Annotated in this window: 128 protein-coding genes and 4 pseudogenes (1 of these 132 running past the window's edge); 101 read left to right on the plus strand and 31 right to left on the minus strand. The window is 34.6% G+C overall.

From position 1 onward, the window contains the following. Positions 1-6: 6 nt before the first annotated feature. Positions 7-285 carry a DUF3986 family protein gene (locus tag BAU23_RS05445; RefSeq protein ID WP_000759692.1) on the plus strand — a complete coding sequence of 93 codons (279 nt, stop codon included), beginning with the start codon at positions 7-9 and terminating at the stop codon, positions 283-285. Positions 286-348: 63 nt separating this feature from the next. Here the strand turns inward: BAU23_RS05445 and BAU23_RS05450 are convergent, their stop codons facing one another. Continuing rightward, a complete protein-coding gene (locus BAU23_RS05450) occupies positions 349-1,512 on the minus strand; it encodes a cation:proton antiporter (protein WP_000393882.1) in 1,164 nt (387 codons plus the stop codon). Positions 1,513-1,778: 266 nt separating this feature from the next. On the opposite strand from BAU23_RS05450, the gene BAU23_RS05455 reads away from it, so the two are divergent. Then, a complete protein-coding gene (locus BAU23_RS05455; RefSeq protein WP_000925938.1) occupies positions 1,779-2,609 on the plus strand; it encodes a MerR family transcriptional regulator in 831 nt (276 codons plus the stop codon). Between the two features lie 100 nt (positions 2,610-2,709). Further along, positions 2,710-4,065: an MATE family efflux transporter gene (locus tag BAU23_RS05460; protein ID WP_071734024.1), complete on the plus strand. Its 1,356-nt coding sequence runs from the start codon at positions 2,710-2,712 to the stop codon at positions 4,063-4,065. A gap of 36 nt (positions 4,066-4,101) precedes the next feature. Here BAU23_RS05460 and BAU23_RS05465 read toward each other — a convergent pair whose 3' ends face one another. Further along, on the minus strand, positions 4,102-4,767 hold the full coding sequence (locus tag BAU23_RS05465) for a DUF421 domain-containing protein (protein ID WP_000923939.1): 666 nt from the start codon (positions 4,765-4,767) through the stop codon (positions 4,102-4,104). A 160-nt stretch (positions 4,768-4,927) separates the two neighbouring features. Between BAU23_RS05465 and BAU23_RS05470 the strand changes: the two genes are divergently transcribed. From BAU23_RS05470 to BAU23_RS05490, 5 genes are all read left to right on the plus strand, one after another. Further along, a complete protein-coding gene (locus tag BAU23_RS05470; RefSeq protein WP_001227664.1) occupies positions 4,928-5,506 on the plus strand; it encodes a YdcF family protein in 579 nt (192 codons plus the stop codon). A 149-nt stretch (positions 5,507-5,655) separates the two neighbouring features. Then, positions 5,656-5,973, plus strand: coding sequence for a magnetosome magnetite crystal formation protein family (locus BAU23_RS05475; RefSeq protein WP_000678043.1), 318 nt, complete (start codon positions 5,656-5,658; stop codon positions 5,971-5,973). Positions 5,974-6,156: 183 nt separating this feature from the next. Next, positions 6,157-6,891 carry an oxygen-insensitive NADPH nitroreductase gene (gene nfsA, locus BAU23_RS05480; RefSeq protein WP_001002385.1) on the plus strand — a complete coding sequence of 245 codons (735 nt, stop codon included), beginning with the start codon at positions 6,157-6,159 and terminating at the stop codon, positions 6,889-6,891. Positions 6,892-7,066: 175 nt separating this feature from the next. Then, positions 7,067-7,612 carry a sigma-70 family RNA polymerase sigma factor gene (locus tag BAU23_RS05485; RefSeq protein WP_002075289.1) on the plus strand — a complete coding sequence of 182 codons (546 nt, stop codon included), beginning with the start codon at positions 7,067-7,069 and terminating at the stop codon, positions 7,610-7,612. Position 7,613: 1 nt separating this feature from the next. Then, entirely contained in the window at positions 7,614-8,225 is a 612-nt protein-coding gene (locus BAU23_RS05490; RefSeq protein WP_071733711.1) for a PH domain-containing protein, read from the plus strand. A 222-nt stretch (positions 8,226-8,447) separates the two neighbouring features. Here BAU23_RS05490 and BAU23_RS05495 read toward each other — a convergent pair whose 3' ends face one another. From BAU23_RS05495 to BAU23_RS05520, 6 genes are all read right to left on the minus strand, one after another. Further along, positions 8,448-9,173, minus strand: a complete 726-nt coding sequence (locus BAU23_RS05495) for a sulfite exporter TauE/SafE family protein (protein WP_000402530.1) — start codon at positions 9,171-9,173, stop codon at positions 8,448-8,450. Positions 9,174-9,346: 173 nt separating this feature from the next. Further along, entirely contained in the window at positions 9,347-10,567 is a 1,221-nt protein-coding gene (locus BAU23_RS05500) for an MFS transporter (protein ID WP_000791693.1), read from the minus strand. Positions 10,568-10,586: 19 nt separating this feature from the next. After that, on the minus strand, positions 10,587-11,036 hold the full coding sequence (locus tag BAU23_RS05505) for an ArsR/SmtB family transcription factor (protein ID WP_000459092.1): 450 nt from the start codon (positions 11,034-11,036) through the stop codon (positions 10,587-10,589). 128 nt (positions 11,037-11,164) lie between these two features. After that, positions 11,165-12,388 (minus strand): MFS transporter, encoded by a 1,224-nt coding sequence (locus BAU23_RS05510; RefSeq protein WP_071733713.1) that lies wholly within the window; start codon positions 12,386-12,388, stop codon positions 11,165-11,167. Positions 12,389-12,393: 5 nt separating this feature from the next. Further along, positions 12,394-12,861 carry a VOC family protein gene (locus tag BAU23_RS05515; RefSeq protein ID WP_000589693.1) on the minus strand — a complete coding sequence of 156 codons (468 nt, stop codon included), beginning with the start codon at positions 12,859-12,861 and terminating at the stop codon, positions 12,394-12,396. 192 nt (positions 12,862-13,053) lie between these two features. Further along, positions 13,054-13,170, minus strand: coding sequence for a YjcZ family sporulation protein (locus tag BAU23_RS05520; protein ID WP_000007805.1), 117 nt, complete (start codon positions 13,168-13,170; stop codon positions 13,054-13,056). Between the two features lie 281 nt (positions 13,171-13,451). On the opposite strand from BAU23_RS05520, the gene BAU23_RS05525 reads away from it, so the two are divergent. After that, positions 13,452-13,670 carry an aspartyl-phosphate phosphatase Spo0E family protein gene (locus tag BAU23_RS05525; RefSeq protein WP_033656546.1) on the plus strand — a complete coding sequence of 73 codons (219 nt, stop codon included), beginning with the start codon at positions 13,452-13,454 and terminating at the stop codon, positions 13,668-13,670. 55 nt (positions 13,671-13,725) lie between these two features. Next, on the plus strand, positions 13,726-13,914 hold the full coding sequence (gene hfq / locus BAU23_RS05530; protein ID WP_000400656.1) for an RNA chaperone Hfq: 189 nt from the start codon (positions 13,726-13,728) through the stop codon (positions 13,912-13,914). Positions 13,915-13,952: 38 nt separating this feature from the next. Here hfq and BAU23_RS05535 read toward each other — a convergent pair whose 3' ends face one another. After that, complete coding sequence (locus tag BAU23_RS05535; RefSeq protein ID WP_000400778.1) at positions 13,953-14,555, minus strand: HD domain-containing protein; 603 nt, start codon at positions 14,553-14,555, stop codon at positions 13,953-13,955. Positions 14,556-14,726: 171 nt separating this feature from the next. Between BAU23_RS05535 and BAU23_RS05540 the strand changes: the two are divergent. The 6 genes and pseudogenes from BAU23_RS05540 to BAU23_RS05565 all read left to right on the plus strand — a co-directional run bounded on the left by BAU23_RS05540 (position 14,727) and on the right by BAU23_RS05565 (position 22,251). Beyond that, positions 14,727-15,559: pseudogene (locus tag BAU23_RS05540) on the plus strand (MotA/TolQ/ExbB proton channel family protein). A gap of 245 nt (positions 15,560-15,804) precedes the next feature. Beyond that, positions 15,805-16,173, plus strand: coding sequence for a response regulator (locus BAU23_RS05545; RefSeq protein WP_000940574.1), 369 nt, complete (start codon positions 15,805-15,807; stop codon positions 16,171-16,173). Between the two features lie 129 nt (positions 16,174-16,302). After that, positions 16,303-18,285 carry a chemotaxis protein CheA gene (locus BAU23_RS05550; protein WP_001192567.1) on the plus strand — a complete coding sequence of 661 codons (1,983 nt, stop codon included), beginning with the start codon at positions 16,303-16,305 and terminating at the stop codon, positions 18,283-18,285. Between the two features lie 203 nt (positions 18,286-18,488). Further along, on the plus strand, positions 18,489-20,135 hold the full coding sequence (locus BAU23_RS05555; protein WP_001115032.1) for a flagellar motor switch protein: 1,647 nt from the start codon (positions 18,489-18,491) through the stop codon (positions 20,133-20,135). Positions 20,136-20,151: 16 nt separating this feature from the next. Continuing rightward, positions 20,152-21,507: a transglycosylase gene (locus tag BAU23_RS05560; protein WP_071733716.1), complete on the plus strand. Its 1,356-nt coding sequence runs from the start codon at positions 20,152-20,154 to the stop codon at positions 21,505-21,507. 27 nt (positions 21,508-21,534) lie between these two features. After that, the gene (locus BAU23_RS05565; RefSeq protein ID WP_071733718.1) at positions 21,535-22,251 is read left to right on the plus strand and encodes a hypothetical protein; all 717 of its coding nucleotides are present in this window, start codon (positions 21,535-21,537) and stop codon (positions 22,249-22,251) included. A gap of 37 nt (positions 22,252-22,288) precedes the next feature. Here BAU23_RS05565 and BAU23_RS05570 read toward each other — a convergent pair whose 3' ends face one another. Both BAU23_RS05570 and BAU23_RS05575 read right to left on the minus strand, forming a co-directional pair. Beyond that, a complete protein-coding gene (locus BAU23_RS05570; protein ID WP_000846148.1) occupies positions 22,289-23,071 on the minus strand; it encodes a CheR family methyltransferase in 783 nt (260 codons plus the stop codon). A gap of 39 nt (positions 23,072-23,110) precedes the next feature. Next, complete coding sequence (locus BAU23_RS05575; protein WP_001020119.1) at positions 23,111-23,608, minus strand: hypothetical protein; 498 nt, start codon at positions 23,606-23,608, stop codon at positions 23,111-23,113. A 143-nt stretch (positions 23,609-23,751) separates the two neighbouring features. Between BAU23_RS05575 and BAU23_RS05580 the strand changes: the two genes are divergently transcribed. The 39 genes and pseudogenes from BAU23_RS05580 (at position 23,752) to BAU23_RS05765 (ending at position 60,305) form a co-directional block, all read left to right on the plus strand. Then, positions 23,752-24,216 (plus strand): YaaR family protein, encoded by a 465-nt coding sequence (locus BAU23_RS05580; protein ID WP_000946327.1) that lies wholly within the window; start codon positions 23,752-23,754, stop codon positions 24,214-24,216. 16 nt (positions 24,217-24,232) lie between these two features. Next, positions 24,233-24,685 carry a hypothetical protein gene (locus BAU23_RS05585; RefSeq protein WP_000275910.1) on the plus strand — a complete coding sequence of 151 codons (453 nt, stop codon included), beginning with the start codon at positions 24,233-24,235 and terminating at the stop codon, positions 24,683-24,685. A gap of 17 nt (positions 24,686-24,702) precedes the next feature. Next, entirely contained in the window at positions 24,703-26,001 is a 1,299-nt protein-coding gene (gene flgK, locus BAU23_RS05590) for a flagellar hook-associated protein FlgK (RefSeq protein ID WP_071733720.1), read from the plus strand. Positions 26,002-26,189: 188 nt separating this feature from the next. After that, positions 26,190-27,053, plus strand: a complete 864-nt coding sequence (locus BAU23_RS05595; RefSeq protein ID WP_001266420.1) for a flagellar hook-associated protein 3 — start codon at positions 26,190-26,192, stop codon at positions 27,051-27,053. Between the two features lie 16 nt (positions 27,054-27,069). Beyond that, a complete protein-coding gene (locus BAU23_RS05600; protein WP_000537346.1) occupies positions 27,070-28,440 on the plus strand; it encodes a flagellar hook-associated protein 2 in 1,371 nt (456 codons plus the stop codon). A 22-nt stretch (positions 28,441-28,462) separates the two neighbouring features. Beyond that, a complete protein-coding gene (locus BAU23_RS05605; RefSeq protein WP_001149527.1) occupies positions 28,463-28,831 on the plus strand; it encodes a flagellar export chaperone FliS in 369 nt (122 codons plus the stop codon). Beyond that, positions 28,821-29,093, plus strand: a complete 273-nt coding sequence (locus tag BAU23_RS05610) for a flagellar biosynthesis protein FlgG (RefSeq protein ID WP_071733722.1) — start codon at positions 28,821-28,823, stop codon at positions 29,091-29,093. The genes BAU23_RS05605 and BAU23_RS05610 overlap by 11 nt, the downstream gene beginning before the upstream one ends. A 308-nt stretch (positions 29,094-29,401) precedes the next feature. Beyond that, complete coding sequence (flgB, locus tag BAU23_RS05615; RefSeq protein WP_321197999.1) at positions 29,402-29,887, plus strand: flagellar basal body rod protein FlgB; 486 nt, start codon at positions 29,402-29,404, stop codon at positions 29,885-29,887. Between the two features lie 20 nt (positions 29,888-29,907). Beyond that, entirely contained in the window at positions 29,908-30,321 is a 414-nt protein-coding gene (gene flgC / locus BAU23_RS05620; RefSeq protein ID WP_000484667.1) for a flagellar basal body rod protein FlgC, read from the plus strand. Positions 30,322-30,338: 17 nt separating this feature from the next. Beyond that, positions 30,339-30,638 (plus strand): flagellar hook-basal body complex protein FliE, encoded by a 300-nt coding sequence (fliE, locus tag BAU23_RS05625; protein ID WP_000701661.1) that lies wholly within the window; start codon positions 30,339-30,341, stop codon positions 30,636-30,638. A 22-nt stretch (positions 30,639-30,660) separates the two neighbouring features. Beyond that, positions 30,661-32,238 (plus strand): flagellar M-ring protein FliF C-terminal domain-containing protein, encoded by a 1,578-nt coding sequence (locus tag BAU23_RS05630; RefSeq protein WP_071733724.1) that lies wholly within the window; start codon positions 30,661-30,663, stop codon positions 32,236-32,238. Between the two features lie 16 nt (positions 32,239-32,254). Next, complete coding sequence (locus BAU23_RS05635) at positions 32,255-33,259, plus strand: flagellar motor switch protein FliG (RefSeq protein WP_000883358.1); 1,005 nt, start codon at positions 32,255-32,257, stop codon at positions 33,257-33,259. Beyond that, positions 33,246-33,932 carry a FliH/SctL family protein gene (locus BAU23_RS05640; RefSeq protein WP_000051730.1) on the plus strand — a complete coding sequence of 229 codons (687 nt, stop codon included), beginning with the start codon at positions 33,246-33,248 and terminating at the stop codon, positions 33,930-33,932. Before BAU23_RS05635 ends, BAU23_RS05640 begins: the two co-directional genes overlap by 14 nt. Then, positions 33,929-35,218 (plus strand): flagellar protein export ATPase FliI, encoded by a 1,290-nt coding sequence (fliI, locus tag BAU23_RS05645; protein ID WP_016129057.1) that lies wholly within the window; start codon positions 33,929-33,931, stop codon positions 35,216-35,218. Before BAU23_RS05640 ends, fliI begins: the two co-directional genes overlap by 4 nt. A 115-nt stretch (positions 35,219-35,333) precedes the next feature. Continuing rightward, complete coding sequence (locus BAU23_RS05650) at positions 35,334-35,744, plus strand: hypothetical protein (protein WP_000360878.1); 411 nt, start codon at positions 35,334-35,336, stop codon at positions 35,742-35,744. A gap of 10 nt (positions 35,745-35,754) precedes the next feature. Then, positions 35,755-36,855, plus strand: a complete 1,101-nt coding sequence (locus BAU23_RS05655; protein WP_071733726.1) for a flagellar hook-length control protein FliK — start codon at positions 35,755-35,757, stop codon at positions 36,853-36,855. Positions 36,856-36,858: 3 nt separating this feature from the next. Continuing rightward, complete coding sequence (locus tag BAU23_RS05660) at positions 36,859-37,437, plus strand: flagellar hook assembly protein FlgD (RefSeq protein ID WP_071733728.1); 579 nt, start codon at positions 36,859-36,861, stop codon at positions 37,435-37,437. Between the two features lie 17 nt (positions 37,438-37,454). Next, the gene (gene flgE / locus BAU23_RS05665; RefSeq protein ID WP_000588293.1) at positions 37,455-38,678 is read left to right on the plus strand and encodes a flagellar hook protein FlgE; all 1,224 of its coding nucleotides are present in this window, start codon (positions 37,455-37,457) and stop codon (positions 38,676-38,678) included. 49 nt (positions 38,679-38,727) lie between these two features. Continuing rightward, the gene (locus BAU23_RS05670) at positions 38,728-39,063 is read left to right on the plus strand and encodes a DUF3964 family protein (RefSeq protein ID WP_000198185.1); all 336 of its coding nucleotides are present in this window, start codon (positions 38,728-38,730) and stop codon (positions 39,061-39,063) included. A 281-nt stretch (positions 39,064-39,344) separates the two neighbouring features. After that, positions 39,345-39,830 (plus strand): hypothetical protein, encoded by a 486-nt coding sequence (locus tag BAU23_RS05675; RefSeq protein WP_000068330.1) that lies wholly within the window; start codon positions 39,345-39,347, stop codon positions 39,828-39,830. Positions 39,831-39,970: 140 nt separating this feature from the next. Next, on the plus strand, positions 39,971-40,879 hold the full coding sequence (locus tag BAU23_RS05680; RefSeq protein WP_071733730.1) for a chemotaxis protein: 909 nt from the start codon (positions 39,971-39,973) through the stop codon (positions 40,877-40,879). A gap of 535 nt (positions 40,880-41,414) precedes the next feature. Next, a complete protein-coding gene (locus tag BAU23_RS05685) occupies positions 41,415-42,359 on the plus strand; it encodes a DNA-binding domain-containing protein (RefSeq protein WP_016129061.1) in 945 nt (314 codons plus the stop codon). A 95-nt stretch (positions 42,360-42,454) separates the two neighbouring features. Then, a pseudogene (locus BAU23_RS30485) lies at positions 42,455-42,687 on the plus strand (Ger(x)C family spore germination protein); the annotation flags it as partial. A gap of 445 nt (positions 42,688-43,132) precedes the next feature. After that, positions 43,133-44,365 (plus strand): N-acetylmuramoyl-L-alanine amidase, encoded by a 1,233-nt coding sequence (locus tag BAU23_RS05690; protein WP_000875662.1) that lies wholly within the window; start codon positions 43,133-43,135, stop codon positions 44,363-44,365. A 547-nt stretch (positions 44,366-44,912) separates the two neighbouring features. Beyond that, on the plus strand, positions 44,913-47,648 hold the full coding sequence (locus BAU23_RS05695; RefSeq protein ID WP_071733731.1) for a sensor domain-containing protein: 2,736 nt from the start codon (positions 44,913-44,915) through the stop codon (positions 47,646-47,648). A gap of 156 nt (positions 47,649-47,804) precedes the next feature. Continuing rightward, positions 47,805-48,584, plus strand: coding sequence for a TerC family protein (locus BAU23_RS05700; protein WP_071733732.1), 780 nt, complete (start codon positions 47,805-47,807; stop codon positions 48,582-48,584). A gap of 100 nt (positions 48,585-48,684) precedes the next feature. Beyond that, positions 48,685-48,877 (plus strand): annotated as a pseudogene (locus tag BAU23_RS05705) (hypothetical protein). After that, positions 48,846-51,785, plus strand: coding sequence for a formate dehydrogenase subunit alpha (fdhF, locus tag BAU23_RS05710; protein ID WP_071733733.1), 2,940 nt, complete (start codon positions 48,846-48,848; stop codon positions 51,783-51,785). The pseudogene BAU23_RS05705 and the gene fdhF overlap by 32 nt, the downstream one beginning before the upstream one ends. Positions 51,786-51,800: 15 nt before the next feature. Next, positions 51,801-52,283 carry a helical membrane plugin domain-containing protein gene (locus BAU23_RS05715; protein WP_000729918.1) on the plus strand — a complete coding sequence of 161 codons (483 nt, stop codon included), beginning with the start codon at positions 51,801-51,803 and terminating at the stop codon, positions 52,281-52,283. A 150-nt stretch (positions 52,284-52,433) separates the two neighbouring features. After that, entirely contained in the window at positions 52,434-52,778 is a 345-nt protein-coding gene (locus BAU23_RS05720) for a Na-translocating system protein MpsC family protein (RefSeq protein ID WP_000041502.1), read from the plus strand. A 16-nt stretch (positions 52,779-52,794) separates the two neighbouring features. Further along, complete coding sequence (gene fdhD / locus BAU23_RS05725; protein WP_071733734.1) at positions 52,795-53,592, plus strand: formate dehydrogenase accessory sulfurtransferase FdhD; 798 nt, start codon at positions 52,795-52,797, stop codon at positions 53,590-53,592. Between the two features lie 20 nt (positions 53,593-53,612). Beyond that, entirely contained in the window at positions 53,613-54,629 is a 1,017-nt protein-coding gene (moaA, locus tag BAU23_RS05730) for a GTP 3',8-cyclase MoaA (protein ID WP_071733736.1), read from the plus strand. Positions 54,630-54,836: 207 nt separating this feature from the next. After that, positions 54,837-55,631: a formate channel gene (locus BAU23_RS05735; protein ID WP_000863994.1), complete on the plus strand. Its 795-nt coding sequence runs from the start codon at positions 54,837-54,839 to the stop codon at positions 55,629-55,631. Between the two features lie 25 nt (positions 55,632-55,656). Continuing rightward, positions 55,657-56,673 carry a molybdopterin-synthase adenylyltransferase MoeB gene (locus BAU23_RS05740; protein WP_071733738.1) on the plus strand — a complete coding sequence of 339 codons (1,017 nt, stop codon included), beginning with the start codon at positions 55,657-55,659 and terminating at the stop codon, positions 56,671-56,673. A 19-nt stretch (positions 56,674-56,692) separates the two neighbouring features. Next, the gene (locus tag BAU23_RS05745; protein ID WP_033656837.1) at positions 56,693-58,006 is read left to right on the plus strand and encodes a molybdopterin molybdotransferase MoeA; all 1,314 of its coding nucleotides are present in this window, start codon (positions 56,693-56,695) and stop codon (positions 58,004-58,006) included. Next, positions 57,987-58,451, plus strand: coding sequence for a molybdopterin synthase catalytic subunit MoaE (gene moaE / locus BAU23_RS05750; RefSeq protein WP_000529411.1), 465 nt, complete (start codon positions 57,987-57,989; stop codon positions 58,449-58,451). Before BAU23_RS05745 ends, moaE begins: the two co-directional genes overlap by 20 nt. Before the next feature lie 4 nt (positions 58,452-58,455). Then, positions 58,456-58,692, plus strand: coding sequence for a molybdopterin converting factor subunit 1 (gene moaD, locus BAU23_RS05755; RefSeq protein ID WP_000628504.1), 237 nt, complete (start codon positions 58,456-58,458; stop codon positions 58,690-58,692). Positions 58,693-58,740: 48 nt separating this feature from the next. Next, complete coding sequence (gene moaC, locus BAU23_RS05760; protein WP_071733740.1) at positions 58,741-59,229, plus strand: cyclic pyranopterin monophosphate synthase MoaC; 489 nt, start codon at positions 58,741-58,743, stop codon at positions 59,227-59,229. 20 nt (positions 59,230-59,249) lie between these two features. Further along, the gene (locus tag BAU23_RS05765; RefSeq protein ID WP_116733277.1) at positions 59,250-60,305 is read left to right on the plus strand and encodes a P-loop NTPase; all 1,056 of its coding nucleotides are present in this window, start codon (positions 59,250-59,252) and stop codon (positions 60,303-60,305) included. Positions 60,306-60,612: 307 nt separating this feature from the next. Here the strand turns inward: BAU23_RS05765 and BAU23_RS05770 are convergent, their stop codons facing one another. Beyond that, positions 60,613-61,623, minus strand: a complete 1,011-nt coding sequence (locus tag BAU23_RS05770; protein ID WP_001222385.1) for a flagellin N-terminal helical domain-containing protein — start codon at positions 61,621-61,623, stop codon at positions 60,613-60,615. Between the two features lie 245 nt (positions 61,624-61,868). Here BAU23_RS05770 and BAU23_RS05775 point away from each other — a divergent pair, with 245 nt between their 5' ends. The 19 genes from BAU23_RS05775 (at position 61,869) to BAU23_RS05865 (ending at position 76,772) form a co-directional block, all read left to right on the plus strand. Next, positions 61,869-62,657 (plus strand): lytic transglycosylase domain-containing protein, encoded by a 789-nt coding sequence (locus BAU23_RS05775; protein ID WP_071733742.1) that lies wholly within the window; start codon positions 61,869-61,871, stop codon positions 62,655-62,657. A 221-nt stretch (positions 62,658-62,878) separates the two neighbouring features. Continuing rightward, on the plus strand, positions 62,879-63,103 hold the full coding sequence (locus BAU23_RS05780; RefSeq protein ID WP_000775712.1) for a flagellar motor switch protein FliN: 225 nt from the start codon (positions 62,879-62,881) through the stop codon (positions 63,101-63,103). Positions 63,104-63,117: 14 nt separating this feature from the next. Beyond that, positions 63,118-64,104 (plus strand): flagellar motor switch protein FliM, encoded by a 987-nt coding sequence (gene fliM, locus BAU23_RS05785; RefSeq protein WP_000012184.1) that lies wholly within the window; start codon positions 63,118-63,120, stop codon positions 64,102-64,104. A gap of 10 nt (positions 64,105-64,114) precedes the next feature. Beyond that, positions 64,115-64,474 carry a flagellar motor switch protein FliN gene (locus BAU23_RS05790; RefSeq protein ID WP_000680017.1) on the plus strand — a complete coding sequence of 120 codons (360 nt, stop codon included), beginning with the start codon at positions 64,115-64,117 and terminating at the stop codon, positions 64,472-64,474. A gap of 12 nt (positions 64,475-64,486) precedes the next feature. After that, on the plus strand, positions 64,487-64,807 hold the full coding sequence (locus tag BAU23_RS05795; RefSeq protein WP_000121180.1) for a hypothetical protein: 321 nt from the start codon (positions 64,487-64,489) through the stop codon (positions 64,805-64,807). Further along, positions 64,804-65,562, plus strand: a complete 759-nt coding sequence (locus tag BAU23_RS05800; protein WP_071733744.1) for a flagellar type III secretion system pore protein FliP — start codon at positions 64,804-64,806, stop codon at positions 65,560-65,562. The genes BAU23_RS05795 and BAU23_RS05800 overlap by 4 nt, the downstream gene beginning before the upstream one ends. 33 nt (positions 65,563-65,595) lie before the next feature. After that, positions 65,596-65,871, plus strand: coding sequence for a flagellar biosynthetic protein FliQ (locus BAU23_RS05805; protein ID WP_001098085.1), 276 nt, complete (start codon positions 65,596-65,598; stop codon positions 65,869-65,871). A gap of 15 nt (positions 65,872-65,886) precedes the next feature. Then, the gene (locus BAU23_RS05810) at positions 65,887-66,648 is read left to right on the plus strand and encodes a flagellar biosynthetic protein FliR (protein WP_001055703.1); all 762 of its coding nucleotides are present in this window, start codon (positions 65,887-65,889) and stop codon (positions 66,646-66,648) included. 10 nt (positions 66,649-66,658) lie between these two features. Then, positions 66,659-67,705, plus strand: coding sequence for a flagellar type III secretion system protein FlhB (flhB, locus tag BAU23_RS05815; protein WP_071733746.1), 1,047 nt, complete (start codon positions 66,659-66,661; stop codon positions 67,703-67,705). A gap of 23 nt (positions 67,706-67,728) precedes the next feature. Beyond that, entirely contained in the window at positions 67,729-69,795 is a 2,067-nt protein-coding gene (flhA, locus tag BAU23_RS05820) for a flagellar biosynthesis protein FlhA (protein WP_071733748.1), read from the plus strand. Between the two features lie 14 nt (positions 69,796-69,809). Further along, positions 69,810-71,120: a flagellar biosynthesis GTPase FlhF gene (gene flhF / locus BAU23_RS05825; RefSeq protein WP_016129074.1), complete on the plus strand. Its 1,311-nt coding sequence runs from the start codon at positions 69,810-69,812 to the stop codon at positions 71,118-71,120. Between the two features lie 43 nt (positions 71,121-71,163). After that, positions 71,164-71,967, plus strand: a complete 804-nt coding sequence (locus tag BAU23_RS05830) for a flagellar basal-body rod protein FlgG (RefSeq protein ID WP_071733750.1) — start codon at positions 71,164-71,166, stop codon at positions 71,965-71,967. Positions 71,968-72,143: 176 nt separating this feature from the next. After that, positions 72,144-73,442 carry an NtaA/DmoA family FMN-dependent monooxygenase gene (locus tag BAU23_RS05835; RefSeq protein WP_071733752.1) on the plus strand — a complete coding sequence of 433 codons (1,299 nt, stop codon included), beginning with the start codon at positions 72,144-72,146 and terminating at the stop codon, positions 73,440-73,442. 178 nt (positions 73,443-73,620) lie between these two features. Then, entirely contained in the window at positions 73,621-74,457 is an 837-nt protein-coding gene (locus BAU23_RS05840; RefSeq protein WP_016079227.1) for a TrmB family transcriptional regulator, read from the plus strand. Continuing rightward, positions 74,450-75,175, plus strand: a complete 726-nt coding sequence (locus tag BAU23_RS05845; protein ID WP_000030492.1) for an AzlC family ABC transporter permease — start codon at positions 74,450-74,452, stop codon at positions 75,173-75,175. The genes BAU23_RS05840 and BAU23_RS05845 overlap by 8 nt, the downstream gene beginning before the upstream one ends. Then, complete coding sequence (locus BAU23_RS05850; RefSeq protein WP_071733754.1) at positions 75,166-75,477, plus strand: AzlD domain-containing protein; 312 nt, start codon at positions 75,166-75,168, stop codon at positions 75,475-75,477. Before BAU23_RS05845 ends, BAU23_RS05850 begins: the two co-directional genes overlap by 10 nt. 62 nt (positions 75,478-75,539) lie before the next feature. Next, positions 75,540-75,710, plus strand: a complete 171-nt coding sequence (locus tag BAU23_RS05855; RefSeq protein ID WP_000602249.1) for a DUF3951 domain-containing protein — start codon at positions 75,540-75,542, stop codon at positions 75,708-75,710. A gap of 86 nt (positions 75,711-75,796) precedes the next feature. Further along, positions 75,797-76,381: a TetR/AcrR family transcriptional regulator gene (locus BAU23_RS05860; protein WP_071733756.1), complete on the plus strand. Its 585-nt coding sequence runs from the start codon at positions 75,797-75,799 to the stop codon at positions 76,379-76,381. After that, positions 76,374-76,772 carry a DUF5367 family protein gene (locus BAU23_RS05865; RefSeq protein ID WP_071733758.1) on the plus strand — a complete coding sequence of 133 codons (399 nt, stop codon included), beginning with the start codon at positions 76,374-76,376 and terminating at the stop codon, positions 76,770-76,772. The genes BAU23_RS05860 and BAU23_RS05865 overlap by 8 nt, the downstream gene beginning before the upstream one ends. 27 nt (positions 76,773-76,799) lie before the next feature. Here the strand turns inward: BAU23_RS05865 and BAU23_RS05870 are convergent, their stop codons facing one another. The 5 genes from BAU23_RS05870 to BAU23_RS05890 form a co-directional block, all read right to left on the minus strand. Further along, positions 76,800-77,159 (minus strand): hypothetical protein, encoded by a 360-nt coding sequence (locus tag BAU23_RS05870; protein ID WP_000176479.1) that lies wholly within the window; start codon positions 77,157-77,159, stop codon positions 76,800-76,802. An 11-nt stretch (positions 77,160-77,170) separates the two neighbouring features. Beyond that, entirely contained in the window at positions 77,171-77,764 is a 594-nt protein-coding gene (locus BAU23_RS05875; protein WP_071733760.1) for a dienelactone hydrolase family protein, read from the minus strand. Between the two features lie 3 nt (positions 77,765-77,767). Then, on the minus strand, positions 77,768-78,103 hold the full coding sequence (locus tag BAU23_RS05880; protein WP_071733762.1) for an antibiotic biosynthesis monooxygenase family protein: 336 nt from the start codon (positions 78,101-78,103) through the stop codon (positions 77,768-77,770). Positions 78,104-78,289: 186 nt separating this feature from the next. Then, on the minus strand, positions 78,290-78,469 hold the full coding sequence (locus tag BAU23_RS05885; protein ID WP_071733763.1) for an H-type small acid-soluble spore protein: 180 nt from the start codon (positions 78,467-78,469) through the stop codon (positions 78,290-78,292). Between the two features lie 69 nt (positions 78,470-78,538). Further along, positions 78,539-79,753 (minus strand): helix-turn-helix domain-containing protein, encoded by a 1,215-nt coding sequence (locus BAU23_RS05890; protein ID WP_000212375.1) that lies wholly within the window; start codon positions 79,751-79,753, stop codon positions 78,539-78,541. 118 nt (positions 79,754-79,871) lie between these two features. Here BAU23_RS05890 and BAU23_RS05895 point away from each other — a divergent pair, with 118 nt between their 5' ends. Together BAU23_RS05895 and BAU23_RS05900 are read left to right on the plus strand one after the other, a co-directional pair. Further along, positions 79,872-81,140: an MFS transporter gene (locus tag BAU23_RS05895; RefSeq protein ID WP_000503116.1), complete on the plus strand. Its 1,269-nt coding sequence runs from the start codon at positions 79,872-79,874 to the stop codon at positions 81,138-81,140. Between the two features lie 126 nt (positions 81,141-81,266). Next, positions 81,267-81,791, plus strand: coding sequence for a COG3014 family protein (locus tag BAU23_RS05900; protein ID WP_071733765.1), 525 nt, complete (start codon positions 81,267-81,269; stop codon positions 81,789-81,791). Between the two features lie 40 nt (positions 81,792-81,831). Here the strand turns inward: BAU23_RS05900 and BAU23_RS05905 are convergent, their stop codons facing one another. Beyond that, complete coding sequence (locus BAU23_RS05905) at positions 81,832-82,725, minus strand: LysR family transcriptional regulator (protein WP_016129082.1); 894 nt, start codon at positions 82,723-82,725, stop codon at positions 81,832-81,834. Between the two features lie 161 nt (positions 82,726-82,886). Here BAU23_RS05905 and BAU23_RS05910 point away from each other — a divergent pair, with 161 nt between their 5' ends. The 4 genes from BAU23_RS05910 to BAU23_RS05925 are packed head-to-tail and all read left to right on the plus strand — an operon-like array spanning position 82,887 to position 87,824. Then, positions 82,887-83,879 carry an ABC transporter ATP-binding protein gene (locus BAU23_RS05910; protein ID WP_071733767.1) on the plus strand — a complete coding sequence of 331 codons (993 nt, stop codon included), beginning with the start codon at positions 82,887-82,889 and terminating at the stop codon, positions 83,877-83,879. Beyond that, positions 83,857-84,882 carry an ABC transporter substrate-binding protein gene (locus BAU23_RS05915; RefSeq protein ID WP_071733769.1) on the plus strand — a complete coding sequence of 342 codons (1,026 nt, stop codon included), beginning with the start codon at positions 83,857-83,859 and terminating at the stop codon, positions 84,880-84,882. The genes BAU23_RS05910 and BAU23_RS05915 overlap by 23 nt, the downstream gene beginning before the upstream one ends. Positions 84,883-84,894: 12 nt before the next feature. Then, positions 84,895-86,565, plus strand: a complete 1,671-nt coding sequence (locus tag BAU23_RS05920) for an ABC transporter permease (RefSeq protein WP_071733771.1) — start codon at positions 84,895-84,897, stop codon at positions 86,563-86,565. Beyond that, entirely contained in the window at positions 86,562-87,824 is a 1,263-nt protein-coding gene (locus BAU23_RS05925; RefSeq protein WP_071733773.1) for an MBL fold metallo-hydrolase, read from the plus strand. The genes BAU23_RS05920 and BAU23_RS05925 overlap by 4 nt, the downstream gene beginning before the upstream one ends. A gap of 59 nt (positions 87,825-87,883) precedes the next feature. Here BAU23_RS05925 and BAU23_RS05930 read toward each other — a convergent pair whose 3' ends face one another. Further along, the gene (locus BAU23_RS05930) at positions 87,884-88,306 is read right to left on the minus strand and encodes a YfmQ family protein (protein WP_000214584.1); all 423 of its coding nucleotides are present in this window, start codon (positions 88,304-88,306) and stop codon (positions 87,884-87,886) included. A gap of 131 nt (positions 88,307-88,437) precedes the next feature. Between BAU23_RS05930 and BAU23_RS05935 the strand changes: the two genes are divergently transcribed. The 6 genes from BAU23_RS05935 (at position 88,438) to BAU23_RS05960 (ending at position 91,932) form a co-directional block, all read left to right on the plus strand. Then, positions 88,438-88,554, plus strand: a complete 117-nt coding sequence (locus BAU23_RS05935) for a hypothetical protein (protein ID WP_002075341.1) — start codon at positions 88,438-88,440, stop codon at positions 88,552-88,554. A gap of 65 nt (positions 88,555-88,619) precedes the next feature. Next, positions 88,620-88,781 carry a hypothetical protein gene (locus tag BAU23_RS05940; RefSeq protein ID WP_000109008.1) on the plus strand — a complete coding sequence of 54 codons (162 nt, stop codon included), beginning with the start codon at positions 88,620-88,622 and terminating at the stop codon, positions 88,779-88,781. A 161-nt stretch (positions 88,782-88,942) separates the two neighbouring features. Further along, positions 88,943-89,578, plus strand: a complete 636-nt coding sequence (locus tag BAU23_RS05945; protein ID WP_000071482.1) for a cupin domain-containing protein — start codon at positions 88,943-88,945, stop codon at positions 89,576-89,578. Positions 89,579-89,678: 100 nt separating this feature from the next. Then, positions 89,679-90,770 carry a serine hydrolase gene (locus tag BAU23_RS05950; RefSeq protein ID WP_001023331.1) on the plus strand — a complete coding sequence of 364 codons (1,092 nt, stop codon included), beginning with the start codon at positions 89,679-89,681 and terminating at the stop codon, positions 90,768-90,770. A gap of 122 nt (positions 90,771-90,892) precedes the next feature. Then, the gene (locus BAU23_RS05955; RefSeq protein ID WP_071733775.1) at positions 90,893-91,468 is read left to right on the plus strand and encodes a histidine phosphatase family protein; all 576 of its coding nucleotides are present in this window, start codon (positions 90,893-90,895) and stop codon (positions 91,466-91,468) included. An 89-nt stretch (positions 91,469-91,557) separates the two neighbouring features. Further along, positions 91,558-91,932: a hypothetical protein gene (locus tag BAU23_RS05960; protein ID WP_000461761.1), complete on the plus strand. Its 375-nt coding sequence runs from the start codon at positions 91,558-91,560 to the stop codon at positions 91,930-91,932. An 18-nt stretch (positions 91,933-91,950) separates the two neighbouring features. On the opposite strand, the gene BAU23_RS05965 is transcribed toward BAU23_RS05960, so the two are convergent. Genes BAU23_RS05965 through BAU23_RS05975 form a run of 3 tightly spaced genes read right to left on the minus strand, consistent with a single transcriptional unit; the run spans position 91,951 to position 93,567 of the window. After that, positions 91,951-92,883, minus strand: coding sequence for an alpha/beta fold hydrolase (locus BAU23_RS05965; protein WP_071733776.1), 933 nt, complete (start codon positions 92,881-92,883; stop codon positions 91,951-91,953). After that, entirely contained in the window at positions 92,844-93,173 is a 330-nt protein-coding gene (locus tag BAU23_RS05970; protein WP_000545611.1) for a DUF3147 family protein, read from the minus strand. Before BAU23_RS05970 ends, BAU23_RS05965 begins: the two co-directional genes overlap by 40 nt. Then, positions 93,157-93,567: a MarR family winged helix-turn-helix transcriptional regulator gene (locus BAU23_RS05975; RefSeq protein WP_000651914.1), complete on the minus strand. Its 411-nt coding sequence runs from the start codon at positions 93,565-93,567 to the stop codon at positions 93,157-93,159. Before BAU23_RS05975 ends, BAU23_RS05970 begins: the two co-directional genes overlap by 17 nt. Before the next feature lie 124 nt (positions 93,568-93,691). On the opposite strand from BAU23_RS05975, the gene BAU23_RS05980 reads away from it, so the two are divergent. Continuing rightward, positions 93,692-94,519 (plus strand): PP2C family serine/threonine-protein phosphatase, encoded by an 828-nt coding sequence (locus BAU23_RS05980; RefSeq protein WP_002075330.1) that lies wholly within the window; start codon positions 93,692-93,694, stop codon positions 94,517-94,519. 46 nt (positions 94,520-94,565) lie between these two features. On the opposite strand, the gene asnB is transcribed toward BAU23_RS05980, so the two are convergent. After that, positions 94,566-96,389 (minus strand): asparagine synthase (glutamine-hydrolyzing), encoded by a 1,824-nt coding sequence (asnB, locus tag BAU23_RS05985; protein ID WP_000333952.1) that lies wholly within the window; start codon positions 96,387-96,389, stop codon positions 94,566-94,568. Between the two features lie 269 nt (positions 96,390-96,658). Between asnB and BAU23_RS05990 the strand changes: the two genes are divergently transcribed. Both BAU23_RS05990 and BAU23_RS05995 read left to right on the plus strand, forming a co-directional pair. After that, the gene (locus BAU23_RS05990; RefSeq protein WP_000840026.1) at positions 96,659-97,225 is read left to right on the plus strand and encodes a sigma-70 family RNA polymerase sigma factor; all 567 of its coding nucleotides are present in this window, start codon (positions 96,659-96,661) and stop codon (positions 97,223-97,225) included. After that, entirely contained in the window at positions 97,222-98,322 is a 1,101-nt protein-coding gene (locus BAU23_RS05995) for a DUF4179 domain-containing protein (protein ID WP_071733778.1), read from the plus strand. Before BAU23_RS05990 ends, BAU23_RS05995 begins: the two co-directional genes overlap by 4 nt. Before the next feature lie 39 nt (positions 98,323-98,361). Here BAU23_RS05995 and BAU23_RS06000 read toward each other — a convergent pair whose 3' ends face one another. After that, a complete protein-coding gene (locus tag BAU23_RS06000) occupies positions 98,362-99,435 on the minus strand; it encodes a WD40/YVTN/BNR-like repeat-containing protein (protein WP_002094657.1) in 1,074 nt (357 codons plus the stop codon). A 268-nt stretch (positions 99,436-99,703) separates the two neighbouring features. Here BAU23_RS06000 and BAU23_RS06005 point away from each other — a divergent pair, with 268 nt between their 5' ends. Then, on the plus strand, positions 99,704-100,603 hold the full coding sequence (locus BAU23_RS06005; RefSeq protein ID WP_000510021.1) for a cation diffusion facilitator family transporter: 900 nt from the start codon (positions 99,704-99,706) through the stop codon (positions 100,601-100,603). Between the two features lie 193 nt (positions 100,604-100,796). Further along, positions 100,797-100,967 carry a Fur-regulated basic protein FbpA gene (fbpA, locus tag BAU23_RS06010; RefSeq protein ID WP_000098301.1) on the plus strand — a complete coding sequence of 57 codons (171 nt, stop codon included), beginning with the start codon at positions 100,797-100,799 and terminating at the stop codon, positions 100,965-100,967. 56 nt (positions 100,968-101,023) lie between these two features. Here the strand turns inward: fbpA and BAU23_RS06015 are convergent, their stop codons facing one another. Further along, positions 101,024-101,695, minus strand: a complete 672-nt coding sequence (locus tag BAU23_RS06015) for a GntR family transcriptional regulator (protein ID WP_002075325.1) — start codon at positions 101,693-101,695, stop codon at positions 101,024-101,026. A gap of 16 nt (positions 101,696-101,711) precedes the next feature. After that, positions 101,712-102,677, minus strand: a complete 966-nt coding sequence (locus BAU23_RS06020; RefSeq protein ID WP_000371451.1) for a DMT family transporter — start codon at positions 102,675-102,677, stop codon at positions 101,712-101,714. A gap of 255 nt (positions 102,678-102,932) precedes the next feature. On the opposite strand from BAU23_RS06020, the gene BAU23_RS06025 reads away from it, so the two are divergent. Further along, a complete protein-coding gene (locus tag BAU23_RS06025; protein WP_000119202.1) occupies positions 102,933-103,592 on the plus strand; it encodes a class I SAM-dependent methyltransferase in 660 nt (219 codons plus the stop codon). Between the two features lie 333 nt (positions 103,593-103,925). Beyond that, positions 103,926-105,329 carry a Na+/H+ antiporter NhaC gene (nhaC, locus tag BAU23_RS06030; protein WP_000843984.1) on the plus strand — a complete coding sequence of 468 codons (1,404 nt, stop codon included), beginning with the start codon at positions 103,926-103,928 and terminating at the stop codon, positions 105,327-105,329. A 40-nt stretch (positions 105,330-105,369) separates the two neighbouring features. Here nhaC and BAU23_RS06035 read toward each other — a convergent pair whose 3' ends face one another. Beyond that, positions 105,370-105,759 carry a MerR family transcriptional regulator gene (locus BAU23_RS06035; RefSeq protein WP_002079120.1) on the minus strand — a complete coding sequence of 130 codons (390 nt, stop codon included), beginning with the start codon at positions 105,757-105,759 and terminating at the stop codon, positions 105,370-105,372. Positions 105,760-105,766: 7 nt separating this feature from the next. Beyond that, positions 105,767-106,477, minus strand: coding sequence for an SDR family NAD(P)-dependent oxidoreductase (locus BAU23_RS06040; RefSeq protein ID WP_000759559.1), 711 nt, complete (start codon positions 106,475-106,477; stop codon positions 105,767-105,769). A 190-nt stretch (positions 106,478-106,667) separates the two neighbouring features. On the opposite strand from BAU23_RS06040, the gene fumC reads away from it, so the two are divergent. After that, on the plus strand, positions 106,668-108,056 hold the full coding sequence (fumC, locus tag BAU23_RS06045; protein ID WP_000456603.1) for a class II fumarate hydratase: 1,389 nt from the start codon (positions 106,668-106,670) through the stop codon (positions 108,054-108,056). A gap of 95 nt (positions 108,057-108,151) precedes the next feature. On the opposite strand, the gene BAU23_RS06050 is transcribed toward fumC, so the two are convergent. Then, positions 108,152-108,574 (minus strand): PH domain-containing protein, encoded by a 423-nt coding sequence (locus tag BAU23_RS06050; RefSeq protein ID WP_000669064.1) that lies wholly within the window; start codon positions 108,572-108,574, stop codon positions 108,152-108,154. A gap of 132 nt (positions 108,575-108,706) precedes the next feature. Here BAU23_RS06050 and BAU23_RS06055 point away from each other — a divergent pair, with 132 nt between their 5' ends. Further along, positions 108,707-108,898: a hypothetical protein gene (locus tag BAU23_RS06055; protein ID WP_000670934.1), complete on the plus strand. Its 192-nt coding sequence runs from the start codon at positions 108,707-108,709 to the stop codon at positions 108,896-108,898. A gap of 38 nt (positions 108,899-108,936) precedes the next feature. Here the strand turns inward: BAU23_RS06055 and BAU23_RS30490 are convergent. Beyond that, positions 108,937-109,152, minus strand: a pseudogene (locus BAU23_RS30490) (MBL fold metallo-hydrolase); the annotation flags it as partial. A gap of 251 nt (positions 109,153-109,403) precedes the next feature. Here BAU23_RS30490 and BAU23_RS06065 point away from each other — a divergent pair. Both BAU23_RS06065 and BAU23_RS06070 read left to right on the plus strand, forming a co-directional pair. Next, complete coding sequence (locus tag BAU23_RS06065; protein ID WP_001280295.1) at positions 109,404-110,168, plus strand: DUF2087 domain-containing protein; 765 nt, start codon at positions 109,404-109,406, stop codon at positions 110,166-110,168. Between the two features lie 99 nt (positions 110,169-110,267). After that, positions 110,268-111,677, plus strand: coding sequence for an MATE family efflux transporter (locus BAU23_RS06070; protein ID WP_000804159.1), 1,410 nt, complete (start codon positions 110,268-110,270; stop codon positions 111,675-111,677). 53 nt (positions 111,678-111,730) lie between these two features. On the opposite strand, the gene BAU23_RS06075 is transcribed toward BAU23_RS06070, so the two are convergent. Further along, positions 111,731-112,429: a peptidase E gene (locus BAU23_RS06075; RefSeq protein WP_000762107.1), complete on the minus strand. Its 699-nt coding sequence runs from the start codon at positions 112,427-112,429 to the stop codon at positions 111,731-111,733. A gap of 543 nt (positions 112,430-112,972) precedes the next feature. Between BAU23_RS06075 and BAU23_RS06080 the strand changes: the two genes are divergently transcribed. The 4 genes from BAU23_RS06080 to ccdA form a co-directional block, all read left to right on the plus strand. Further along, complete coding sequence (locus BAU23_RS06080) at positions 112,973-113,371, plus strand: DUF3942 family protein (protein ID WP_000347523.1); 399 nt, start codon at positions 112,973-112,975, stop codon at positions 113,369-113,371. 125 nt (positions 113,372-113,496) lie between these two features. Beyond that, entirely contained in the window at positions 113,497-113,913 is a 417-nt protein-coding gene (locus BAU23_RS06085; RefSeq protein WP_000495057.1) for a BlaI/MecI/CopY family transcriptional regulator, read from the plus strand. A 1-nt stretch (position 113,914) separates the two neighbouring features. Further along, positions 113,915-114,727, plus strand: a complete 813-nt coding sequence (locus tag BAU23_RS06090; RefSeq protein WP_000871963.1) for a M56 family metallopeptidase — start codon at positions 113,915-113,917, stop codon at positions 114,725-114,727. A 54-nt stretch (positions 114,728-114,781) separates the two neighbouring features. After that, positions 114,782-114,938: the start of a cytochrome c-type biogenesis protein CcdA gene (ccdA, locus tag BAU23_RS06095; RefSeq protein ID WP_000990454.1), read on the plus strand. Its footprint extends 557 nt past the window's final position; only the first 157 of its 714 coding nucleotides appear in the window; the start codon lies at positions 114,782-114,784; the stop codon falls past the right edge of the window.

Consider the following 114,938-nt stretch of genomic DNA (forward strand, 5'->3'; position numbering starts at 1 on the left):
ATTTTTATGAAGAAATATGATCCTAGTCAACATTATCACATCGGATATTATGAAGATGGATATGATTTAGAAGTGACGGCGTACAAAAGAATAAATGAACCAGTTTGGGATGCTTATATTCCGCACTATGAGGCAGACGACTTTTATAAAAAAGTGGAGGAAATGAAACTAGGTGAATATATAGATGATTATGGCATTATGGTGTATTCATTTAGTAATGATATGGATGATGAAGAAGCACGAACTATGTTTGAAAAATGGTTAAAAAAGAACGGGATTGTTTAAAGATAAAATGAAAAAGGAGATTACTATCTTATTAGATAGTAATCTCCTTTTATTATATGAAACTTATTTACTTGCTTTCATTGCTTTATCTTTTGCACCAAAAGTGTATTTTAACATTGGTGGTGTAATCATTGTAGTTAAAATAACGACAATAACGATTGCTGTAAAGTAATCTTGTGCTAATAGGCCAGAAGAAAGTCCTGTTCCTGCGATGATAAGAGCAACTTCACCACGAGAAACCATACCAGCGCCGATAATTGCCGAAGACTTTGCGTCAAATCCAGTCATTCGTGCACCAAATCCACAACCAATTAGTTTTGTTAATACAGCGATTACTGTTAATGCTAGGATGAACCAAATTTGATCGCCAATACCGTCAAATGTAATATTCATACCGATACTAACGAAGAACACTGGAACGAACATAGCGTAAGCAATTGGTTCTACTTTCTTTTCTACTTCATGTTTGTAGTTCGTTTGAGAAATAGCGATACCAGCTGCGAAAGCACCGATAATACCAGCAATTCCTAATAATTCGCCGAAATATGCGAATGAGAAACAGATAATAAGAGCCGCGCTCACGATAGACTCAGATACGCGTAGTGGTGATAACCAACGCATAATCGCTGGAACACCTTTCCACCCGATTAAAATAATAGAGGCGAAGAATACAACTTTCTTCAAGATAACCATTGTTAAGTTAACATCGTCTGTACCTAAGAAGCTCATTGCGAATGCTAATAAAATAACAACAAGAATGTCATCAAATACAGCTGCTCCAAGCATTGTTGTACTTTCACGTGTTTTCATTTTACCTAAATCACGAAGTGTTTGAACGGAAATACTAACACTTGTCGCACATAGAAGTAATCCTAAAAATACAGCGTTCCCTTGTTCCATTCCGATAACAAGACCGGAAACGTAACCACCTACGAATGGAAGAATGATACCTCCGAGTGCAACTGCTAAAGAAGAATTACGATTTGCGTTTAATTCTTCTAAGTCTGTTTCAAGTCCAGCCATGAACATTAAAAGAATAACCCCGACGTTACTTAATTGTGTTAGAAGCTCTGAATTTTCAATCCAACCGAATACAGCTGGACCGATAACGATACCGACAATTAATTTACCTAGTACAGAAGGTTGACCTAATCTAACACTAAGATCACCAGCAAGCTTTGTACTTAATAAAATAAGTGCAATTTGAAAGAAAAATTCGAATTCCATCTGATCATCTCCTCATCATTTTTATTTTTATCATACGATTTCTCGGAATTTGCCTAATGAAAATATGTAAAACCCATTAAACAAAGGGTCTGATTACAAGTTCTTTTGAACTCGTAATTTGAACCTGTAATTAATATATAATAAAATTTATTAAAAATCAATGAAAAAATAGCAGATTTTCATGAGAGGATTCGTTTTAGAAATGGGAGATATAGATATATAATAGGAAGTAATAAAGTTTACATATAATGAATGGAGAAAGAAAAATGTTATTAAATAAACGTTTTACCATTGGAGAAATGGCAAAAATGCATAATATAGCGGAATCTACATTACGTTATTATGACGAAAAAGGAATTTTTCATCCGTCAATTGTTGATCCGCAAACCAATTATCGCTATTACACAATCGATCAGTTTTCACTATTAGATACAATTAAATTTTTACGCCAATTAAATATCCCATTAAAGGAAATAAAAAAATATATTGATGAACGGAATCCGTCTTATGCGTTGAATTTACTAGAAAAACAACAAGAAATGATGCGAAAAAAGCAAAGAGAAATCGAGTATGCTTTGGCAAAAATGGAACATAAAATTCATTTAATGAAGAAAGCGACGAAAGCGGAAACAGATCGAATTGTAATTAAAAAGATATCGAAGAGAAAAATAACAGCAATTGCGGTTGCACCCAATACAACAGATGATATGTTTGAATATTATATCCATTCGCTGCAAAAAAATATGAAGCAAATTGATAATAGTGTATTTTCAGGAGATATCGGTGTAACAGTTTCAAAAAAAGCATTACTTCAAAATGAGTTTCAAGCGTATAGTAGTATTTTTATTCTTTTGGATTATATGCCTTTTCAAGTTCAGACTTCTGATGAAATTAAAGAAGGTTTATTTGCTTGTTCTTATCACCATGGACCATATGAAGAAACAGACGCAACGTATACGGAATTATTAAAGCACATTGATAACGAAGGATACGAAGTAAGCGGAGATGCACTTGAGCTTGCGCTAATTGACTGGTCTGTAACAGAAAATCCGAAGGAGCAAGTAACGGAAATTCAAATACCTGTTGTTAAAAAATAAATAAAAAATAGGCTTATATATTTTTTGATTCTCTATTGACCTTCAAGTAACTTTAAGGTTTAAACTGTGAACAGAGCATTGAAAAAGGAGCATTTATATGATGGAAACAACAGAAAAATTAAGAGAAAAACCAATTAAAAGTTTATTTATCACGTATTTAATACCAGCTGTTCTTGGGATGGTATTAATGTCGGTTAATATTGTGATTGATGCGGTCATGATTAGTAGAGGAGTTGGCGCAAACGGCTTGGCAGGAGTAAACGTAGCTATTCCAGCGTTTTCAATTTTCTTCTCTATTTCATTATGGATTGGAATGGGCGGAGCAACGTTATATTCCATTGCACTAGGGGAAAATAAATTGGAAAGAGCAAGGTCTATTTTTACTCAATCTATGACAGTGGCAGTTATTATCGTAGCTGGTTTAGCAGCTATTTGCTTATGGAGAATAGAAGATATAGCATACTTATTCGGCGCAAATGAAGTGATTTTACCATATGCGTTAGACTATTTACACGTGTTATTAACATTTGGAATGATATACGTGTTAGAAAATATTTTAAGTACATTTATACGAAATGACGGAAATCCTAATTTAGCAATGGCAGGTCTTGTTGTAACGGCTGTATTAAATATAGTGTTTGACTATATCTTTATTTTTATCTTTGGATGGGGTGTAACAGGTGCTGCCTCAGCGACTATTCTTTCGGCAGCGATTGGTTTCCTTGTGTTATTAACTCACTTCTTTAGAAAAAGTAGTGTATTAAAATGGACGAAATTCCATTTTGAATGGGATACGGTTAAACAAATTATGGTGATTGGTTTCCCAAGCTTTACAGCAGAAAGTACAGTTGCAATTGTAACAATTGGTTTTAATATTGCATTCGTTCAATATGCAGGAGAACTAGGTGTAGCTTCTTATGCGATGGTGAATAGTATTCATGCAATGACATTACTATTATTCTTCGGTGTTGGTGCAGCATTACAACCAATTGCTAGTTTCCATTATGGTGCAAATTTATCAGAAAGATTACGTGAAGGATTGCAGTTTGCTGTAAAAATTGCAGTAGTACTCGGAGGTAGTGCAATTGTTATCGGTTTATTCTTCGGGAAATATATTATTGGTTTATTTGATGTACAATCGCCAGAACTACTGGAGTTAACGTTAACAGGTATTAGTTTATTCTTTATTCAATATGTATTTTTAGGCTATAACATTGTATATGGAGAGTACTTCCAATCGGTGCGACAAACGAAAAAATCAGTACTTATCATAATGAGCAGAGGTTTACTATTTATTATTCCATTGTTATGGATTATGCCGAAATTATTTGGTATAAACGGAATTTGGCTCGTTATGCCAGTAGCTGAAGTATTGACAGCGATTATCGTATTTACGATGAATCGTATGAAACATCCTGTTCCGTTAAACATGGCGAGTGAGAAAGCGGCAATATAATGAAGAAAATCCCCTTGAACAAATAAGGGGATTTTTTCATTCTTTTAAACTAATCGCAAAAGATCCATCTGTCTCCTGCACAGAAGCGAAAGCAACGTTTTTAATATTTGTAACGCCTTTCTCCTTTAACTCTGCATGTAACCACTTTTCGTTTTTATGGATTAACTTTAAGTTATCGTATTGAATTTGTGAATCAACAATAAGGGCAATTGGTAATCCGGCATATTTAACATCTATGTTCAAATCTTTAGGAGTTAATGGTACAAGTTCACGCTTTGGTAAAATGCTAATGGCTCCATTCGCTTCTAAAATAGCATATTCAATTTCGTGAACACTTGGATACCCTGCAACGCGAAGGTTAGACAGTAGTTCAGCAATTGGATATCTACTTTTTTGTAAGTTCTCAAAAATAATATCACCATGTTTAATTAAAATAATAGGGTGTCCGAGAATGAAACGATTTAGTTTGTTTAGTAAGCTTAATTTTGTAAGAAGCAAATGCAAACATGTAATAACGACCATACCGAGAAAAGCTTGCAAAGCACCAGAGACTGGTATGGCCTGAAAAGCTAAATAAGATAAAAAGATAATAGCACCAAAATCATGAGGAGTTAGTTGTGCCAAAGCAGATTTACCGAGCATCTTAAGTGATAGTAAAAATAAGATAAAAAAGAACGATACGTTACATAAAAAGAGAAGCAATAGGGACACCCCTTCGTGCAAAGTTGTACTTACTGTTCCCAAAAGGAATATAAATATTACTTTTTAGAGGATAAATTAGGGTGAATTGGAATTTGTCTGTATACAAACAAATAAATGGATATTATGATGAAAGAAGCAAAGGGCATAGGAGTATATGGATATGAGAAAGAAGAAAATAATTAAGTATATTATAGGAATTATAATGGTTTGCGCGGTTTATGCGGGATTTTTACAATATAACATTTATAAGCATGGGCATATGAATGCCACCTACGATGCTGATTACATAATTGTATTAGGCTCGAAAGTAAACGGAACGAAACCATCGTACTCATTGCAATATCGTATTGATAAAGCAGCTGAGTATTTAAAATCACACGATAAAACAATTGCTATTGTATCTGGAGGCCAAGGAAAAGGTGAAGATATTACAGAAGCATTAGCGATGAAACAAGGATTAATGAAACAAAATATTGCAGAAGACCGCATTATAATGGAAGACCGTTCGACGAGCACGGATGAGAATATTAAATTCTCAAAGCCTTTAATTCCGGACAAAATGAAAAAAGGAATGATCGTTACAAACGATTTCCATATGTTTAGAGCGAAAAAAATAGCAGCAAAACAAGATTTACAATTAGAAGGTCTTCCGGCCGAAACACCGAAGCGAATTGTCATTCCATCGAATATACGAGAGTATTTAGCCATTACGCAATATTGGTTTATGAATCGAATATAGAGAAAAATAATCCCGCCTGAAATTTCAGGCGGGATTATTTTTGAGGGAAATCTTACAAATATGTCATGTTCATGAAAGGTAAAGCGATAGTTTCTAGAATGCATTCCTGACATAATGAAGATAACAAAAACTATTTAGAGGTGAATCGGATGAAAGGAAATAATATATTATCTTCACTATGTTACTTTAGTATCTTTTTTGCACCATTTTTACTGCCAATTATCGTGTACTTCGTTGCGGAGGATGAAGTGAAATATCATGCGAAAAAAGCATTTTGGTCACATATTTTCCCATACGCAATTTTATTTGGAGGATTAGCACTATCAGGAGTATACGGTTTAAGTTTCAATCAGTCTGAGAGCGTTGGAATTGGGATGGTTATAACGTATGCAGTGTTTATTCTTGTAGGGATTTACTACTTCATTTGGAATATCGTTAAAGGTATTAAGGTTTTGAAAACGGCGTAAAAATAATAGAGTACGGATTTCTCGGTAGTTTCCAGTAAGTTAATATAATTTCATTTACCGTAATAAAAGATACTTAAAAAAGAGCAATTCAAAAAGAATTGCTCTTTTTGTGCTTATAAGTTGTGAATATTGAAAAAGGTATGTTAATTTTTCATTATGAAGAGAAAAAAAGGAGTGTTTTTCATGAATGAGATTATACATAAAATGGAGCAACACGTTTCAGTTCGTAAATATAAAGAAGAACCAATTTCAAAAGAGGTAGTAGAAAGAATGGTGCAAGTTGCACAACATGCGGCTTCCTCACATTTTGTACAGGCGTATTCTGTTATATATGTAACAGATCAGGAACTAAAGAGTAAACTAGCTGAATTATCCGGGAATCGTCACGTGAAAGACTGTGCAGCATTCTTTGTTTGTTGTGCAGACTTAAAACGACTTGAAATGGCGTGTGAAAAACATGGTACAGAGATAAAACATGAAGGAGTGGAAGACTTTATCGTTGCGACGGTAGATGCTTCACTTTTTGCACAAAACTTAGCGCTTGCAGCTGAATCATTAGGATACGGTATTTGTTATATTGGCGGAATTCGTAATAACCCGAAAGAAGTGAGTGAATTGCTTCATTTACCGGATAAAGTATATCCGGTATTCGGAATGACAGTCGGCGTACCAGATGAAGAGCATGGAGTAAAACCACGATTACCGGTAGCAGCAATTCTTCATGAAAATGGATACGATGAAAAGAAATATGATGAATTATTAAACGAATATGATGAAACGATGAGTGCGTATTACAAAGAAAGATCGTCAAATCAAAAAAACGTAACATGGACAGAATCAATGAGTTCATTTATGTCCAAAGAGAAAAGAATGCATATGAAAGAGTTTTTAAATGAAAAAGGATTAAATAAGAAATAAGTAAAAAGGCAAACCTGTAATGCGGGTTTGTCTTTTTTTTGAGGAGAAATGTCTTTTTTTGCTATCATATACATAGAAATAAAAATTAATAAATTTTTACAAAAGTGATAGAAAATGAGAATGAAGTGCCAATAGTAAGTAAAAGCAGCTGCTAAAGGGGAACTGAGGAAGGAAGATGTTTATGATTTTCGATTCTGAAGAGGATTTAATTATAGCTATGAAAAAACGTGATCAAGATGCTTTGAAAGAAGTGATTGATCAATATGGAAAATTAGTTTTATACATTATTCATAAATCATTAAGTACCCCTATTGAAAAACAATATGTGGATGATTGTTATAATGATGTATTTACTATCATTTGGTTTAATATCGACCAATTTGATATAGAAAAGGGAAACTTAAAATCTTGGATGATTGGTATTACTAAATTAAAGGCATTGGAATATAAAAAGAAAGTATATAAAGAGAATAAAATCGATAAAGATGTAGAAGTAGATACAGGTATCCATGATAGGTATGAAATAGAACAAGAAGAAGAGATTATGGAAATCGTGCAAGATTTAAATAAGAAGGATCGATATATCTTTTTAAAGAGGTATATTGATGGATATTCCATTGACGATATTGCAAAAGAATTAAAAGTAACGGCTGACTATATATACAATCGAATTTCTCGTGGGAAGAAAAAACTTCAAAAACTGTGGAAAGGGAGTGTGTAATATGGATAAAAAATTATTATCGATGTTAAATGAGCTCCAATATTCAGAGGAAGAAATTACACGTTTAGAGAAAGAAGCAAATGAATCTATCAATATAGATAAGTATTATGTAAGAAATGGAGAGTTACTAAAAAAATTAACTTTACAAATGTTAGAAGAGTCAATTCGAAGTGAATTACAAGCTGATGAAGAAATTAAGAAGGAACTGTTAGTAGACGAAGGGGGTATGGTAAATAATAAAGTCATACCCAATATATTATACGCTGGAGCTACCTTTTATTATTATATCGTTTTAACAAATAAAAGGGTGATCATGAAAGGGTTAGATTACTATTTTAAAAAGACAAATGAACATAGCATGCCAATAAAGGATATACAATCCGTTTCGCAACATAAAAAAATGAAAAATGTCTTTGAGATTAAATATAATAACAATTATATACAATTTGGAAGTGTTGCGTATGCACATGAAATCGCAATGATTATTATAGAGTTAAAAAAACGCGGAGTTAAGGTAGGAAAGTATACAGATTTAGAAAAAGGTTGGATGATTTTTTTCAGTGTATTTGTAATAGCAATGGTTAGTCTCCTTGCTTTACCATATTTAATATAAAAATAAAAAGCGGCATAATAGCCGCTTTTTATCGTTTAGTTAATATTCTATTGATGGTCTTCTAGCTTTAAAATATTTGTCTTATGAAAGAACGATTATTGCTAATTGTAAACTGCCAATAAAGTTATTTAAGTTTTGATATAGAATGCCCCATCGCACTTGAAAATACAGCAATAATTTCGTTTGAACCTATCTATTATTGTGCACTATCTAAAGCACCCTCTATAACGAGTTCAAACTTTCAATAAGAAGATAAGCCCCCGTACAACTTAAAAGGATGTACGTAAATATTTTAAAAATCCGTTGATTAAGCCATTTGAAAATAATTTGTCCTATAAATAAACCTAAAAATACAATTGGAATTGCATAAAAACTTGATTCCCAAATTGTTTTGTTAGTGCCAGTAAAGAGTATTTGAGTTAGTAGACTAATGAAATATATAAACAGATAAAAAGCCAATGTAGTTGCTCTCAACTTCTCTTTTTTCGTATCAGTTCCTGTAAAGTAAAGTAACAGGGGTGGTCCTGGCATACCGATACTTGTCGTTAAAAGACCGGATAATCCACCCACTAAGAAATCTCTAGATTTTGTTGATTTAATCTTAAAGTTGCATATTAGCATCAACGTTAATAGTAAGAGCAGGATGCTAATTGCTAATTTAAATGTGTTGATGTTAATGGAAATGAAAATTAAAATACCAAAAGGAACACCAACTATACTTCCGGAAATTAATCTTTTCAGTAGAATAAAATCAATGTCCATTCTTATTTTCCAAATGAGTGATATGGAAATAATTAATGATAAAATGATATTTATTTGTATAGCTTCTTGTGGTAGAAATAACATGAGTAAAAAAGGTGTTGCCATAATAGAAAAGCCAAAACCTGTACTTGTTTGTAAAATAGAAGCTACTAATATAATACATATGAAAATGAATATAATCTCCAAAATAGCCCCCCTACATAATTAAATCCAATAAATATTTTAACATAAAGTGAAATTTTAATCAGTGGGGGTTTTGTTCATCCCTACACTGATTATTAGCCACACCAATCCGGGATCTTACTGCCCGGCAAATAGCGGGATGAAAAGCGGAAAAATAGCCGTTTTTTATGTTGCGGTTAATATTCCAAAGATGACCCTGTAGCTTTAAAATATTTTTCTCGTGAAGGCGTCATTACCCGGATTGCTAATAAACAGGAAAGGAAAAGAATGAGTAACGAGCTAATGATTACAGTAATTTGAACGGAAAGAAATTGTGCGGATGCCCCAATTGCTAAAACGAAAAAGATTTGGATGAAATTTTTTATTGAGTCAAATACGCTATCAATACGTCCTATCATATGAACCGGGATGTTATTTTGATAAAATGTGATAAAGCCAGTACCAGCAAATGATGAAGAAATGCCAAGTAAAATGAAACCGCTCGCTGCGATTATAAATGAATTTGAAAAGGCGAAAATCACATAGCCTATTGCTGTGAAAATCATACCGAATCCGATACAATGTTGAATTGGTAATCGTTTGGCAAAGAGAGAGACAAGAAATGAACCGCAAACGTACGCAGCACCAGTTATACTAACAAGCATGCTATATTCTATATCGGATAAAAACAGTACTTGTCTTGTGAAAACAACTTCTTGTGAATCGAGTGCCATAGAAACAAGCATAGTAGCTTGAAATAAAACGAATATGAGAATAATGTAAGTTTCCGTTCGAGCGAATGAAAAAACTTGTTTCCAATCGCTTCGTAATGTTTGTACGAAAGTATTTGCAATCTCTTCGTTTTGCTTTGTTTGTAATGTAATGTTTGGCAAGAAGTAAATGAGAATAGTAGAAAGTAGAAAGGAAAGTGAGTTGCAGTAAATAACAAAAGATGCTGAGTACGTGGTGAGAAGTATTCCAGAAAGGGCTGGACCGATAATAAAAGCCCCGTTTGTAAATAAGCTATTCCAAGCGTTAAATTGAGCGCGTTCTTCAGCTCGTATGAGCATTGTTTTATAAGTAAATGAAGCTGGATCGAAAAATGATGTAGCAATACGAGTCAAAAAGATAAAAATATAAATGGCCCAAATAGAATCAAATAGTGGAATACAGCCAATGAGAGCTGCTCGAATGATATCTGTGATGAGCATAATGGACCGTTTGTTTAATCGATCGACTATACTACCAGACCATATTTTTGTAACAACGGTAGCAATTGGACCAACAATCCATAATCCTGCTACAGCAGCAGGGGAGTTTGTGCTATTTAACACCATTACGTTTAGGGCGATGAGATACATAAAATCACCTAAACGAGAAATTCCTGTTCCCGACAATAATAATAATTTATTTTTCATAAGCAGTTGGACCTTTCTTTCATTGTTTTTTAATCCTGCAGGAAATAGCGTATTCCTCTTCGGAGTTTGATTGGCGAGCGGTTTTGTTTTCCCAGCGTAATAAAACTTGTGTAACTTCCCAAGTAAGCTGTTGTAATTCCTCTGGAGTTAAAAATAAATGAGATACAATATGACTGCCTGTATTCGTTCCCTCTGTGCCGCTTTCTTCAATATAGAAATGAGCAGATTTTGCCTTGTAATATTTTTCAATAATTCCTCGTTTTTCTTTCGTTTCTACTAATTCAAGTAATCCTCCATCATATAAAATTTGAACGTGATAATGAACGCTACCAGCAGATTTATTTAGTTTAGTAGCTACTTGCTTTGCAGTGAGTGCCTCGTCTTTTAAAAGGTGAAGAATTTGAATACGAGTTGCATTGGAAATGAGCTTCTGCTGCTCAGCTGAAATAGTAAGTCTATCGTCAAACATTATGGTATCTCCTTTCTTATAATCTAAATTTATTGTACATTCTAAAAAATTAGAACGTAAGGAAAATAAATCGCCTTTTTCCTTTGTATTTCGACATAAATAAAAATAGCATGTACATATACATGCTATTAAGTGATAGTAGATTCTTCACTAAGTTCCCCGCGATAAAACAAGAAAAGCCATATAAAACTAATAAAAATACAGCATATAGCAAACAAGCTACCAATTACTTGAGGAGAAAGGATTTCTAAAAGCCATCCTGTAATAAACATAGATAACTGTATAAACGATCCGTAGATGGAATAATGAAATGAAAAAACTTTACCAATCATGCTTTCTTGCGTATACGTTTGTAGTAATGTCGTATCAAGTGGAACGATGATTCCCCCTGCTATACGCATACAGAGTAATGTAATGATACCGATAATAAGTTGATCGGATAGAATGAATCCGAGAAAGAAAATTCCTTGTAGTAAATAGGTCCAACCAAATGCTCTTTTCATTTTGTTTTCATTTTTAGACATATAAAGATTAACGAGGAGACTGGCAATCATAAGCCCAGCCCCTTGAATCGTATATAAAATACCAATGTTAGTGTGGAAGATTTTTTCGGCATAGATTGTTAGAAGTAACTGATAGGCACCTCCAATAATGCCCCATGAAATGCCGACAAGAATTAATGTTAAAATAATTTTGCTTTGTAATATGTATGTATAACCATCTTTTATATCAGTAAAAAATGCTTTTTTCGTGGTAAAAGTATCACGAGCAGGAATACTCATTTTATAAATAATATAGGCTGAAATAAAGTATGATAGGCTATTAATAAAAAAGGCAATCTCGATACTTAAAGATTGTGCAATGATCCCACCTAAAGACGCTCCCATAATAGACATAAAACCATTGATTGTACTAGAAAGAGAGTTAGCGGTTATTAAATGTTTTTGAAGTACGATATTTTTTAGAGTTGATTGCTTAGCAGGCTCGAATAAGCAAGAGAGTACTGATAAGCATATATTAGAAATGAAAATAATTTCAATTTTGTAGACTGCTAATAAATAAGTGAGGACGAAAATTCCTCGTAAAATATCGGTGAAAATCATAATTTTCTTTTTTGAAAAACGGTCTACAATTCCGCCAATGAATGGGCTCAGAAGAAGTTGAGGTAACCCCTTGCTCATAAAGGTGAGTGCTAACATAAATGAAGATTCTGTTATGCTATAGACGAGTGTTAATAAAGCGACAGTATGAAACCAATCCCCAAGTACACTTAATGTTTGACCATAAAATAGTTTTTTGAAGTTTGTATTTGTTCTAAGAAGTGTGGAATAAGAAACTGATTGCACTGACATAAAAATTAATCCCTATCTATTGGCGATGTTTGTACATGCTTTTTCCATTCACTTAAATACATTTTCTTTGCTTTAGGTAGTCCAACAGGTAATTGTGCAATGAATTCTAAACTATTCCCATCAGGATCGTTAAAATATACGGAGGCGTGTGCTAATTCTGGAAAAACGATTGGCTCAATTGGCTCCATTCCAAAGTCTTTTCGCGCTGGAATTCTTTTCTGTTTGAGCCAGTGTATTGCGTTTTCTAAATCGTGTAAGCTTACTTGGAAAGCGATATGTCGTAAGGATGGATGATAATTGACTTTGTGTTCTTTTCCTTCCCAAAGACCAATCCAACTTTCATTTTCTACAATCCAAAAGAAGGCGATATCTTTGTCTCTTTTATATAATTTTAACCCCAGTGATTCATAAAAGGGTATCGAAATTTCTAAATTACAGACAGGTAAATGTGCTTCATAAAGACCTTTAATCATTATAATCCTCCTTAGTAAAAATGTTTCTTATTCCATAGTAAACGATTTCTTGTTAGTTGAAATCACAAAAAAGATGGACATAAATTCATACGAAAGTATGAAAAAACAGCTCAAATATGAGCTGTTTTCGTATAGTTTTTAGTTAACATATTTTATTCATTTAGAGTTTAGCGAAAAGGATACGTATTATATTTAAAACCCTCCGCCGCCACCCCAACAGCTACATCCGATAATGATTAGAAGGATGAATAGCACGATGAGTAAAGCAAATCCACCGCCGAAACCAGCGCAACTACCACCAAAGCTCATGTTTTTTCCTCCTTTTTAGGAAATTAATCTATATAACTAATGGATTACTTTATAAGATATGTTTTTTATTTGGAAAAGGAGCAAGTCTTACTTTTAATTAGACAAGAGCCTGTGAGCTAATTTAGATATGACATACACTTAGTTTCATAGCACTTTTTGAAAAGGGTAAAACAATATGGAAGCGTATAATAGGGGGATGTAGCTTACAATTACATTAAAATTTCTTTTCATAAATATAAAATTTGTAAAAAAACCATTTTTTCATTTTTTTATTGGTAAAAATGTACTATAATTTTACAAGTAATATTATGGGAAAAAGGAGTTTTAGTATAGAGATGGAGATGGGAAAATTACATAATAAAATAGAATACAAAAAGAAAGAGTTAATTCAACTTGTTGCTAGGCATGGATTGGATCATGATAAAGTTTTGTTATTTAGTCGGGATTTAGATATACTAATTAATAAGTTTATGAATATAAAAGATAAAGTATATAAGTAATTGATCTTTAATTTTTTATATTAGGATTATTTACTGATAAAGGAGAGAACAGTTATTGGAACATTTACAAGAAGAGTTGTATAAACAAATAAAAGAAGAAAAAGGTGCAGTTACTATATTCTTAAAGAGCGGAGTAAGAATAGTAGGGGAAGTAGTTGGAGTAGATAGATTTACAGTATTAATGTTAGTAGATGGAAAACAACAACTTATTTATAAGCAAGCAATATCAACAATTATGAAATAAGACACTCGAAATGAGTGTCTTATTTCATAATTAAATGGTTACTGCTTGCATGCCTCAACGTCAATGCCAGCAGCGAGTAATTTTTTTTCTCCGTCTTGTTCAATGATTTTTTGTAATTTAGATAAAAAAGAGTCAAAATCTGTATGTTTACCAACTTGGAAAGTCATTTTATGCTCAATTGGTAGCCAAGTATCAATATCAGCTTCGTTATGCTGAATTTTCACTTCAAGTTTATCAAGCGCGTTAGCAACTTTTGCTTCATACGTTTCTTTCGCTTCGAATTCCATCCATAAATCGTATAATTCTTCGCCAAGAGAACCTTCTAGTGTACGTTTAATATTTAAAATAGCCTCTTGTTCGTTTTTTTGTTTTTGTAATTGTAATTCACGGCTATTCATCGTATCAAAGGCGGGGATGTCACCAGCTTCTGCTTCAACAAGATCGTGAATTATGACCATTTTAAGTAATTTTTCTATGTTTACTTTTTGATCCAAATAAGGCTCAACTAAGATAGCCATTAAGGACATACGCCAAGTATGCTCTGCAACACTTTCTTGACGTCCGTTTGAAAGCCAACTGTGTCGCATTTCGTATTTTAGTTTTTCTGCTAATGCAATGACCTGTAAAATATTATGTTCCATAGGAATCCTCCTCACATTGCTATATTATAATTCTAGTATAGAAATGAAATGTGTCAATTTCATTAGTATATTGCGATAAATAGATTATAAGGGTATAATGAATATTATACGATAAAACGCATTATTAAAATAAAAAAATGTTTTATAAAAATGAAAAGGAAGTCCAGGAATATGGGAGACGAAAATCAAGTATTAGCTAGACCACAAAGAAAAAAAGGAAGTTTGATATTTCTAGCCCAATTGGCATTATAGTAGGTTTTGTGAATGTAATAGCGGCAATCATGTTTGGCGGCGGTGGAATAAAAGGTTTTAAAAACTTCTTAGATGTTTCATCTATTTTAATTGTCGTAGGGGGGACAACAGCGACAATCGTTGTGGCATATAGATTTGGAGAAATAAAAAAATATATGGAAAGTATTTTTACTGTTTTTCATAGAAGAGAAGAAGAATCAGGACAGTTAACTGATTTGTTTGTTGATTTTTCAAAAAGGTCGAAAAAACATAGGTTACTTTCATTAGAAGTTGATGGAGAGTAAGTAGACAATTTTTTTATTCAAAAGGGAATTCGTTTAATGTTAAGCGGCTATGATGAGGCGGAATTAAAAGAGGTGTTAATGAAAGATGTTGAAACTGAAGTGTATGAGTTAAGAAAAGGAGCAACATTATTAGATAAGATTGGTGATTTCGCTCCAGCATATGGCATGATAGGAACGTTAATCGGTCTTATCATTATGCTTCAAAACTTACAAGATACTTCACAAATTGCTACAGGGATGGCCGTTGCAATGTTGACGACATTATATGGATCTATTATTGCAAATATGATTGTAATACCGCTATCTGAAAAAGTGTATCGTGGTATTGAGGATTTGTATACAGAGAAGAAGTTTGTAATAGAAGAAATTTCAGAGCTGTACCGATGACAAATTCCTTCCAAATTAAAGTTGAAACTCGATACATACGTGTATGAAACGAAGATGAAAAAAGAAAAACGAGCAGCCTAGCAGTTTGAGGAGTGACATGATGAGAAAACGACCGCAAAAAGGATCGCCTCGTTGGATGAAGACTCGCCGCGTTGTAATATATATTAAGGAATAATATATTTATATTTTAGTAATAAAATAATAAAAACAAAGAATTTCTTTTAAAAAATATTAAATTTTATCGTTTTATTTTGTATAATGAGTGAGAATGATAAGGTGAAAATATTAAGATATTTTTATACATAGTAAGGAGAGAACCAAAAAGAATGGCACATAAAATTTTAGTTGTAGATGATGCGATGTTTATGCGAACAATGATTAAAAACTTGTTGAAAAGTAATTCTGAATTTGAGGTTATCGGTGAAGCAGAGAATGGGGTAGAAGCAATCCAAAAGTATAAAGAGATTCGACCTGATATTGTAACACTAGATATTACGATGCCTGAAATGGACGGACTTGAAGCATTAAAAGAAATTATGAAAATTGATTCGAGTGCAAAGGTTGTCATTTGTTCCGCGATGGGACAACAAGGTATGGTATTAGATGCAATTAAAGGCGGGGCAAAAGACTTTATTGTAAAGCCATTCCAAGCGGATCGTGTAATCGAAGCTTTAACAAAAGTAGCAAACAGCTAATATAGAAGGGGTGCCACAAGGAATCAAAACAATGATAGTAGATAGATATGTGGACCCCTTTTTTCTTGTTTTAAAACACTAAATCGTTATACATAAATGAAATGTTTGTTAGACAGATAGGGGATTAAAATGCAAACAGATCTATTAAATATATTTTTTGAAGAAGCAGAAGAACATTTACAGTCGCTAAATGAAAATGTGCTAAATTTAGAACGGAATCCTGCCGATATGGAAGTCGTAGGAGAAATATTCCGCTCAGCTCATACATTTAAAGGTATGTCTGCGAGTATGGAATTTACAGAAATGGCGGATTTAACGCATAAGATGGAAAGTGTTTTAGACGAAATTCGTCATGGTAATATGATGGTCAATGTTAATATTATTGATGTTATTTTTGAATGCATTGATAATTTGGAAAAGATGGTTGCAGATGTGCAGCAAGGTGGAATAGGTAATATAGATGTCATATCAACGAAACTTAAATTAGAAGCATTATTGAACGGAAATGCAGAGCAAGGTAGTAAAAACAACAATGATACAGTTTCGCATGAAGTACACATAACAGTTGAAAAACAAGCTATTTTAAAAGCTGTACGTGCCATTATGTGTATGGAAGCGTTACAAAATTTAGGTAAAATACAAAAAACGGTTCCGAGCATTGAAGAAATTGAAGCAGACGCTTTTGGATTTGAGTTTACAGTATATATGAATACGGATCGTAGTGTTGAAGAGTTGAAACAGGTAGTGCTTCACGTTTCAGAAATTGAGAAAGTAGAAGTGAAACAAGGGAAACACAAAGCACAAGAAATAGTAGTACAAGAAGTCGTACCCGTGGAAGAAACGATTCAGCAGGTTGAAACTGCACAGTTGGAGTCACCTTTAGAGCTACCAACTCAACAAGTAAGCAATACGTCAACGAAAAGTACTACAAAAACGAAAAATGCTAAAGTAGAGAATCGTTCTATTCGTGTTCAGTTAGAAAAAATCGAAAGATTAATGAATATGTTTGAAGAAAGTGTAATTGAGCGAGGACGAATCGATGAATTAGCAGAAACAATTCAAAATAAAGAGTTAATCGAGCATTTAAATCGATTAGGGGATATTTCAAAAGATATTCAAAATGTACTATTAAATATGCGTATGGTACCAATCGAAACAGTTTTCAACCGTTTCCCGCGTATGGTGCGCATGTTAGCGAAAGATTTAGGGAAAAAAATAGATTTACAAATTACAGGTGAAGATACTGAAGTTGATAAAATTGTTATCGATGAAATTGGTGATCCGCTTGTTCATTTAATCCGCAATGCAATTGATCATGGAGTTGAGACAGTTGAAAAACGCCGTGATGCTGGAAAAAACGAAACAGGTACTATTAAATTAGAAGCGTTCCATAGTGGGAATCATGTCGTAATTCAAATTACTGATGATGGAAACGGCATCTATAAAGAGAAAGTATTAGAAAAAGCGATTAAAAATGGTGTTATAACAGAAACAGAGGCAAATAAATTAACGGATCGTGAAGTGTATGATCTTATTTTCCAACCGGGGTTTAGTACAGCGGAAGTTGTGTCGGATCTTTCTGGACGTGGTGTTGGATTAGATGTTGTTAAACATACAATTCATAGTCTAGGTGGGCATTTAATTATTGATTCTGAGGAAGGAAAAGGAAGTACATTCAGAATTGAACTTCCATTAACTTTGTCAATTATTCAATCAATGCTTGTTCAAACAAACGATACGCGTTATGCGTTACCCCTTGGTAATATAGTTGAAGCGATTCGAATTCAAAAGGAAGACATTCAATCGTTACAAGGAAAAGATGTTTTAAATTATCGCGATCAAATTATTGAAGTGAAACATTTAAGCACTGTATTTGGTGAGGAAACAGAAGGTGATGCGTTTGCATCATATGATAGTCAAATGGTTCCAGTATTAATTGTTCGTAATTCATATCGCAGCTATGGACTTATTGTCAACACGATTATCGGACAGAGAGAAATAGTCTTAAAGTCATTAGGTGACTTCTTTGCAGAGAGTTCTAACTATTTCTCTGGCGCGACAATTCTCGGTGATGGACGAGTGGTCCTCATTTTAAACCCAGAAGGTTTATAATAGGAATGAAGGAAGCTCCCCACTTGTATACGATTGGGGAGCTTTTTAGTTAGAACTGTTAATTAAGTGTGTGATAATCGCATTTTACAAATGTTGTGGAAATAAATACATGTTCACAATGTGACTAATAAATTTGGTGAAAAAACGAGTGCAATCGAAAGTTTATATCATGAAAGAAAAACAGAAATGAGGAGGCAGGGGAAATGCCTGAGCAACACACAAAAGGGGATACGAGCACTATTGTACTAGAGAAAGAAAATGAGCGATTAACGCCTCAAGAGTGCGATATTCTTGGAGAGATTGCAAATATATCATTTGGTTCAGCTTCGACGGTATTATCAACCATCTTAAATAGGCAAGTAAGTATTACTACTCCTCATATAGAAATGGTGGATTTATATGATACAAGTGATGTTGAAATTCCGCATGTTGTATTAAATATTCATTTCACAAAAGGATTAGATATGGAAAACCTTCTTGTTTTAAAGCAAGACGTCGCTTTATCTATCGCTGATTTAATGATGATGGGTACAGGGGTAGTTGAAGAAGGGAAAGAGCTCGGTGAACTAGAGCTAAGTGCAGTACAAGAAGCAATGAATCAAATGATGGGATTCGCAGCAACATCTATGTCGGAGTTCTTCCAGGATACAGTAGATATGTCTCCACCTACAATTAAAGTTAGGAGACTTCAGGAAGAGATGGGGAAAATCTCTGGTATTGATGGAAGTAATGTAATTGTTAAAGTATCGTTTGAATTAAAAATAGATAATCTTGTAGATTCTAAACTTGTACAAATTGTTTCAGTTGAACATGCGAAACAAATGATAAAAAAATTATTACAATTATCTGGTGGTGTGGAAGAAGGAATAGAAGAGCAAGCGGAAATTATGGAAGCTGAGGTTGTAGAAGAACAGATTGAGAAAGAGCAGTTAACACAAGAAGAGAAAGATGTACTTGGGGAAATTGCAAATATTTCGATTGGATCAGCTTCAACAGTACTATCAACGCTTTTAAACCAACCAGTTTCTATTAGTACACCAAATGTAGAGGCAATTAATGTTCGTCATTACAACGGAGTGCCAGTTCCTTTTGTTATATTAAATGTCGATTTTGTTGAAGGATTAAAGAATGAGAACGTATTCGTATTTACGAAAGACGTTGCTTTAACGATGGTAGATTTAATGATGATGGGAACGGGTGAAATTGATCCGGAGAAGGAACTAAGTGAATTAGAGTTAAGTGGTATTAAAGAAATCATGAACCAAATGATGGGGCATGCTGCAACAGCAATGTCAGAAATGTTTAAAGAAAAGATGGATATGACACCACCAGATGTTAAATTTGTTTCGTTAAAAGAAGAAATGGAGTATTTGGGAGAAGCGATGGAAGTGGACGAGCTTGTTCAAATCACCTTTAATATTGAAATTGGTGACCTTCTTCAGTCAAAGATGTATCAAATACTATCAATTGCAGAAGCAAAAGAAATGGTTAGACGACTTCTTTATCCGATGGTGGAAGAGCAAGAAGAAATAGTTGAAGAAGTTATTGAAGAGGAAAAAATTCCTGCACCAGCCATACAGCCGATTGAATATCAAGAAGTTAAACAGGTAGAGCCAGTGTATATGGATGCATCTATTCTAAAAAATGTAGAAATGAATGTTAAATTTGTGTTTGGAAGTACAGTGAGGACAATTCAAGATATTTTAAGTTTACAAGAAAACGAAGCAGTCGTACTGGATGAAGATATTGATGAACCAATTCAAATTTATGTGAACGACGTATTGGTTGCGTATGGAGAGCTTGTAAATGTAGATGGGTTTTTCGGAGTAAAAGTGACGAAATCGCTATAGGAGTTTGAACAAATAGATGAAAAACGTAAAGTTTTTTCTAGTGAGTTTGCTATTTATATATATATGTACTTTCTTCCCATTGCAAGGGCAAGCGGAAGAAGTAATTGTACAAGAGCAAAATATAAGTGAAGTGAATGAGAAAGAAGAGCAACATATAGAAAATCTGGAACAGCCAGAACGAACGGAAATGCCCCCGGTTGAAGATGAAAGAAAAGCAGTAGAGAATGAGAAAGAACAACGAGAAGAAAGAAAGATAGAAACAGACCGAGGAATCATTACAGTTAATAAGCAGGAATTAAAGGTTGGCGAAGAATTGCGAATTGCTGTAGAGCCAAATGAAAAAAATATTCAAAGTGTAAAAGGTGTATTGCAATTACAACAAAATGGTGTGCAGTACAGGCAGGAAAGAGTAATATCTTTCGAGTATGAAGAAGAAACAAAACGATGGTTTGCCGATTACAAAGTCGGAATATATGATTTGCAAGGTGATTGGACTCTTCAGCTCGTTGAAAGCTATAAAGAAGATGAGAAGGAAGAAGTAGTAGAGAATGAATTAAATGTTCCGCTCATTCGAATAAATAATGAAACACCCACTATAGATAAAGAATTACCGAAGTTAGAGAAGGTTACTATTGATGAGGCGAACGAGGATTTTATTGAACGGAAAAAGGGAGAATCTGTTCATATACGAGTAAAGACGATAGATATAGAATCGGTTGTTACAGAAGTGCGGGTTATATTAAAGGGAAAAGAAAAAAGTAACGATATTACTTTTTTATTAGACTATAATAAACACGACATGGATTGGCAGAAAATAATTGAAATAACAGAAGCATTTATTGGTCCGCATCAACTTATTGTGGAAATAACAGATGCGGCAGGTAACAAGCTTGTGACAGAGAGTGAATATATCATTTCTATTATCGAACCAAAAGTGAAAGATGATGAAAATATAGAAGAACATACGAATCACAATAAACTAGAAGATAAGAAGGAAACTGAGAAGCAGGAAGATTCGAAAATGGAGACTCCGCTTCTGGAAGAAAAACTTCCAGTTGTTCAAATACCAAAGCAAGACGAGAAAGTAAACTATTTTGTAAAAGAGCCGTTGAAAGAGAAAGAAGAAATCAACTACGTTATAAAAGAGCCGTTGACAGACAATAAGGAAGTAAATAATGGGAAGGCTCATAAAGATACAAAAAGCAAAAATAATAATCAAGTCGTTTCTAAAAAGGAAGAAAAAATAGAAGAACGACAAGGGAAAAAAGAAGAAAAAAGTGAACAGGGAGTACAAGCCTCTAATGTGTTTGCTATTATGTCAGGATTATTTGTACTATTTTTAGTTTTAAAGAGTAATAAAGAGTGGGGCTAATAAATTGATAGTAGTGGAGGCGCTTAAATGGAAATTAAACGTACTACAATTGAAAATAAGACGCTACATTCATTAAAACAACCTGCCGCTATTTCAGAACATGAAATTCAGAAAGAACAAAAACAAAGTAAACTTGTATTTACGGGGCAGTCCCAAATCATTTCGAAAAATAATGAAATAGGGATTCTACTTGCGAGTTTAGGTGATGGAAAGATTGTAAAAGAAATGCTTTCTAAGGAAATGGATACAGTGTTGCAGTTGTTTTCAAAGCTACATATGCTGTCTGAGGAAGGAAAGCAATCGGAAAAAACATATGAACAAATTGTTAGGAGTTTGCAGGGGCTTATTAAACAAGTACATATAAAGGGAGTTCCGTTATTAGACGGTACGTATGATTTCGCTAAAGTGCAGCTTTCTTTTGGAAGAAAAGTGCATATTCCGTTACTTGATGTAAGTGCGCTCGTTTCTAGAGTGGAACAAGATTCATCGGAAGGACATATGAATTTAATGATCACGGTCATTACAGCTTATATGACAAAGTTATCTAACGAAACAATTTTAATTAGCAGTACGGATCGTATTTCTAAAGATCTTGATGCAAGTGTGTGGAGAGCACTTGCAGAAATGAATATGCCGCAATTATCTCATGCGTTGAAACATACGATTCAAGAGCATAAATGGTCTGTTACAGCTCTATTTCTCTTTGTATGGATTATTGGTATCATATTGATTCGTATTCTATAATAAAAAAGGTCGTCATTTCAATTATGACGACCTTTTTCTATATTTTTTCATAGAAGAATGTATCAAAACGCTGAAGGTTGTAGCGTTCGGGTGTTAAAATTTGTTCTGTGCTACCAACGAATAGTACGCCGCCTTTTCGTAAAGAACGACTAAATTTTTCATAGAGCTTTATTCTTGCTTCTTCTGTAAAGTAAATCATTACATTTCGACAAATGATTAAATCGTAGTTTGTATCAAATGCCTGCATTAATAAATCGTGTTGCTTAAATGTGACTTGCTGTTTAATATTTTCATGCAATATATATGTATCATCTTCTTTTGTGAAATGACGTTGTTTTAAATCAATAGGTAATTCTTTCAAAGAGCGTTCTGTATATTGACCACGTTTCGCAGTTTCTAAAACATGATAATCAAGATCAGTGGCTTGAATTTTATAACGAAACGGAGCTAGATGCTTCGATAAGATTAAAGAAAGTGTATACGGTTCTTCACCGGCAGCGCAAGCAGCACTCCAAACTTTTAATTTACCGTTATTTTGTTCAAGCAGTTTTGGTAAAGCTTTCGTTTCTAACGTTTGCCAGCGTTCTTTGTTTCTGAAAAACTCTGAAACATTAATCGTAATGTAGTCAATAAAACTTAAAAATAATGTTTGATCAGTGCGTAAACTATTTAAAAAGTTTGTATAATTGTCAAAACCTTTTCTTGAAATGAAAGTATCGATTCTTCTGTGCATTCTATCTTGCTTATAGCAAGCGATATCCATATTAAATAGCTGTTTAAAACTCGTAATAAAATGATTATAATCTTGTTCAGTTTTCATATTTACAATAGGCACAATAACGATATTGTGCCTCCCCCTTTACATCATACGAATTTTTTGTTCAAAGCTTTTTTTCATCTGCTTTTCATGTAAGCCTGGTAAATCATAAATAACGGCGTCAATTCCTGCTTCTTTTGCAATGTCAATAGGAATGACAGACGTATGTTTATCTCCATTATAAAAACAGAGAACTAAATCAGTATCTTCGACGATTTGCTTTACAAAAAACATATAATCTGATCGATAAATGGAGTCGGAAGGATGATCAAAAGCAATATATTCAGCTCCGTGTTTTTTTAAATAATCAACGACTTCTTGAAATTCGCCTGTTAATACATGTAACGGTTGTAGCGTATAAAGGCATAAATTTTGAGCGAGTCTTTCGTTTTCAATGAAAAAACGAAGAACTTCATTTTCGATAGATTTATAACATAATATATAAATTTTATGTTTGTGAGCATAGTCAATTAAAAATTTTTTTATTTCTTCTTGATCTAATGCTGTTACTTGATTTGAACCACAAAGAAAAATATTCATAGTTTTGTGCCACCTCATGCTAAATTGTAACATATCTTTTATAAAAAATAACTGCAAAATATGAGTGTTCAGAGTATAATTATAAATAACTGGATTTTACGATTAAGTTTTGAAAGAAATAAAAAAATAAATAGGTGATATATATGCTACGTTCTATCTCGTACAATCCGATTTTATCGCATATACCGCCTGCTACTCAAATGCCGAAAGAAGCAAATGTCAGGACAGGACTTGCATTTTCGGATAATTTGCATGCAGATCCGAAAAAAGATAAATTGTTAGAACAAATGGAAGCGTTAGTTGATAATATTGGGGAAATTAAAGCGAAAATTGAATTAGAGTTAACGCTCGATAATGTTATGGAATACAAAAATACTGTGAAATCATTTTTGAATTTTTATGTTGATAACTTACTGCAATATAAAGACGTTATGTCTCGTCATCCGCGTTATGGATATTCGCAGAAAATGACAATTGTAAAACAAGCTGAAGTGGGATTGAATGAATTGGAAGATGTTATGAATTTAATTAATACGAAAACAGGACATTTAGAAATGTTAAATCAAATTGGAGAAATTCATGGTTTAATTGTAAATTTAGTTTTGTAAAAGGGAAGGAAGCTATATGTACATACAATTATATGAAAAGCTTGTTATTATTCAAAAAACATATGAAAATATTCAAACGTTTGGAGAACAAATATATGAGAATTTAAAACATAAAAATATAAATGCAGTTCAAAAGCTGCAAGTGGAACAATTACAGTACATAGAAGGTGTAAAAGGATTATCTCGCTCTTTTGAGGAGATGGTTGTTCAGTTTTGTAAAGAAAAGAAAGTTGAACCATTGCGTATGCGTTCGCTATTTTTGTATTTTCCACCGGAAGAAATTGAAAAAATAGAAGAGTTGCAAAAAAGTTTAAATGAATTAGACGAAAATATAAAAATGGTTCTTTTGAAAAATCAATATCACTTAAACGTATTATTAAAAACTACAGAAATTATTGTGGATTCCGTTTCTGAATACAATTTGGAAAAAAACAATAATTCGCAAATCTTTATGAATGAACTATTGTAAAGGAGAAGTGAAGCATTATGAGGTTATCTGATTATAATACGCCGCTATCTGGTATGCTAGCGGCTCAAATGGGATTACAAACGACGAAACAAAACTTATCTAACATTCACACACCTGGTTATGTGCGTCAAGCCGTGAATTTAGGATCTGTAGGTGCTAGTAACGGTCATACGCCAGGACAGAGAATTGGTTATGGTGTACAAACATTAGGTGTTGACCGAATTACTGATGAAGTGAAAACGAAGCAATTTAATGATCAGTTGTCACAGTTCTCTTACTACGCATTTATGAATTTTACTTTATCACGAGTAGAGTCTATGGTAGGAACTACAGGAAAAAATTCATTATCAAGTTTAATGGATGGTTTTTTTAATGCGTTTCGTGAAGTTGCGAAAAATCCGGAACAATCAAACTACTACAGTACATTAGCTGCTGAAACTGGAAAGTTCACAAGTCAAGTAAATCGTCTTGCGAAAAACTTAGATACAGCAGAAATACAGACGACAGAAGATATTGAAGCGCATGTCAATGAATTTAATCGTCTTGGTGCTAGTTTAGCAGAAGCGAATAAAAAAATTGGACAAGCAGGGACACAAGTACCTAATCAACTATTTGATGAACGTGATCGCATTATTACAGAGATGTCTAAATATGCCAATATAGAAGTGTCTTATGAATCTATGAATCTGAATATCGCGAGTATTAGAATTGATGGCGTTTTAACAGTAAATGGACAAGACACATATCCACTTCAATTAAATAAGGGGAACGAACCGATGACTGTTGCGATTTATGGCTCGGATATTCCTTTAACAGGTGGAGCAATTCAATCGGCAATAGATACGAAAGCGAAGATTGCTAGTTATAAGAAAAATATTGAAGACTTAATGAGTTCTGTGAAAAATCAAGTGAATACAGTGATGGGAAAAGACTTCTTCGTTGGAGATCATGCGAAAGATATACAGTTAAATCCTGAATTCGCAAAAGATGTTTCAAAAATGAAAATTTCTGCTGAAACAGCAAATAAACTGGCAGGAATTACAGATGGAGATTATAAAGAAGGTCTTTCTTATAAACAAGCGTTAGACCAATTTATAGTTGGTGTAGCTTCTGATAAAAATGCGGTGAATGCTTATCAAAATATTCATAAAGATTTATTAGAAGGTATTCAGCAAGAAAAAATGAGTATAGAAGGCGTCAACATGGAAGAGGAAATGGTTAATTTAATGGCCTTCCAGAAATACTTCGTGGCAAACTCTAAGGCTATTACAACAATGAATGAAGTATTTGACAGTCTGTTTTCGATTATTAGATAACATGTAGAAGAATTGAAAAGCTTTTTTATGGATCCAATATAGGATAGAAGCGGACAGAGCCTTTTAGTGGATCAAGCCGTATAAGATCAGAGAAATGAAACGGTTGAATGGTAAGAAAGAAAATAACCGTACAAAGTGGCAGTTGCTTCCTCTTGCCAAGTCAAATATAGATAAAGGAGAAGATAGGGATGAGAGTATCGACGTTTCAAAATGCAAACTGGGCAAAGAATCAGATGATGGATTTGAATGTGCAACAGCAATATTACCGAAATCAAGTAACTTCCGGTAAAAAAAATCTTCTCATGAGTGAAGATCCACTTGCAGCAAGTAAATCATTTGCGATTCAACATTCATTAGCAAATATTGAACAGATGCAAAAGGATATAGCAGATTCTAGAAATGTGTTAAGTCAAACGGAAAATACATTACAAGGTATTGTGAAATCTTTAACGAGAGTGGAGCAATTAACTTTGCAAGCGGTAAACGGGACGAATAGTCCTAATGAATTAAAAGCAAGCGCTGCAGAAATTGATCAGCTTTTAAAACAAGTGGTGTATTTAGCGAATAAACAAGAACAAGGGCGATATATTTTTGGTGGAGATAGTGCTTCAAAACCACCATTTGCAGAAGATGGTACATATCAAGGTGGGGAAAATGACGTTACCTGGAAATTAAATGATGGATATGAACTCAAAATGTTTCGCAATGGAAAAGATTTATTGGAACCCGTAATTAAAACGTTAACAAAAATAAGAGATGTTATGCAAAATGGAGACCAAGATGCACTGGAATCTGTAATGGGAGAAAATAAAAAAAATCTAGATAATATATTGAATCGTACGACTGAAGTAGGTTCAATATTAAATACAGTGGACACATTTAAGACGATATTAAGTGAACAAAATCTAGCTCTTCAAGAAAATAGAAAAGAGATAGAAGATGTAGATTTAGCGGTAGCAATTTCAGATTTAGCTTATATAAATGCGACGTATGAGGCAACATTAAAAGCGGTTAGTACAATGAGTAAGACAAGTATTTTAGATTATATCTAGAAAAGGAGTGAAAAATTTGGGGACTTCAGTATCAAATTTAGGTGGAAGACAGCAAATATGGAATCTTGGTAACAATATTATTGATACCTCTAATCTAGTAAATTTAGAATTACAGGCTTTAGAAATGAAAAAAACGCCTTACAATAATCAAAAACAAACCTTAGCTACGGAACGAAATGTATATGCGAGTATGAAAAAGGAATTCGGTAGTTTTATGCAAGTATTCAAGGAGATGTATGCGTTTAAAGGGAATGAGAAGAAAGCGGGGGTGTCTAAAGAGGGATTTATTAATGTTCAAGCTGATGCTTCCGCACTTGCAGGAACGTATACGATTAATGTTAAAAAAGTAGCGGAAAGACATCAGATTACAACTACACTCATAGATAAATCTGATTCTGAAAATCCTAAAAATATAATCGAATTGGATTCGGAAATTGGAAAAGATGCTACATTTCGTATTAACGATAAAGAAGTTAAGCTTACTAAAGAGATGACATATAAGGATTTTGTTAATAAAATGAATAATGGAAATTATGGAGTGTCTGTATATTCATTAGGTGGACAGTTGTTTTTTACATCAACTACTGCTGGGGAAAATGGAGAAATTAAATTAGTTGATGGTGAAGGTGGAATATTAAAAGACATTGGATTGGTAACTTCAGAAATGATAGATGGAAAAAATGTAATTGCCAAACAAGTAACAGCGCCTCAAAATGCCGAATTTATAATTAATGGTATGACTGATAGCAGTCCCTCTAATAAAATTGATACAATTCCAGGATTAACTATTAATTTGGAAAAGGAAACGACTGAACCAATTAAGGTTACGATTGAAGATTCAAACATTAAAGAATCAATCAATATGATAAAAAAAATGAGAGATCAATATAATAAGGCTGTTTCAACGCTCGATTTATTTGCCGGCGAAAATGGAGCTATGCAAGGTAATAATATTGCATTTTCTATTAGTAATATTATGGCTAATGTATTTAGACACAAACAAGATGATAAATTTATGTTTTCATTTGGAATTGAAGTCGATAAGACTGGAAAAATGGTTCTCGATGAAGAAAAGCTAAGTAAGGCTTTTAAGGAGAATCCAGAAACTGCAAAACAGTTCTTCTTTGGCTTTAATGGACTAGGGCATGAGATAGAAAAAAAACTAGATGGTATTTTAGGAGATGAAGGTGTAATAGGGCAGAGGTCAAAAAGTATAGAGGGGCAAATAAAAGAGCTAGATAAAAAAATTGATGCAATCGATAAGCTGAATAAACAAAAACAAGAGACCATTATTGATAAATATTCAAAGTTAGAACAACAGTTATCGATGTTAGATCAGCAACTAAAAACAATTAAAGCAATGACAAAACAAAAAAGTGATGATTAATGAAAGTTAAGGAAGTGATCGTATGCAAGCATGGCAACGCTATATGCAAAATGACATTATGACGAGTAATCCAATTAAAAATACAATTTTTATTTATGAAAGATGTATCGTTGAGTTTCGTAATTTAGAAGAGCTTTTAAATACTTTTAAACTCCAAGAAGGAGATACGCTCCTTGAAAAATTAGAACGTATTTTTGAAGAGCTAAAGCTTCAATTAAATCCTGAGATTACTAAAGATTTGTATGATAGCCTATTCGGTTTATACGATTGGATTAGCATTCAAATTCAGACGATGAAAGTAACGCGTGAAGCAAACGATATTGATGCGATTGTGAAAGTGTTACAAGATTTAATAGATGGTTACCGCGGAGCAATTGAAAATGAACAATGACATTTATCAAGCGTTTGTCGGCTGTTTTAATGAAATCGGTGAATTACAAGTATCAGCTGAAGAATTTACTGAGAAAAGTGCTATGTTAAATCGCTGGATGATGACTTTGGGTGAAAAGACGCGAGCAGATGTTGCAGCGGAAGTGAGTCCATTAATAATAAAGGCAGCTCAACATATTCGAGATAAGCAAAAGATTTTGGAAGAAATGATTATGACAAATGATGGGCGAATGAAGGCTAATTCGTATTACGGTAAATATTAATTGTAAAGTATGGAAACGGGTTCCTCTTATTACAAGGGGGATCCATTCTGTTGTTTGAATAAAGACGTTCCACTGATTGAGGTTTCACTTTATGACTGTAATGGAAAAATAGCAATAATTTAAACAATAAAAAAATGAACGTTATTTTATTGTTCTTATATCGAAATGTTATATAGATTACTAGGTAAATACAGTTTTTTATATTATTTTATATATTTTTTAATTTTTCTAAAGACAACAATGGGAAAATGGAATAAAATATGAAAGGGTACATGATAGATAATATTTTAATAAATAAATATAAGGAAATGAATAATGAAGTGAAACTTCCATCAGTGGATGATCATGCCGTAAGCGGTATGATGGAAAAAAGAAGGGTGTGGAATATGCCGGACTTAGTTAGTGATGTTAGTCATTATATGAATTATTTAGTAACGAAGCGAAATACTGTTTCTAGTAATATTGCAAATGCGAATACACCGGGCTATAAAGCGCAAGGTGTAACATTTGCTGAACAAATGAATATGAATAATCCACTATTCAAAAAAAACGCTGCGGATTTAAAGAGTAATTCAGACTTATATCAAACGAATGAAATGCACTTACCGACAGCAAATATGAAAAATACATATGCAAAGATTCAAACGAAATTAATGCAAACGAATAAAGATGGAAATAGCGTGGATGTAACGACAGAAATGCTAGATTTAATGAAAACAAACCAATTATATGGTATCTCAATTAATGCGATTAATACGCAATACGCAATTAACCAAGCAGCACGTGGACGTTAAGTGTAGAAGGGGAGACAACGATGTTCCAAGCAATTAATGCAAGTGGCTCAGCGCTAACTACAGCGAGAAAATGGATGGAAGTTACTTCTAACAATATCGTAAATGCGAATACGACGGGAGCACCAGACGCAGAGCCGTATCACCGCCGAAGTGTGGTGCTAGAATCAAATAATAATTTTGCAAATATGCTAGAAGGAGCTCCTGCTAACGGAGTGAAAATAAAAAGTATTGAAACAGATCGAAATGAAAATCTAGTATATGATCCAACGCATCCACATGCAAATGAAGAAGGATATGTACGTTATCCGAACATTAATGTGACAGCTGAGATGACGAATGTAATGGTTGCTCAAAAAATGTATGAAGCGAATACAAGTGTATTAAATGCGAACAAAAAAATGCTCGATAAAGATTTAGAAATCGGCCGAGGATAAGAGGGAAGAGGGCAAATATGAAAATCCAACCATTGTTAAATACACAGCCATTTGGAGCGATTCAGCCAATTGGAGCACCGAAAACTTCTCAAACATCTGTAGTTGAGGGTAGAAAGTTTATCGATTTATTGGAAGATATGAATAAACAGCAAAATAATGCACAAACTGCGGTATATGATTTATTGACAAAAGGGGTAGGAGAAACACATGACGTTTTAATTCAGCAGAAGAAAGCTGAATCTCAAATGAAAACGGCTGCTCTTGTACGAGATAATCTTATTGAGAATTATAAGTCACTAATTAATATGCAAATTTAGGAAAATGGACGGGTGTGTTTAAATGGAAAAGTTAAAAAATGTTTTCCAATCGTTAAAAACGTGGCATAAGTTAGTCATTGGTGCTGCGCTTTTAGCAATTGTAACAGGAGCACTTTTATACTTCACCTTGCCAGATAAGTATGTTGTTGTATATCAAAATTTAAATGATGCAGACAAGCAAGAGATTACAGCAGAATTATCGAAGCTAGGTGTCGATTACCAATTAGCGGCCGATGGTTCGATTCGTGTGCAAAAGAATGATGCTCCATGGGTTCGAAAAGAAATGAATGGAATGGGCTTACCGTTTAATTCAAAAAGCGGTGAGGAAATTTTATTAGAAAGCTCGCTCGGTTCAAGTGAGCAAGATAAAAAAATGAAACAAATTGTTGGTACGAAAAAGCAATTAGAGCAAGATATTGTAAGAAACTTTGCGGTGATAGAAACGGCAAATGTTCAAATTACATTACCTGAAAAAGAGACAATTTTTGATGAGGAAAAAGCAAAGGGGACAGCAGCGATTACTGTTGGTGTGAAGCGTGGTCAACTATTAACGGCTGATCAAGTTGCAGGTATACAGCAGATGATTAGTGCAGCAGTTCCTGGTGTAAAAGCAGAAGAAGTGAGTGTTATAGATAGCAAAAAAGGTGTTATTTCAAAAGGGGCAGGTGAAGCGCATTCCAGTAGTTCCTCTTCTTATGAGAAAGAAGTTGAGATGCAACACCAAATTGAAGGTAAATTAAAGCGAGATATCGATGCAACGTTAATGACGATGTTTAAGCCAAATGAATATAAAGTGAATACGAAAGTATCTGTAAACTACGATGAAGTTACACGTCAGTCTGAAAAGTATGGTGATAAAGGTGTACTTCGTAGTAAACAAGAGCAAGAGGAAAGCTCTACTGCGCAAGAAGGAGCAGATACGAAGCAAGGTGCTGGTATTACAGCGAACGGCGAAGTGCCAAACTACGGTACGAACAATAATCAAAATGGCAAAATTGTCTACGATAATAAAAATGGTAACAAAATCGAAAATTATGAAATAGATAAAACAGTTGAAACGATTAAGAAACATCCAGAATTAACGAAAACAAATGTTGTTTTATGGGTAGATAATGATACGTTAGTAAAACGAAGAATTGATATGGAAACTTTCAAAGAAGCAATTGGTACAGCAGCTGGACTTCAAGCTGATCCGAACGGAAACTTTACAAATGGTCAAGTTAATGTTGTAACTGTTCAGTTTGATCAACCGAAAGAAGACAAGCCAAAAAAACCAGAAGAAAGTGGTATGAATTGGTGGTTAATCGGTGGAATTACAGGAGGTTTGTTAGCGCTCGCCTTGCTAATATGGTTCTTATTAGCAAGGAGTAAGAAAAAGAAAGAAGAAGAGGAATATGAAGAATACTTAGCAGAAGAGGAAGTTGCTGTTAGTAGTGAAAGCATTATGGAAATTCCTGAAGAGAAAATAGTGCCAGAGCCAAAACGAGAACCAGAACCAGTAGAACCGACAGAACCTACATTAGATGACCAAGTGCAGGAAGCTACGAGAGAGCATGTAGAAGGTACTGCAAAAGTTATTAAAAAATGGCTAAACGGATAGTAAGGGAGGAAAAACAATGTTAGATGAAATCTCCTCCAAAGAAAAAGCTGCCATCCTTATTCGTACATTAGACGAAGGGGTGGCAGCAAAAGTCATTGAATATATGACGGCTGAGGAAAAAGAAGTGTTACTTCGTGAAATTGCGAAGTTTCGTGTATATACAGCAGAAACGTTAGAAAATGTACTAGGGGAGTTTCTGTATGAACTAAATGTAAAAGAATTGAACTTAGTAGCCCCAGATAAAGAATACATTCGTCGTATATTTAAAAATATGCCAGAAGACGATTTGGAAAAATTATTAGAAGACCTTTGGTACAACAAAGATAATCCATTTGAATTTTTAAATTCACTAACAGATTTAGAGCCACTTCTTACAGTGCTTAATGATGAATCGCCACAAACGATAGCAATTATTGCTTCTTATATTAAGCCTCAATTAGCATCTCAATTAATTGAGAGATTACCAGATCATAAGCGTGTAGAAACGGTAATGGGCATTGCGAAGCTAGAGCAAGTGGATGGTGAATTAATTAATCAAATTGGTGAGTTATTAAAAGCAAAATTAAATAATATGGCATTTAGTGCTATTAATAAAACAGATGGCTTGAAAACGATTGTAAACATTTTAAATAATGTTTCACGAGGCGTTGAAAAAACAGTTTTTCAAAAGCTTGATGAAGTCGATTATGAATTATCTGAGAAAATTAAAGAAAATATGTTTGTTTTTGAAGACTTACTCGGTCTTGAAGCTCTTGCACTTCGCCGCGTGTTAGAAGAAATTACAGATAATGGTGTTATTGCGAAAGCAATTAAAATTGCAAAAGAAGAAATTAAAGAGAAATTATTTACATGTATGTCTTCAAACCGTAAAGAGATGATTCTAGAAGAGTTAGATGGCTTAGGACCGCTTAAGATGACGGATGCTGAAAAAGCGCAGCAAATGATCACAGGTACAGTGAAAAAGCTAGAGAAAGAAGGAAGAATTATCATTCAAAGAGGTGAAGGTGATGTCCTTATTTAAAAACAGAATTCCGAAGAATTCTGTTTCTTTTTCTGAAGAAACGTATGAATTACAGTTTCCAAAACCAATACGAGTTCATGATGAAGGGGAAATACAAGTAGATCATGCAGAGCTTCTTGCGCAGCAAGATGCATTACATATTGAAATGAATCAGCTAAGGCAGCAGCAACAAACGTTAGAACGAGAGCATCAGGAGTTGTTACAGGCTAAAGAAGAGTTTCAAATGCATATTCATGAACAAATGGAACAGATGGAAGCAGTACGTATGCAATTTCAAAAGGAGCAACAAGAAACGGCATACGAATGGACAGAATTATTATGGGAACAATCTTTTCAATTAGCAGAAAAAATTGTGAATCAAGCGATAGATTCACGATTATTAGACGTTCTGCCAATATTAACAGGGATCGTTCAAACATTACCGACTTCATTTGAAAAGTTAATTATAACGGTTCATCCAGAAACATTTGAGCGTATACAAGAAGAGAAAGAAGATACGAAAGAGTATTGGTTACTACAATTAGTAGAATGGAAGTATGATTTTTCTTTACAGTTTGGTGAGTTTGTTTTGGAGGAAGAGAAAGAGTTCTTTGAATTTAAATTTGCACCTATATTTGCGAAACTTCGTCGTAAATGGGAAGAGAAAAAGTTGTTTGAGGAGCAAAATGTATGAACGAACATAATAAATGGACTACGTTTATTGAAACACCGTTTTATACGAAAGTTGGCAAAGTTCATAGTGTACAAGAGCAGTTTTTTGTAGCGAAGGGACCGAAAGCGAAGATTGGAGATGTTTGTCTCGTTGGAGAGCATAGCGTCTTATGTGAAGTGATTGCAATTGAAAAAGAAAACAATATGTTACTCCCATTTGAACAGACAGAAAAAGTGTGTTACGGAGATTCAGTGACATTAATTGCAGAAGATGTCGTTGTGCCCCGTGGTAATCATTTGCTTGGCAAGGTGTTAAGTGCAAATGGAGAAGTGTTAAACGAAGATGCTGAAAATATTCCAGTGGAAAAAATAAAATTAGATGCACCGCCGATTCATGCGTTCGAGCGTGAAGAAATTACAGACGTATTTGAAACGGGAATTAAAGCGATTGATTCTATGTTAACGATTGGTATCGGACAAAAGATTGGTATTTTTGCTGGATCAGGTGTTGGTAAATCTACTTTACTTGGAATGATTGCGAAAAATGCAAAAGCAGATATTAACGTTATTAGTTTAGTAGGTGAACGTGGCCGGGAAGTAAAAGACTTTATACGAAAAGAATTAGGCGAAGAAGGTATGAAAAGAAGCGTCGTTGTTGTAGCGACGTCAGATGAAAGTCACCTTATGCAACTTCGGGCGGCAAAGCTTGCAACGTCGATTGCCGAATATTTCCGAGACCAAGGAAATAATGTATTACTTATGATGGATTCAGTTACTCGTTTTGCCGACGCTCGCCGAAGTGTAGACATTGCAGTCAAGGAATTACCAATCGGTGGTAAAACACTGTTAATGGAAAGTTATATGAAAAAGTTATTAGAGCGATCCGGAAAAACAAAAAAAGGGTCAATAACAGGTATTTATACAGTGTTAGTTGACGGTGATGATTTAAATGGTCCTGTACCAGATTTAGCTCGTGGTATTTTAGATGGACATATTGTATTAAAACGTGAACTCGCAACTCTTAGTCATTATCCTGCCATTTCTGTATTAGATTCGGTAAGTAGGATTATGGAAGAAATCGTATCGCCGAATCATTGGCAACTTGCAAATGAAATGAGAAAAATTTTATCTATTTATAAAGAAAATGAATTGTATTTTAAATTAGGAACAATTCAAGAAAATGAAGAAAATGCTTATATTTTTGAATGTAAAAATAGAGTAGAAGATATAAATATGTTTTTAAAACAAGGTCGAACTGATAGTTTTCATTTTGAAGATGTTGTGCAAGCGATGCACCATATTGTGTAAGACCTCGCCCTTCGAGGTCTTATTTTTTTGTTTTTAATATTTCACAGTTTTTTTTGTGAAAAAACTATATAATAGAAAAAAGGAACGTTATAATAGGAAGGGGCTATGAAAAAGGGTGGATAAACAGCAGTACGACACGATAAAATTGCAGATTAATCAAGAGAAAGAACAAATCTTGAAAGAAGTGTACGAACTAACAGCTGAAAAAAGAAAAATAGAACAAAAAAAGGAATATGATTTGTATGTTGTAAAATCACGCAGTAAAGTCGTACAAACTGGGCAACGTATTATGGTTGGTATGCTGTCTTCACATACATTTTCACCTGAAAGAATAGAAGAATGGAATCGGAAAATTAAAAAAACAGAAGGTTTTATTCAAAAAAATGAAAGCCTTTTAGAGCAAATAAAAGAAAAAGAACGTGTCATTGATGAAATGTATCAAGAAGATTGTAAGAATCTTGCGAAAGTAAAAGAAAAGTTAGAAGAAAAAATGCTTCTTGATTTAAAAATGTGTATGAACGGATGAGGTGGGTGTAGTGATACAATTTGTATTACCGGTGCAGCAAAGTTTATCTCCACAAAAAGACAAAGGGCTAGAAGTACAATCGAAAAATGAAAATTCTTCATTCGATAATACAATGAAAATTGAAAATAAAAAACAGCCGAAAACGGAGAAATCGAAACAAGAAGAAGCACCAAAAAAAGAGAAGAAAGAATATCTTCTCGCAAAAAAAACGGTAACGAAAGAAAAGTCGATTGAAAAGAAAGAAGAAAAAAAAGAGACAGAACAACTATTACTAGCTGTATCTGGGCAAATGATTGCAATTGAACAATTGCGTGTGCAGCCAGAATCGTTATATCTATACATACAAAAAATACAAAAACTATATAAAGAATACGGGAATATTAAACTGAACGAATTGCCTACAGCTGAATTACAACAATTACAAGAAATTCTTTCGAATATAAATATTGAAAATATCATATATTTAGAAGATACAATACTAATGACGTTAGACAAGGTGACGATGCCAGAGCAAACATTGCAAGTATTAAAATTCGTAGAATCAGAAACTTGTAATATTGCAAAGAAACAAGAGGGGCCTAAGGAAGTAGAACCCCCGAAAGCAGAGAGTGATGATGTGAAAGTAGAGTTACCAAAAGTCGATCAGTTAAATGACTCAAATTCGACCGGGGCTGAGTTATTAAATAAAGCAACGGGTACTGACCAAATAGGAAAACAAAATAGTGGAGCTGAGAAGGTTACAATACCTGATTTAGGCAAGAAGATGGAAGCACAAGTAGAAGCTCTGCAAAAGTTTGTAGTGAAAAAAGAACGTGTTTTATTCCAGCTAAATCCAGAGAAACTGGGTACATTAACTGTATTTATGAAAAAGCATGGAGATCAAATTGATGTCCATGTAGAAATGGAAAAACAAGATGCGAAAAAACGTGTTGAAATGATTTTTGACGAATTGAAGCTAAAGTTAAAAGAAAAAGAAATTAATATTCAAATTAGTTATTCAGAAAAAGATGAGCATCGTAAAGAACAACGAGAACAAGAGCAAAGACAAAAGCAAAAACTAGCAAGTACGAAACAAGAATCGAAAGAATTTGCTGGATTATTGGAGGAATAAAGCGTGCCAACAGTTGGATTAAATGCAACGAGTATAAATCATATTCCGTTACAGGCGGGAGCGCAAAAAAGCAACGCACCTGTTAATGGCGTACATTCGCCAGTTCAACAAACAAACGGAGTATCAGCAAGTACTCAAAAAACTCCCGGTGTAATGGAGAAAGATGATTTTCTAAAATTGTTTTTAGCGAGTTTTCAGCATCAAGATCCATTCAATGCGATGGATATGAATCAAATGATGAACCAAACAGCACAGTTATCTCTTATGGAACAAGTGCAAAATATGACAAAGGCAGTTGACTCTTTAAGAACGACGATGTATTCGACAGCACTTGATGGAGGAATGAAGTTTTTAGGAAAGTATGTAAGAGGTATTGACGGTGAAGGGAACAAAGTGACTGGTCAAGTAGAGACAGTTCGTCTTGCAGAAAATAACGATGTACAGCTTGTTATTGATAATAAAGTTGTATCTCTTCGTTTCGTTGAAAGAATATCAGATAAACCGATTGGAGAAACGAATCCAGAAGATGTAAAGAAAGATGATCAAAAAGTAACTGAAGAAGTAAAAACAACAAATTCATAAGGGAGTGTTCATGCATTATGATTAAAGCGTTATATACAAGTATTACAGGATTGAATGCAACACAAAATGCATTAAGTGTAACTTCAAATAATATTGCCAATGCACAAACAGTTGGTTATAAAAAACAAAAAGCAATGTTTGATGATTTACTGTACAACAATTCAATTGGTGCAAAAGGTGACGATAGATACGCAGGAACGAACCCAAAAAGTATCGGTAACGGTGTGAAAATGAGCGGAACGGTTACGGATTATAGCGATGGTACAATTACGTTAACTGGTGGTAAAGTACAAGCAGCGATGGAAGGTAATGGTTTCTTCGTTGTAGGTGATTCAAAAGCTGGAAATATGGAATTTACACGTAAAGGGACCTTTGCAATATCTTCGGATTACTATATTACGAATACAGGAGGTCAATATGTATTCGCTTATCCAGCCGATCCATCAACTGGTAATGTTGACTTATCTGGTATCCCAGGACCACTACAAATTCCAATGGGATCAGCAATCGGTGGTATTCGAACGTCAAAAGGTATAGTTGGAGGGAACATTCCAGCTGATGCAAAACACATTACGCAAGAATTGCCTGCATATGATGATGCCGGTAATACATGGACAATGCGCGTAGAGTTTACACAAGATGGTGAACATAATTACAAATATACAGTAAAGATGCGTAATGACTCGAAAAAAGAAACTGAGTTTACAGAGGTTCAAGGCGCAGGTGGTAATGTGACATTCGATGCAGTAGGGAATCCAGATCCAGTAAACCCTGAAGCGAATATTCCATTTAATGGTGGAACAGTAAAAATAGATTTTAGTAAATTAACAAACCACCCGACAGAGAAAACAATAGCAGTAACAAACGTAGATGGTAGACCAGCGGCAACTGTTAAAGATTGTTTTATTACTGACGGTGGATATGTGATGGTAAAATATTCTGATGGAAGTATGAAAGCGGCAGGTCAATTAGCTGTTGGGATGCTCCCGAATGAAGGCGGCCTAATGAAAACCGGTAATGGTAACTTTACAGCGACAAATACAACAGGTATTTTAGCACTAGGTGTATCTGGTCAAAACGGTGCAGGAAAAGTACGTGGTGGTGCACAAGAAGGTGCAAACGTAGATTTATCTGTAGAATTTGTTGATTTAATGCTATACCAACGTGGCTTTCAAGGAAATGCGAAAGTAATTAAAATTTCAGATGAAGTATTAACTGAAGTTGTAAACTTAATTCGATAATAAATAGTAAAGAAAAATTGTAACGTAGTAGAAAGGGTTTTATATTCGTATGACAAGACAAGAGCGAATTTCACAATTGCCTTTTTTCGAAAATAAAAGTGAGCTTGCTGAGCAAGTGTTAAAAATAGAACGAGAAGAGCATGTATATTTACCAGATCAATTTGAAATCAAACAAGTGCCCCCATATTCGTTTGGTGAAAAACAAGCAATCATTGGTCGTATACACGAATTTTATTTCGTAAGTATTGGTAGTAATGGTGTTTGGAAGTATCAATTGTTTAAAGATGAGATGAAGTGCCGTGAGTTTTTCGTTATGTTGCCGGATATTACGGATCAGCAGCTTGCTTTTTGGTTTAATAACATTGAGTTGTTGAAAGGGGCTTAAAATCTCTTAAAAGCTTTCTTTTAGGTTTTGAGAGAGGGCCTAGCGATGATTAGTAGGTTTGCATAAGTGGCTCACATGTTGTAAGACCAGAGATATGGAGTGGTTCTAAGGTAGTTGGATGGGCTGGAATCCAAGTGTTTAGGTGATGCCTCTTCACTTTTTGAAGATTGGAACTATCTGAGTCTAGAAGCTGCGATTTGAAATAGATTTAGATTAATTTAAGATAGTTGTGTTATATTGTACAATTAGACTAAGTTTATATAAGAGGAGAGGTGAGGAGGATGGCGCAGAATAAGTATCGCGTTACATTCATTTCGCCGAGTGAGGTCGAGCAGCGGACTGTAATGACGGCGAGTAATTTACCAGAGTTAATTCGTAAAGTAGAGGGTATTATTGCAGATCCGAACGGTTATTTTGTAAATGATAAAAAGAATAATTGCTATTTTAAAGTGATTAAAGAAAATGTTACGTTTATTCAATATGAGTTACTATTTTCGGATAAAGAAATTCATATTGAAAAATTAAAACATATAGCACCAACGGTATTGAAACAATTATTTAAAAAAATAAACGATCCGGAATTATATGCACTTGCACTCCTTGATGTTGATATAGCGACAAAGGATTATGTGCTAGGAGAAATGAATCCAGAGCTTAGAGTGAGAGTGGAAAAAGATCTTTCGAAAAAATGGGAAGCGATGCCGACAGAAATTGTAGGAGCGCAAGAAGTGTTATTAGAGGCACTTGCTTCGTTTATACAAGATTAAGCTTTACCACTGTTTTTATTATTTTAAAACTGTAAGGCTCACGCAATTATCTATATTTTTATATAGGTAGTTGACTTTTTAAGTTTAATAAAGCTTAATAAATAGATATATAGAATTAATAGAAGAGGAGCGACACTTTTATGTCACAAGCACAAAGTATTTTATTAGAAAGTGGAACAAACGAATTAGAAATCGTAACTTATACTGTTGGTGAAAATTTATTTAGCATCAATGTAATGAAAGTGCGTGAAATTATTAATCCATTCCCTGTTACAACAGTGCCGGAATCTCATCATGCAGTTGAAGGTGTTGTTCAAGTACGCGGTGAAATTTTACCTGTTATTAATTTAGCGACAGCCCTTAATTTAAAATCAACTAAGCCACTTGATCAAACGAAATTTATCATCTCGGAATTAAACCAAATGAAAGTTATTTTCCGTGTTGATGAAGTGCATCGAATTCAACGTATTTCTTGGGAACAAATTGATGAACCAGCTTCATTATCTATGGGACTAGAAGAAACGACGTCAGGAATTGTAAAACTAGAGGGGAAAATCATCTTATTGTTAGATTATGAGAAAATTGTTTGCGAAATTAGTAACAGTGGTTATGACAATAAAACTCTTTCAGGATTAGAACAAAAAACAGACCGAGCTGAAAAAGTTATTTATATTGCGGAAGATTCAGCGATGCTTCGCCAAATATTAGAAGAAACATTATCAACAGCTGGATATACGAAAATGAATTTCTTCAGTAATGGTGCAGAAGCATTAGCACAAATTGAAAAACTAGCAAAAGAGCAAGGTGAAAAAATGTTTGAACATATCCATCTACTTATTACAGATATTGAAATGCCAAAAATGGATGGACATCATTTAACGAAAATAATTAAAGATAGTGAAGTAATGAAGCAATTACCAGTTATTATTTTCTCTTCATTAATTACAAACGAATTATTCTATAAAGGTGAGACAGTTGGGGCGAATGCTCAAGTGAGTAAGCCAGACATTCAAGAGTTAATTGGTTTAGTTGATAAGCTAGTGTTGTAAAAGGTTTTGAAAAGCGTTTTTTAGTTGGAAGAGTCGGCGTAAAATACATTTTTAGCTGAAAAGAGGAACTAGCCGTATAGTACAGGTTAGTTTCTTTTTAGTATGTACAGGTATAAAAGACCAAACATCTCTAGAGTGTTTATGACAATACTCGCTTTCAAATATTTAGCTGTTCTTATTTAGGGAGTATCGATTGGTTTAATTAATAGGTGGTAGGATTTTTTTATTTGAAAATATAAGAGAGTGTGTTAGTAATATTTCACGATAGCTCAAAAATTTTCGGTGAAATTATATTGGAAATACCATATAATAGAATTGAATGCATTTTATTGATAAAAAAATCGTGTTAGATTTTGTATGATTTACTTAAAAAATCTCTTCTATTTTTATATACTCTATATACTTTTTAGTATGTTAATTATTTGACAGATAATTTCGAAATGCTATAATATGGATATGTAAAAATTGCTATTTTCTTAAAAGACATGGGAGTCAGATGAGAATTGTGAAAGGAAGAGGGGGAGTGACACAGAGTATGTATCACCACACAGCAATCAATGTATTAAATCTTTTACAAAACATGTCAAATAATAAAACGAACGATATGAAATTAGAGGCGGAATTTAAAAAAATAGAGAAACAATTCCGAGTAAAGTATGAAGAGCTAATCGATTTATATAATAAAATGGTATTATTTCAAATAGATATAGAAAAAAATGGCGGTATGCGAGTTTATGAAAAATCAGGAATTACATGGTTAAAGTCTGAACTAGAATTACTGTATGAAGTATATCAATTTTGTCAGCGTCAAGGCTTGAATATCGCAAATATTTCAAAATATGTTAGTAAAAATGAACTGAATTTATTTCCAAAAACAGAAAGTCAATTACAGAATACGTATTATAAATTAAAAAAACAAGAAATCCCGTTTGAAAATATTGAAAAACAGAAGCCGGGTCGAAAACGCAAATATACACCTGTAAAGGCTACCGTTGTTGAGGCGAAACAAGAAAGAAAACAGGAAGTAAAAGAAGATTTCCAAAGTGAAGAGGACGAAAAGAATCTCGTAACTGTTATATCTGGTATCGTTGATAATTTTGAGACAATTAGTCAATCCCGCGAAAAGAAAGAGTATGAATTACATCAGTTTATGGAGGGAATCTATAAGCTTTCTAGTATGGCTGCAGAGCGTTCGAAAGAGGAAAAGAATGCTCGAGGTCTTGAAGGTGAGGTAGATTCATTACGAACTGAAAATGAAAGGTTAAAAAGAGAGAAGGAAGACCTTGTACATGATATTAAAGAAATGACGCACCATTTAATTCATTTCATTACGAGCTCTGATATCGATCAAATTCGTACGTTGCCTTTCTTCGTAAAAGAGTGCAAAAAAGATTTACATAAGCTGGGATTATATAACGCTCAAGACGGAAAAATGAAAATTGTGGTTGATAGTGGCGATCAGGTTATGACCATATCATAATAAAAATGGATACAAAACAAAAGGGAAATACATATATACTATGTATTTCCCTTTTGTTTTGTATGGAATCATTTCGGGCAGAGGAAAAGTTATAATTAATTTTAGTAAATCAAAAATTTGTACAAAAGGAAGGAACTAGGTCTTACTTTGTAGTATCGTGATCCGAAAAATACTGGGAATATACGTATTGTCACTGTGAAAGGGCTTAATACATAATGATTTTAAAGATAAACCGACTCTTCCTCAATATTTAACTGATTTAATTGAGGTGAATAAGCTGTATAATCGTACAGTTGTTATTACATTTCATCAACAAACTTTTAATAAGGAGAATTGAAGAGTAAAGTAGGATTCAAAAGCATAGCCAAAAAGGTGGCTGTTATAAGTTATTTGCCTACCAAAATAATCAATATTTGTTTAAAATATAAGATTACTATTTTATTATACCGAGTAATTATTCACATTATATAATAATTACTTACTATATAATTAACATGGTTATCTTACAAAAGTGTAAGGTTTTTTTAATTGACACTCGTACATATAAGTAACTATACTGGTTACACGACATTGGTGAATATATTTAATAGTCTCTATCTATAAGTGTATGTCTCAGGATTCTTTTCAGAATAAAAGTTATAATTAAATTTAATATCTGTAATATATCGATAACGCATGTTTAATCCATTCTTTATTCTAGGTCGTATTATTTAAAGATTAACTATAAATGATATATTTACCAAGTTGTAATAATTTTTTAGAGGTGTTACATGTTGAAATACAAATTAATTGCTACAGGAATTCTTGCTGGAAGTCTACTATCCTATTCATCTAGTGCATTTGCAAATACTCATAAATTCCCAGATGTTCCCGCATGGGCTGACAAATCCGTTAATTATTTAGTTGATAAAAAAGTATTGAGTGGTTATCCAGATGGAACTTTTGGTTCAAGTGATACATTAGATAGGGCTTCTGCGGCAACAATTATGACAAAGGCCCTTGGTATACATATTGACTTAAATGCAAAACCATCTTTTACAGATTCACAAAACCACTGGGGAACACCGTATATTGCCGCAGCTGAAAAAGCAGGAATAATTAAAGGTGAAGGAAATGGAATATTTAATCCTTCTGGAAAAGTTACTCGTGCTGCTATGGCTACAATGCTAGTGAATGCATATAAACTACAAAATATAAACCCTAGCAATGGACAAAGTAAATTTGAAGATTTAAAAGGACATTGGGGTGAAAAGTTCGCCAATATTTTAATTGATTTAAAAATTTCAGTTGGTACAGATAACGGTTGGCAACCAAATAAATTCATAACACGTGCAGAAGCCGCACAACTTACTGCCAAAACAGATACCCTTCAATCCAGTCCGAAAAATCCTTTAGAAAATAAAACAATCATTATTGATCCTGGACATGGTGGCGAAGATCCTGGAAAAGCCACAAAGGGATTGCCTGAAAGTAAAATTGTATTAGACACTTCCTTACGCCTACAACAATTGCTTGAAAAACATACACCATTTACAGTTTTATTAACTCGTGAATCTGATACTAGACCTGGACATGATCAAAAAAGTTCTTTACAGGAACGTGTTAAATTTGCTAAGCAAAATCAGGGGGATATCTTTATAAGTATTCATGCAAATGCTTATAATGGTAATGCAAAAGGGACAGAAACATACTATTATAAATCTTCTGAATCCGAAAAAACAAACCCTCATGTGGAAGAAAGTCATGTGTTAGCGGAAAAAATCCAAGCACGTTTAGTAGAGGCCCTTCAAACACGTGATAGAGGCGTTAAACATGGAGATCTTCATGTTATAAGAGAAAACGGCATGCCAGCTGTGTTAACGGAACTGGCTTTTATAGATAATGGTATCGATTACAGTAAACTATCTACGGCAAACGGTAGACAGATTGCAGCACAAGCCATTTATGAAGGGATTTTAGATTATTATGAATGGAAAGGAAATAATGTATCCGAATATAGGTTGTAATAAGTGCAAGGAAATTTAGTAATTCTAGGAATAAGTAATTTATAAATTGCTAAAGTATAATTTTGTTATTTGTAATGTGTTTTAGTTTTATAGTGTATACTGGCGCCGACTTATTAAGGATTATAAATAAGTCGGTGTTTAAGTTAGCGTACTTAATGAATACTATAGAAGTTATGAAGAAAAAAAGATAAATAGATAGGGGCATACACCTACATTCATTATTTTTACGTGAAATTTTAATTTAAAAATAGTTAAGTTATACGATTCAGATGGGCAGTATACAATGAGTTCAAAGAAAACATTCTTTGAACTCATTAGCTATTAAATAAACTTGTTACATAAATAGTTCGTATAACAATAATTGATAGTGTTAAGGCCATAGCTGTTCATATTTTTTTGTAATTCCTGTTATAGAATTGTTAAATATTTGCAGGTGTAATGTAAGGCTGCTTTATTTTGAAAGAAATCTTTTGAAATGGTCATAATATGAATAATAATTAGAAACAAATTTTTTAAAAATGATGAAAGACTTAAGAAGGTGAATATATTGCTTAAACATTCACATTTGCAATTTATTTTATTAACAATAGCTCTAATATTCTATATAAGCTTTTGTTTTATATTTTTATTTGTTTTTCCGAATCATTATTTCGTATCAGATTTTAATACCCGACTATCATCCTTAGTTGTTGAAACTACTGTATTTATCTCATTACTTTATTCTATATTATCCGGAAAAATTAAGTTAGGAGTATTCTGGGTTTGCATTACTATTGCAATAGGGTGTTTCTTGATAGGGAATTTTATATCCGCTTTTCAAGTACTTAATGTAGAATTGCCGATACAAAATTTTAATATCTCTGATGTGTTTTTGTTGTTTTTCTTATTCTTCTTTCTCTTTGCATTCTTTTATAAAATCATTATGGAATGTAACAAGTGGGAAAAAGCGTATTTAATTTGTGATTTATGTATTGTTGTTACTGCCATTTTTACATTAGAGTGGTACCTGTTTAATAAACCTTCTGCAAATATCTTATTCTTATCAATTGGAGATGTTTTTCTCTCATTTATTTTTCCGATTATAGATTTATTACTTCTTTTATTAGGAGTTAGTCTAATCTTTCGACCAGCTATTTTTAATGCGAAAAGTAAATTATTTATTTTTATCCTCGTATTAACTGGATTGGCTATTACGGACTACTTGTATTTTTACTTACAAGATGATTTGTCAGATCGTTCACTTGTATTATTAAGGTGTTTGTATAGAGTTTTCCTTTTATTTATCGCTATTGCTGCTTCGATCTCAAAGAATGCATCTTCTAGAAGGAATTATTTCATTATCGATCCGACATTTGGGAAGAAACTTCTTGTTATATTTCCTTATCTTGCAGTTGCGGTATTAATTGGCTTTACTTTAAAAGAGCAAACTTCCTCGGCTACACTTATTACTGGGAATTGTATTGCATTTGTATTTGTGCTGATTCGTCATACTATCGTACGAATGCAAAACAGAGATTTAACTGAAATGTTAAAAGTGTTTAATAATCAATTAGAACAAAAAGTATCTCAAAGAACAGAAGATTTAATAAACAAATCCGATGACTTGGTCAAAAATCAAGAGAGATTTAAGTCATTATATGAGTATCATCCAGATCCTATTTTAACGATTAATTCAAATGGTACTGTGTTAAATATAAACCAGGCTGGAAGTATGTTATTAGGAAAAAACAGTGATGAATTAATAGGTAAAGAGTGCTTCTCGATTTTTTTAGACGAAGATAGATCTGAATTGGAAGCAGCTCTACAGGAAGGGAAACGATGCAGTTCGGCTTCGTTACAATTACGTGTGAAAAATAATAATGAGAAGGACATTCATTTTTGGTACGTCACCATTGTTCCTATTATGATAGAAGGACAAACTTTTGGGAGTTATGTAATGGTAAAAGACATTACGAGAATGAAGAAACAACAAGATGAGATAAACTATCTAGCATTCCATGATACAGTGACGGAGATTGGAAATCGAATATTCTTCCAACAAGAATTAGAAAAATCCATTGAGCATGCACGAAAAACGCAGGGTGAATTTGGACTCTTGTATATAGATTTAAATCGTTTTAAGACCATTAACGATACACTGGGACATTCAATTGGTGATAGTGTTTTAAAAGAAGTTGCTAAACGTTTTAGGACATGTCTGTCACCGGCTATTCCTCTAGCGAGAATAGGGGGAGATGAGTTTGCGATCATAGTCCATAACCACACAGAGCAACAGCTATTGGATTTGTGTGAAACTCTATTTCGTATAACTGAAGAACCATTTGTAGTTAATCAACATAGTTTTTATTTATCTCTTAGTATAGGAATAGCGGTGTATCCGTTTGGAGGAATAAATACTACTACACTTTTACAACATGCTGATATTGCTATGTATAGTGCAAAGGAAAAAGGTAATAATGCTGTTTGCATGTATGACGAGACATTATCAAAAAAAATAACAAGACAATTACGATTAGAACAGGATTTACCGAAGGCATTAGAAAATAATGAGTTGTTTTTATTATATCAACCACAAGTTGACAGTAAGACTGGTATGGTTATTGGTGCAGAGGCTTTAATTCGTTGGCAACATCCAGAACTGGGAATTATTTCTCCTTTTGAATTTATACCTATTGCGGAAGAAACGTCGCAAATTATTCCAATTGGGAAATGGACGTTACAGGAAGCGTGTCGACAACTGAAAAAGTGGCATTCTGCAGGCTATGCAAATCTAAAAATGGGGATAAATTTATCAGCTATAGAGTTTGAACAGAAAGATTTTGTTCAAGCAATCATATCTACCATAGAAGAAGTAGGGGTACCCGCTAGTTCGATTGATTTAGAATTAACAGAGAGAATAGCAATGGTAGATGAAAAAGAAACCTTATCGAAGTTAAAAGCATTAAAATCATATGGTGTACATTTATCAATTGACGATTTTGGTACAGGGTATTCTTCATTAGCATATCTCCCTTTGTATCCAATTGATACCTTAAAAATTCCAAGAGAATTTGTTAATAGGATCGAAAATTCTACTGATGGAAATGAAATTATTCATACCATTATTTCACTAGCGCATACTTTAAACATGAAAGTGATCGCAGAAGGGGTGGAAACGAAGGAACAATTAACAGTGTTACAACGTAATGCATGTTATCTAATTCAGGGCTATTACTACAGTAAACCTGTAAGTGAAGATGAATTCATCAAGTTTTTAAGCACAATGTCGCGTCACCTTTTCTAAGAAAACCACAATCTAGATTTGTTTTTTTTCGAAATTATAACAAATAGAGGACAGCAAAGTAACTGTCAAAATGTTTTAGCATTTAATTTGGCTTAATAGGAAATTCTAATGAGCAAAGACCTTATCTGATTTTAGTTTTAGAAAGGAGAGAAGCGGATGGATTCAATATGGCTAGAGTATGCTTGGGCATTGTTAATTTTAATCGGATTAGAAGGATTGTTATCGGCTGACAATGCCCTTGTACTAGCAGTTATAGCCAAGCATTTACCCGAAGAAGAGAAAAAAAGAGCTATAAATTACGGAATTATTATGGCCTTTGTTTTTCGATTCGCAGCCCTTTTTGCTATATCATTTATTGCAAATGTTTGGCAAATACAGGCGATAGGAGCAGCTTATCTTCTTTACTTAGGATTAAAGCATGTCATTCAGGCGCAATTCGGAAAAAATAATCAAAATATTCACAAGGAAGATGAAAAGGAAGCAGCAGGAAAAAGCTACTGGTTCACAGTAGGAAAGATTGCATTAGCTGATCTTGCTTTTGCGATTGATTCAATATTAGCTGCAGTCGCTCTTGCCCTCGGTCTTCCGGATTCACCGCTAGAAGATTTCGGTGGTATGGATGGAGGACAATTCATAGTTGTACTTCTCGGAGGAATTGCCGGACTTATTTTAATTAAATTTGCGGCAACTTGGTTTGTACAATTACTGGAGAAACGTCCGGCACTGGAAACAACAGCATATGCAATTGTTGCCTGGGTCGGCGTCAAACTTGCTGTAATTACACTTGCCCATGAGGATATCGGTATTTTAAGTCATGATTTTCCGCACAGTACAACTTGGACTTTAATCTTCTACGGAGTATTAGTTGCTATCGCACTAATTGGCTGGTTTGCACCGGGAAGTAAGTCATCTCAGAATAATCCTGAAAGGGAGTAAAAAGGTCAGAGCATTATGTGCTGTGACCTTTTTATCATTTTGATATTGTGTATTTTTGAATTTAACGCTATAATTACAGTGTTAAAGATGGAATCGTGATATGACCTGTTATGAATCTATCATTTTATTTATGAATAAATGGACTGGTATTTTAGCAAGATGTGCTAATAAACTACTCCACCATGATGATAACGTGCCAAAAATGTGGTGCGTATATTTTCGTGGTGGAGTTTTTTTTATTCTCAAAAAGGGGGAGTCACCATGAACGACAGCATGGTTCATATTACAATTGACGGCAAAGAATATAGTGCTGAGCCTGGTTCAACGGTACTAGGCATCATTAATGAGAACGGAATTGAACATCCACAAATTTGTTACGTGCCGGAAGTGGATCCTATTCAAACGTGTGATACTTGTATTGTAGAAGTGAATGGAAAGCTAGTGCGATCATGTTCTACAGTAGTGACGGACGGTATGGATATCGAGTTGTCCTCTATTAGTGCGAAGGCAGCACAACATGAGGCGATGGACCGTTTACTAGAAAATCATTTACTTTACTGTACGGTATGTGACAACAATAACGGGAATTGTAAATTGCATAATACGGCAGAATTAATGGAAATTGAGCATCAAAAATATCCTTATGAGCCAAAAGTTGATGCAAGCGAAGTTGATATGTCTCATCCATTTTATCGCTATGATCCGAATCAATGTATCGCGTGTGGTCAATGTGTAGAGGTGTGTCAAAATTTACAAGTTAATGAAACATTATCTATTGATTGGGAGGCAGAGCGCCCACGTGTTATTTGGGATGAAGGAGTAGATATTAACGATTCTTCATGTGTAAGTTGCGGTCAATGTGTAACGATTTGTCCTTGTAATGCTTTAATGGAGAAATCGATGCTTGGTGAAGCTGGATTTATGACTGGGCTGAAGCCGGATATTCTTGAACCTATGGTCGATCTTATTAAAGAGGTTGAACCTGGATATAGCGGTATTTTCGCTGTGTCAGAAGTAGAAGCTGCGATGCGTGACACTCGTACGAAGAAGACGAAAACAGTATGTACGTTTTGTGGTGTAGGTTGTTCATTTGAAGTATGGACGAAAGGGCGCAAAATTTTAAAAGTGCAACCAACTTCTGAGGCACCAGTTAATGCAATTTCCACTTGTGTAAAAGGAAAATTCGGTTGGGATTTCGTTAATTCTGAAAAACGACTTACGAAACCTTTAATTCGTAAAAATGGAGTGTTCGTTGAATCGACTTGGGAAGAAGCGCTTCATGTAGTGGCGAATAAATTGGGCTCTATTAAAGATGAGTACGGTAAAGGCTCTATCGGCTTTATTTCTTCTTCTAAAATTACGAATGAAGATAATTATGTTATTCAAAAATTAGCGCGTCAAGTGTTCGAAACGAATAACATTGATAACTGCTCACGTTATTGTCAATCACCAGCGACAGATGGATTGTTCCGTACAATTGGTATGGGCGGAGATGCAGGGACGATTAAAGATATCGCACAATCAGGTCTCGTTATTATCGTCGGTTGTAATCCAACAGAAGGTCATCCAGTATTAGCGACTCGTGTGAAACGTGCGCATAAACTGCACGGTCAAAAACTAATTGTTGCAGATCTTCGTAAAACTGAAATGGCAGAGCGTTCAGATATCTTTATTAGTCCAAAGCAAGGAACAGACCAAGTATGGTTAATGGCTATTACGAAATATATGATTGATCAAGGTTGGCATGATCAGCAGTTCATCGATGAAAATGTAAACTTCTTTGATGATTTCAAAGGTAGTCTCGCGGAATATACGCTTGAATACGCAGAAGAGATTACAGGCATTTCAAAAGAAACGCTCGTTAAAATGGCAGAAATGATTCGTGATGCAGATGGTACGTGTATTCTTTGGGGAATGGGGGTAACGCAAAATACCGGTGGTTCAGATACTTCCGCTGCAATTTCAAACTTACTACTTGCAACAGGAAACTATCGTCGCCCAGGTGCTGGTGCATATCCGCTTAGAGGTCATAATAACGTACAAGGTGCTTGTGATATGGGGACACTTCCAGGGTGGCTTCCAGGATATCAGCACGTTACTGACGATGTAGAACGTGCGAAATTTGAAATAGCTTACGGAGTAAAAATTGATAACAAACCAGGTCTTAATAATATTGAAATGCTTCACGCAATTGATGAAGGGAAAATGAAAGCTATGTACCTTGTTGGAGAGGATATGGCTCTTGTAGACTCTAACGCAAATCACGTACATGAAGTGTTATCAAGCCTTGAGTTCTTTGTCGTTCAAGATGTGTTCCTTTCTAAAACAGCTCAATACGCTGATGTAGTATTACCAGCAGCGCCATCTCTTGAGAAAGAAGGTACTTTTACAAATACAGAGCGTCGTGTACAAAGGTTATATCAAGTACTTCCGACGCTAGGAGATGCGAAACCAGACTGGTGGATCGTGCAGGCAATTGCTAATAAGTTAGGCGCAAATTGGAACTATGGTCATCCAAGTGAAATCTTTGCGGAAATGGCGAGTTTATCACCACTATTCGCACACGCAAACTATGAAGTACTTGAAGGGTGGAACAGTTTCCACTGGGGAAGTTTTGATGGTACGAATACGCCGCTTCTATTCAAAGAAGGATTTAACTTCCCGGACAAAAAGGCTCGTTTTGCGATAGCTGATTGGGTACGTCCTGCTGCATTCCCAGCAGAATACGATCTTCACATTAATAACGGTCGTATGCTTGAACATTTCCATGAAGGGAACATGACAAATAAATCAACTGGTATTCAATCGAAAGTACCAGGTGTTTTCGTCGAAGTTTCTCCAGAACTTGCACTAAAACGTGGAGTGAAAACGGGATCGTTAGTACGCCTTGTTTCTCCATTCGGAGCACTTAAATTACGTGTAATTGTAACGGATCGTGTAAAAGCGAATGAACTGTATTTACCAATGAATTCGACTGATAAAGAATCGGCAATTAATTTCTTAACAGGTCCTGCCGTTGACTTGCGTACAAACACGCCTGCATATAAACAAACGAAAGTACGTATGGAAGTGTTAGAAGTTGATGGCGAAAATCCGATGCCAAAAACGAACCCACGTAATAAAAAGCGTCATCCTCAAAACGGTATTGAGGTAAATCGTAAGTGGGATCGTCCTGGATACGTACATTTAACGGATAACTAAGGGGGAGAAAAGAATATGGCAGCACCTATTCAAGCGATCCAGAAGCAGGAGCTAACCGAGGAAGAAATGAAACAACAAAAACTCGAAGACTTAAAAGAACTGCTAGCTAATAATGAAGATGCTTTAAATCAAATGTTTAATATAGTAGGTGAACTAAATGACATAGGGATGCTGGAAGCTGCAAATTCTATGCTGAAAGCGAAAGAACCAATCGCAAAAATCGTTCTAGGCCAAGTCACTCGTGAACCAGTTACAAATTTAATTAATAATATGATGGGCGCTGCAGGAGCTTTAACAGAACTTGATCCGGAACTTACGAAAAAGCTTGTAGGTAGTGTATTAACAGGTATGGATGAAGGAAACCAGCATTTGCAAAGTAATAAAAAAGTAGGAATATTAGACCTTATGAAAGTACTGAAGGATCCAGATATTAATCGTGCTATCGGATTTGGTCTTCATTTCTTAAAAGGTATGGGTAAAGGGTTAAAAGAAGAATAGATAAGCAACAATAATAGTATTTCATATGTTGCTTGCGTACTTGAGATAAGTGTACAATATGATCCATTTCGTCTCAGTATTAAATAGTTTAGACGAAATGGTCATTTTGTTAAAATAGTTGTGATGGAATATTTGGGGAGGAATGAGAGTATGTCAAAAATGGTACATGAATTTAATGATATGATCCGAAAGCTTCGAAAAGAGTTGTTCGGGAAAGGACCGGAACGAATTCATACTGTATTTACTGAAAACATGGCGATTGCTACATTATATGGGAACTTGACACCTACAGAGAAATTCATTTCGGGAACTATGGATGGTGCGGAAATGGTTCATATGGCTCGAACAAAAATGATCCAAGAAGTGTATGCGGCTAATCCTCATGAACATTTAGAAGAACTTGTTGGTGCGAAGTTAGTTCATCTGTTTTCTGATATGAAAGTAGATGAAGATATTGCAGTTTCCGTGTTTGTCTTTGATAAAAATATAACGTGAGAGAAGGATGCTCATCGTGAAATCGATTCAGGTGGAACGGAAAATTTTTAAATATGAGCAAGGGGAATTTAAACATATAGAGGACAGCATTGTAACAGAGTTTCCTGTTACGGTTAAAATTAACGGCCAGGAATTTGTTACAATGGTTAGTACTCCGGAGTATATTGAAGATATGGTAATTGGCTTTTTAGCCTCTGAAGGCATTATCCGAAAGTATGAAGATATTGATGAAATATGGATGCAAGAAAAAGAAGGATATGTACATGTAAAAACGACGAAAATCAATCCTTATTATCGTGATATACAAAACAAACGTTATATTACTTCGTGCTGTGGAATGAGTAGGCAAGGGTTTGTTTTCGCAAACGATGCGCTGACTGCGAAAGAAATGAATGATATTCGCGTGCAGATTTCTGCCGAGGATTGTTTTCGGTTAATGAATGATATGCAGCAATCTGCGTCTACGTTTCAACATACAGGCGGCGTTCATAATGCAGCTTTATGTGATGCGAGTGGAATTGTTTTAAGTCGCATGGATATAGGAAGACATAACGCTTTAGATAAAATTTACGGATATTGTTTAAAAAATAACATTTCGATTGGTGATAAAGTTATTGTTTTTAGCGGACGTATCTCTTCTGAAATTCTATTGAAAGTTGCGAAAATTGGCTGTGAAGTAATATTGTCAAAGTCAGCTCCAACTGAGTTAGCACTAGAGCTAGCAGAGCAGTTAGGGATTACTACAATAGGCTTCATTCGTAATAAATCTTTTAATGTATATACGCATCCAGAACGGGTTGTAAATATAAAATAAGTAGAAACGAGGCAATAATCATGAAATCTGTCACATTAGACAAATTAGATCGTCCTTTAAAGGATTTACGTATTTCTGTTACTGACCGCTGTAATTTTCGCTGTCGATATTGTATGCCAGAAGAAATATTTGGTCGTGATTATTCTTTTTTGTCTAATGATAAAATTTTATCTTTTGATGAAATTGAAAGGATTACACGTATTTTCGTTTCGTTAGGTGTAAGAAAGTTACGCATTACTGGGGGAGAGCCTTTACTTCGAAAAGATTTACCTGAACTCATACAGCGATTAAACGAAATTGAAGGAGTAGAGGATATCGGTTTAACGACAAACGGATCATTACTTAAAAAATTTGCTCCTGATTTATATAAGGCGGGTTTATCTCGCGTAACAGTTAGTTTAGATTCTTTAAATGAAGAACGTTTCTCTTATTTAAATGGGAATAGAAGTAAAGTAAAAACAGTTCTTGCAGGAATACAAGCTGCAGCAGAAGCCGGAATGAAAATTAAAATGAACATGGTTGTTCAAAAAGGGAAAAATGAACAAGACATCGTTCAGATGGCAGAGTACTTTAAAGAGAATAAGCATATCCTTCGGTTCATTGAATATATGGATGTCGGAAATTTTAACGGCTGGGAATTAGGCGAAGTAGTTTCTAAGCAGGAAATAGTAAAGATGATTCATAAAGTTATGCCGCTGGAACATATTGAAGCGAACTATCCTGGTGAAGTTGCAACACGTTATCGTTATGTTGGTAGCCAAGAAGAAATAGGAATAATTTCATCTGTAACGGATTCGTTCTGTTCATCATGTACAAGAGCACGTATTTCAGCAGAAGGAAAATTGTATACATGTTTATTTGCTTCTAAAGGAAATGATCTTAAAGAATTACTTCGCTTTGGATATACGGATGAGGAGATTACTAATGTTATTCGTGACATTTGGAATAATCGTTCAGACCGTTATTCAGATGAACGGTTGAGCAATACGAATAAAAAAGCAATGCCGAAAATTGAAATGTCGCATATCGGTGGCTGAGAAGCTACTAAAAATGTAGATTCTCTTTGTGAACGTAAATAGTGGGAAATGTGCAAGTTTTGTACACTTTCTATGAGTATAGTAAAAATGATGATTGATATTTCTGTAAGAGATATGCAGAGAGATTAAGCAGCATTCAAAAATCCTTACGATGTTAAGGGTTTTTGGTGCTGCTTTTTTTAGATGAGAAAAATGGAGGAATTGGTTATGGCATTTCATAAACCGGAACAAATTGCTGCGCTTGTGATTGAATCCGGTGTTCAAAAGGTAAGGCAACCGCTATCCGCAATGCTTATTCTTGGTTTTTTAGGAGGAGCATTCATTTCGTTAGGATTTTTACTTAATATTCGTGTTCTAGGTAATGTACCGGAGCAATGGGGAAGTTTAGTCAATTTTATAGGAGGAGCGGTTTTTCCTATAGGACTTATGCTCGTTGTTTTAGCAGGAGGAGAATTAATTACGGGAAACATGATGTCGATGGCCATGGCACTGTATGCACGGAAAATTTCATTGAAACATGTGTTAAACAATTGGGCGTGGATCACTTTAACTAACTTCGCAGGTGCACTTTTCGTAGCGTATTGTTTCGGCCATCTTGGCGGGTTAACAGAAGGTGCGTATTTAAATAAGACGATAGCGATAGCTCAAGATAAGTTACATGAATCTTTCGGGAGAACGTTAATTTTAGCAATTGGTTGTAACTGGCTCGTTTGCCTTGCAATTTGGTTAGCATATGGAACGAACGATTTAATCGGAAAAATTGTTGGGATTTGGATTCCGATTATGGCGTTTGTCGTAATTGGGTTTCAGCAAGTAGTAGCAAATATGTTTGTCATTTCAGCCGTAATTTTTGCGGGGCACCTTACGTGGATGGATCTTGCTAAAAACTTTGTGCCTGTCTTTATCGGAAATGTAATTGGCGGAGCTGGATTTGTTGGATTCGCTTATTTTTCTTGTTATCAGAAACAAAGCACTACCGAAGAAGATGTCTTGAAAAAATAACAGTATGTGAAAGGAAGGCTACCTCATGATAGAGCGGTATTCACGACAACAGTTGTTCACTCCTATTGGAAAAGAAGGGCAAGAGAAAATTAGAAGTAAGCATGTATTAATAATAGGGGCAGGTGCATTAGGAAGTGCAAGTGCAGAAAGCTTTGTACGTGCAGGTATCGGGAAATTAACGATTATTGATCGCGATTACGTAGAATGGAGTAATTTACAGCGGCAACAACTTTACGCTGAACAAGATGCGATAGAAAAGTTGCCAAAAGCAATCGCAGCACAGAACCGTCTCAAACAAATTAATTCAGACGTGCAAATTCAAGCGCTAGTAATGGATGCAAGAGTAGATAATATGGAAGCTTTATTAGGTGGTGTCGATGTCATTATTGATGCCACAGATAATTTCGATATTCGGTTTGTAATCAATGATATATCACAAAAATACAATATCCCTTGGATTTACGGTTCTTGTGTCGGAAGTTATGGCATGAGCTATACAATTATTCCGAAGAAAACACCGTGCTTACATTGTGTGTTGAAAAGTGTTCCTGTTACAGGGGCGACGTGTGACACAGTTGGAATTATTAGTCCAGCTGTTCAAATCGTTGCAGCGTACCAAGTGGCGGAAGCATTCAAAATTTTAGTAGAAGATTACAAAGCAGTTAGGAAAACATTTTTAATGTTTGATATATGGAGTAATCAATATCATTCTATCAAACTAGGGAAAATCAAAATGGAAGACTGTCCTTCGTGCGGAACAAATAGAACTTATCCTTATTTATCATACGAAAATCAAACGAAGACAGCTGTGTTATGTGGAAGAAATACAGTTCAAATTAGACCGGCGCATAATAGGCATTACAACTTTGATGAGTTAGAAAAAGTATTAAAGAACCACGGGAAAGTTAATCGGAATCCGTATTTGCTCTCTTGCCAATTAGAAGAGTATCGCATCGTCGTTTTTCATGATGGTCGTGTATTTATTCATGGCACGAATGAAATGCAAAAAGCGAAACAACTATACTATCGGTTATTAGGATAATAGAGAGGGATGGGTAATGATGGAAAGAAGAGTGCCAATTACAGTTGAAGAGGCTGTTCGTAAAGTGATGGCATTTGCTAATTATGGTGTAAAAGAACTAGTACCACTTGAATTAGCATACGGACGTACACTAGCAGACAATATAGTAGCGGATCACGATGTGCCTTCTTTCAATCGCTCGCCATATGATGGGTTTGCTGTTAGGGCAGAAGATACTTCGCGAGCAAGTCGTGAGAATCCAATCGTATTTGAAGTCATCGGTGAAATTGGAGCAGGTTCCGTATTTCCTAAAGAAGTAGGAGCGTTTCAAGCAGTTCGAATTATGACAGGGGCACAAATTCCGAAAGGATGTAACGCGGTCGTCATGCTAGAACTGACTCGTCATCGTCAATATGAGAATATCGGAAAAAGCTATATGGAAGTGCGTCGCTCATTTAAAGAAGGGGATAATATATCCTTTCAAGGTGAAGATGTTCAGAAAGGAACCGTTCTCGCAAAAAGAGGTAGTTACATTAATCCGGGTATTTCAGCTCTTCTTGCTACATTCGGTTATAGCGAAGTGCCAGTAGCGAAAAAGCCTATAATTGGACTATTAGCGACTGGGAGTGAACTTCTCGATGTAAATGAAAAACTACAACCCGGGAAAATCCGGAATAGTAATACGTATATGATATCGTCTCAAATTCGAAGAGCAGGTGGAAGAGTAAAGTACTTTGGGAAGTTTAGCGACGATTTGAATACGTGCTACGAAGCAGTGAAAAAAGCGTTAAGCGAAGTGGATATGTTAATTACAACTGGTGGTGTTTCGGTAGGAGATTACGATTATTTGCCAGCGATATACGAAAAGTTAGGCGCGTCAGTTCTTTTTAATAAAGTAGCCATGCGTCCGGGTAGCGTCACAACAGTAGCACAATTAAACGGGAAATTATTATTTGGATTATCAGGTAATCCATCTGCTTGCTATGTAGGTTTTGAATTATTCGTAAAACCTAGCATTCGTGCGTATATGTTTAGCGAAAAACCACATGTAAAACGAGAAAAAGCAATGCTCGGAGAAGATTTTCTAAAACCGAATCCATTTACAAGATTTGTACGAGCGAAGCTTCGGTATAACGAAGGACAACTAATCGCTTATCCATCAGGATTTGATAAATCTAGTTCCGTTTCTTCATTAGCAGAATCAAACATTTTTATTGTACTACAGGGCGGTACGAGAGGATATAAGAAAGGGATGTTTGTAGACATTCTTTTATTAGAAGATAACGAAGGTAGTGAATGGCCTTGGACATTCCGTAAAGTAGGGAGAGGTTTTGATGGGACAAGCACGATTTGAAATTGTCGATAATCCGATTGTAGTTGAAGAAGTAACGAATAAAGTAGCAAGACGAGAAGCTGGAGCAATTACAACTTTTATAGGAACGGTTAGAGAATTAACGAAAGGAAAACGAACGTTACATCTTGAGTATGAAGCATATAAACCGATGGCGGTAAAAAAGCTTACTGCAATTGGAGAAGAAATTAAAAAAAAGTGGCCGGATGCGAAAGTAGCAATCACACACCGAGTAGGACGATTAGAAATAATGGATATCGCAGTTGTCATTGCAGTATCGTCACCACATCGTAAAGTAGCGTACGAAGCGAATGAATACGCAATTGAACGTATAAAGAGAATTGTCCCAATCTGGAAAAAAGAATTTTGGGAAGATGGAACGGAGTGGATAGGAGATCAACTTGAAAATACTCCGTATCCAGAAGGAAAACCAAAGAAAGAAGAATGAGAGAATGATTACAATTTTACTGTTCGCAAATTTACGAGAAGAAGTCGGTTCAGAGAGATTAGCAATAATAGAAAAACGAGAGATGAATGTTCATCAATTGAAAAAATGGCTGAAAGATAACCATCACTTACAGACGCTAGATAATGTTATGGTGGCAATTAATGAAGAATTTGTAACGGACGAAGATATTGTAAAAGCCGGAGATACTGTTGCGTTTATCCCGCCTGTAAGTGGAGGTTAATTCTTTTTATTTGAATACCGCATCTTTTATACATTAAGGAGAATCATTATGAGTGAATTTCCACACTGGAATGAAGAAGGAAGAGCTAAAATGGTTGATATTTCTCAAAAAGACATTTCAACACGTACAGCTGTTGCGCAAAGTACAATTTCTTTATCAAATGAACTATTTGAAGCAATTCAAAGTGGTGGATTGAAAAAAGGTGACCCACTCCAAGTAGCACAAGTTGCTGGCATAATCGGTGCTAAAAAAACAGCGGATATAATCCCTATGTGTCACCCGATATTAATCCAAGGAACTGATTTTTCGTTTCATTATGAAAAGACAAGTGATGGGTATGAGTTAACGATACGAGCGACAGTAAAATGTAGTGGGAAAACAGGTGTAGAAATGGAAGCATTAACTGCCGTATCAATCGCTGCCCTTACTTTTTACGATATGTGTAAAGCAGTTGATAAAACGATGGTCATGAAAGAAACATATTTAGTGCAAAAAACGGGTGGGAAAAGTGGGGACTTTTTTCACAAGGTAAAATAATTACAATGGAAGGAATGTGTATGATGATTACTCACGAACAGATTATGAACGCTTTAAGCCATGTAGAAGATCCAGAGTTACACAAAAGTATTGTAGAATTAAACATGGTAAGAAATATACAAATTGATGGTACAGAGGTTGGACTAGAAGTAGTTTTAACAATTCAAGGTTGTCCGTTGAAAGCAAAAATACAACAAGATATTGAAGACTCACTTCAAAAGGTTGGGGCATCAAAAGTTTCTTTGACATTCGCTTCTATGACACCGGAAGAACGAGCTGCATTAACGGCGTCTTTAAAGAAAGAAGCTAGAACGGAAACTGGAATGCCTAGTATGCTTCGGCCTGATTCAGGAGTACGTTTTATTACTGTAACAAGTGGGAAAGGGGGAGTCGGAAAATCAACTGTGACGATTAACCTTGCTACTGCTTTAGCACGTATGGGGAAAAAGGTTGGAATTTTAGATGCAGATATATATGGATTTAGTATCCCAGCTATGATGGAAACGAATGAAAAACCGACGATGATCGACCAAACCGCAATTCCGGTCGTTAGCCACGGTGTTAAAATTATGTCGATGGGATTCTTCACAGAAGGCAATAACCCAGTTATGTGGCGCGGACCGATGTTAAACAAATGGATACAAAACTTCCTTGCGAACACGCACTGGGGAGAATTAGACTATCTTCTTCTAGATTTACCACCTGGAACAGGAGACGTTGCCATTGATGTCGCTGCAATGATTCCGCAAGCGAAGGAAATTATCATTACGACGCCTCATAGCGTAGCATCATTTGTCGCTTCTAGAGTAGGAGTCATGGCAAAACATACGAAACACGATATTTTAGGTATCGTTGAAAACATGGCATATTACGAAGAACAAGACGGGTCAAGAAATTATCTCTTTGGAAAAGGCGGCGGCGAAATGTTAGCAGACCAACTGCAAACAGAAGTAATCGCACAAATACCGTTTGCGAAGCGTGAAGAAAATAAAGGCTCATGTGTATATGATGAAGACTCACTTGTTGGGGAGATCTTTACTTCTTTAGCTGAGGATATTATTTATAATGAAGACTAGTATATAAAATAAGAGGAGAGATACATAGCGTATGTGTATCTCTCCTCTTATTTTATATTTTGTGAATAATTACAAGAGTTATGAAGTGCTTACGGCTGTAGTAAATTAGAAATGTTTTGTGAGACTACATTAAGAACAATTAAATGCGTATTCTTTCATTCTTATATAAGGACTGCCTGCTTCTATGCATGGATGGAGTTTCTACCTAAGCGATAAAAGGAGGTTTGCTACCTTTTATCTATATATATTGAAAAAAAGAACCTCTCTATAAATAGAGAGGTTCTTTCATGAAACTAACTCGAATGGTTTATTGTAATAATTTAGAAACCATTTGAGGAGTTTGGTTTGCTTGAGAAAGCATGCTAATACCAGCTTCGTTCAAGATTTTGAACTTAGTCATTTCAGACATTTCTTTCGCCATGTCAGCATCTTCGATTTGAGAAGCAGAAGATGCCATGTTAGAAGCCTGGTTATTTAAGCTTTCTACATTGAAGTCTAGACGGTTTAATGTAGCACCTAAATCAGCACGGCTACCTGCGATAGATGCGATCATACCATCGATAGCTTTAATTGCATCGTTAGCGTTCTTGATAGCAGTACTATCATCTTCAGTAGCTGCTGGAGCGGCAGTTGTTCCACCAGTACCAGTTGTTGGAGCGGCAGCTGTTCCAGTAGTGCCTGCGTTTGTTGCTGAGATAGAAATTTGGCTAAGTTTCTTTTCATTACCTTCTAAATTAGCACTTGTAACATTTGCTAGTGTGATATTGATAGTGCCGTTAATAGCAGGATTAGTAGTACCAGGATTAGTAGTACCAGGATTAGTAGTACCAGAATTAGCTGATGTATTTGCATCAGTTTTGGCTTGTCCATCATCATAACTATGGATTTTAATAGATTTATTATCACCATTTAATAATGTTTTTCCGTTAAATTGAGTGTTTGTTGAAATGTAATCAATTTGATCTCTTAATGCAGAAAATTCTTTTTCTAGTGCACCACGGTTTTCATTTGTGTTTGTACCGTTGGCAGATTGAACTGCTAGGTCACGCATACGAAGTAAGATGTTAGATACTGAGTTCATTGCTGAATCAGCTGTACGAATCATAGAGATACCATCTTGTGTATTACGAGATGCAACACCTAATCCGTTTTCTTTTGCGCGCATACGAGTAGCGATTGCAAGTCCAGCTGCATCGTCAGCTGCACTGTTGATACGTTTACCGCTTGATAAACGGTTCATAGAAACGTTCATTTTGTCTTGGTTTTGGCGCATGTATTCTTGCGTACGCATGCTATTAATGTTTGTATTAATTCTCATGTTAAGAACCCCCATTTTTTTATATTGATTTTTCTGCAAATTGAAAAATTCTAATATGCGAAAAAATCGATTTCGAATTTATTGTAAGTCTTGCTATATCAAGTGTCAACTATAAATTTGGATTAATGGATATAAAAAAATAACATTTTAACAATTTAGTTGTTTTTTTATTACAAAGGATTATTGCAAACTTATTTAAAAAACCCTAATATTAGATTATCCTTACTTATAGAAAAGGTGATATTATGGTAGTTGGAAATATTGTAAAAGAAGTTCTTGCTTATAAAAAAGGACTAATTCAGCAAAAGTTAAGTAGTCCGCAGGCGTTCGTTAGTAGTCGTTTTCAAGATCAATTGCAGAGTGAACCTGCGAAGGAGACGAAGGTTACTCCGCAAGCGGCAAAAGTAGAGGATATGAGTCAGGCGGTACTATCTACGAAAATAGAAACGGCTGTTAATAAACCGGTTGAGCCTATTAAGGTGGAGGAAACGAGTAAGCTTGAGGAGACGGAGAAAGCTGAAACGAAGAAAGTGGATGAAGTGCAAGTCGCACAAAAAGAGCTTGAGCGACGTTTCCCAGAAACGAAAAATGAGTCTGCTGATACGTGGGGATTAACGAAAAAGTATAATATTCAAAAGATACGTTATTTAAATGAGGGTAAGTATGAGGATATTATTAATCGCGCTAGTCGTACATATGGAATTCCGAAAACGTTAATTCAAAAAATGATTGAAGTAGAGTCTAATTTTAATCCGAAAACGGTGTCACATGCAGGAGCGATGGGGCTGATGCAGCTTATGCCAGCAAATGTGAAAGAGATGGGTATAAAAAATCCATTTTCACCAGCTGAAAGTATTGAAGGCGGTGTGAAAGAGTTAAGTGGTTATTTAAAGAAAAATAACGGTGATCTCGTACTAGCACTTGCTTCTTATAATGCCGGTCCTGGTAATGTGAGGAAGCACGGAGGTGTACCACCATTTAAAGAAACGCAAGGATATATAAAAAAAATATTGAATATAGACGTTTCGAAATAAGAAATTTTATTTATATAAAGTGAAACTTTAATCAGTGGGGGTTTTGTTCATCTCCCACTGATTATTAGCCTTCACCAATCGGGCTTTTACGGGCAGTGGATTCCCCCACCTAACTTCTTTGCTTTCGCTGAATTTTGGGGTAGGGGTCTTACTGCCCGCAAATAGCGGGATAAATAGAGAATATGAAATGTTCGTGAACATGATATGGGAGTTGGCTAGATTTGAAATTACAAGATGATATTCCGTTAACGATTTATTTTGAAATCGGAAATACGAAAAAGAAAATTGAAGATCTGCTTCATATTACGAAAGGTACATTGTATCGTCTTGAAAATTCAACGAAAAATACGGTACGTCTTATGCTTGAGAATGAAGAGATTGGAACCGGAAAGATTTTGACGAAGAATGGAAAAATGTACGTTGAAATTGTTGAATTGAAAAGGTAGGAAAGGGGATTTTCATGAGTGGCGATAAATTAAGCCAAGAGCAAATTGATGCCCTGCTGAAGGCGGTAAATGAAGGCGAGGAAATGCCAGCTTTCGCACAAGAAGCAGGGAAGCAAGATAAATTTCAAGAGTACGATTTTAATAGACCGGAGAAGTTCGGTGTTGAGCATTTACGTAGTTTGCAAGCGATTGCGTCGACTTTTGGAAAACAGACGTCACAGACGTTTTCAGCTCGTATGCGTATTCCGATTGAACTAGAGCCTTCGGCCGTTGAGCAAGTTCCGTTTACGAGTGAGTATGTGGAGAAAATGCCGAAAGATTACTATTTATATTGTGTTATTGATCTCGGCCTTCCAGAGCTTGGAGAAATCGTAATTGAAATTGATTTAGCGTTCGTTATTTATATTCATGAATGCTGGCTTGGCGGAGACAGTAAGCGTAATTTTACGATGCGTAGACCATTAACTGCGTTTGAGTTTTTAACGCTTGATAATATATTTGCTCTTCTTTGTAAAAATTTACAACAATCATTTGAAAGCGTTGTTGCGATAAAGCCGAAATTTGTAACGACGGAGACAGATCCAAACGCGCTGAAGATTACGACAGCGAGCGATATTATTTCATTACTGAACGTAAATATGAAAACAGATTTTTGGAATACGACAGTTCGTATCGGGATTCCATTCTTATCTGTTGAAGAAATTATGGATAAGTTAACGTCTGAAAATATTGTCGAACATTCTTCGGATAAGCGTAAAAAGTATACATCTGAAGTAGAAGTGAAAGTAAATCAAGTGTATAAGCCTGTACACGTTGCGATTGGTGAGCAGAAGATGACAATGGGCGAGATTGAGCAAATTGAAGAAGGTGACATAATTCCGCTTCATACGAAAGTAACAGACCAACTACGTGGTTATGTAGATGGAAAACATAAATTTAATTGTTTTATCGGGAAAGATGGAACGCGTAAGGCGCTCCTATTTAAAAGTTTTATAGAGTAGGAGGATCCATATGAAACATGAAGTATCTCCTGTGTCATTAATGGGATTGGAAGAATTTGCAGGGGGTCGAAATGAAGCGGAGAAGGCACATATTGATACCGTTTCAGATATTTCGATTGAACTTGGAGTAAAGCTTGGGAAGTCATCTATTACGCTTGGTGATGTGAAGCAATTAAAAGTTGGCGATGTTCTTGAAGTAGAGAAAAATTTAGGACATAAAGTAGATGTATATTTAAGCGATATAAAAGTCGGTATTGGTGAAGCGACAGTAATGGATGAGAAGTTCGGCATTATTATTTCTGAAATTGAAGCTGACAAGAAACATGCAGCGCTTATGAAGGCGCAAAATCAAATGCAGGATAAAGAGTAGAGGAGGAGTCATATGTCGTATATGACGACCTTATTACAAGTCGTTTTACTGTTTGGTGCGCTCGGCTATGGTGCGTATTATATGACGAAAAAGACGCGCAAACAGCAGTTTTATAAGCAAGGTGAAAATGGCCATATTCAAGTGAAAGACGGCGTGTATTTAAATCATCAAACGAGCGCCTTTTTATTTGAAGTAGACGGGAAGCAAGTGTTCACTGTTATTAGTAATAACGGTGTGCAATCTGTGCAATTAACAGGGACAGGAAATCAGTTTCAACAAGCACTAGAAGACGCGGTGAAGAGTGAAACGAAAAAAGTAGAGGATCCATCATGAGAATAAAGAAACAGTTATCGTTATTTGCCGTTATTTTCGCATTTTCTATTATTTTTTCATTTGTTTTTGTAAATCCAGCGTATGCAGCCACGAACGGTTTTATTAATTTCGAAAATGGAAAAGAGTTTACGAGTAATTCAAGTGTACAACTATTCGCGCTCGTTATCCTTCTATCATTATCTTCTTCTATCGTTCTTTTATTTACGCATTTCACTTATTTTATGATTGTTCTTGGGATTACTCGTCAAGGACTTGGGGTAATGAATTTACCACCGAACCAAGTGCTTGTTGGACTTGCATTATTTTTATCGCTATTTACGATGCAGCCAGTGCTTGGTCAGTTAAAGAGTGATGTGTGGGACCCGATGACGAAAGAAAAAATAACAGTAAGTCAAGCTGCGGAGACGACAGCTCCGATTATGAAAGATTATATGTCGAAGCATACGTATAAGCATGATTTAAAAATGATGCTGAAAGTGCGCGGAGAAGAGTTGCCGAAAGCTTTAAAGGATCTTTCACTATTTACACTTGTACCATCCTTTACACTAACGCAAATTCAAAAAGGGTTATTGACGGGGATGTTCATTTATTTAGCGTTTGTCTTTATTGATTTAATTATTAGTACACTTTTAATGTACCTTGGGATGATGATGGTACCGCCGATGATTTTAAGTTTACCATTTAAAATACTCGTTTTCGTATATTTAGGTGGATATACAAAAATCGTCGATATTATGTTTAAAACGGTCACCTGAAGCGTTTGATGCTATGTGATAGGAGTCATATAAATGAATACGTCACCAATTATAGATATTTTTCAAACCTTTTTTTATAAAGGGGTTATGATTTTAATGCCGGTTGCCGGCGTAAGTATGATTGTCGTTATTATTATCGCTGTCATTATGGCGATGATGCAAATTCAAGAGCAAACACTGACATTTTTACCGAAAATGGCGAGTATTGTACTCGTTATTATCATTTTAGGTCCGTGGATGTTTCAAGAGTTAACGACGCTTATTTTAGATTTATTTGATAAAATTCCATCGCTATTGCGTTCGTACTAAGATAGGTGAATTGAAATGAATATGGAATTATGGGCGGCGACGTTTTTTGCGTTTTGCCGCATTACTTCATTTTTATATTTTTTACCGTTCTTTTCAGGACGATCGATTCCTGCAATGGCAAAGGTTACGTTTGGACTTGGTCTTTCGATTACAGTTGCTGACCAAGTTGATGTCTCTCACATAAAGACAGTTTGGGATGTAGCTGCTTATGCAGCTACGCAAATTGTAATTGGATTATCACTTTCAAAAATTGTAGAAATGCTGTGGAATATCCCGAAAATGGCTGGACATATTTTAGATTTTGATATCGGTTTATCACAGGCAAGTTTATTTGATGTCAATGCAGGATCACAGTCCACTTTGTTATCAACAATTTTTGATATATTTTTTCTAATTATTTTTATTTCACTCGGCGGTATAAATTATTTTGTTGTCACGATTTTAAAGTCATTTCAATATACAGAGGCGATTTCAAAACTGTTGACTACTAGTTTTTTAGATAGTCTACTCGCAACGTTATTATTCGCGATTACATCAGCGGTCGAAATTGCATTGCCGCTTATGGGCAGTTTATTCATCATTAACTTCGTTCTTATTTTAATCGCAAAAAACGCACCGCAATTAAACGTTTTTATGAATGCGTACGTTATTAAAATTACGTGTGGTATTTTATTTATTGCGATGAGCGTACCGATGCTCGGCTATGTGTTTAAAAATATGACAGACGTATTATTAGAAGAGTATACGAAACTATTTAACTTTTTCTTAACGAAGTAGGGGGACGCGCATGGCAAAGGATAATAAAACAGAAAAGGCCACCCCGCAGAAGCGTAAAAAATCACGTGAAGAAGGGAATATCGCCCGGAGTAAAGATTTAAATAATTTATTTTCCATTCTCGTATTAGCAGTTGTCGTTTACTTTTTCGGAGATTGGCTCGGTTATGAGATTGCGAACTCCGTAGTGGCGCTGTTTGATCAAATTGGAAAAAATACGGATGTGGCGGAGTATTTGTATTTAATGGGCATTTTACTTCTTAAAGTATCGGCTCCTATATTAATACTCGTATACGCTTTTCATTTATTCAATTATATGATTCAAGTTGGTTTCCTATTTTCTTCTAAAGTCATTAAGCCGAAAGCATCACGTATTAATCCGAAAAACTATTTTACGAGACTGTTTAGTCGTAAAAGTTTAGTAGATATTTTGAAATCACTGTTTTATATGGGACTAATCGGTTATGTTGCTTACGTTCTCTTTAAAAAGAATTTAGAGAAAATCGTTAGTATGATTGGATTTAACTGGACTGCGTCACTTACTGAAATTATTAGACAAATTAAATTTATCTTTTTAGCTATTTTAATTATATTAATCGTTCTTTCTATTATTGATTTTATTTATCAAAAATGGGAGTACGAACAAGATATTAAGATGAAAAAAGAAGAAGTAAAACGAGAGCATAAAGATAATGAAGGGGATCCGCAAGTAAAGGGGAAACGAAAAAACTTTATGCATGCCCTATTGCAAGGAACAATTGCGAAGAAGATGGATGGCGCAACATTTATTGTAAACAACCCGACTCATATTTCGGTCGTACTTCGATACAATAAACACGTCGATGCGGCGCCAATTGTCGTTGCAAAAGGGGAAGATGAGCTCGCATTATATATACGAACGCTTGCCCGGGAACAAGAAATACCAATGGTGGAAAACCGTCCGCTTGCTCGTTCTTTATATTATCAAGTCGAGGAAGACATGGCGATTCCAGAAGATTTATACGTAGCTGTAATTGAAGTTATGCGCTATTTAATTCAGACGAATGAACTTGAAGTATAGTAGCGCGTTTGGAGGAGATCTCTTTGTTTAAGATAGATTCTGCAAGAACCTATTTTTCTATCTTTTTAGCAGCGTCATTCGTAGTGGCGCTCTTAATTCCACTTCCACCATTTATACTTGATATCGTTATCGTTTTTCTACTAAGTATGTCAGTGCTTATTTATATGCGAGCGACAAGTATTAACGAGTGGGATGAATTAAAGTCATTTCCAACGATGTTGTTATTAATCGGGATTTTCCGCGTATCGATTAACGTTTCGACGACGCGAGCGATTTTAACAGACGGAAATGCCGGTCATGTAATTGAAGAGTTCGGCCAGTTCGTAATTGGCGGGAACTTATTAATTGGTATCGTTATTTTTACAGTATTAATCATATTCCAGTTTATCGTTGCAAATGGTGCATCTCGTACAGCTGAAGTTGCAGCTCGTTTTACACTTGATTCTTTACCAGGGAAACAAATGTCTATCGATGCTGACTTAAACCAGCGCATTATTACAGAAAAAGACGCACAGGCAAAACGAAAAAAATTAAATATGGAAACAGAGTTTTACGGAGCGATGGATGGTGCCGGAAAGTTCATTAAAGGGGACGTTATTTTCGGGATTGTCATTTTATTCGTAAACATTATTTTCGGTTTAATTGTTGGTATGATGCAGCAAGGAATGAGCTTTGGAGAAGCAGCCATTCATTATACACAGTTAACTGTCGGTGACGGAATCGTAAACCAGATCGGTTCGTTAATGCTCGCAATTTCAACAGGTATTATCGTAACGCGAGTATTTGACGGTTCACCTGATACAGTAACAGAAGGAATCTTTAAAGAGTTATTAGCGCATGAAGTTGTTGTCTATGCGCTTGGTGGTTTATTTATCGCAATGGGTATTTTTACTCCGTTACCATTTCTACCATTCGCTCTCGTTGGAGGAACGATCATCTTTTTAGGTGTTCATAATAAAAAGCGAATAAAGAAAGAAAAAGAAGACGAGCTTCAAAAAGAATTAGAAATGATTCAAGGCGATGAAGAGCAATTGCAACAAGTGGAAGATTCATTCGGCGTGTTTACAGATAAGTATCCAATTATCGTAGAGCTCGGATTAGATTTAGCGGCGCTTGTAAAGCAAAAAATTAAAGGGGAAACAGCTCGAGATAAAGTTGTTCTGATGAGGAAATCGATTATTACTGACCTTGGTATTAACGTTCCTGGGATTAACTTTAAAGATAATACGAGCTTTAGACCACGCGGACGTTACATTATTCGTATTAAAGGTGCGAAGGCCGCTGAAGGTGTTTTAAAATCAGGTTACTTATTGGCACTGAAAACACCGAACGTAATGGCGGATTTAGATGCAGAGTCAGCGAAAGATCCAATTTTCGGCGAAGATGGATATTGGATTTTGGAGCATATGGTACAAGATGCACAAATGAAAGGCTATCAAGTGTTAGAGCCACTTAGCATATTAATTACGCATTTAGATGTTGTCGTTAGACGAAATCTTCAAGAGTTAATTCAGCGTCAACATGTGAAAGATTTAATTCAATCGCTGGAAACGGATAATGGCGTTTTATTAGAAGAAATTAAGAAGAAAGAAATCGATTTATCACTCGTACAAAATGTTATTAAACAACTGCTGAAAGAAGGAGTTTCAATCCGTGATTTACCAACGATTATTGAAGGGGTTATTGACGGGAAAGAAATTTATCAAAACCATGTTGATGGTGTCACTGCATTTGTTCGTGAATGTATTTCAAAAGTTATTTGTGAGAGTGCGAAAAATCCTGATGGGAAAATCTATGCGGCGCTCTTCTCTGATTCAATTGAATTGGATGCAGATGTTGTAAATAATTCATACCAAGGTTATTTATTAAACTGGGATTTAGATTTAGAAACGCGAGTAGTAGAGCAAGTACAGCGTGTTTTCAAACAAGCTCGTTTAATGGGAAGAGATCCAGTATTATTAACACGCAGAAAAGATTTCAGATTTGCGATTGTGAGACTTCTTGAACGTTATCAAATAGAAGCTAAAGTATTATGTATTAGTGAACTAGCACCAGAAATTGTTGTAGATCAAATTGCTTATATTGAATAGTAGGGGGTGAAGTAATGGAAAGTACAGAAAAAAAAGAAGCGTTAATGCGAATAAAAGCAGCTTCGAAAAATGAATTGTATCGAAAGTTATTTGACCAATATAGTACAGATTATTACTATGTTGTCGATGAAAGTGTAAAACGAAACATCCCGTTTTTCTGGAAAAAGAATTATGAAATGTTAGTCGCTTTTCCCGAAGATAAACAGGATGAAAGTAAAGAAGGCGTAGCCGAGTTTCATGACCAATTAATGGATGTTGTAAATGAACCTTCAGAAGAAATTGTGAAGGGAAATGGAATTCAAGCGGTTTTGCACAATTTAGAAAATGTAACAACTTCTATGTCGTACGCAGCGATGCAAACAGGAAATAGTGAAGAGTGGGCAAGAAAAAAAGAGAAACTATTACAACTGTTTGAAAAAGGGATTGTCGTGGTGAAACGTGCGGAGGCGACGAACGTTACGAAAAAACAGCCTGCTGTGAAACAAGCTATTCCTGTAAAGAAAGAAGAAGTAGTTGTTAAAAAAGAAAAGCAGGAATCTGTGCCATTTATTATTCAAAAAGTAATACGAATGCTAGAACAAAACGATGTGGAACATTATTTCATTCATGCATATGCTGAAAAATTAAAAATGAAGTTTGAGAATGCAACGATGATTACAGAAGAGGAAGTCATCGGATACATATTGGAAGATATGAAATCTCATTTTAATACTGAAAACGTATTTGAAAAAGAAGTACAAACGATTGCATTAATCGGTCCAACTGGTGTTGGAAAAACGACGACGCTTGCGAAAATGGCATGGCAGTTTCACGCTAAGAGAAAAACAGTTGGTTTTATTACGACAGACCATTCTCGCATTGGAACAGTGCAGCAATTACAAGATTACGTAAAAACAATTGGGTCAGAAGTAATTGCTGTGCGAGATGAAGCAGCTATGACAAGGGCACTCACTTATTTTAAAGAAGAATCACGCGTCGATTATATATTAATAGATACAGCCGGGAAAAATTATCGTACGTCAGAGACAATTGAAGAAATGATTGAGACGATGGGACAAGTAGAGCCAGATTATATTTGTTTAACGTTATCAGCTTCTATGAAAAGTAAAGATATGATTGAAATTATTACGAACTTTAAAGATATTCATATAGATGGTATCGTGTTTACGAAATTTGATGAAACAGCGAGCAGTGGTGAATTGTTGAAAATTCCAGCTGTATCATCAGCTCCAATTGTATTAATGACAGATGGACAAGACGTAAAGCAACATATACATATCGCTACAGCTGAACATTTAGCAAAACAAATGTTACAAACATCGTAAGAAGAGAGGTGAAGAATAAGGCATCTGCCTTATTCAAACGAGTATGAACGGTCTTTATATAGGTTCTATGGGTATGATGAATTACATGCAGCGCATTAATGTTCATTCGAATAACGTTGCAAATGCTCAAACGACAGGATTTAAAGCAGAAAATATGACTTCTAAAGTATTTGATGTGCAAGACACATATCGCCGCGGAGATGGATCGACGACAAATATCGGTTCGGTCGATTATGCTGTAGTACCAGCCGCAACGCATGTGAACTTAGTACAAGGAAATATACAAATGACAAATAGTGCTACAGATTTCTTTTTAGATGACGGTACAGCCGGTACAACATCATTTTTCGTTACATCTAAAAACGATGAAACGTTTTTAACGAGAGATGGTAGTTTTACAATAAATAGTGATCGTTATTTACAAACATCTTCAGGTGCTTATGTTATGGATGTAAATAATGAACGTATTCGTATTCCTGAAAATGTTGATTTCTTCGTATCTAATAATGGAGAAATCTATAGAGAAGTTAACGATGGAACTTTGCAAAAACCAGATATTAAGAGAATGGTAATTGCACAGTTGCAAACAAAAACAGTAGATGCAGAAGCGAATGCACGTCTAATGCAAAGAGAGAACAAAAGCTTTACACTAGCAGAAGGAAACATTGCTGATTTACCGAACGGAACAGGGGCAGTAAAAAATCATATGCTAGAAAATTCAAATGTAGATATGACGAAAGAGATGGCAGATCTTATGACGAGTCAAAAGATGATTCAAGCATCGCAGCGTGTCATGACTTCGTTTGATAAAATTTATGAAAAAGAAGCAAATGAAATATTGAAATAGGAGACTTCCGTTAGCGGAAGTCCTTTTTTATTATTGCTTTTATTACAGTTACACCATAAAATGATAATGATTATCAATATCAATATCATTTTATCTATTTTCATAAGATTGGAATTTCATAATGACAGCAACATTTGTTTAACAAAGTGAATTAAAAACAAGGGGATGGTGTGTATATGTCTACAAAAAAACAACTTTGCATTGGATTATGTTTAATTTCTAGAAAGAAAGAGCAAGAGGGTGAGTTTAATTCGGGAATTGATGAACAAGTAGAGTTAGCGAAACAAGCAGAAAAATCGAAGTTAGATTTTGTTTTTAAAGCCGATTATTTAGTGGCGCATCCAGATTTAATTGCTCGTAATAAGGGGAATGTAATTTTAGATCCGACATTATTGTTTACTGCTATTGCTTATGCAACAGAAAAAATTGGAGTGGTTACGACAGCTTCAACATCATTTTATCCACCATACATACTAGCGAGGCAACTACAATCTTTAAATTGGATTAGCAATGGCCGAGTAGGATGGAACATTGTCACATCCATTGACGGTGCAGAAAATTTTGGTGAGGCAGGGATGCCACCATCTGAGGAACGATACGCGAAAGCTGCAGAATGTACAGAGTTAGTAAGAAAACTTTGGAGGAGTCATCCTTATGAGGTTTTGAAAGAAGGTAACACAGATGTAATTAGAGAGATGGTAAAGCCTATTGAACATCGTGGTGAGTATTTTGAGGTGAAAGGCCCACTTAATGTCCCGCAGCACATTTCTAGAGAAATGCCATTATTTCAAGCTGGTGCATCAGAGCCTGGTCGGAATTTCGCTGCTTCTGTTGCGGATGCGATTTTCGCCGCAATGCCAGATGTAGAGTCAGGAATTGAACTTCGCCGAGATTTAAGAAGAAGGGCAGTGCAACATGGCCGGCAGTCAGATGATATACGTGTATTGCCTGGTTTATATTTCTTTATTGGCGATACATATGAAGAAGCTTTAGAAATGCACAGGCAAGCTCATCAACATCTCACAAAAGAGAAGAGATATGCTTTACTTGAAATGGTTCTCGGACTAGACGTTAGAGGGATTCCGTTAGAAAGTAAGGTAACAGAAGATATGCTACCAAGCAGGGAGCAAACTGTGCGTAGTAAAACACATGCCGAATTATTACGGAATTACATCATGAAAAATGAGCCAACTGTTGAACAAATACTGGAGCGACCAGAAGTTGTTGGCTCTGCTCATTGGGTAGCGGTTGGCACATCACAAGACGTTTGTAAGCAAATTATGGATAGGTTTGAAGCCGGAGCATTAGATGGATTTATTGCAATTCCAGGGGGACCTCCAAAATCATTGGATTTATTCTTTAGTGAAGTCATTCCGTTATTCGTGAGAGCAGGTGTGTTTAGGAAAGAGTATACAGGTTCAACCTTACGTGAGCATCTGGAGGGGAACATATCAAATACTTTGCAGTTCAAATAAGTGGAATAGTATGTACAAAAAGCCTTTTACAAGAAGGCTTTTTATTTTGTTTCAAAATTTCAGAATTATCAATTGACTTTATAGATCTTCTTTTTTATATTGGTAGGTATAATAATAACTACTAATATAAAATGTATCGTTTTGAAATGAGAGTTATTTAGATTGTGAGGGATTACCGATGGATGAAATTATAAAAGAATTACAAAAGTTAGGTTTTTCTCAATATGAATGTAAAGCGTATATTGGTTTATTAAAACATTCCCCAGTAACAGGTTATGAAGTTAGTAAACAAACAGGAGTACCCCGTTCGATGATTTATGAAGTACTTGGCAAGTTGATGGATAAAGGTGCAGTACATTTAGTCCCTTCTGAACCAGTGAAATATGTACCAGTACCAGCTACTGAATTAATGGATCGAATGCGAAAATCCTTTGAAAAATCCTTTGAATTTTTAGATCGAAAATTAAATTGTTTAGAGCAGGAGCGACAAATTGATGTAATTTCGCATATTCGCTCGAATGATCGTGTTTTAAAAGAAATATGCAATATAATTAATAGAGCAAAGGAAGAGTTATGGATTTCTGTATGGGAAGATCAAGTGCATGAGATTGAACCGCTTATTCATACAAAGGAAGCGGAAGGAGTACATATATTTTCAATCTTATTTGGTGCCCCAGAAACAAAAATAGGAGCGACATTTCATCATAATTATATGACGCCTCACGTTGTTGAAAAGAGAATGGGCGGTCATTTAACTGTTATCGCACGTGATGGGGAAGAAGTGTTAATTGCTAACTTCTCAAATGATAGCACTTCATGGGCCGTTACAACGTACGATCCAGCTTTAGTTCTCGTTGCTACGGAATATGTGCGGCACGACATTATGGTGGAAGAGATTACAAAGGAATTTGGAGCTGATAAGTTAGATACGTTATGGCGTGAGAATATAGATTTAGTTCATGTCGTAACAGGAAAACGGACTATGGAAGGAATGGAGGATGATACGAATGAGTAAAGCTCAGGCCCATGTAGCTTTGCAGAGCGATGATACATTTCAGCAAGGAGTAAAAGATTGTTTACCAACTGTATTTGGTTATTTAAGTATCGGTATAGCAGCTGGTGTAATTGCAAAAACAGCAGGTTTCTCCATCATTGAAATTGCGTTTATGTCCACTTTAATTTATGCAGGTTCTGCCCAATTTATATTAGCTGGTATGTATGCAGCTGGCGCTCCTGCTTCAGCAATCATTTTCACCGTCTTTTTTGTTAATTTACGCCACCTTCTAATGAGTGCTGCCCTTGCACCATACTTTACGAAACTTCCTCTATTAAAAAATGTAATTATCGGTTCTCAAATTACAGATGAAACTTTCGGTGTTGCAGTGCAGCATGCAGCGCAAAAAGGTTATTTAGGTGAAAGGTGGATGCTAGGACTAAATGTAACAGCATATTTAAATTGGATTATCGCTACAATTATCGGAGGGCTCTTTGGTGAATGGATACCAGATCCACATACGTACGGGATGGATTATGCATTACCAGCAATGTTTATCGGATTATTTGTTCTTCAGCTCATAAGTAGTAAACCGAAATTAGCAATTCATCTTACTGTTGCAATTGTAGCGATTATTATCGCATATGTTTCACACTTATTTATGCCAGACAGTATAGCAGTTATTATCGCAACATTACTAGCTGCGACGATTGGAGTGGTGATTGAAAAATGGAAATGAGATTAGACATATTATTACTTTTACTAGCAGCAGGAGCTGTCACACTCGTGCCACGTATTTTACCTCTTCTCGTATTTAGTAAACTACAAATTCCAGACTGGGGTTTGAAGTGGTTGAATTACATACCGATCGCGATATTAGCAGCACTTTTAGCTCAAGTACTATTTATGCACGAGACGGTGCAGTGGGATTACCTTATTGCGGCAATTCCAACATTTCTTGTTGCAATATATACTCGTAGTCTATTAGGAACAGTATTAACAGGCGTCATTGTGATTATTTTGTTACGTTTCTTTTTCTAAAAAGGATTCCATTCATATAATAGCGAACAGTGTAATAATATGAAACATATAGGGGTGGTGTTATGATACTTTTAACGATAGGAGCAATTTTATTAACGTTATTTACTTTCTTTATTATCGGCTTTATTACGTTTATGATGTTTGTTGATAAGGCGACACCTCAAATTTATTATACACCTTGTGAAACTATGACAATAAAATCTAAAGGTAAAAATAGAAGGAAGAAAAGTTGATATAGGCTTTTCTTCCTTCTGTTTTATCTGATTTTTCTGTATAATTTAAGTTAGTTATTCAACTAACTTAAAAGGTGGTGATATAAATGGCAAAGCCGAATGTTGTGAACAAGCAGAAGTTACTAGAAGCAGCAAAAGAAATTATTACAGAGCATGGGATGGAAAAATTAACGTTAAAAGCAGTCGCAGAAAATGCTAAAGTTACACAAGGTACCGTATATTATCATTTTAAAACGAAGGATCAATTATTGCTTGAAGTGACTGAATCGTTTTGTAAAGAGTCGTGGGAACAGATAGGAAAGGATGTACAGCTAGAAAATGCTTTACAATCTGCTAAAAGTAGATGTGTGAAAGATTCAATGTATCATCATTTGTTTTTTCAATTAGTAGCTAGTGGGCTACAAAATGATGCGATGAAAGAAAAAATTGGCGAACTGTTACATTATGAAAATCAAGAGTTAAAAGGAGCTTTAGATACAAAAATAGGGGATGCAATCACATCACAAATTTCAACTGAAACGTGGAGTATTTTATGTAATGCATTAATTGACGGGCTGGCATTACAAGTCTTATTCAATCCATCTTTTTCTACAGATAAAGTATATGGTGATTTGCACATGCTCATGGAAAAGTTTATAGCGCTACAAGAGGGAGGTAGTGGGAGTGCATAATAAACTGTGGCTCACTATTTTATTTTCTATTGGGATATGGTTTTTTGCCTCAGCATTTTTTATTGTTTTCGGATCTTCAGTTTTATTAGAATACACTTCAAATGAATTTTTTCTACAAATGACGTTTCTCGAATTAGGAACAGCTATAGCTTTATACTTTGTAATGTGGCTATATCAAAAACTGGACACTTCGAAATATGCAGTTATTAAGTTAGGTATATGTGGCACAGTAATTGGTTTAACCTTAGATTCTTACATCTTGTATAACTCTTCTAATATATTTTCACAATTATCCTCACAGCAAATCATATCATTTACCATTTGGATGGTTATTGCTTATGCTTTCTATTTAATAATTCCTTTAGTTATGGAACGAAAAAAATTGTTGTAAAGAGGTGTTTTCTCCTCTTTACAACAATTACATTCCCGAAAGAACTAACAACAATAAACCAAATAGAAAACTAATAAAGGAAAGAAAACCAATACATATTGAGAATACACGATTGTTTCTCCATTCGCGCCAGAAAACGATAAATCCTAAAATACAAAGAAAAAACCAAATGGGCAGGAATATGAACTCGCTAACTTTCTCGGGAAGTAAACCATAAAAAGTTGTTAAATATAAGATCCAATTTGTAAAAAATAACATGCAAACGATAATAGATTGTAAGTGGGGGCGTTTGAAAAACTCCCCTTTTTTTACGGTTGTAAAAATGATAGTTAGCGCTAATATAAATGCAATGAATATGAAAAAAAGTAAGAGTAATGTAAGCGTCATTTGAATCTCCTTTATAAGATTGTTTTTGCAAGAAATGAATCTATTACATTGTATGCTTGCTTTGTAGAGTTCTCGCTATATTTTTCAGTGTACGGATTTAAAAATCCATGTTCGCCATGTAGTTGTTTTATTTCTAATAGCGGATTCCTTTGTTGCTGCAATGCTTTCATTAAAGAGGGTACTGAAAAACTAGCTTCTTGTTCAGGGAAAATAAGTAATGTAGCACATGTAGGTTTAATGTGAACATAGTCACGTATACGGGAACCGTAACATCCAATCATAAAATCTATTTTTGGATTGTTACTACAGAGCCAAGCGATGGTAGCCCCAACACTAAAGCCGATAAGTCCTATATGCGTGTAATCATTTGAAAGGGTAGAAATTACCTCATTAATTTGTTCTTTCCCATAATCAAATCCAATATGATTCATAAAATATTGATATGCTTTTTCTTCATCACTATAATGAAATGAATTTTGTAGTTGTAAAAGGTTAGGACAGAATACATCTATATAAGATGTATTGAAGTGGTCAATAACATGATGCATATGATCGTTCACACCGTATATTTCATGAATAGCAACGAGAGCCAATTTTTTCTTCATAAGTTACAAGGTACCTCTATGAAACTTATATTCTTTCTCAACAAGGCAGATACGCAGGTGGAAGTTTTCATACCATTGTTCACGGCCCCTTTTTTTTGCTTCTTTATGTAAGGCGTTCTTTTTCCAATTTTCAATTGCTTCAAGTGAATCCCAATAAGAAATAGTAATTCCGAGTCCGGAATGATCACGTGCGCTTTCGACACCTAAAAATCCAGTTTGCTGTTTCGCAAGATGCTCCATCTTTTCGGCAACGGCATTATAGTCTGCTGTATCACTTGATAAATTAGAAGTGAATATAACTGCATAATAGGGCTTGTTTTTTTCTAAATCAGATTTCATTATCTTTCCCCCTTAATGTATAGTGCGAATAATTAATTCATAGTTTGTATTTTAGCAGGTTAAAAAAAGAAAAGAAGTAGAAGATTCTTATTTTTTTAGGTGTTGTAAAACAGAGGGTAGAAGGAATTTATATTAAGTAATCTAAAGTAAGAAAAATGCCACTTCAAAAAATTGAAGTGGCATTTCTTATATTTCCTCTAAGCTATTAACTGGAACCGTTAATTCGCGTCCTGGGTTTTGTACTTCATATATGCGGGCGGTTTCGTTACTTTCGTCGACGTGTTGAATCATAACAGGCATGCCTTGAAAACTTACATTAGCTTGCTCCGCTGAAACAGAAAGCTCTATTGCACGTTGAATATTCATTTATATTCCTCCCATCATTATTATTATCTTTGCTAAAAAGGAGGAATAATATACCATTTCGAGACATTCTTAAAGTTTTTGTATTATTTGTAATGTTTTTTTAATAAATACAGAGAAAACAGAATCCGGATACGATTGTATCATTTCATTTGCTTTTGTTGCTTCTTCAAGAGCTCTTTTTTTATCATCCAGTTTGACGTAACAAAGGGCACGATATGCACCTGCTGTTGTAAGCCACGATTGATCAAGCGGATGGTTCATATAATCTGGTATAATACCACGTTGCAGTGCTTGTAAAGCTTCTTCGTAACGTTTTAATCCGTATAAAGATTTTCCTTTTTCAAGATAATACAATCCGTCGTCTTGAAAAATGGGCTGATCTTTTAGTTTTTCTCGATATTGTTCTAGATGTTTTAATGCGATTGTATATTCATTAGTAATCGTGTTGTAGTAGTAAGCTTTTAAAATATTAGTCATCGCAATGGATAGAGTATCTTCTGTAAAAATGGCAAATTGCTCAGATTTTTTTATGTAATATAAATAACGCTCTTTATCAACTGTAATGACTTTTTGGTAAGATAAAATCCGGTAAAATACATCTGTTTTATAATACACTTGATGTTTTTTTGAAAATGCGAGTGTCTCTAATATCGTTTCTTCACATTTTTCATAATCGCCACATGCTAGTAATATGATGGCTTCATATAAACATAAATCAATATGTATAATAAGATCCATTTCTAAATGTTTCTCTTCATAATCATTTCTAATATTAGATATAAGTTGTAAACATTCTGCATACTTTTTACGTGTGAATATCGCAAAAGATAATTTTAATTTTGTTTCCGTACTGTCTCGGTATAACTTATATTTTTCGAAAATAGAAACAGCTTTTTCTACGTAAGATTCAATGTTGTAATCTTTCATAATTACCGCAGCAGTTACGAATTGTTTGTATATACGAGCCGTATTTAAAGTAGAAGGGAGCTCTTTTTGAACGATAGGTAGTAAAGCCTTGTACACTTCATCACATTTGTTTTCCTTTATGAGTTGCTCCATTTTTGTAATGAGTTCTACAATTTCTCCATCATCATCTTCTAATAAAAAACTCGCTTCACATTCAAGTTTTTCAGCGATATATTGTAATGTTTTCATGGAAGGTGTAGCTTTTCCATTTTCAATTTGACTAAGCATACTTTTTGTAAGTTTCGAACCTGCCAGTTCTGTTTGTGTAAGTTTTTTTTCTTTACGTAACGCTTTAATTTTTTCACCGAGAGTTGCCATATTATTGCTCCTTTATAATTGGAAAGTTAAATTGTATTTAACTTTTTGTTGTAAAAATTGGAAAGTCGATTATATAATAAGTTTAACACAATTTAACTTTTAAGGGGAGAGAGTCATTATGGGAGATGTAAGTATAGGACAACATGATACAAGAATGAAGATTGCAACGAGAAATATTATTTTAATGATGATTGGAAAGATGACGTCTTTATTAGGGGCAGGAATTTATACATTTGCCATGGGGTTATACGTTTTAAAGACAACTGGTTCAGGAATGGGTTTTGCAACTACGCTCGTTTGCGGATCACTTCCAAGGATGATTTGTGGTCCGATTGCGGGTGCTGTAGCTGACCGTGTGAATCGAAAGTGGCTTGTCATTGGCACTGATTTATTAAGTAGCTTAACGATGCTTATTATGTTTATTCTTGCTACTATATTTGGACCATCACTTCTTTTTATTTATGTTTCAGCAGCATTATTATCAATTTGTGCAAGTTTTTATTCTGTTGCATTAACTTCGTCTATTCCTAATTTAGTAGATGAGGGGCGTATTCAAAAAGCGAGTGCTTTAAATCAAACGGCGGCTTCTTTATCAAATATATTAGGGCCGATTATTGGCGGAGTTGTATTTGGTTTCATTTCCATTAAGTCGTTCTTTTTGTTAAATAGTATTACATTCTTTTTAGCAGTGATTGTGCAATTATTTATCGTATTTGATTTATACAAAAAAGAAGTGGCTGAGAGTAAAGAGCGTTTCTTGACGAGTATAAAAGAAGGATTTTCATATGTAAAACGACAGCATGAAATATATGGTCTAATGAAAATAGCGCTGTGGGTAAACTTTTTTGCGTGTGGGCTAACCGTAGCACTTCCATATATTATCGTCCATACATTGCATCTATCTTCAAAGCAACTCGGTACTGTAGAGGGAATGTTAGCAGTCGGGATGCTAATGGGTGCGATTGCTTTATCAGTGCGTAAAGAAGTGAAGAATCCGTTTCGTTCTATTTATACTGGACTGTTTTTATTTGCGGGTTTAAGTTTATGTACAGTCTTCCCATTGTTAGTTACCATTCCCAAAGTGGCAAGTTTTATTTACTATATTGCTTTTATGATGTTAACGGGTATATCAATTATGATTGTAAATATTCCGATGCAAGTACATATGCAAAAAACGACAGATCCGAGCTATTTAGGGCGTGTGTTTGGCCTACTTGAAACAATTGCTACTGCAATCGCACCACTCGGTATGATTGTATATGGGTTATTATTAGATATGTTGCCAACTAGCATTGTTATGATGACATTAGGCGGAGGTTTATTGTTAGTTGTATTAGTTGGAGTAAAGCAACATATGGCGAAAAAACAAGTGGATGTGTCGGCTTAAAAATAAGAAAATAATAAAAATTTAACTTATCATTATAAAAATGACCGAATTAGTATTTTAGTTTTTGAAACTCTTTTTCATGTGTGTTACAGTAAGGTGAGCAGGCAAAGAAAAGGAGAAAACATCATGAAAAAATTAAGTTTTGTTATGCTTTTTCTATTAGTCATAATGGCTGGATGCAGTAATTATGACACGTATATTGAAACAGGTATGCAATCATTGAAAAATGAAAAATATAGTGATGCGATTATGTGGTTTGAAAAAGCGGAAAAAGAGAAAACAGGAAATGAAGCGAAGGCATATAAAGAAGTCGCTCAGTTATTGGATCGCGGTGCGACAGCATTAAAAGATGGTAAGTATTTAGAAACGAAAGATATTGCAAATGAAGTGCTACAAAAGAAAAAAGACGATGCACTTGAAAAAGCTGTAACATCAAATGCAGAGGATATGCTTCAAAAAGCAAAAGATGTGGAAAAGAAAGTAAATGAAAGAGTGGCAAAGCATAGAAAGGTAGAAGAAGAAGGAATCGATAAACTTATTGAAGCTGTCGATAGTATAGATGAAGTGAAAGAAAAAGAGAAAAAAGTGTCAGAAGCAATAGATAAGGCTGAAGAGGCACAAGCAAAAATTGAGGAAAAGAAAAATAAATAGAGTTATAGTTTAAAAGGCTGTCGTGTATAACGACAGCCTTTTAATTTTTTTCTGCAAAAGAAGTAATGCTATGTAGTAAAAAAGAAATTATTTTAGAATTCCATCTGTCCTCATGATGAATGGTATAAATATTACGCTGAAATTCAAAATCAGGGATCGGTATATAGCATAGCTCATTTCGCTGTACTTCTTGTTCAATAGCAAGTTTGGAAATAAAGGCGACACCATTACCATATTTTAAAATTTGTTTCATCGTTTCTAATGAATCTAATTCAATTTCAGATTGAAATGTAATGTTATGTGCTAACGTCCATTGTGTAAGTAAATCTCTCGTTGTAGATGGGTTACGATGCAATAGTATACGCTCCTTCTCGATATCTTGTAATGATATATTTTCTTTTTTAGAAAAATGATGTTCTTTGGAGAAAGCAAGAACAAGTGTATCAGGTATTATATTCGTTTGTTTTAAAGGTGGTTCATCAAATGGTGCAGCAGAAATTATCCCGAGATCAATTTCATGATTTTGTAGCATCGTTCGAATTTCAGGAGCTGTTTTTACCATGAGTGTAATTTTTACATTGGGAAATTCGCATTGAAATTGGTGAACAACTTCTGGTAAAAGATAAGTCGCTGGAACATAACTAGCACCAATTGTTATAGCGCCTTTATTAAAATCTTTAAACTCTTGTGTGACCCGCCTAGCTTCTTTCATAAGTGCATCTATTTTGCAAGCATAATGATGCAATGCCTCACCAGCCTCTGTTAAAAAATATCTTCCAGAACGTAATTCAAATAAAGACACACCGAGTTCTTCTTCTAAGCTTTTTATATGAAAGGTAATAGTAGGTTGTTTAACGCCAAGTTTTTCTGCAACAAGCGTAAGTTTTTTGTATTTCTTAATAAGCACTACAACTTCTAATTTTAAGAGATTCATAATAAGTGGGCCCCTTTTTCTTTTAACTATAGAAAAAATCTATAGAAATAAATAGTTTATTAGAGATTTTTTAATTTAATCTTTACAGTACATTAACATTCAGTATAAATCTTCCAGATAGAATGAAAGCAGGTTAAGGATGAGGGGAGAGGGGTGAAACGATGGATATTAAAATTCATGGATTAGAAAAGGCATTTGGAAAAACGCAGGCGTTAAAGCCTTTACAGATTGTAATGAAAAAAGGAGAATTCACTACACTTTTAGGACCTTCAGGATGCGGGAAAACGACTTTACTTAGAATGATTGCAGGGCTTGAAGAACCAGATAAAGGTGAAATATATTTTGGAGATAAGTGCATGTATTCTTCGACAAAAAAAATAAAAACATCTCCTCATGAACGGAATATCGGTATGGTATTTCAAGATTTTGCTTTATGGCCGCATATGACTGTATTTGAAAATGTTGCATTTGGTTTAAGGGCTACAAAGCAAACGAATCAATTAAGAGAAAAGGTAGAAGATGCGATAAAGCGAGTTCGTTTGCAAGGTATGGAGAAAAGATATCCGCATGAACTCTCAGGTGGACAGCAGCAACGTGTTGCATTTGCTAGAGCAATTGTAACAAAGCCTCATTTTATTTTGTTCGATGAACCGTTAAGTGCACTTGATGCAATTTTGCGAGAAGAAATGCGATTAGAACTTATGGACATCGTTCATTCAATTGGTTTAACGGCATTGTATGTAACACATGATCAAACAGAAGCCATGTCAATGTCAGACCAAATTATTGTCATGAAACGGGGTGAAGTATTACAAAAAGGAACACCAGAAGACATTTATTTGAAACCGTCTCATGAATTTGTTGCAAAGTTTGTTGGCAAAGCAAATTGGCTTGTAGAGAATAAACAAATGATTCGTCCAGAGCACGTGAGCTGGACAAAAAATGACGTGTGCGATACGTATACAGGTGAAATTCAGTACGTTACATATGTAGGAGAACGTTATGAAGTGAAAGTAAATATGGGGACACTCGGTGTATGGACAGCTTATCACAATAGTAAGCTAAGCGTCGGTAAACCGGTATCGTTATATGTACCAAAAAAATGTATTCATCATATAGGGGGAGAATCGTATGAAGAAATTCAGTTCGCTTAAGTCTTTATTTGTATGTACTTTACTATTTTCTGCAGTAGTAACAGGTTGTAGTTCAAAGACAGGTAGTGCAGATGCAAAAAGTAAAAATACTAATGAAAAGAAAATTGTTGTATATAGTGCAGGGCCAAAAGGATTAGCAGAAAAAATTCAAAAAGACTTTGAAAAGAAAAGCGGTATAAAAGTGGAAATGTTTCAAGGAACAACTGGTAAGATTTTAGCGAGAATGGAAGCTGAAAAGAAAAATCCAGTCGTTGATGTTGTCGTACTCGCTTCTTTACCAGCGATGGAAGGATTAAAGAAAGATGGTCAAACGTTAGCTTATAAAGAAGCGAAACAAGCTGATAAGCTTCGTCCAGAATGGTCGGATGATAAAGGACATTATTTCGGGTATAGTGCTTCAGCATTAGGAATTGTGTACAACACAAAAAATGTGAAGACAGCGCCTGAAGATTGGAGCGATATAACGAAAGGGGAATGGAAAGGGAAAGTGAATATTCCAGATCCAGCACTTTCAGGGTCGGCTTTAGACTTTGTAACAGGATACGTGAAAAAGAATGGAAAAGATGGATGGAATTTATTTGAACAGCTTAAGAAAAATGAAGTTACAGTAGCAGGGGCAAACCAAGAAGCGTTAGATCCAGTAGTAACAGGTGCGAAAGATATGGTAATTGCGGGTGTTGATTATATGACGTATAGTGCAAAAGTAAAGGGTGAACCGGTTGATATCGTATATCCAAAAAGCGGAACAGCCATTAGTCCACGTGCGGCAGGCATTATGAAGGATAGTAAAAATGTAGAAGGTGCAAAAGAGTTTATTGATTATTTATTATCAGATGATGTGCAAAAACAAGTTTCTAAAGCGTATTTATTGCCAGGTAGAACAGATATAAAAGCTGAAAATAGACCAAATGTAGAAGAGATTCCAGTATTAAATATTGATTGGAAAACAGTTGAGAAAGAACAAGATGAAATAGGAAAACAATTTAAGAAAGTATTTCAATAAGATGGTGATTACATGGTAAATCGATTCGTATCAGTAAGACAAGTTGGAATGACGGCAGCGTTGTTACTTGTGGCGATGTTAATCGTCATTCCGCTTTGTCTCATTTTATTTTCTAGTGTATATGAAAATAGTGGATGGAATTTTTTAAAGCCTTTTGAAGTCATGCAGAGTGGTGGATTAGCTGGGATTTTTCTAAATTCGATTCTGCTAGGTGTACTCGTTGTAATAGGAGCTACCGTATTTGCATTTCCATTGGCATTCATTATGAGTAAAACAGATGTTGGAAAGTATAGTAAGTTAGATATTATTTTTATGATTCCATTTATGACCCCGCCCTATATCGGATCGATGGGCTGGATTTTGTTCATGCAACCTAACGGCTATTTTGAACAATTTTTTCCAGGCTTAAAGTCGATTTCATCATCGTTTTTTAGTTTAGGCGGTATGGTTTTAATTATGAGTCTGCATTTATTTCCATTTCTTTATTTCATGTTAAAAAACACGTTACTTCAAATTGGAAGTAGTAAAGAAGAAGCTGCAGCAGTTCATGGCGGAAGCTTCCTCTACCGTTTAAGAAAAATAATATTGCCGTTATTGGTATCAAGTTATGTAATGGGAGCTTTACTCATTTTCGTAAAGACGATTGCTGAATTTGGAACACCAGCTACATTCGGACGTAGAATAGGATTTCATGTGCTAACATCAGAAATCCATAAATTTATTTCGAGTTGGCCAATTGATTTTAGTAGTGCAACAGCATTATCTTCTTTATTACTAAGTGCGTGTATGCTTATTTGGTATATGCAAAATGTATTGAATCGAAAGTATTCATATGCCATGGTTAGTGGAAAAGGTGTGAAATCTAAAAGGTATACTTTGTCTATATTTGCGCGCGTTATAGCATGGTTTTATGTAATTGGTTTACTAATAGTAGCAATTGGCATTCCATACTTTTCTATACTGATCGCTTCATTGTCGAAATTAAGAGGTGGTGGCTTACATGTAAATAACTTTACAACGAGCCATTATGAAGCATTGTTTACAATGGGTTCTCCAGGATTAGAAGCTTTATGGAACAGTTTTCTTTTTTCACTCGTAACAGCGATTGTTGCTGTAGTTATTGGAGTCTTTTTAGCACTTATGATTCGAAAGGGGAAAAATCCCTCTGAAAAATGGCTTGATATGTGCGGTATGTTACCGAATATGGTACCAGGAATAGTGATGGTTGTAGGGCTTATTTTATTTTGGAATTCACCATATATGCCTATGTCAATTTACAATACACCTGTCATGGTTATCGTAACGTATGTGGTTCTTTTTCTACCTTATACGGTGCAGTATGTAAAAGCTTCGCTCGGACAAATTGATGATTCTCTTATACAGGCGGGAAGCGTTTTTTCTGGGAACTATATTTATATTTTTAGAAAAATAATATTGCCTCTTATTATTCCAGGAATTCTTGCTGGATGGGCGATGACATTTACGATTTCGATAAGAGAGTTAGTAGCGTCGCTTCTCGTATTACCTCCATCAGTAGAAACGTCAGCAACGTTTATTTTTGCTCAATTTGAACAGGGTGAAGTATCTATAGGAATGGCGATGGCCGTTGTTTCTGTTGGACTTACAACAATGTGCTTATTACTTCTGCAACATATGGAGCAAAAACGAAAAGGGGTAGCATGATGAGGGTAGAAGTATGGGGAGGAGCAGGAGAATACGGTCGTTCCTGCTATTTTGTAAAAAATAAAGAGACGAAAATCGTATTCGATTGTGGTATTAATCGATCGTATGAGGATAGTTATCCAAAAATAGAGAGAGAAGTTGTTCCATTTTTAGATGCGGTATTTTTATCACATATTCATGAAGATCATACGATGGGTTTACCTTTATTGACGAAGTATGGATATAAGAAAAAAATTTGGACAACTCGTTATACGAAGGAGCGACTGCCAGCTTATTTTGAAAAATGGAGAAACTACAATCTGAAGCAAGGGTGGAATTTACCTTATAACGACCAAAATATTAAAGATTTAAATTATGTGTGTATTGATGAGATTGGTAATCCAAATGAATGGATACAAATTACTCCTGCATTGCGGTTTCAATGGGGGTATAGTGGACATGTATTAGGAGCTGTTTGGTTTTTAGTGGATATGTGTAATACATACGTATTTTATTCTGGGGACTATTCAGCAGAGTCTAATATACTACGAGCTAATTTACCTGAGAAGTTACGAAGCGATATAAAAATCGCAATTGTGGATGCTGCTTACCACACTGATGATGTTTCGCAAATTGAACGATTAGACGAACTATGTGCAGAAATTGAACGAGTTGCGCAAAATAAAGGAATAGCATTACTACCACTGCCTCCACTTGGTAGGGCGCAAGATATAGTATTTTATTTATATGAACGATATAAAGAATTTCCGCTTATAGTAGATAAAGAAATTTTGGTCGGTTTTGAAGAGATGTTCATATATAAAGATTGGCTGAAAAATAATGAAAAACTTGAGCGGATTCTGGAGAGTTTAAAAAGAAGCATAATAGTTATGGATAATGATATATGTATGCAAAATAGTTACGGAATAGTTGTAATGAGTGATGCGAATATGCAAACGAAACGAGCACAGTTGTATTATGAACAACTTCGGCATGAAGAACGAAATTCCATTATCTTTACTGGACATATTGCGAAAGGTAGTTTTGCAGAAAAGATGATGAAAGAACGTGTAAGTAAAGGATGTAGAGTGGAACGAGTTCCGTATAAGGTTCACCAAAGTATAAGTGATGTTAAAGAAATGTTAAATACATTATTACCAGAACATACGGTGTTAGTACACGCTTTGAAAGAGGATACGGATCAATTACAGAAAAAGCTTAGCATAGCAGGATATAAAAATGTATATTCACTTGCAATGGAATGCGTAGAATTGACTTAACATGTATAGGAAAAAAGGAATCCGTAGCCAGATGGATTCCTTTTTCTAATATATGAGTATTAAGCTAAATCAGCTGATACGAACATATCATTATTTTGAAGGTTTTTAGAGCGTAAACTATAAGCAACTACCTTCTTTTTATATTGCTTTACAACGTCGACATGTTCTTCATGACTATAAATATAAAAGGTAAAATCTTTTTTGCCACGTTTTGCATTGATAATTAAAGGAGTTCCCTCATTGTGTGGTGGTGCATAATAGCGATCTAAAAATAAACCTTCGTTAAAATCATGAATAATTTTGGATTTCTTTTCGCCTTCTAAGTTATTTCCATTGATTGTAACAGTCACATTCTCTTCTTCAAGTTGTGGATGTGTTTCGTACCTGCTAATAATGGATTCAATAACAGAGTTAGGAAGGCTAGAAACGATAATTTTAAATGCCCCAAATACAACTAACATTACAATAAACCAAGTTGTCATAGTATTTCATCCCCTTTATCCCACAGTAACGGTCCGTAAAAGCCTGGTTGGTGCGGGCTAATAATCAGTGTGGGATAGATACCCCTTACTGACTAAAATTTCACTTTATCCTATTTAACAATATAACTCATATGGTAATAGTACATATGGTGAAGTTTTGTATAATTTGTGAAAAATATGCCATTTTTATGAACGAAATGTTAGAAAAATCAATTTTGTTACAAAAAGTTGAAATTGAAGTATTTTAAAAGAAAAAGGTTTATAATAAAAATATAACTAATAACAACATTACTAATTATAAGGAAGTGTAACTATGAGTACTGTAACAATCGTATATGGTATTATTCTTTCTACAATTATTGTTTTATTTATTGTCGGGGTTTCACGTTATATTCATAAATGGAAAGAAGGCGTTGCGAAATTAAATCACATTGAAGAAGAACTTAGTGATTTAATGTTACATCATGGTAAGTAAAAAGTTTATTTTTTAACTGAAAAATGTGAAGAATATCACAAAACATGCTGTCGTAATGAAAGCATGTTTTTTTGTTATGTTGTTAATAGGCACATTCCTAAAAAAATCCCATACGATACAGTGTGAAATCAGAAATGTTCGGAGCGGGAAAGAGGGATAAAATGAGTAATTCAGGTTATGTTACAGATAATAAAAATTTAAAGAAAAGCTCAGGAACGCCAAATCTTTTCTTTGATTCAAGAAAGAATGTCTTTTTTAAAAGAGATGAGAAAAATGTTGCGTATGAAGTAACGTCAACACAATTACCGGCGATGATTGGAGGAGCCTTTGTTGATTTGTTTATGACGAAGGGGCATATGCGAGAACCACATTGGCATCCGAATGCTTGGGAATTAGATGTTGTTGTCTCAGGGGAAGCCGTTACTTCTATATTAAATCCTGAAACGAATCAATTGCAAAATTATCATTTGAAAGCGGGGCAAACGGTCTTTATTCCAATGGGATGGTGGCACTGGATCACGGCCGTAACAGAGGAAGTACAGTTACATTTATTCTTCAATAACGATCAGTTTGAAACAGCAGAAGGATCAGACATACTTAGATTAACACCGCCAGAAGTATTTCAAGCTGCATACGGTGTAAGTGCAGAAAAATTGGGAAAGGATCTTTCGCCAATTAAGGAGTCAGTTGTAATTGGTCCTCCTAACTCAAATCGACTAAATAGCGTTAAAGAAAGTGACGACTCAAATATAGTTGTTACGTTAAATGGACACATAACATCATGTGAAATAGAGTAACTCTTTCTTTTTTTAGGAAGAGTTACTCTATTTTGTATAATTTTGTATTTTTATTCGTTATAATTATTATATAGAAGGGAATTTCTAGAGGGGGCATATTGTGAACATATTAAAGATTATAGGAATTGTTGCAGGAGTGATTATAGTAGCCGTTATAGCTTTCTTTGTCATTATGAGATATTATTTGTCGAAAGAAGATCCTAATTACGTATTAAATTACATAAAAGAACATAAAGGTGATGAATCACTTTCATTACTAATTAGAAGAAATGGCGAAGTAGTAACATCTGTAAATGAAAATAAAAAATTGCCATTAGCGAGTACGGCAAAAATCGTAATAGCAGTTGAATTTGCTAAACAAGTGTCAGAAGGAAAAGTAAGTCGTGATGAACAAATTTCATTGCAGGAACTAGAAAAATATTACGTTAAAAACACGGATGGTGGAGCGCATCCTGCGTGGTTAGAAGATGCCAAAGCTAGAGAGTTAGTGAAAAATGAACACATCGCTTTAGAAGAAGTCGCTAAAGGGATGATTCATTATAGTTCTAATGCAAATACAACATATTTGTTAGATAAGCTTGGAATAGAAAGAGTAAATGAAAGTATAAAAGAGTTAGAGCTTACTAGTCATGACAAGTTCACGTCGTATACTGCTTCACTATATATGAGAGGGTATGTAGAAAAAGAGCTTCATCAGCCAGAAAATCAATCGTTAGAAATGATACGTAACATGTCAAAGGATGAGTATAATAAACATGTGTTACAAATTCATGAATGGATGAAAGATGAAGAAGAATGGAAAAAAAGGGATATCCCATTAAAAGTAGATATGGAATTTCAGCGAATTTGGTCAGATCGATTAGTGGGTGCAAACGCTAAAGACTATATGAGTATAATGAAAAAGATAAATAGTAGAAATTATTTTCCAAAATCAATGCAAGAAGAAATCGAGAATATTTTCAAAGGAACAGTTAATAATAGTAAGTTAGAATACGCTGGTCAAAAAGGTGGCTCTACCGCATTCGTATTGACAAAAAGTTTGTATACTACAGATAAGAAGGGGAATAAGGTAGAAGTTGTAATTATGTTTAACGATATAGAAGATCAAGTTGCATACCAAAAGCTGAGAAATAATATAGATTATTTTATTCAAGATACTATAACAGATGAAGAGTTTAGAAGGAGATTATAACGAAATAATTTTATTATGTAAACAAGGGCGCTTTTTAGAAAGCGTCCTTTTTCTTTTCATAATACAGGATTTCTTATTTACTTCATTGAATATAGATTGAAAATAAGAAGGGAAGTTGAAAAATGACCACAATATATTTCGTTCGCCATGCCCACTCTACATATACAAAAGAAGAACGTGAAAGGCCTTTATCTGAAAAAGGTTTGTTAGATACGCAGCATGTAACACGCTTATTAAAAGATAAACATATTGATGTTGTGATTTCTAGTCCGTACAAAAGGGCAATGCAAACTGTGCAAGGGATTGCGAATACATATAATTTATCAATACAACTGGAAGAGGATTTAAGAGAGAGGTTATTAAGTAAAGAGCCAGTAACAGATTTTAACGATGCTATTCAGAAAGTGTGGGAAGACTGGATTTTTGCATACGAAGGTGGGGAATCAAGTAATATAGCGCAAAGGCGTGCTGTAATATGTATGCAAAGTATATTAAGAAAATATAAAGATAAGAATATTGTAATAGGTACTCATGGGAATATTATGGTATTACTAATGAATTATTTTGATTCGAAATATGATTTTCAGTTTTGGAAAACACTTCATATGCCTGATGTGTATAAATTAACTTTTGATAATAATCGTTTCATTTCTGCTGAAAGAGTAGAGAAAACAGGTCATCGGATAAACATTTTGTAAAAGTTTATCAAAAAAAGAGGAAAGAGAGAAGGTATTGTAGAAGTATGACTTTGTAACATAAAAAATATTGGTTAAAGGAGGCTGTTTACATGTTTGAGAAAGAGAAAGAAGGGCTTATTGAAGTTCACAACGTATATGAAATCGCACCAGCAGATGGAGCAATTATAGGTATGGCAACGGAAGAAGAAATGGAGATTGCTGCTGAACTAGAGTTACAGTACTATGCCCATTCTCGTTTATTAGAAGCAAATATTCAGTTAGACGGTTCCTCCTATAAAGAGTTACTTCAGGAGTTCCAGGAGTACGAAAGAAAATCAATGAACTTTTGGAGAGCAATACATAAACGTTTAGCTGTGCCATGGGCATGGGTATTACGTATTGATGTTGCGAATGGTCCTATATATGTAAGCAATGGGAGTTCGTATTATGAAGAAGTTGATGATGACGAAGAAGACTATGAATAGATAAGTAAGGAAGCAACTTCAGTTGCTTCCTTTTTTTATTGACAATGAGTGAATGGCTTCAATGATAGTATCTGGGCGATCATTTTCTATCCCATGACTAGCATGTTCAGCCAAAATATATTGGCTATTTATTGAGAGATTTAGTTGTTCACGAATAAGTTCTTGCCACATATCTTCAAGTTGTGTAGCTTCTTCTTTTGGCATACCGCCCTCAATCAATTGAGCAACAGAATATTGGGGATCTCTACCGATAACGATTAATGGTATTTCTAATGCTTTATGTTGTTTTTTTATTGAGCGAGCGCAATATTTCCACTCGGACAGTTCAGCAGCTGTCGCTTTATATAAGGAAGGAGATGTGGAAAATTTGATATGCTGTGTTGTTGCATTGACGAGCATAGATTTTAGTTCATTATAAAGTGCGTCTGCATCCATGTTGGAGTAAGTATGATATTTTTGTAGCCACATATCATCAGAATCAGTTTGATCAGAAACTGGTAAATGCAGTTCATCTAATCGGTGTAAGTTCATGGAAGTAGAATCAACTAAAAGAAGTGCTTGCAGCCTATCTTCATGTAACATTGCAAAATGTTGTGCGCATAAACCTCCATAGGAATGACCGATTAAAATGATTGGCTCATAAATATCTAGTTCATGTAGTAACATATGTAGTTCTTTTACGACTTGCATTGTTGTACGTGGATTAGTTCCTAGCTCGCTTTTTCCATAACCTGGGCGATGATATGAAATGACTGTAAATTTTTGTGAAAGCTTTTCTATAATAGGAAGCCAATCATAAAATGAGCATCCCATTCCTGTTTGAATGACTACAGTTTGTTTACTGCTACCTCTCATATATACTTCTACAGTTTTTCCAAATATCTCTACTGATCTATTAATAGTAATTCCCCCTAAGCTTGAAATACTTTTTGGCAAGTAAAGGCGATACACCAGGCGACTATGCCAAAGAGTATAGATGTACTAAGTGAAAAGGAGTTCTTTAAACCGATATAAACAATAAATAATAGTAGTGCAGATGCAGGAAATCCATATAATACGCCTAAAGCGAATTGACTTAATTCTTGTTTACTCCCACCTTCGAAAGAAATCCAAAATAAACTAAGTAAACTAATAAGAGGAAGGGCTGCGATAAAGCCACCAAGCGTACTAAAATATTTGGCAAATTCGGTTACACCCCCAATAATGAGGGCGGAGACGATGACCTTAACGAGGAAATGCATATTTTGCCTCCTTAGCTAATAACGAAAAGGCTTTTTCTATTAGTTGTTGCTCTTCTTTTGATAACTGTGATTCTAATATTTGTATCTTTTCTTTGTCTAGCAAAGTATGCTTTTCTAATGCTTCAATTCCTTCTGTCGATAGTGTAAGATTCACAACTCGTTCATCTTGTTTATTTCTTTCTTTAATAATAAATCCTTTTTGAATAAGGCGTTTTACATGTTCGGACGCTGTGTTATGAGATAAACCAAGTTCAGAAGCAATTTTTCCAATTGTTATATCTTTCTCTCGGGAAGTGATTTGTAAAATACGAATTGCTTGATGAGTAAGATTGTCTTCATATTCATAGCGTAAGTGGTAGTAGATTGTCTCCCAATGTGGATTAATGTCTTTCATATTATAATTCCCCTCGATTTTTATGTCGTATTATAAGATATATTCGCTTTGTAAGAATTAAAATCCTGTTATTTTCATAATAAATGTTGAAAAAGTTTATTTTTATTGAAATATAAGGTAATCTATGTGTAAAGGTATACATTTAGCAAGAGAGAGGATGATAGCTGTGAATACATTTAAATGGATTAGTCATGAAAAGATGTATGTAGATCAAATACATGTTGAAAAATGTGGTCCTCTTTCAGTCGGCGTATATGGAGGAAATCAAGAGAGTGATGCATATGAAAGAGGAGATGCAGTGCTAGCTTGGTGGGATCCGAATTTAGAATTTGAATTTGTTATGATTTTTGATACACACCACAAAACGAAAAATATCCATTATATAATAGAAGCAATTTCAGAAAGAAAAGAGAAACTAAAAGAATTATTTTCATACCCAATCCATTTAGCTTTTCATCATACACATATGTATTTATTAGCGTTATTTACAGATGAGCTCTTTATCGAGAAATGTGACCAAGATGATGAGGAACTTGCATGTTTAATTTGTTTACGAAAAGGCGAGTTCTTATATTGGCTATCAGTTGGTGATTGCTTCGCGTATTTATTCCATTCAGAGCAAACGAAAAATGGAAAAGGTAGGCTAAATAAGCGTAAGAACTATGAATATATAGGAAGAAAAAATGTTTTTGCAGCGAATACACCTTGTTTTACATCAGGGGTAAGGGGATTAGAAAAAGGTCAGAATCACATTGTAATGGCAACGGATGGTATTTTAGAGTGTGATAAACTAAAGTTTGATGATGATCAATCTTTAGTAGAAATATTACACGACGGAACTTGTTTACAGATTGAGCCTGTATTAACAAATGTACTTCAGTGGAAAGGTAGAGATTGTGCCACTATTATTGGCTGGTCCATCGATACTGAAAATAGACAATGTGCCAATTAATAAATGAAAGAGAGTTCAAGTTTTTTTGTCCTTGAACTCTTTTTTGTTAAGCAATATGAATATGATACGTTTTTAACCATTCATTTACTTGTAGCATATACTCCATAGCACTTCTTGCTTCAAAATTGGTAATCTCTTTGTTACTTTGATCGGCAATAGCAAGTAATGTGGAATGATTAATAAGTGAGAAAATAGGATTGTTTTTATTACTGCACATGTCGAGTGATAAATGACGGATTGTTTGTAAATAATGTGGATCTTGTGAAGTTGGATAAGCACTTTTTCTTCTATTTCGTACGTCATCAGGTAAAGCTGGTTTCAGTGCTCTACGTAAAATGCCTTTTTCAATATTATCAATGCTTTTTATGTTGAAAGGAACATTCCACAAATATTCAACTAATCTATAATCGCAAAATGGTACACGAACTTCAAATCCTACAGCCATACTCATACGGTCTTTACGGTCGAGTAAGAACGGAAGGAATCTCGTTAAAAATAAATAAAACATTTGACGTTGTTTCGCGGATTTTTTACTTTCCCCTTCAAGAGTAGGTACTTCAAGAGCAGCCTCATGGAATCGTTTATTAACATAATGCTCAGGATTACATTGATTTGTTACTTCGCTTAATAATAGAGAAGATGTGTTTTTCCAGTTTGTTAACCACGGAAACTTATCTACATATAATAGTTCTTCTTGATGAAACCAAGGATATCCCCCGAATACTTCATCAGCAGATTCTCCAGATAAAGCTACGGTTGCATCTTTTTTCATTTCGCAAAATAGTAAATATAGTGAAGTTTCCATTTCGCCAGCACTCGGTAAATCTTTTGCACGGAGGGGAACGAATAAGTGATTTGCTAACTCTTCAGCATTCACAATAATATCATGGTGCGATGTCCCTACATGTTCAGAAACGCGTTTTACCCAAGGAGCATCTAAACCAGTACGTGCAAATGTCAGCTCGAAATCTTTTGCGCTATTTACAAAATCAACGGAATACGTATGAAGTGTTTTATTTTCCGCTGCAAATTCTTTACCCGCTAGTGCAGTAATACCGCTAGAGTCTAATCCGCCTGATAACATACAGACGAGAGGAACATCGGCAATTAATTGTCTTTTTACTGTATCTTGTAAAATAGATAAAATATGTGATGATGTATCTTCAGTAGAATCTGTATGAATTTTACTTTCTAAATTCCAATACTTTTGAACTACTTTGTTATCACGTGTGAATGTTATAGAGTGTCCAGCACGAACTTCTTGAATATGTTTAAAGACGCCACATCCTGGAGTTCGAAATAAGCCTAATCCAAATATTTCATTTATGCCGTCCGCATCAATTTCAGCAGGAATAGATGGATGAGCTAGTAGTGCCTTTATTTCAGATCCGAAAATAATACTGTCATTTCTTTCTGTATAAAAGAGTGGCTTTACGCCTAAATGATCGCGTGCTAAAAACAGTTGTTGCTTTTGATCATCCCATAAGGCGAAAGCGAAAATTCCGTTTAAATGTTGTACGCAATCTTCTTTCCATTCTAAATAAGCATGTAGTAATACTTCTGTATCTGAATGCGTTTCAAATGCATGACCACATTTTCGAAGTTGTTCTCTCAGCTCACGGAAATTATAAATTTCTCCATTATAAGTAAGAGCATACGTATAATCACCAGCACGAAATATCTTCGGCTGTGTCCCACCTTCTGGATCAATAACAATTAAACGTCGGTGTGCAAAGGCCGCACGAGGTGAAAACCAAAATCCTTCAGCATCAGGTCCACGATGCCCAATACTATTTGCCATCTTTTCTAAAATAACATGTTGATTTGAAAGGTCCTTTTTCCAATCTACCCAACCTGTAATTCCACACATACATATCTCATCTCCTAATTTAAAATTATAAAAGTAGATTAATTAAATGAAATGTACACCAGGTTAAAGAGTGTTTGCATAAATAGTGTACTACACTAATTGAATTACAGACTTGAGAAAATTTTCTTCAAGCTTATATTTATATGAGACAATGGATAAGGAAAAGTATCCCATTACATACAAAAAATAAAAAAAGATGAGAGAAAAAAATTTCCAAAACGTTATATAGGGTGTAAAAGCTTTTACAAAAAAATAAGGGGACTCGCTACATGAAATCAAATGAGAAAAATTTTATAAAAAGATTACAGCGGCAAAAAGAAGATGCGCTAGAATTTGTTGTCGATACATACTTACCGCTCATAAAGGGGATAACGCACAAAGTTCTTCTTTCAGTTCAAAATGATGGACTCATTGAGGAATGTGTAAATGATATATTTCTTTCCATTTGGAATAACGCAAATAAGTTTCATGGAGAGCCGAGTGATTTTAAAAAATGGATTGCAGCGATTGCAAAGTTTAAGGCAATTGATTATTACCGGAAAGCGACTAAAAAAGTAGAAATCATTTCAGATGAGTTTCATATAAGTACGGAAAAATCGGCAGAAGACGAATTAATTCTTATGGAAGATAGGGAAGAGTTATTGAAGCTTATTAATCAATTGGAACCGTTAGATCAAAAAGTATTCATTATGAAATATCTTCTCGGTATGAAGACAGAGGAAATAGGAGACAAGTTAGGATTAACCAGGGCGGCGATCGATAATCGAGTGTACCGTGGAAAAAAGAAACTACAACAAAATGCTACGAATATTAGTTTTGGAGGTAGTGCAATATGAAAGACATTTATGAACTATTAAATGATATTGATATAGATGAAAAAGAGCTTGAGGAAATTGAGGCTTCTGAAATTGAAAAAGAAAAAGTGAAGCGTAATGTAAAACAATCGATACGTACGAAGAAAAAGATGAAAAGTTGGAAAAAAGGTGTCGCTGCTGCATCTATTTTAGTAGGACTCTCAGTTGCAACACTCGGTATCGGATTTCCTACATATGCCGGGGGATTGCCAATTGTAGGTGACATATTCCGCTTTTTAGATAACGGTAGAACAGGATTATATGAAAATTATAAAGAGTTTTCGACTGAATTGAATATGACGAGAGAGAGTAATGGGGTTAAGGTTACAATTAATGATGTAATTTCTGATGGCAGAACATTATCTATAACGTATTCACTGGAAAGTGAGCAAGACTTAGGGGATGATCCTATTATATTAGGCGGATTGGATATAATGGACGCTCATGGTAGTTCAGGAAGTGGGAAAATGACTAAAGTTACTGAAAAAAAGTATGTAGGTATGGTAACAACGACGCACCATGATAGTAATAAAAAGGACAAAGTAAATTTTAGATGGAATATAGAGGGAATAGAGATGCCAGATAGGAAAAAATCAATACAAGGTAATTGGAATTTCGCGTTAACTGTAAAATCAATGGATAGTAAAGAGAGAACAATTGGTGGAAGTTCGGAAAAAGAAGGTATAAAGGCAAATATGGAAAAGGTCGCAATGTCGCCGGTTTCATTTATTCTTTATTACAATCAAGAAGTTTCTAAGGGTGCGAGGAAAGAATGGGATAGTGTAGATGTTGAATTGACAGTTAAGGATGATTTAGGGAATGATTATTCGGGTGAAGGAAATGGAGGAAGTGGCCACGATCCTTACAATATTCGATGGAGTGCCACATTCCAAAAACTGAACGAAAATGCAACAAAGCTTATCGTTACACCACGCGTACACTTACGAGTGCATACACCTGAAAATCATGGTGGAGTGGAATATGTGAATGGAAAAGAGAAGAAAATTGAAGTGCCGAAAAAAGAAGCGAAGAGTAAAGATATTGTTCTAGATGATATCGTAATTGATTTAAAGAAATAAAAGAGAGACTGCCTAAAACAAGTAGGCAGTCTTTTTTCGTTAAGAATTAGTTACGAGCAATGCATGTGGATGCTGCGTTTTATACTCATCTTTCCACGGAATGTTTAGTTGTTCCCACGATTCGCCGCTATCATTGGATTGAAAGACGCCATTGTTATTTAAAGTGTAAAACGTATGTGGTTCTGCTGGATTTGTAGCAAACATCGAAATGACTGTACCAATTGCAGATGGTAGACCTTGTTGTACTTGCTCGAACGGAGTATCTTTCGTTTTTCGATAAATATAAGATTCATAAGGAATACGGTGATGAGCGAGATCGGCACTTGGTGCGGCAGAAACGAGAATTGTATCGCAATCAGCCGGATCGATAGCCATGCTGTATAAATAATGATGCTCAAGTCCGTCACTACATGAAATCCAGCTGTTTCCACTGTTATAACTTTCAAGGTATGCGCGATCAGGTCCACCCATAAATCCATCACCACATGATGCATAAAGGCGATTTGGAGCTTCAGGGTGCATGAGTAATTGATGCGCATCGATAGGAGCACCGAACTTTTTATCAATCCATGTATGCCCTCTATCGTTACTTTGAATAACAGCACCAGCTTCAATTGAAACATGGACTGTATTTGGGTTGTTTGGATCAACTGTAATCCAGCGTACGTGATGGGTAAAAGGTCTAGGCGGGAAAGCCCACGTATAAGAAGATAATAATGATTTCATATTTTTAAGTTCAGTCCACGTTTCACCACCATTTTCTGAACGGAATAAAGCACTAGGTTCTGTTCCTACATAAACGACGCCATATCCGTTAACTTGTTCATTAGGGCTTATCGTAATGGAAGTGATCGAAGAGTGTAAAATCCCATCTTCTTTCGGGAAATCAAAGTAACGATATGAATCTCCAATTGGTTTCCACGAATCTCCGCCATCGTCACTTAGCCATAAACCTCGTCCAAATGTGCCGCAATATACACGATTCTTTAGGAATGGATCAACTGCGATACAAGTAGGTTGCATATTTTGTAAGTGATATGAGGTTTCATAGTTACCATATCGTTCTTTTACAACAATAAGTTCACGTTCCATACAGAGAAATAGTCGTTTCAATTCAATAACCCCCTTCAAATTTCTTTCATTAGTAAACAATATGAAGCTGAAAAAGAAGTAGTCTTATTTTTTGTTGAGAAAAAGGACTTGTTTGAAAAAAAGCGAAGTGTGTATACAGAGGAAGCGGGATAAAGTGAAACTTTAATCAGTAGGGTATTGTTCATCTTCTACGGATTAGTAGCGTTCACTACCGGGCATTAATGGTGGATAAAGATAGGGAATGTGTTTCATACTAACATACAGATATTGCACTTAAAGGAGCATTTGTATGGGACACTCACATGATCACGGTCATTCAAAAAATAAAAAAGCGTTATTAATTGCCTTCTTATTAACAACAAGCTTTATGATTGCTGAAGTTATTGGGGGATTTGTAACAAATAGCTTAGCACTATTATCTGACGCGGGGCATATGTTAAGTGATGCAGTATCCTTAGCGCTAAGTTTACTTGCGTTCAAGCTTGGAGAAAAAACAGCAACAACTGCGAAAACATACGGGTATAAACGAGTCGAAATGTTAGCGGCATTATGTAACGGTGTCGTTCTTATTGTCATTTCAGTATACATTTTTATTGAAGCAATTCGCCGTTTTAAAGAACCAGTTGAGATTGCTAGTAATGGGATGCTCATTATTGCTGTACTTGGTCTGCTTATTAATATTTTATCAGCTTGGATATTAATGAGAGGCGGAGATGTGAAGGGGAATTTGAATTTAAGAAGTGCTTTCTTACACGTATTAGGCGATCTATTAGGATCAGTCGGAGCGATTATTGCTGCGCTATGTATTAAATTTTTCGGATGGACTGTTGCAGATGCGATTGCTAGTATTCTTGTGTCTATTTTAGTCATTATTAGTGGATGGCGTGTAACACGTGATACGGTCCATATATTAATGGAAGGTGCACCACAACATATAAATGTTGAAGAGATAAAAAGTACTTTATTAAATATTACGATTGTAAAAGAAGTACATGATTTGCACATATGGTCTGTCACATCTGATTTTCAAGTATTAACTTGCCATTTGATTATTAAAGGTAATGAAACACAAAGTGTATTAAAAGAGGCTACGGATGTATTAAAGGAGAAGTTTCATGTAGAACATGTCACCATTCAAGTAGAAATAGATGGTGAATTTAATCATAGTGAGACAACTTGCAAAGTATGAAAGAAAAAGGATAAGAAAAAGTGTCATAACATTTTTCGCGCAGCATACATATATATAATGTGGCCACAAATACTTTGTAAGGTAAATATTTCATAAGATTACTTTACTTATTAAGAATCATCTTTTATAATCAAAAGTGGTAATTGATAAAGATTATCATTTTCAATTATCGTAGAAAGGAGTTTTTTAAAAGATGAGTAGTCAACTCCGTTTTGCTGTTGAAAATCGTAAGAGGCATTTAATTGATGAGTTAATTGGAGCAGGTGTGTTTAAGATTCGCGACCGACAATTATACGAGCTGTCTTTAGAGGAATTGGAAAAAGAGTACGAAGACATGGAAGATTATGCGGATATTCAGGCATAGCTATATAGATTAATAAAAGATGAGCTGGTTACGTTTTTGTGTAACCAGCTCTATTATTATTTCATAGAAATCATTTTTTGTATCTCTTTCATAGGACGGAGCCAGTTTTGAGACATCATTTGTTCCATTTGTTGTTCATTTTGCTTTTGCAATGCTTGAATGATAGAGTGATGTTCTTTAATAGATTGACTCGCAGGAACAAAGTTTTGGAAAAATAAATATTCAAGACGTAAAACGTGAAGCTGCATATTTTCTAGAAAAGGTTCAATATATCGATTTTTAGCAATAGACGTAATTGTATTGTGAAATTGTATATCTAGTTCTAAAGCTCGTTTTGAGTTTTTTTCCTCTATAGATTGTTGGAAATCATCATTTATCTCGGAGAGTAGTTTAATATCAGAGTCTGTAATATTTTGAAGTGCTTGCTTTCCAATAATTGAGTGAAGACCAGCCATTGTCTCATAAATGATAGATATATCTTCAAATTTAATAGGAGTAATTTTCGTTTTTTGGCCGGGAATCATTTCGACTAACCCAGAAAGCTCTAAAATTTGTAAAGCTTCTCTAACTGGTGTTCTGCTTACTCCTAGTGCTTCCGCCAATTCCCCGTCATTAATCTTTTCATCAGGTTGTAAAACACCTTCTATAATCCAATCTTGTAGTTGATTTAAAACGAGTGACTTTGCGGAAATTCTTCCGGTTTTTTTATAGTTTTGAGGGACAGGCATAATGAATTCAATCCTTTCATTGTATATTGTGTCTTTTTTCATTAACGAGTTTTAGCTTCGATTGTCCTTCATCTGGTTTTTGGCTTAATATGAGCACCATTATAATGACACAAAAAGCACCTAATATTTGAAAAGATTGAAATGGTACGTGCAATATTACGACAGAAGATATAATAGCTGCAAGCGGTTCTGTGCAACCAAATAATGTTGTTTCTTTTGGAGTAAGGTATCTTATGCTGTCTAAATATAAATAAAATGCGATAAGTGTTCCGAAAATAACTACAAAGGCAATGAGCGGAAGGGTACTTAGTTTTACATATTTCATAGTTGATAATAAAATGAATTCGTTTGTGGAAATAAAGTGTAAAATCGTTACGCCTACTCCCCCAATAATCATGCCCCATCCAACGATAACGGATGAAGACCATCTTTCTAACAATTCCTTTGAATATAAGCTATAAAATGCGAGAGATAATCCAGATAAAATGCCCCAAACGATAGCTGGTGTAGAAACAGCCAAGTTATGAACAGACCCGTTTGTTAGTAATAGAAAAGTCCCTACTAATGAAAGGGTAATTGAAATAAAATCAATTTTTGATGGACGAACGTTCCATTTGAAAAGTAAATATACAGTAATAAATATAGGAGCTAAATATTGTAATAATGTTGCAACGGCAGCGTTTCCCTCTTTAATGGAAGCGAAATACGTATACTGTACAGCAAGCATACCGAATAGGCCAAACAAAATCATTTTATAAGCATCAGATTTTTGTTTCCAGATGCCGAATATCTCTTTTCTGCTCGTTCCGAATGATGAAATAATGAGCAAGATGACGCCGGATATAAGCAGACGAATGGTAACTAACCATTCAGTAGAAACTTTTTCGGATTGAAAAAGTTGTTGCGCTGCTGTTCCTGACAACCCCCATAAACAAGCGCCGATTATGACCATTAGAATTCCTTTTAATCGATTTGGATCCATAAGGTATGTAGTCCTCCTTCCTAAAAAATATATTGTATACAATATGCAATATATCACGAAATGAGGGATTTATAAATTTAAATTTCTGATTTCCTTAAGTGGAAATTGTATAAGGTGTAGTTAGGTCTACAATACAAGGAAGTAGGTTAAATAAAGCAAGTTAAAATTATAAGATTGAATCATAATCAAGAGGATAAAAAAATAAAGATAAGAGTAATTTGATTTGCTAAAAATATATGTAGAAGGAGATATGTGATGAGCTGGGTTACTCATAAACCAACATTTGAATTTGATAATTATAGTCATTTTATTAGGGCGAATACGGCGTGGGTTGGGCATTTAGATTTCGCATATGATTTAGTAAGGTTTGAAAAGCCAGAAGTATTAGTTGAGTTAGGTACACATTTAGGGGCTTCCTTTTTCAGTTTTTGTCAAGGGGCAAAAGATGGAGGATTAAATACAAAATGTTTTGCTGTAGATACTTGGACGGGAGATGAGCATACAGGTCCATATGGGGAAGGTGTTTTTCAAATAGTAAATAAAGTAGTAAATATGAGTTATCCTAATATAGGTAATTTAATTCGTTCTACTTTTGACGAGGCAGTGGATCAGTTTCAAGATGGAACGATAAATGTGTTGCATATTGATGGTTATCATACGTACGAAGCAGTTTCTCATGATTATAAAACATGGTTACCGAAACTTGCGGATAACGGTATCGTTTTATTTCATGATATTGAAGTTAAAACTGGAGACTTCGGCGTGTATAAGTTTTGGGATGAAGTTAAAGCGAAGCATCCTCATTTTCAGTTTGAGCATTCATATGGGCTTGGTGTATTATTTCCGAAAGGTTGTAGCGATAAGTTTGTGGAAATACTTAAAAATAAAGAAGAAATACAAAATATGTATAAATAAAAGTGGAGCATGCATCATTTTAATGATGTGTGCTTTTTTATATGGGGAAAAATGGTACTCCTTAAAAGGTGAGGATAATAGTAAAAAGTTTTGTTGTGGCAAATATTAAAAAAGTTATTCTTGAATTGTTCTATCTAAATAAAAATGTAACATTTTTTATATTTTCCATTGCGAAAAGTAACATCTACTTTTACAATAGAAAAGGTGTCCATATATTATACTGGAAAAATAAATCGAAATAATATGAAAATTTTGTTTTGTCTTCGCTAATTGTATATTACATACATGTAAGACGACATACGTCATGTTATCGACCTGTAAGGAGAGAAAAAAATGAAAAGTGTAAGATTACCATCGATGCTAGAAATCATAGTTCTTTTATTACTATTTCTTGCTGTTGTCTTTTCCTTCCAAACGATTTTTGATCTCCCAATTCAATTAGCGCTATTTATTTCATGGTTTTTAGTAATTGCGCTTGGATTAAGATTAGGATTTCGTTATCAAGAATTGCAAGATGCAATTACGAAAGGGATTTCTAACGGATTGGAAGCAATACTGATTTTAGTTGCAGTAGGTGCTTTAATTGGAACTTGGATTGCTGGTGGCGTTGTACCAACATTAATCTATTATGGATTAGAGTTTATTCACCCTAGCATATTCCTATTAGCAACATTAATTATTTGTTCGATAACTTCTATCGCGACAGGAACATCATGGGGAACAGTTGGAACAGCAGGTATTGCTATGATGGCGATTGGTGAAGGACTTGGCTTACCACTTCCGCTTGTTGCTGGTGCAGTTCTTTCAGGAGCTTATTTCGGCGACAAATTATCACCACTTTCTGATAGCACAGTTCTTGCAGCGTCTATGGCAAAAGTAGATGTTATTGCTCACGTTCGAGCTATGCTCGTATTAGATGTTCCGGCTTATATTATTACTAGCATTATGTTTACTGTAGCTGGTTGGATGTATGGCGGCGATAATGTAGATTTGAATCGAGTAGAGTTTTTAAAAGAAGCTTTATTAAAGGAATTTGATATTAAAATATGGATGCTTGTTCCGGCGGTCATTGTTATCGTTCTATTAGCGATGAAGAAACCCTCTATGCCAACAATTGCAATGGGAGCTTTAATTGGTGCAATTTGGGCAACTCTTTTCCAAGGAATGCACTTTGGAGAGGCAATTGGAACAGCATATAATGGATTCTCAATTCAATCTGGTGTCGAGTTTGTTGATAAGTTATTAAACCGTGGTGGAATTAACGGTATGCTCGGTTCAGTAGCCGTTATTATTTTCGGGTTAGGTTTTGGTGGACTACTTGAAAAGCTAGGTGTTTTAAAAGTAATCGTATCAAAATTTGAGAAGAAATTAAATTCTGCAGGTAATGTAACATTGTCTACATTAATCGTGGCATTCTTAGCTAATATATTTGGTTGTGCGATGTACGTATCACTTATTTTAACACCGAAAATTATGGAAGATAGCTATGATAAATTAAAAATAGACCGCCGTGTATTAGCGCGTAACTCAGAAGTAGGTGGAACGTTAACTTCTGGTATGGTTCCGTGGTCGGATAATGGTATTTTTATGGCTGGTATTTTAGGTGTAGCAACGTTCTCATACGTTCCGTTTATGTGGTTAAGCTTTGTATCGTTAATTTTAGCCGTTATTTACGGATATACAGGCAAGTTCATTTGGTATGTAGATGATGCAGATAAAGGAAAGCAAGCATCATAAAATAAAAAATCACCTTCTACAATATGTAGAAGGTGATTTTTTATTTTGTAATAGGAGTTGAAGAAGTTATTTCGTCCTCATATTTAGCAATTTTTTGTTGTATCTTTTTTAAGTTTTTTTCAGTGTCTTGAATGAGCTGTAAGACGTTGGTCTCCTGTTGTTTCATTAATTCCAACCGTTGAAGGATGGTGGATTCTCCCACCATAGACCAGTCGATAAATTGTTTTATTTTTTGAATTGGCATACCGGTGTGTTTTAAACATAAAATCATCTCTAAATATTTCAGTGCTTCTTCATCAAAAACTCGATCTCCTTTTTCATTTCTTTTAAGAAAAGGAAACAGTCCTTGTTTATCGTAATAACGTATTTGAGAAATAGTTAAGTAGTGCATTTTGGCGACTTGCCCAATTGTATAATACATATCATTCACCCCTTTATTACCAAGGTATAATGCCGTCTTTATTTAGTATTTTACCATTATAGTTTGTTTCACTTAATGCATATTTAATAATAATTTTAGCACTTTCATTGGTCGTATGGCCACCTGGGGAATTTCCATTTAGGTCAGTAGTTGTAAAACCAGGAGTTACTCCGAAAATTGCTGGACCGTTAGTACCAAATTCTTTGCTAAATGCTAATGTTAAAGCATTAATAGCTGTTTTTGAAGAATTATATCCTAATATGTTAATTGGGTGTGTTTCACCGCTAGCAAACATTGTTAGTGAGGCCATGTCAGTTGTTACATTTATAATTTTACTGTTGTTTGATTTCTTTAATAATGGTAAAAAGGCTTGCACCATTTGGAATGTTCCAAAAAAGTTTACTTCAAATCCTTGGCGTAAAGTTTCAATATTTAATTCACTAGGTAGCGTATGGAAGTCGAGTGCTATGCCTGCATTATTGATTAATAAATCTAAGTGGTCAGTCTTTTCATGGATTTTTTTGATTGCTTCTTGAATGGATTGAGCACTAGAAATGTCTACTTGAATATAGGAAACGTTTGAAACATTTAAAGATTCTACGGCTTGTTGTCCAAGTTGTTTATTACGAGCACCTAAAAATACGTGATAGTCTTTTTCTGCTAATTGACGAACCAATTCATATCCGATCCCTTTATTCGCACCTGTTATGAAAGCATATTTTTTCATTTTGAATTCCTCCAGTAGTGTTATAGTAGGTTACAATGGAAAGGATACAGCCTAAACTTAAGTTTAGGTCAAGAGGAATTTTCAAAAAAAATATTGAATATTTGTATATATGAGTGAGAATCCTTATCATTTGATTGAAAGTCTGTTAATATAAGAGATGTAGGTATTTTATTTTCAAGGGGATGAAAAAATGGAGTACAGAATTGAAAGAGATACATTAGGAGAAATAAAAGTTCCAGCTGATAAATTATGGGCAGCGCAAACGCAGCGTAGTAAAGAAAACTTCCCGATTGGAACAGAGCAAATGCCGCTTGAAATTGTAAAAGCATTTGCCATTTTAAAGAAAAGTGCAGCGCTTAGCAATCAAAAATTAGGAAAGCTATCAGAAGAAAAAGCAGAAGCAATTGTAGCAGCAGCTGACGAAGTGATTGCAGGGAAATGGAATGAACATTTTCCGCTTGTCGTATGGCAAACGGGTAGCGGTACACAGTCAAACATGAATGTGAATGAAGTAATTGCAAATCGAGGGAATCAAATTTTGAAAGATAAGGGATCTGACGTACATATTCATCCGAATGATGATGTGAACATGTCTCAAAGTTCAAATGATACATTTCCAACAGCGCTTCATGTAGCATGTGTAATTGCAGTAGAAAATCACGTATTACCGGCAATTACGAAATTAAAAGAAACTTTAGCAGAAAAAGTGACTGCATTTGAACATATTATTAAAATCGGTCGTACGCATTTACAAGATGCAACACCATTAACGTTAGGACAAGAAATTAGCGGATGGCACCGTATGCTTGAAAAAACAGAGCGTATGATTGCAGATAGTAATACATATATGAAAGAATTAGCAATTGGTGGTACTGCGGTTGGAACTGGTATTAATGCTCATCCTAAATTTGGTGATATGGTAGCAGAGGAAATTAGTCAATTTACAGGTAAGCAATTTATTTCTGCGCCAAATAAGTTCCATGCGTTAACGAGTCATGATGAAGTTGTATTTGCACATGGAGCATTAAAAGCATTAGCTGCTGATTTGATGAAGATTGCTAACGATGTACGCTGGCTTGCAAGTGGTCCACGTAGCGGTCTTGGGGAAATTATTATTCCTGCAAATGAGCCAGGAAGCTCTATTATGCCAGGTAAAGTAAATCCAACGCAAAGTGAAGCATTAACAATGGTTGTAGCGCAAGTTATGGGAAATGACGCAACAATCGGATTCGCTGCGAGCCAAGGTAACTTTGAGCTAAACGTATTTAAACCAGTTATTGCATATAACTTCTTACAATCCGCTCACTTATTAGCAGATGCAGTTGTTTCATTTAATGATAATTGTGCAGTTGGTATTGAAGCAGATGAAGAAGTAATTAAAGAGAATGTGAATCGTTCATTAATGCTTGTTACAGCATTAAACCCGCATATCGGATATGAAAATGCAGCGAAAATTGCTAAGCATGCTCATAAAGATGGGTTAACTTTAAAAGAGGCAGCACTGCAATCTGGATTATTAACAGAAGAGCAATTTGATGAAATTGTAGATCCGAAAAAAATGATTGCTCCGAAAGAGTAATAGAAGAAGCCAAGATTCTTAGTTTAGAATCTTGGCTTTTTTGATATTCATTTTTATGTTTCCGCCACTTGTACTACTGCAAGCTCCAAAAGATATTATTTGTTAGCAGACGTATTCATTACTTTCATATGTGGGCAGTTCTCTTTTAAGAGTGAAATGAATCTTTCTTCTTCTTGTGGTACGAAAGTTGTCACTGAGTCAAATAAATTATAATCAATTTCTAATTGCTGCCTAGTCCATTTTTCTGAACGGAGTGTTTTGCCAGAGTATTTAATGTGACGAATATCTTCAAATGGAATTTCAGTACGTAATATGAAACCGTGTTTTACAATAAGAGAAGATTCCGTTATGTTGTAGTGGGAGAAATAGAATGAAGAGAGATTCACGATATTTAACAGCATCATAAGAGTGAAAAAAATAGAATTTTCGTTTTGGAAGAATAGCGAAATGAAAAAAATAATTATAAATAATGTAATAAAAATGACGTGAAATGGATTTTTTTTCGCTTTAAACTTCAAGTTAGTCACCTCGTTATACGTGTTCTTTAACTAAATTAAATCACAGCATCGTAATGAAACGTGAGAATATGCAGAATTGCATATTCTTTCGGTTTATTATTCGTGTAAAATTTTTTGATAGGATAAATTTAAATGAAGTTTTTAGTAGTGGAGTGGCAAAAAGTGACTAACAAGAATAGAAGCGTAGTGCTAGTCATAATTAGTTGTATGATGATTATGAATGGCTGCTCAAATAGATTCGTTGAAGATGGAAAGCGAAAACATGTATTTGTACAAGCGAGTAAAGTTTTAGTGGAAGTTGTTTATAAAATATATAAAGGATAAAAAGGGTGTTTCTATATGTGGAAACACCTTTTTTGTAGTTAAAATTGAATACTGAAGTTTTGGAATGAGTGAATGCCGGTTCCATGTTGAACGAGGTTGTTATCACTTAAATATTGAATAGCGTATTTTACTTCATTCAATATAGTAAGTGAAAGACCAAGAGTATGATGTGAACCGTAAATTTGTTCAATGGGCAAGAAAGTTGTGATTTTGTCTAGAGATTGAACTAAATCTGTAGGATTTGTTTTATCGTAAACCAAGGACCTTTTAAAGTAACCATATTTTATTTCACATCCTAATAATAAGTGGTTTCTAAAAACACATTCGCTGTTTGTTGTGACAAGTCCTTTTTATAACGTATAAATAGATGTTTTAATTAAAGTTTATAAAATAGGTAAACGAAACATTGAAATGTTTACTTTTGATATGGTAAGATGATGTAGTGATAATAAACGTTATTGTAATTTGTTTGTTTTTAAGTAAACCTTTTAAAGGAGTGTTTAGTATGAGTGATATTTCAGAGAAGTTTTGGGATGCATCGGTAGAGGAATTAAAGAAAGGGTATGTGTTTGACGAGGTAGCAGAAGAATATATTTGTTTAGCTTGCGGAGAAACGTTTATAAAAGGGGTTATTTATCAAGAAAATCAAGTTTTGTATGAAGCAGAGAAGTTTATACAGTTGCATATTCAAAATGAGCATACATCTATGTTTGAATATTTATTAAATCTTGATAAGAAGTTTACGGGTTTAACTGAGTTGCAAAAGAAGATGGTGCAGTTTTTCCATATGGGACTTAATGATAAAGAGATTGTAAAAGAAATGGATGGTGGGAGTACGTCGACAATTCGTAATCATCGATTTACATTGCGCGAGAAAATGAAGCAAGCAAAAGTATTTTTAGCGTTAATGGAATTGTCAGAAGAAAAATCAAAAGTTCAAACTAAATTTGTACCGATTCATAGAACAGCTACGATGGTGGATGATCGATACAATATTACAGAGGAAGAAAATGCTGAAGTTTTAACAGCACATTTTACAGAAGGTTTGGATGGACCGCTTTCTAAATTTCCGAAAAAGCAAAAGCGTAAATTAATTATATTACGTCATTTAGTGAAGAAATTCGATAGTAACAAAAAGTATACTGAAAAAGAAGTAAATACAGTTTTAGAAAATATATATCCGGATTTTGTAACTTTGAGAAGATATTTAATCGAATATGGTTTTTTAGATAGAACAGCTGATGGAAGCCAATATTGGGTGAAGTTATAATAATACGGAAAAGAAGATGAATAGAAGCACATCGTTATAACAACTATACAAAGATATAGAAGTTGAAAAACAGATTTTTAATAAAAGGAGAAATGAAATTTGAAACCACCTACAGATAACAATAAAGAAGGTGCGGAGTCACATAAGTTAGAAAGTGAGAGTAAACCGATTTGGAAATCGATGTCCATGTTTTTAGTGCCGTTACTTTTAAGTAATGTATTACAGTCAGTTGGACAGTTATTTGGAATGGTAGTAGTAGGAAGGTGGCTTGGCGTAAATGATCTAGCAGCTATATCGGCATTCTTCCCATTATTTTTCCTGCTCGTTTCATTTGTAATTGGAATTGGTTCTGGTAGTTCAATTTTAATTGGTCAAGCATTTGGTGCTAAAAATGAAGAGCGCTTAAAAGCTATCGTTGGTACGACGCTTACGTTTACTTTTATTATCGGAGTCGTGTTGGCGATAATAGGAAGTATTTTTGCGATGGATATTATGCGTCTTATGGGAACACCAGAAAATATTATTGAAATAAGTGTGCATTACGCAAGAATTTTATTTATATCTATGCCAGTATTATTTTTATATTTTGCATACACAACATTTATGAGAGGTACAGGAGATTCTAAAACACCATTTTACTTTTTAATCGTAAGTACAGCGCTAAATATGATCTTATTACCAATTCTTATTTTTGGTTGGTTAGGAGCTCCGAAATTAGATGTTTACGGGGCAGCCTATGCTTCAGTTATATCTACAGTTATTACGTTTATTGTCATGCTAGTGTATTTAAAGAAGAAAAATCATCCACTACAATTAGACGGGACAGTAAGAAAATATCTTCGTATGGACTGGGAGTTATTAAAGTTATTGTTACGACTTGGTATTCCAGCGAGTATTAATATGATATTAGTTTCATTATCAGAAATTGCAGTAATTGCATTTGTGAATCGCTATGGATCAGATGCAACAGCGGCGTATGGTGTTGTGAACCAAGTTGCAAGTTATGTACAAATGCCAGCGGTTAGCCTCGGTATTACCGTATCAATTTTTGCAGCGCAATCAATCGGTGCGAACCAATTTGATCGATTGCAGAAAGTTGTTAAGGCCGGAATTATTATGAATTATATCATTGGTGGTGTATTAATATCTCTTATTTACTTGTTCTCAAGAGATATTTTAGCACTATTTTTAACAAGTCAAAATACAATTGACATTGCTCATAGTCTAATCATGATTACATTATGGAGCTACTTAATTTTCGGTCATGCACAAATTATTAGTGCGACAATGCGAGCAAGTGGTACTGTACTATGGCCAACTGTAATCAGTGTTGTATCAATTTGGCTTGTTGAAGTACCTGTGGCGTATTATCTTTCTTACCATACGAGCCTTGGAATAGAAGGGATATGGATTGGGTATCCAGCTGCATTCATCGTCAGCTTAATATTACAGTATGCATATTATAAGCTTTCATGGCAGAAGAAACGAATTACACGATTAGTGAGTTAAAAGATGAAAATGTCCCTAAGTCATTATACTTAGGGACATTTTTTGATGAATGCTTATAAATAACTTTTTAAAGTTATGTCAAAATGTTGTCTAATGAGTTTTCCATTATTCATATAAAACTCCCAAGCTGTATCTGGCGCACCTATAATTTCAAATGAACCTTCTGTAATATATAAAGCGCAATTATCTTCTAATGCGATGCCCTCTATATTACCTTGGTGAGTTTGTAAAAACGTATGGAAGGCATTCATTCTATTTAATTGATTGTAATGAGGGCAAAATCTTTTGTTAACAATACTCCAGCCACTACTTTCTACATAACCAGAACCTTCATAATCTGAACGTATGCTAGATGTAAACCAGCACATAGCGCCGGCACTATATCCTGCAATAAGTGTTCCACGTTTTAAAGCAAATAGTAACTTTTCATCTAGTTTATGTTCTTTCCATTGTTCAAGCATGTGAACGTAATTTCCACCGCCAAGATAAATGAAATCGGCAGAATAAATCATCTCATCTATTTCATATTTAGTAGGTGTTTCGGTTGAAATGCGTAAAATTTGAACCTCACAATGTAATTGCTTTTCAAATGTTTCTAAAAATAACTTTATATATCCTTCATCATCATGACTAGCTGTTGGAATGAATAATACTTTTGGGTATTGTTTATTTGTTAATTCTATAAGTCGTTCATTAATATGCAAGTGATTTGGATCTTGTAAATCACCGCCACCAATGACAGCTAATTTCATAGTAAAGCACCACCTAATAATATTTGTTATGTAAAAATTCGATAGTGGGGAGTTACATTCCTTCTGTGATTTAATGAATAAGGGGAAATAAAGCAAACAATATATTGAAATAGCATGAGGTATTGATAGCTGTAGATAGAAAGGAATTAGATGCAGTTTATCCCGCTATTTGCGGGCAGTAAGACTCCCGCCTCAAAATTCGACTGGAGCAAAGCAGTTAGGTGGGAGTCGGGCTGCCCGTAAACGCCCGATTGGTGAAGACTAATAATCAGTGGGGGATGAACAAAACCCCCACTGATTAAAGTTTCACTTTATTGATATATAATACTGGATAATATTGTTTCAAAGTATGGAAACAATATGTTTAAATGAATATAATGACGTACTAATGAATATTGAAAGAGTATTTATATTAAAAAGTACGGGGAATAACAGTAGTTTTACAAAAATGTTTTTTCCTTTTTATAGGAATTTATTTCATAATATGGTAAAATTATATTAATATATTTATTAGCGTAAACTGAAAAGAGGGAGCGTGAAAGAGTGGATTTTCGATTTGAGTTCGCAGCGAAGGTGAAAGAATATTTAGATGATGAAAAAGATGAAAAAATAATAAAAGATGGACACAGAGATATAATTTATAAATATTTATATCCGTTAGAGAGTGAAATTGGAATTTTTAAAAATCCTAACTTTACTTTTTTTGCATCAGGAAGACGTTCACATATAGTATTAGAAAATATTGAATTTAAAACAGAAGTAAACGTAGAAAGTAATATAATTGAAATTGCAAAAATAGTGGATAATGTGGTGATTCCATTAGATACTATCGTAGCTAAGGATCGGGAATTATTTGCACTCGGGCGTAATGAGAAATTTAGCGTGCAAATATTAGAATATTATCTTTATGATACATTTGGTGAGAAGTTAGGTTTACAATGAATCGAACGCGGTACAGCTAACTAATTAGTAGGGATTAGGATTCATTTAAGTATCAGTTAATATCATTTATGTTTGACCTTCTATATATTTTATACTACAATCTGTAGTGTGAAAGGGGCCATACGATGTTTACTCAAAACTACAAATTAAATGAGCAAGGGTTAAATCACTTTTTCGGACCGCTTGAAGCGAAAATAATGGAAATTGTTTGGGCTACTCAAGGTATTACCATTAAAGATGTGCAACAGAAATTAAGTGAAGAAACCCCGGTGAATTTTAATACTGTAATGACAGTTATGAACAGATTAGTAGAGAAAGCACATTTAGAAAAGCATATTGTGAAAAGAAGTGGTATGTATCGTACTACACAAACGAAGGAAGAATTTTTATCTAATCAAACGAAGAAAATGACACAGGAATTAATGGGTGAATTTGGGGATCTTGTTGTGAACCATATGATAGATGAGTTAGAACAAGCTGATCCATCTTTAATAAAAAAATTAGAAGAGAAATTAAGTCAGCTAAAAAAAGAGGACCGATAAAATGAAGTGGCAAATGCGTAAAATCGTTTTGTTAGCAGTGACTATTAGTGTGCTTTTTTTAAGCATGTTAGTATACTACGTTACATACCCATTTCTTTTTCAAAATAAAGCATTTTTCCTTTCGCAATTTTGTTTATTTGAATTACAAAAACATATGAGGGAACTATCAATACTTCGTATAATGATAGCCGGATTACTGTTATTTACTGTAATCATTATGAGTAAAAGAATTTGGAAGCAATTTTTTTATAGTAAAAAATTGAAAAGAAATCTCGTGTCTATTACTAGAAAAGGAAAGCAAGTATACGTATTATCAACGTTACAGATTACGGCATTTACAATTGGATTATTTCGACCGAAAATTGTCATTTCAGAAGGAATGTTTCAGGCATTTTCTGAGGAAGAAATTGATGCGATTGTATTACATGAGGAATATCATCAAAAAAATCGAGATCCATTAAAGTTATTTTTCTTTACCTTGTTAGCTGAAGGAATGATGTATATTCCTATATTAAAAGGGATGCTGCAGCGTTATCATGTATATCAAGAGCTATCAGCAGATAAATATGCGATGCAAAAAATGAAATCTTCCTTTGAGCTAGGTAGTGCATTATTAAAATTAATTAAAATAAAGACGATGGAAAATCAATGTATTACAGCGTCGTTTGCGAAAACCGCAATTAATTTAAGAATTGAGCAAGTGTTGAATGAGAAAGTTGTTAAGCTGAATATGCCATTACATACAAATTCAGTATATGTAACGTTAGGGCTATTTTGTATGTCGATTGTACTTATTGTCGGAGAGTGCATATAGCCTCTTTTTTTAATAATTAACACTACGCATTGTAGTGTGTTTAGGAGGGATAAAATGAATGCGGCGGATTTAACAATTTGGCTAGTAGTAGGGGCTGGGGTACTTTCATTTATATCACCATGTTCTTTACCGCTATATCCATCTTATTTATCGTATATTACAGGTGTTTCTATTCAAGATTTAAAAGAAAATCGTGGAATTATGCAAAAGT

This window comes from Bacillus nitratireducens (assembly GCF_001884135.1).
GTDB lineage: Bacteria > Bacillota > Bacilli > Bacillales > Bacillaceae_G > Bacillus_A > Bacillus_A nitratireducens.

What these genes read in the sequence shown, in the direction of transcription:
- BAU23_RS05680 (WP_071733730.1), top strand. Translation starts at nt 39,971, where the DNA reads ATGTCACAAGCACAAAGTATTTTATTAGAAAGTGGAACAAACGAATTA.
- flgE (WP_000588293.1), top strand. Translation starts at nt 37,455, where the DNA reads ATGATTAAAGCGTTATATACAAGTATTACAGGATTGAATGCAACACAA.
- BAU23_RS05910 (WP_071733767.1), top strand. Translation starts at nt 82,887, where the DNA reads ATGGATATTAAAATTCATGGATTAGAAAAGGCATTTGGAAAAACGCAG.
- BAU23_RS05610 (WP_071733722.1), top strand. Translation starts at nt 28,821, where the DNA reads ATGAACAATGACATTTATCAAGCGTTTGTCGGCTGTTTTAATGAAATC.
- BAU23_RS05920 (WP_071733771.1), top strand. Translation starts at nt 84,895, where the DNA reads ATGGTAAATCGATTCGTATCAGTAAGACAAGTTGGAATGACGGCAGCG.
- BAU23_RS05635 (WP_000883358.1), top strand. Translation starts at nt 32,255, where the DNA reads ATGTTAGATGAAATCTCCTCCAAAGAAAAAGCTGCCATCCTTATTCGT.
- BAU23_RS05835 (WP_071733752.1), top strand. Translation starts at nt 72,144, where the DNA reads ATGTCTACAAAAAAACAACTTTGCATTGGATTATGTTTAATTTCTAGA.
- BAU23_RS05595 (WP_001266420.1), top strand. Translation starts at nt 26,190, where the DNA reads ATGAGAGTATCGACGTTTCAAAATGCAAACTGGGCAAAGAATCAGATG.
- BAU23_RS05845 (WP_000030492.1), top strand. Translation starts at nt 74,450, where the DNA reads ATGAGTAAAGCTCAGGCCCATGTAGCTTTGCAGAGCGATGATACATTT.
- BAU23_RS05740 (WP_071733738.1), top strand. Translation starts at nt 55,657, where the DNA reads ATGATAGAGCGGTATTCACGACAACAGTTGTTCACTCCTATTGGAAAA.
- BAU23_RS05485 (WP_002075289.1), top strand. Translation starts at nt 7,067, where the DNA reads ATGTTTATGATTTTCGATTCTGAAGAGGATTTAATTATAGCTATGAAA.
- BAU23_RS05795 (WP_000121180.1), top strand. Translation starts at nt 64,487, where the DNA reads ATGTCGTATATGACGACCTTATTACAAGTCGTTTTACTGTTTGGTGCG.
- BAU23_RS05685 (WP_016129061.1), top strand. Translation starts at nt 41,415, where the DNA reads ATGTATCACCACACAGCAATCAATGTATTAAATCTTTTACAAAACATG.
- BAU23_RS05640 (WP_000051730.1), top strand. Translation starts at nt 33,246, where the DNA reads ATGTCCTTATTTAAAAACAGAATTCCGAAGAATTCTGTTTCTTTTTCT.
- BAU23_RS05515 (WP_000589693.1), bottom strand. Translation starts at nt 12,861, where the DNA reads ATGATTAAAGGTCTTTATGAAGCACATTTACCTGTCTGTAATTTAGAA.
- BAU23_RS05630 (WP_071733724.1), top strand. Translation starts at nt 30,661, where the DNA reads ATGGAAAAGTTAAAAAATGTTTTCCAATCGTTAAAAACGTGGCATAAG.
- BAU23_RS05805 (WP_001098085.1), top strand. Translation starts at nt 65,596, where the DNA reads ATGAATACGTCACCAATTATAGATATTTTTCAAACCTTTTTTTATAAA.
- BAU23_RS05450 (WP_000393882.1), bottom strand. Translation starts at nt 1,512, where the DNA reads ATGGAATTCGAATTTTTCTTTCAAATTGCACTTATTTTATTAAGTACA.
- BAU23_RS05980 (WP_002075330.1), top strand. Translation starts at nt 93,692, where the DNA reads ATGTGTAAAGGTATACATTTAGCAAGAGAGAGGATGATAGCTGTGAAT.
- BAU23_RS05935 (WP_002075341.1), top strand. Translation starts at nt 88,438, where the DNA reads ATGGTAATAGTACATATGGTGAAGTTTTGTATAATTTGTGAAAAATAT.
- BAU23_RS05810 (WP_001055703.1), top strand. Translation starts at nt 65,887, where the DNA reads ATGAATATGGAATTATGGGCGGCGACGTTTTTTGCGTTTTGCCGCATT.
- moaD (WP_000628504.1), top strand. Translation starts at nt 58,456, where the DNA reads ATGATTACAATTTTACTGTTCGCAAATTTACGAGAAGAAGTCGGTTCA.
- BAU23_RS05510 (WP_071733713.1), bottom strand. Translation starts at nt 12,388, where the DNA reads ATGTCAGTGCAATCAGTTTCTTATTCCACACTTCTTAGAACAAATACA.
- BAU23_RS06090 (WP_000871963.1), top strand. Translation starts at nt 113,915, where the DNA reads ATGAAGTGGCAAATGCGTAAAATCGTTTTGTTAGCAGTGACTATTAGT.
- BAU23_RS05765 (WP_116733277.1), top strand. Translation starts at nt 59,250, where the DNA reads ATGATGATTACTCACGAACAGATTATGAACGCTTTAAGCCATGTAGAA.
- BAU23_RS05580 (WP_000946327.1), top strand. Translation starts at nt 23,752, where the DNA reads ATGCTACGTTCTATCTCGTACAATCCGATTTTATCGCATATACCGCCT.
- BAU23_RS05560 (WP_071733716.1), top strand. Translation starts at nt 20,152, where the DNA reads ATGAAAAACGTAAAGTTTTTTCTAGTGAGTTTGCTATTTATATATATA.
- nfsA (WP_001002385.1), top strand. Translation starts at nt 6,157, where the DNA reads ATGAATGAGATTATACATAAAATGGAGCAACACGTTTCAGTTCGTAAA.
- BAU23_RS05840 (WP_016079227.1), top strand. Translation starts at nt 73,621, where the DNA reads ATGGATGAAATTATAAAAGAATTACAAAAGTTAGGTTTTTCTCAATAT.
- BAU23_RS06005 (WP_000510021.1), top strand. Translation starts at nt 99,704, where the DNA reads ATGGGACACTCACATGATCACGGTCATTCAAAAAATAAAAAAGCGTTA.
- BAU23_RS05830 (WP_071733750.1), top strand. Translation starts at nt 71,164, where the DNA reads ATGAACGGTCTTTATATAGGTTCTATGGGTATGATGAATTACATGCAG.
- moaA (WP_071733736.1), top strand. Translation starts at nt 53,613, where the DNA reads ATGAAATCTGTCACATTAGACAAATTAGATCGTCCTTTAAAGGATTTA.
- BAU23_RS05875 (WP_071733760.1), bottom strand. Translation starts at nt 77,764, where the DNA reads ATGAAGAAAAAATTGGCTCTCGTTGCTATTCATGAAATATACGGTGTG.
- BAU23_RS05885 (WP_071733763.1), bottom strand. Translation starts at nt 78,469, where the DNA reads ATGAATATTCAACGTGCAATAGAGCTTTCTGTTTCAGCGGAGCAAGCT.
- BAU23_RS05970 (WP_000545611.1), bottom strand. Translation starts at nt 93,173, where the DNA reads ATGCATTTCCTCGTTAAGGTCATCGTCTCCGCCCTCATTATTGGGGGT.
- BAU23_RS05895 (WP_000503116.1), top strand. Translation starts at nt 79,872, where the DNA reads ATGGGAGATGTAAGTATAGGACAACATGATACAAGAATGAAGATTGCA.
- BAU23_RS05720 (WP_000041502.1), top strand. Translation starts at nt 52,434, where the DNA reads ATGTCAAAAATGGTACATGAATTTAATGATATGATCCGAAAGCTTCGA.
- BAU23_RS05930 (WP_000214584.1), bottom strand. Translation starts at nt 88,306, where the DNA reads ATGACAACTTGGTTTATTGTAATGTTAGTTGTATTTGGGGCATTTAAA.
- BAU23_RS05520 (WP_000007805.1), bottom strand. Translation starts at nt 13,170, where the DNA reads ATGAGCTTTGGTGGTAGTTGCGCTGGTTTCGGCGGTGGATTTGCTTTA.
- moaC (WP_071733740.1), top strand. Translation starts at nt 58,741, where the DNA reads ATGAGTGAATTTCCACACTGGAATGAAGAAGGAAGAGCTAAAATGGTT.
- fliI (WP_016129057.1), top strand. Translation starts at nt 33,929, where the DNA reads ATGAACGAACATAATAAATGGACTACGTTTATTGAAACACCGTTTTAT.
- BAU23_RS05535 (WP_000400778.1), bottom strand. Translation starts at nt 14,555, where the DNA reads ATGGAACATAATATTTTACAGGTCATTGCATTAGCAGAAAAACTAAAA.
- BAU23_RS05900 (WP_071733765.1), top strand. Translation starts at nt 81,267, where the DNA reads ATGAAAAAATTAAGTTTTGTTATGCTTTTTCTATTAGTCATAATGGCT.
- BAU23_RS05570 (WP_000846148.1), bottom strand. Translation starts at nt 23,071, where the DNA reads ATGAAAACTGAACAAGATTATAATCATTTTATTACGAGTTTTAAACAG.
- BAU23_RS05505 (WP_000459092.1), bottom strand. Translation starts at nt 11,036, where the DNA reads ATGTTTGACGATAGACTTACTATTTCAGCTGAGCAGCAGAAGCTCATT.
- BAU23_RS05670 (WP_000198185.1), top strand. Translation starts at nt 38,728, where the DNA reads ATGACAAGACAAGAGCGAATTTCACAATTGCCTTTTTTCGAAAATAAA.
- flgC (WP_000484667.1), top strand. Translation starts at nt 29,908, where the DNA reads ATGTTCCAAGCAATTAATGCAAGTGGCTCAGCGCTAACTACAGCGAGA.
- BAU23_RS05715 (WP_000729918.1), top strand. Translation starts at nt 51,801, where the DNA reads ATGGCAGCACCTATTCAAGCGATCCAGAAGCAGGAGCTAACCGAGGAA.
- BAU23_RS06085 (WP_000495057.1), top strand. Translation starts at nt 113,497, where the DNA reads ATGTTTACTCAAAACTACAAATTAAATGAGCAAGGGTTAAATCACTTT.
- BAU23_RS05445 (WP_000759692.1), top strand. Translation starts at nt 7, where the DNA reads ATGAAGAAATATGATCCTAGTCAACATTATCACATCGGATATTATGAA.
- fliM (WP_000012184.1), top strand. Translation starts at nt 63,118, where the DNA reads ATGAGTGGCGATAAATTAAGCCAAGAGCAAATTGATGCCCTGCTGAAG.
- BAU23_RS06040 (WP_000759559.1), bottom strand. Translation starts at nt 106,477, where the DNA reads ATGAAAAAATATGCTTTCATAACAGGTGCGAATAAAGGGATCGGATAT.
- BAU23_RS05475 (WP_000678043.1), top strand. Translation starts at nt 5,656, where the DNA reads ATGAAAGGAAATAATATATTATCTTCACTATGTTACTTTAGTATCTTT.
- BAU23_RS05870 (WP_000176479.1), bottom strand. Translation starts at nt 77,159, where the DNA reads ATGACGCTTACATTACTCTTACTTTTTTTCATATTCATTGCATTTATA.
- BAU23_RS05940 (WP_000109008.1), top strand. Translation starts at nt 88,620, where the DNA reads ATGAGTACTGTAACAATCGTATATGGTATTATTCTTTCTACAATTATT.
- BAU23_RS05775 (WP_071733742.1), top strand. Translation starts at nt 61,869, where the DNA reads ATGGTAGTTGGAAATATTGTAAAAGAAGTTCTTGCTTATAAAAAAGGA.
- BAU23_RS05545 (WP_000940574.1), top strand. Translation starts at nt 15,805, where the DNA reads ATGGCACATAAAATTTTAGTTGTAGATGATGCGATGTTTATGCGAACA.
- BAU23_RS05455 (WP_000925938.1), top strand. Translation starts at nt 1,779, where the DNA reads ATGTTATTAAATAAACGTTTTACCATTGGAGAAATGGCAAAAATGCAT.
- BAU23_RS05995 (WP_071733778.1), top strand. Translation starts at nt 97,222, where the DNA reads ATGAAAGACATTTATGAACTATTAAATGATATTGATATAGATGAAAAA.
- BAU23_RS05860 (WP_071733756.1), top strand. Translation starts at nt 75,797, where the DNA reads ATGGCAAAGCCGAATGTTGTGAACAAGCAGAAGTTACTAGAAGCAGCA.
- BAU23_RS05880 (WP_071733762.1), bottom strand. Translation starts at nt 78,103, where the DNA reads ATGAAATCTGATTTAGAAAAAAACAAGCCCTATTATGCAGTTATATTC.
- BAU23_RS05675 (WP_000068330.1), top strand. Translation starts at nt 39,345, where the DNA reads ATGGCGCAGAATAAGTATCGCGTTACATTCATTTCGCCGAGTGAGGTC.
- BAU23_RS05905 (WP_016129082.1), bottom strand. Translation starts at nt 82,725, where the DNA reads ATGAATCTCTTAAAATTAGAAGTTGTAGTGCTTATTAAGAAATACAAA.
- BAU23_RS05790 (WP_000680017.1), top strand. Translation starts at nt 64,115, where the DNA reads ATGAAACATGAAGTATCTCCTGTGTCATTAATGGGATTGGAAGAATTT.
- BAU23_RS05555 (WP_001115032.1), top strand. Translation starts at nt 18,489, where the DNA reads ATGCCTGAGCAACACACAAAAGGGGATACGAGCACTATTGTACTAGAG.
- BAU23_RS06015 (WP_002075325.1), bottom strand. Translation starts at nt 101,695, where the DNA reads ATGCCTGTCCCTCAAAACTATAAAAAAACCGGAAGAATTTCCGCAAAG.
- BAU23_RS05955 (WP_071733775.1), top strand. Translation starts at nt 90,893, where the DNA reads ATGACCACAATATATTTCGTTCGCCATGCCCACTCTACATATACAAAA.
- BAU23_RS05605 (WP_001149527.1), top strand. Translation starts at nt 28,463, where the DNA reads ATGCAAGCATGGCAACGCTATATGCAAAATGACATTATGACGAGTAAT.
- BAU23_RS05925 (WP_071733773.1), top strand. Translation starts at nt 86,562, where the DNA reads ATGATGAGGGTAGAAGTATGGGGAGGAGCAGGAGAATACGGTCGTTCC.
- BAU23_RS05585 (WP_000275910.1), top strand. Translation starts at nt 24,233, where the DNA reads ATGTACATACAATTATATGAAAAGCTTGTTATTATTCAAAAAACATAT.
- BAU23_RS05460 (WP_071734024.1), top strand. Translation starts at nt 2,710, where the DNA reads ATGGAAACAACAGAAAAATTAAGAGAAAAACCAATTAAAAGTTTATTT.
- moaE (WP_000529411.1), top strand. Translation starts at nt 57,987, where the DNA reads ATGGGACAAGCACGATTTGAAATTGTCGATAATCCGATTGTAGTTGAA.
- BAU23_RS06025 (WP_000119202.1), top strand. Translation starts at nt 102,933, where the DNA reads ATGAGCTGGGTTACTCATAAACCAACATTTGAATTTGATAATTATAGT.
- BAU23_RS05490 (WP_071733711.1), top strand. Translation starts at nt 7,614, where the DNA reads ATGGATAAAAAATTATTATCGATGTTAAATGAGCTCCAATATTCAGAG.
- fliE (WP_000701661.1), top strand. Translation starts at nt 30,339, where the DNA reads ATGAAAATCCAACCATTGTTAAATACACAGCCATTTGGAGCGATTCAG.
- BAU23_RS05500 (WP_000791693.1), bottom strand. Translation starts at nt 10,567, where the DNA reads ATGAAAAATAAATTATTATTATTGTCGGGAACAGGAATTTCTCGTTTA.
- BAU23_RS05770 (WP_001222385.1), bottom strand. Translation starts at nt 61,623, where the DNA reads ATGAGAATTAATACAAACATTAATAGCATGCGTACGCAAGAATACATG.
- BAU23_RS05735 (WP_000863994.1), top strand. Translation starts at nt 54,837, where the DNA reads ATGGCATTTCATAAACCGGAACAAATTGCTGCGCTTGTGATTGAATCC.
- BAU23_RS05850 (WP_071733754.1), top strand. Translation starts at nt 75,166, where the DNA reads ATGGAAATGAGATTAGACATATTATTACTTTTACTAGCAGCAGGAGCT.
- fumC (WP_000456603.1), top strand. Translation starts at nt 106,668, where the DNA reads ATGGAGTACAGAATTGAAAGAGATACATTAGGAGAAATAAAAGTTCCA.
- BAU23_RS05700 (WP_071733732.1), top strand. Translation starts at nt 47,805, where the DNA reads ATGGATTCAATATGGCTAGAGTATGCTTGGGCATTGTTAATTTTAATC.
- flhF (WP_016129074.1), top strand. Translation starts at nt 69,810, where the DNA reads ATGGAAAGTACAGAAAAAAAAGAAGCGTTAATGCGAATAAAAGCAGCT.
- BAU23_RS05960 (WP_000461761.1), top strand. Translation starts at nt 91,558, where the DNA reads ATGTTTGAGAAAGAGAAAGAAGGGCTTATTGAAGTTCACAACGTATAT.
- BAU23_RS05890 (WP_000212375.1), bottom strand. Translation starts at nt 79,753, where the DNA reads ATGGCAACTCTCGGTGAAAAAATTAAAGCGTTACGTAAAGAAAAAAAA.
- BAU23_RS05990 (WP_000840026.1), top strand. Translation starts at nt 96,659, where the DNA reads ATGAAATCAAATGAGAAAAATTTTATAAAAAGATTACAGCGGCAAAAA.
- BAU23_RS05550 (WP_001192567.1), top strand. Translation starts at nt 16,303, where the DNA reads ATGCAAACAGATCTATTAAATATATTTTTTGAAGAAGCAGAAGAACAT.
- BAU23_RS05915 (WP_071733769.1), top strand. Translation starts at nt 83,857, where the DNA reads ATGAAGAAATTCAGTTCGCTTAAGTCTTTATTTGTATGTACTTTACTA.
- BAU23_RS05855 (WP_000602249.1), top strand. Translation starts at nt 75,540, where the DNA reads ATGATACTTTTAACGATAGGAGCAATTTTATTAACGTTATTTACTTTC.
- BAU23_RS06075 (WP_000762107.1), bottom strand. Translation starts at nt 112,429, where the DNA reads ATGAAATTAGCTGTCATTGGTGGCGGTGATTTACAAGATCCAAATCAC.
- BAU23_RS05975 (WP_000651914.1), bottom strand. Translation starts at nt 93,567, where the DNA reads ATGAAAGACATTAATCCACATTGGGAGACAATCTACTACCACTTACGC.
- BAU23_RS05745 (WP_033656837.1), top strand. Translation starts at nt 56,693, where the DNA reads ATGGAAAGAAGAGTGCCAATTACAGTTGAAGAGGCTGTTCGTAAAGTG.
- BAU23_RS06020 (WP_000371451.1), bottom strand. Translation starts at nt 102,677, where the DNA reads ATGGATCCAAATCGATTAAAAGGAATTCTAATGGTCATAATCGGCGCT.
- BAU23_RS05525 (WP_033656546.1), top strand. Translation starts at nt 13,452, where the DNA reads ATGTACTATAATTTTACAAGTAATATTATGGGAAAAAGGAGTTTTAGT.
- fbpA (WP_000098301.1), top strand. Translation starts at nt 100,797, where the DNA reads ATGAGTAGTCAACTCCGTTTTGCTGTTGAAAATCGTAAGAGGCATTTA.
- BAU23_RS05470 (WP_001227664.1), top strand. Translation starts at nt 4,928, where the DNA reads ATGAGAAAGAAGAAAATAATTAAGTATATTATAGGAATTATAATGGTT.
- flgK (WP_071733720.1), top strand. Translation starts at nt 24,703, where the DNA reads ATGAGGTTATCTGATTATAATACGCCGCTATCTGGTATGCTAGCGGCT.
- BAU23_RS05945 (WP_000071482.1), top strand. Translation starts at nt 88,943, where the DNA reads ATGAGTAATTCAGGTTATGTTACAGATAATAAAAATTTAAAGAAAAGC.
- BAU23_RS05565 (WP_071733718.1), top strand. Translation starts at nt 21,535, where the DNA reads ATGGAAATTAAACGTACTACAATTGAAAATAAGACGCTACATTCATTA.
- flgB (WP_321197999.1), top strand. Translation starts at nt 29,402, where the DNA reads ATGAATAATGAAGTGAAACTTCCATCAGTGGATGATCATGCCGTAAGC.
- BAU23_RS06055 (WP_000670934.1), top strand. Translation starts at nt 108,707, where the DNA reads ATGAAGTTTTTAGTAGTGGAGTGGCAAAAAGTGACTAACAAGAATAGA.
- nhaC (WP_000843984.1), top strand. Translation starts at nt 103,926, where the DNA reads ATGAAAAGTGTAAGATTACCATCGATGCTAGAAATCATAGTTCTTTTA.
- asnB (WP_000333952.1), bottom strand. Translation starts at nt 96,389, where the DNA reads ATGTGTGGAATTACAGGTTGGGTAGATTGGAAAAAGGACCTTTCAAAT.
- flhB (WP_071733746.1), top strand. Translation starts at nt 66,659, where the DNA reads ATGGCAAAGGATAATAAAACAGAAAAGGCCACCCCGCAGAAGCGTAAA.
- fdhF (WP_071733733.1), top strand. Translation starts at nt 48,846, where the DNA reads ATGAACGACAGCATGGTTCATATTACAATTGACGGCAAAGAATATAGT.
- BAU23_RS05800 (WP_071733744.1), top strand. Translation starts at nt 64,804, where the DNA reads ATGAGAATAAAGAAACAGTTATCGTTATTTGCCGTTATTTTCGCATTT.
- BAU23_RS05575 (WP_001020119.1), bottom strand. Translation starts at nt 23,608, where the DNA reads ATGAATATTTTTCTTTGTGGTTCAAATCAAGTAACAGCATTAGATCAA.
- BAU23_RS06065 (WP_001280295.1), top strand. Translation starts at nt 109,404, where the DNA reads ATGAGTGATATTTCAGAGAAGTTTTGGGATGCATCGGTAGAGGAATTA.